Source organism: Vibrio sp. JPW-9-11-11, from assembly GCF_013369335.1.
In the GTDB taxonomy this organism is placed as follows: Bacteria; Pseudomonadota; Gammaproteobacteria; order Enterobacterales; family Vibrionaceae; genus Vibrio.
This window is the reverse complement of sequence record NZ_SZQJ01000006.1, coordinates 1-86,356: the sequence shown is the minus strand read 5'-3', so window position 1 is coordinate 86,356 and position 86,356 is coordinate 1. Positions and strand designations below refer to the sequence as shown.

Below are 86,356 nucleotides of genomic sequence, written 5' to 3'. Positions count from 1 at the left end.
ATATGGTGGAGGGGGACGGATTCGAACCATCGAAGGCAGTGCCAGCAGATTTACAGTCTGATCCCTTTGGCCACTCGGGAACCCCTCCAGGGTGTTTTCTTATTCTTAATCAGAATAAGCTTGACACAATGTTTTCCCAACGCATTGCTCAAGTGCGGAGCGCATCATAGCAAACTCGGAAAAGCTGTAAAGAGTTTTTCGTATAATTTTGCGCTGAATGGTGCCTTTTTGGGCAAGGTCGTTGGAAATTAACCTAAAAGGCCAAACAATCAACGGTTTTGCTTACATATTATTTCTCACTCTTTACATTCCTTGACGTTTTTAAAGCGTATAACTGGCTACAATACATAGAGTTTATTAATGCAGAATCCAAAAAATATGAAAAGTAAGATTATTCTGAGCCTTCTCTCGGTCTCTATGCTAGTGGCGGCGCCGAACTCGTATGCTAACCGACCGGGAGCGTCTGCGGTGACGGTGGTGACCGAGCAGGTACAGACCCACCAAGTGTCACAATCTTTGGTATTGGTCGGTAAGCTGGATGCGGAGCAAGCGGTAATGATTTCGTCTGAGGTGACAGGCAAAATCGATGTCATAGCGGTCAAAGCCAATCAACCTGTGCGTAAAGACCAGCTTTTGGTCAAGTTGGATGATGACAAAGCTTCGGCTGCGCTGGCTGAAGCGAAAGCCTATTTAAAAGATCAACAAAGGGTGCTGCAGGAGTACGAACGCTTAGTGAAAAGCAATGCGATTACTCAAACGGCGATCAATGCGCAAAAAGCGGCTGTCGACATTGCCCAAGCTCGACTCGATGCTGCCAACGCGAATCTCAATGACTTACATATCCGCGCACCCTTTGCCGGGACGGTAGGCTTTATTGATTTTAGCCGAGGTAAGTTGGTGACATCAGGAAGTGAGCTGTTGTCATTAGACAATCTGTCGGTGATGCAGCTTGATTTACAAGTTCCTGAACGTTATTTGGCGCAACTGCAAAAAGGCATGAAGGTTACGGCCACCACGGCCGCTTGGCCAGGTAAAGTGTTTACGGGTGAGCTGGTCGCGATCGACTCGCGCATCAATCAACAGACATTAAACCTGCGAGTGCGTATTCACTTTGCCAACCCCGATTTAGCACTCAAGCCAGGTATGTTGGTGTCTGCGGATATGGACTTTCCACCAATGGAAGCGCCAATTATCCCCGTCCAAGCCCTCGAGTATTCAGGTACTAAGCGCTATGTCTATGTGGTTGGCGACGACAACAAGGCAACGCGCACTGAAGTCAAATTAGGGGCGCGTGTTGAGAATCAGGTTGTGATCGAAGAAGGCGTCACCATTGGCGATAAGATTGTTGTACAAGGTATTGTCAATATGCGTGATGGCGTGGCAGTGACTGAGTTGGCACCATCAACTAACTCTGAGCCGACGCAAGGGGGCAACTAATGCTGTTGTCTGATATTTCGGTAAAACGCCCTGTCGCAGCTGTAGTGTTGAGCTTACTGCTGTGCGTATTTGGTATCGTCTCGTTTAGCAAGCTGGCGGTACGTGAAATGCCTGATATTGAAAACCCGGTGGTTTCCATCAGCACGCGCTACGAAGGTGCCTCTGCGACCATTATTGAGAGTCAGATTACCTCGGTACTCGAAGACCAGCTCTCAGGGATCAGCGGTATTGACGAAATAGAATCAACCACGCGTAATAGCATGTCGCGAATTACCATTACCTTTGAGCTCGGTTATGACCTCAATACCGGGGTCAGCGACGTGCGTGATGCGGTTGCACGGGCTCAGCGAGCATTGCCTGACGAAGCCGATGACCCGGTGGTGTTTAAGAATAACGGTTCTGGGCAAGCGTCTCTTTATATCAATTTAAGCTCTTCTGAGATGGACCGCACTCAGTTAACCGACTATGTTGAAAGGGTGTTGATCGACCGCTTTAGTTTGATTTCGGGCGTCAGTTCGGTCGATGTCTCTGGTGGTTTGTATAAGGTGATGTATGTGAAGCTTAAGCCTGACCAAATGGCTGGCCGTGGTGTCACAACGACAGACATCACTACCGCACTGCGTAATGAGAACATTGAAAGTCCGGGTGGTGAGGTGCGCAACGACCAAATCGTTATGTCGGTACGCACCGCCCGCAGCTATAACCAAGCTGAAGATTTTGAGTATCTGGTCGTCAAGCGCGGTAGTGATAACTCACCGATCTATCTACGCGATGTCGCTGATGTCTTCATCGGAGCAGAAAACGAAAACTCGACCTTCAAAAGTGATGGGGTAGTGAACGTCAGTATGGGGATTGTGCCTCAGTCGGATGCTAACCCCCTAGAGGTTGCTGAGCTTGTGCATAAACAGGTCGACGACATTCAACAGTTTTTGCCAGAGGGCACTCGCTTAGCCATCGATTACGATTCCACAGTGTTTATCGACCGCTCGATCTCTGAAGTGTATAACACGTTGTTTATCACTGGGGGGCTGGTGATACTGGTACTGTATATCTTTATTGGTCAAGCCAGAGCGACTTTGATACCTGCGGTCACGGTGCCCGTGTCACTCATCTCTTCGTTTATTGCTGCCTACTACTTTGGTTTCTCGATCAACTTGATCACCTTGATGGCGCTTATTCTATCGATCGGATTAGTCGTAGATGATGCGATTGTGGTGGTCGAGAATATTTTTCACCATATCGAACGTGGCGAAAAACCGCTGCTCGCAGCCTACAAAGGCGCACGCGAAGTCGGGTTTGCCGTTGTGGCAACCACGCTCGTATTGGTGATGGTGTTTTTGCCTATTTCGTTTATGGATGGCATGGTCGGTTTGCTATTCACTGAGTTTTCGGTGTTGCTCGCCATGGCGGTAATTTTTTCGTCACTTATCGCACTGACCTTAACCCCAGTATTGGGCAGTAAATTACTCAAAGCGAACGTGAAGCCGAGCCGTTTCAATCGGTTTATTGATCGTTTGTTTGGTCGTTTGGAATCTGGCTATCGTCGAGCGCTGACCCTCGCGTTGCGCGGAAAGTGGCTTGCGCCGGTGATCATCTTAGCTTGTGTCGGCGGAAGTTGGGGGTTGATGCAGCAAGTGCCGTCGCAATTGACACCGTCTGAAGACCGAGGCGTCATCTTTGCTTTTGCTCGCGGCGCGGATGCGACCAGTTACAACCGTATGGCGGCCAACATGGATGTCATTGAGCAACGTTTACTGCCCTTGCTCGGACAAGGCTTCTTGAAATCTTTCAGTATTCAATCGCCAGCGTTTGGTGGTAATGCCGGAGACCAAACGGGTTTTGTGATTATGATTTTGGAAGACTGGAATGATCGAGATGTCACTGCTCAACAAGCCTTGGGTCAGGTCAGAAAAGCGTTGTCGGGTATCGCAGACGTGCGCATCTTCCCGTTTATGCCTGGCTTTAGAGGTGGCTCTAGTGAGCCGGTTCAGTTTGTGCTTGGTGGCTCCGATTACACAGAGCTCAAATCATGGGCAGAAAAACTCGAGCAGTTGGCCGAAGACTCGCCATATATGGAAGGGGCAGACATCAACTACTCAGAGAAAACACCAGAGCTGGTGGTCACGATTGACAAGCAGCGCGCTGCAGAGCTTGGCATCAGCGTCAAAGACATCTCTGATACGTTAGAAATCATGCTCGGTGGGAAAAGTGAAACCACTTACGTGGAGCGAGGCGAGGAGTACGATGTCTACTTGCGCGGCGATGAAAACAGCTTTAACAATGCATCGGACTTAAGCCAAATTTATATGAGAACGGCGTCGGGAGAGCTGGTGACGCTCGATGCGGTGACTAAGATAGAAGAGGTCGCCTCTTCGATTCGTTTGTCTCACTATAACAAGCAAAAGTCGGTCACGATTACCGCGAACTTATCCGATGGTTATACGCTAGGCGATGCGCTCGATTATTTGGATCAGCAAGCGATTGAGCTTCTCCCTGGTGACATTTCCGTTAGCTACTCTGGTGAATCAAAAGATTACAAAGAGAACCAATCAAGCGTGTTGGTGGTGTTTGCACTGGCACTATTAGTGGCATACCTAGTGCTCGCGGCCCAATTTGAAAGCTTTATTAACCCACTGGTGGTGATGTTTACCGTGCCAATGGGCGTATTTGGTGGCTTTCTCGGTTTGTTTGTGATGCAGCAAGGGCTCAATATCTATAGTCAAATCGGTATGATCATGCTGATTGGTATGGTCACCAAAAACGGCATTTTGATTGTCGAGTTTGCCAACCAGTTGCGTGACCGAGGGATCGAATTTGAGAAGGCGATTATTGATGCATCGGCGCGTCGCTTAAGACCGATCATGATGACCGCATTTACGACTCTAGCAGGAGCCATCCCCTTGATTTTATCAACGGGAGCTGGGTATGAAAGCCGCGTGTCGGTGGGGACGGTGATCTTCTTCGGTATGGGATTCGCGACCTTGGTGACGCTGTTCGTAATTCCGGCGATGTATCGTTTGATATCCGGTCACACTCAATCGCCGGGCCATGTCGCAGCAGAGCTGGATAGAGAGTTAAGCCATGATGTTAAAGCGCGCAGCTCTCATGGCGAACTGAATTGAGTTTGAATACCTAAAAAAGGGTAGGCGTTAAACGTCTACTCTTTTTTATTGTCTGTCGTTCTAACTGTAATTGACTGAGTAGCGAGTGGGCTTATGGTTCATTGCTAATACCAAGTTCAATGCAACCGCGCCGACAATAGAGAGCAGTATGGTTTGTGTCGGAACGAAAAATAGCGAGGTGACGAGAATGCCAATATCGATCGCCAGTTGGGACTTACCGACGGAAATGCCAAACTTATCCTGAATAAACAAGCACAACACATTAAAACCACCAAGACTTGAACGATGGCGAAACAGAATAAGCATGCCTAATCCCATCAACAAACCGCCTGCCACTGCGCAATATAAGGGGTTGATGCTATCTAGGCTGATCACAAGGTAAAGGTGATCAGTAAAAACAGACACGAGTGCCCCGGAAATTGCACTATTAACCGCAAAGCGTGAGCCGAAGCGTCGCCAAGCCAGAAGATAAAATGGGCTATTGGCAATAAAGTAAAGCGTACCCAATGACAACGAGCTCATTTGGCTCACTAGCAGCGCCAAACCTGCCGTACCGCCTGTTAGTAACGAAGCCGATTGAAGAAAGAAGAACCCTTGAGCAACAAGGAAAGTGCCCGTCAATATTGCGATCCAATCTTCTTTTCGTGAGTGTTTTTCCATCAATTTTAAACTTAACTAGCAATTAATGGCGTGCATACTATTTAAAAAATGTGGATTTCGGTAGCTTGAGGGTGAAAATTAAGGTAAACCTATGTAATTATCGTTTTACGGAGTGTAAAGGAGAGAATTGACACTTTGCTCAGCTTGAGTTGAGAAAAATGTTCAACATGACATTCTTTGTAAAACACCATGAAAAAACTGCATGAGAAAAAGTGTATTTTTCTCTTTATGACGCAGATCAAATTCTGTAGAATGCGCGTCATTAGCTCGATGCAAACGTTTGCGCAGGTGTAAATGCGTGGATTATTAGGGTCAAAATCAGTTTTTACCACTTTAAGTTTTAATCTGAGTCAGGAGATACAGATGCTAAAGCGTGATATGAACATCGCCGATTACGATGCGGAATTGTTCGCAGCAATCCAAGAAGAGACTCTTCGCCAGGAAGAACACATTGAACTTATCGCTTCTGAGAACTACACCAGCCCACGTGTAATGGAAGCGCAAGGCTCTCAGCTAACCAATAAGTATGCGGAAGGTTATCCAGGCAAGCGTTACTATGGCGGTTGTGAGTATGTAGATAAAGCGGAAGCTCTCGCCATTGATCGTGCGTGTCAGCTGTTTGGTTGTGAGTACGCGAACGTTCAACCTCACTCTGGTTCTCAAGCGAACAGTGCCGTTTACATGGCGCTGCTGAACCCAGGCGATACAGTTCTAGGAATGAGCCTAGCGCACGGTGGTCACTTGACTCACGGTTCTCCGGTAAACTTCTCTGGTAAGCACTACAACGTTATCCCTTACGGCATTGACGAAGCGGGTCAGATTAATTACGACGAGATGGAGCAGCTTGCCCTTGAGCACAAACCAAAGATGATCATCGGTGGTTTTTCTGCTTACTCACAAATTGTTGATTGGAAGCGTATGCGTGAAATTGCAGATAAAGTCGACGCTTACCTATTTGTTGATATGGCGCACGTAGCTGGCCTAATTGCGGCGGGTGAATACCCAACGCCAGTGCCTCATGCACACGTTGTAACAACCACAACACACAAAACTCTGGCTGGTCCACGTGGTGGTCTAATCTTGTCTAACGCTGGCGAAGAGATGTACAAGAAGCTCAACTCAGCTGTCTTCCCTGGTGGACAAGGTGGCCCGCTAATGCACGTTATCGCGGGTAAAGCGGTCGCGTTTAAAGAGGCAATGGAGCCAGAATTCAAAGCGTACCAAGCGCGCGTGGTGAAAAATGCTAAAGCGATGGTGGCACAGTTCCAAGAGCGCGGTTACAAGATCGTCTCTAACGGCACCGAAAACCACCTGTTCTTGGTGGATTTGATCGATAAAGACATCACAGGTAAAGATGCAGATGCAGCACTTGGTGCGGCCAATATTACTGTTAACAAAAACTCAGTGCCAAACGACCCTCGTAGCCCGTTTGTGACGTCTGGTATTCGTGTTGGTACGCCTGCAATTACTCGCCGAGGTTTCACTGAGCAAGATGCGAAAGAGCTCGCGAACTGGATGTGTGACGTACTAGATAACATCGGCAATGAGGACGTTATCGAAGCGACAAAACAGAAAGTATTAGAAATCTGTAAGCGTCTACCCGTTTACGCTTAATTTTACTTGGTAGAGTGAGCGAACTTCTGCGTCGAATATACTGATTTGCTAGCGCAAACTCCGTGTATTCTCCTTGAACTTCACACATCTACTTTGAAACGATTTGAAGCCTCATCTTGTGATGGGGCTTTTTTGTATCCGCAGGAAATAGGGCGTCTGAGTGGATATCAAAGAACGAGAGCAAGGGAGAAATAAAAAAGGTTGATGTGTTCACATCAACCTTTTTTCACCGAAATTTTTTCTATTTAGGTAGGCTGAGCAAGGTGCCCGATTTACATTTAAACGAGTAGTATTTGCTGCTTTCGTTAAATTTACCTAACCCTTCACCGTCACAGTAATCGATATTGATGTCGCGCATAGTGGTCAAGGTCTCTTCACTGGTTAATGCGAACTTAGAGCCATCGGAACAGACGATACGCACGCGACCATCGTCACTGACTGAATAAATATCGACCTCTGTATTACACAGTTCAAATGAGGCTTCGCGGAAGTTATCTTGCTCGGTGTTACTCGCACAACCTGTAGTCACTGCCACTAACGCTGTCAATGCCATCAGTCCAAATGTTTTCATAATAGATCCTGGATTATCTGTTTAATTAATTCAATTCTAGTCGTTTTCGCTAACGCTAAGACTATATAAGTGTGGCATCTCATTCAACAACAAAAAAGCCAGCGTTTTGCGCTGGCTTAGTCATCACTCTAGAATGTCAGGCTAGCCGACTTCAATACCTTGAGCTTGCAGATCGGCATGGTACGATGAGCGGACAAATGGGCCACAGGCTGCATGGGTAAAGCCTAAATCAAGAGCGATCTCTTTGAGTTCGTCAAACTCTGATGGCGGCACGTAGCGCTCGACTGGTAGGTGGTGGCGACTTGGTGCCAGATATTGGCCAAGCGTTAACATGGTCACACCGTGAGCGCGCAGATCTTTGAGTACTTCGATGATCTCTTCTTTCGTTTCGCCCAAGCCCATCATTAAGCCTGATTTAGTCGGAATATCAGGATGTTGTTGTTTGAACTTCTGTAGTAATTGCAGTGACCATTTGTAGTTCGCGCCAGGGCGGGCCTTACGATATAAACGCGGCGCGGTCTCTAAGTTGTGGTTGAACACATCTGGCGGGTTGTCTTTCATGAGATCGAGAGCGACATCCATACGGCCACGGAAGTCGGGGACTAAAGTCTCTATCTTGATGTTTGGATTCAGTGCCCGGATTTCGCGGTTACAGTCGGCAAAATGCTGTGCGCCACCGTCACGCAGATCATCGCGGTCTACCGAGGTGATAACCACGTATTTGAGCTTCATATCTTGAATGGTTTTAGCGAGCTTCTTGGGTTCTTCTGCTTCAGGAGCGAGTGGGCGACCGTGGGCCACATCACAGAATGGGCAGCGACGAGTACAAATCGCCCCGAGAATCATGAAGGTCGCCGTACCGTGGTTAAAACACTCGGCAAGGTTAGGACAAGAGGCTTCTTCACAGACTGAGTGCAGGTTGTTCTTACGCATCGCTGATTTAATATCTTGAATACGCTGGCTGTCTGCCGGCAGCTTGATCTTCATCCACTCAGGCTTGCGAAGAACTTCTTTCTGTTCGGCTGGCATATTCTTAACCGGAATCAGTGCCATCTTATCAGCGTCGCGATACTTAACGCCTTTTTCCATTTGGATTGGTTTACTCATGCTTCTCTTACTTCTCGTTGCTGGTGGCCGAGTGGTTGCTGGTAGAGATGAATTCTACCTGCTCATAACCCAGTAGTTTGACTAGCTCTTCGACTAGTTTGTGTTCAACCTGGATAACCTCATTAGGCCCACCTAATTGGCTGACTTGAACCATTTCCATCCCGGCATAACCACACGGGTTAATGCGCTGGAAAGGCGAAAGGTCCATGTTCACATTCAGCGCTAAGCCATGAAATGAACACCCTTTACGGATTCTAAGCCCTAAAGAACAGATTTTTTTGCCATCGACATACACACCCGGAGCATCCGGTCGTGCCGCTGACTCGATATTGTATGCTTTCAGCGTGCTGATTACGAGATTCTCGATGTGGGTAACGAGATCTCGCACGCCAAGCTTTTTACGGCGCAGGTTGATGAGGAAATAGGCAACCAATTGCCCTGGACCGTGATAGGTAACCTGACCACCGCGATCACTTTGTACGACGGGAATATCACCGGTGTTGAGCAAATGTTCCGCTTTACCTGCCTGACCTTGAGTAAAGACTGGATTGTGCTCTACCAGCCACACTTCATCCGCAGTCTCTTCCGTTCGGTTATCGGTGAAGTCATGCATCGCTTGCCAAATTGGCTCGTAATCCTGTCTTCCCAGATGTTTTACTACAAGCTGGTTATGCATTGCCTTATTCCATCATCGATTAATAAAGTGAAAAGATTATAAACTGCTTCGGGTCAATGAACTACATCTTAGCCACAGATTTTTGACCTTGGTGAATGAGAGGTTTACTTATCCATTTGATATATATAAAGAAAGCAGCTAACGCTGCTTTCAAAAAAAGTTGATAACATCAAATAAAATTAGAGAACCATGCGCACTATGTCGATTTCACCCAGTTCTTTATACAGGGTTTCGACCTGCTCTATCGATGTCGCGGTGATATTGATAGAGACAGAGTGATAGTTGCCTTTCGCGCTGGGTTTAACCGTTGGGCTGTAGTCACCTGGAGCATGGCGTTGGATCACTTCTAAAACCCTCTCTGGTAGCTCTGGCTTAGCGTAGCCCATTACCTTATAGGTAAAAGAACAAGGGAACTCTAGCAGGTCTTTCAGTTTTGCATCTGAGTTAATGTTCAGCATGTTGAAACTCCAAGTTGGAAAAATGGTCTTGATAGCGCGGAATAGTACTGGCAAATGAGGTCGAACTCAAGCCAGCGCGCTGGTGTTAAAAATGAAAAGAGCCGCGCTAGGCGGCTCTTTTCATACTAAATGTATGAATTACAAGAAGCTCTTAAACAGCATCACGATGTAATCCCATAGACGGCTGAATAGGCTACCTTGTTCGACATCTTCCAATGCAAGCAGTGGGTACTCAGCGATGTCGTCGCCTTCTAATTGGTAGTATAGCTTACCGACTACGTCACCTTTCATGATTGGGGCTTCGAGCTGTTTTTCAAGGATGAAGCTGGCTTTTAAGCTTTTTGCTTGGCCGCGAGGTAGCGTCACGTAAGTGTCTTGATCAAGACCCAGCGCAACGGTGTCCTTGTTGCCCATCCAAATTTTCTCTTCAACGAAGGTTTCCCCCGCTTTGTGTGGTGCCACTGTTTCAAAGAAGCGGAAGCCGTAGCTCAAAAGCTTTTTGCTCTCTGATTTACGCGCATTGGCATCTCGTGTACCCATCACAACCGCGACAAGGCGCATTTTACCTTCAGTGGCTGAGCTCACTAAGCTGTAGCCTGCGTTGCTGGTGTGTCCAGTTTTAATGCCATCCACATTCATGCTCTTATCCCAGAGCAGGCCATTGCGGTTGTATTGAGTAATACCGTTGTAAGTATATTTTTTCTCTGAGTAAATACGATACTCGTCAGGTACATCGCGGATCAGCGCGCTACCAAGTAGTGCCATATCGTAAGGTGTAGAGTAGAGGTTCGGGTTATCCAGCCCATGAACATTGGCGAAGTGGGTATTCTTCATGCCGATAGTGTCAGCCCAAGCGTTCATTAAATCGACGAAGGCATCTTCAGAGCCTGCGATGTGCTCAGCCATCGCCACACAGGCATCGTTACCTGACTGGACGATGATGCCGCGGTTAAGATCTTCGACTTTTACCGTCGTGCCGACTTCGATAAACATCTTTGAAGAGTCTGGGAAGTTTTTGGCCCAAGCATTTTTGCTGATGGTTACATCGTCTTGAAGTGAGATGTTGCCGCGCTCTAGCTCCTGACCAATCACGTAGCTGGTCATCATTTTGGTTAAGCTTGCTGGAGAAAGCTTAGTGTTCATCTCTTTTTCTGCGAGAACTTTGCCTGAATGGTAATCCATCAACACATAGCCTTTCGCTGCGATTTGAGGAGCATCAGGAACGACGATTGGTGATGCGATTGCAGAAGATGCGAAAGTTGCAGAAAGTGCAATTGAAGACGCAAATGCTGTTTTAATGAGCGTTGTTTTTTTCATAGTGACTACAGGTTTATCTTTAACTGTCCATATCTTAACAGAATCAATCACTCAAATCAGTGCCGCCCAACGGGAAACACTGGATTGAGGACTAACGAGACTTAATAAAAGCGCTGTCGTATCCCAGCGCTTTAACTTGTTCAAGGGCCTTTTGGGTCGACATATAGTCGTCAAAAGGGCCTAGTAATACGCGATGTATGGTGTCAGAGGAACTGACATAACTCTTTATCGAGAGAGTTTGACTTAGGTCTTGCGCTAAAGTTTCAACGCGATCTTGATGTTGTGATGAAGCGACTTGGACAATGTACTGACTGTACGCTTTATTTGGCCGAGTGCCACTTGGTCTATCGACGCTGATGACTTCAATTTCTACATTGGCGGTGCCGGTTTTCAACACATCGAGTTTCAGTGCGGCTGCGTAGCTTAGGTCAATGATTCTCCCAGGGTGGAACGGCCCGCGGTCGTTGACTCTCACTATCGCGGTTTTACCGTTGTCTTGGTTGGTGACTTTTACGTAGCTTGGAATTGGTAGCTCTTTGTGCGCCGCTGACATGGAGTACATGTCGTAGATTTCACCGTTCGAGGTGAGGTGGCCGTGAAATTTTTTACCGTACCATGAGGCGATACCTTGTTGCTTAAAGCCTTTAGGCTGCTTAATGATGGTATAACGCTGACCTCGTAGCGTGTAATCGCTATTCCCGCCTCGGCTGTAAGACTCATATTGAGGCGTGGCATCTTCGATATGATCAACACTGATAGGGGTATCGGGAGCGATATCATCATCAATACTATAACGCCCCGAAGAAGAGCACCCTGCGAGTATTGCCGATAAGGCGATGGCCGCAACAATAAGGTAATGATTGGTCATTTAGATTGCCTTTGAGAACGCTTTTCTGTGAGTATGAATGGACATTAAGATGCCAAAACCCGCCATCAAAGTCACCATTGAAGTTCCGCCATAACTGATAAGAGGAAGTGGGACACCGACCACGGGTAAGATGCCACTTACCATGCCGATATTAACGAAGACATAGACGAAGAAACTCAGCACAATACTGCCCGCCATCATGCGGCCAAAGGCGGTTTGCGCTTTGCTCGCCAAGACTAAGCCTCGGCCGATGATAAATAAATACAAACTGAGCAAAATAAGGATCCCGATTAAGCCCCATTCTTCGGCGATCACGGCAAAGATAAAGTCAGTATGGCGCTCTGGTAGAAACTCGAGTTGAGATTGAGTGCCTTGTAGCCAACCTTTACCAGAGATCCCCCCAGAGCCGATCGCTATCTTACTTTGAATAATATGATAACCGGCGCCAAGTGGGTCGGACTCGGGATTAAACAGGGTCCTGACTCGAACTTTTTGATATTCGCGCATGAGGAAGAACCACAATATGGGGAGAAATGCGCCAACGCCACACACGGCGGCAAAGATGATTCGCCAACTGATCCCGGCCAGGAAAATAACGAACACGCCGGAAGCGGCGATTAATATTGATGTGCCTAGATCGGGCTGCTTAGCGATCAAGACGGTCGGTACAAACACCATAACCAACGACATTACGAGAGTTTGTAACGTCGGTGGCAAAGGCCGCTTACCAATATAGCGAGCCACCATTAAAGGCACCGCGAGTTTAAGCAGTTCCGAAGGTTGGAAGCGGACAAAACCAAGGTTTAACCAGCGCTGCGCGCCTTTTGAAGCTTCACCAAAAAACAGCACTCCAAGCAGGAGAATGACGCCGCCAACGAACATCAATGGCGCCAGCGCCTCGTAGGTACGGGGAGGAATTTGTGCCAGTAGCAACATGACACCCAAAGAGAGCGCCATGCGCATGGCTTGGCGGTCCATCATAGCTAAGTTTTGTCCGCTGGCGCTGTACATCACCACAAGGCCAAAGCCCATTAAAACTAGGATGCCCAACAACATGGGTAAATCGATATGAAAGCGCTCAAACATGGCGCGGTTTTGACCCGTAGCAGGATTTAAATCCATGATTACTCAGCCTCTTTTCGTTCAACCAAAACGTGGTCGAAAATTTGTCTCACCACTGGGCCACCTTGCGAAGAGCCCCCCCCTGCGTTTTCCAGCACTATGGTGACAATCAGCTCTGGGTTTTCCAGTGGGGCAAATCCTGTAAATAAGGCGTGATCGCGTAGATGCTCGGCAATCTCATCGGCGTTATACTCTTCGTCTTCACCTAAACCAAACACTTGTGCAGTGCCTGATTTTCCGCCACTCATGTAAGGCGTTTTATAGAACGAACGTCGAGCTGTGCCTTTTTTACCGTGATTGGCTAAGCGCATGCCTTCAATAGATAAGTCCCAAAACTTCTCTTTTACCCCTTCAATCGGAGGGTAAGTGTAAGACTCCAGCGTTGACAATTGGTGTTTATCAAACTTTTCACCATTGACTATGGTTGCTCTGAGAAGATGTGGAGCCACGCGCTTTCCGCGGTTAACTAATACTGAAGTGGCTTTGGCTATTTGCATCGGTGTGGCGGTCCAGTAGCCTTGGCCGATTCCGACAGGAATGGTATCACCTTGGTACCAAGGCGTTCGGTGGCGAGCCATTTTCCAATCGCGCGTTGGCATATTGGCTTTACTCTCTTCGTGGATATCGATACCGGTATAGTCACCAAAGCCAAACATCATCATCCAGCGTGATATGCGGTCAATACCCATATCGTATGCGATTTGATAATAGAAGGTGTCCACGGACTCTTCGATAGATTTCACGACATCGACCTTGCCATGTCCCCAACGCAGCCAATCGCGGAAAGGGCGTGTTTTAGAGTTTGGAATTCGCCAGTACCCTGGGTCATTTCTCGTCGTGTAAGGAGTGATCACTCCCTCTTGCAGCGCGGCGACGGCCATAAAGGGTTTAATGGTTGAAGCGGGCGGGTAGATCCCAAGGGTTGCTCGGTTAACCAAAGGGCGATCTTTGTCATTGAGTAAAGCACGATAGGCGTTACCTGAGATCCCATGAACGAAAGCGTTGGGGTCGTAACTTGGACTTGAAACCATCGCCAGCACGCCATTGTCTTTAGGATCGAGCACGATAGCGCTGCCACGGCGGTCGGCCAATATGTCGTGGATATAAAGCTGCAAATCGATGTCGAGGTTGAGGACGATGTCTCTGCCGGGAACTGGAGGAATATACTTTAATGTGCGAATCACGCGGCCACGACTGTTAACTTCGACCTCTTGATAGCCTGCTGTCCCGTGTAAGAGATCCTCGTAATAGCGCTCAATACCGAGTTTACCAATGTCGCGGGTGGCTTGGTAGTTGGCGTCTTTATCTTCGCGGACTAAGCGTTGCATATCGCGGTCGTTAATCCGAGACACATAGCCGATCACATGGGTGAGTACCTCACCATACGGGTAATGTCGCTTAAGCGCGGCGTTTATGGTAACGCCTGGGAAATTGTGTTGTTGAACCGAAAACTTCGCTGCTTGCTGTTCGGTTAATTGAGTCAAGATGGGAACCGACTTAAAGCGACGAGTATGCTTGCGCTCTTTATGAAAGCGTTCTACCTGCTCGGGAGTAATGGTCAGGATTTGCTGCAGACGACGTATAGTGTCGTCCATATTTTTGACTTTTTCTGGAATGATCTCCAGGCTAAATACCGGACGGTTTTCGGCAAGTAGTTTACCGTTTCGATCGTAGATTAGACCGCGGTTGGGCGCGATAGGCACCACTTTGATACGGTTATCGTTAGAACGGGTTTTATAATCTTGGTATTGATTGATCTGGATGTTGTAGAGGTTAGTCACCAGCACGCCCATCATGGCGACAATACCAATGAAAGCTACGATCGCGCGGTTTTTAAATAGCCGCGCTTCTTCATGGTAATCCCTAATTTGGGTACGCTTGCGTAACATCTGTGATTATTCTCGATGATAAGGGTGGTTCGCCGTGATGCTCCACGCGCGATACAAACTTTCAGCCATAACAATTCGCACCAATGGGTGAGGAAGTGTTAAAGCCGAGAGAGACCAACTTTGATCTGCTGCTGCTTTACACGCTGGTGCCAAACCTTCGGGGCCGCCAATTAAGATCGACACATCACGTCCGTCGAGTTTCCAGTTTTCAAGCTGCTCGGCGAGTTGTGGCGTGTCCCACTTTTTGCCGGGAATATCGAGAGTAACAATTCGGTTGCCTTTTGGCACGGCCGCCAACATGGCTTCGCCTTCTTTTTGCAAAATCCTTGCAATATCGGCATTTTTTCCGCGTTTTCCGGCGGTGATTTCCACAAGCTCAAGTGGCATGTCGTGCGGAAATCGGCGGCGATACTCCTGAAAGCCTTCTTCGACCCATTTGGGCATTTTACTGCCGACGGCGATAAGTTGGAGCTTCATCGCTTAACCCCAGAGTTTTTCGAGTTGGTAGAGCTCACGCTGCTCTTCTTGCATCACATGCACAATCGTTGAGCCCATATCGAGTACGACCCATTCTCCTTGTTCCTCTCCATCGATACCTAGCGGATCGAGGCCAGCAAGCTTAGACTCTTTTGCAACATGCTCAGCAATAGATGACACATGGCGCTTAGAGGTGCCGGTACAAACAATCATAAAGTCGGTAATGCTTGATTTACCTTGAACATCAATCGTTTTAATGTCTTGCGCTTTCATATCGTCAATTTTGTCGATTAAAAAGTCGTTTAACTGTGTAAGTTGCAAGGTGTTGTCCTCATTGATTATCTATTTGACTTGGCGCCTTATTCGGCGGCGGCGAAGTATAACACGCTTTTTATATCCGCACTTGTGGCATACAGATTTGGCAGCTTAGCTGATGCAATAGTGGCCAACACGAGAGCTCATATTGGGTTTTAACGGTGATTTCTGCTTGAGCCAATAACTGCAGTTGTTGAGTTAAATGGTTTGAATTGAGCCTTTGCAATGCCGCGGAGTAGAGCGGTCGTTTAGATTGCCAAACTCGATATTGCTCAAATACTTGACCTATGGTTTGACTATGGAGCAGCGAGGACATGCTCAACAGCTGCGTGAGCTCTTTTTGCAGTGTTCGAATAAGAATGACCGCTTCGACACCTTCAGCTTCAAGCTGACGTAAGATCCGTTGTGCTCGTTTGGCTTTGCCCGCCAATAGAGCGTCTACCCAATGGAAGGCGGTAAAGTGATTGTGACGGCTTAACGCATGCTCTAGTCGCACTAAGTTCAGCTGTCCGTCAGCATAGAGAAGCGCGAGTTTCTCAAGGCTTTGTGTCAAGGCAAATAGATTGCCTTCGTGCCATTGAGCGAGCATTTGTAGCGCTTCGGGATCTGGCTTTAATCCCAACTTGTGACAACGCTGTTGCACAAATTGGGGCAGGCGTTGGAGATCTGGAGTGAGGCAATTAACCCAGCATCCGCTTTGACTCAATCTTTTAAACCATTTCGCATTCTCTTGCGCTTTGGTGAGTTTACTGCCGATCACGACCAGTAACACATCAGAGTGAATCAGATCGGCAACGGCCAGTAACTCTTTGGCAATCGCGGCGTTAACGCCGCTTTCAGGTAACTCAAGTTCAATGACTTGCTTGGTCGAGAATAAGCTCATGGCTTGGCAGCAGTCATACACCCGGGTCCAGTCAAGGCTATTATCTACGGCAAAGCGATGACGCTCTGCAAAACCATTGGCTAGAGCCGTTCGCTGAATGGCCTCTCGGGACTCTTGCAGCAATAAAGGCTCATTGCCAAAAATGAGATAAATCGGATGGAGCTGCTTGACCAAATGCTCCGCTAATCGGTCCGCGAAGATGCGCATTGTGGTTATTGTTCAGTTGTTGTTGGTGTAGTGCTTGGCGCGTCGTCTGAGAAAAGCGTTTTAATGCGGTACTGCTCTTCGTCGGCACCGAGCTGAACTTGTTGCTCTTGCTGTTCTTGTTCGAGGCGCTCATTGGCCTCGATATCTGCTTTTAGGCGCGCCATCTGACGAATGATTTGAGAGGCGGCCAACTTGCGCATCTCGTCTTCAATCATGTCACGTTCAACCGATTTTGCTAGGGCAGTTAATGGGTTATCTAAGTAACTACGAGTAACGCTAGTTGAAAATGTCTTTGAACCTAGCTCAGGTAGGGTTACGCGGTAAGAGGTACGGAAAGTCAGCTCTTTCTCCGCTGCACGGGTGTTTTGGTACAGAGAGAGTGTCCGTTCGCCAACGCCTTCACTTATAAGGTGCAGATTAGGTACGTCGGCTGCTGGGGACACTACTTCAATTTCACTCATACGCAGTTGACCTTTCATCATTCGAGTAAAGCTACTGTATTGGTCGTAACTGGTAAGCGACATGGTTTCAAGCTCATCTGGAATAGAGTAGTCACCGCGAAGGTGAAATCCACAAGCGGATAACAAAGAAGCGCTGAGAATAACGGCCGTCATTTTCAATGAAGGGTAATTAAATAGTGATCGTACTCGTAGAGGAAACATAGTCTGGTGGCTCTCGATGATTATTGGAATACTTATCTTAAGACTCTAGCTCAAAACCGAGTGGCTGAGTTAAAGCGCTAAGGTAAGTAAAGCAGGGCGGTCGCCCTGCTTTAGAGTCAGCGACTGACGGTTAGTTCGCAACGATGTTGAGAAGTTTTCCTGGTACGTAGATAACTTTGCGTACCGTTTTGTCTTCTGTGAACTTAGTAACGTTCTCATCGTTTAGACCTAGCTTCTCGATCTCTTCTTTAGAGATATCAGCAGGTACCGTTAGTTTCGCACGTAGCTTACCGTTGACTTGAACGATGATCAGCTTCTCGTCTTCAACGAGCGCTTTTTCATCGTGAGTTGGCCATGCTGCGTTGTCGATATCAGATTGACCTAGGCCTGCCCACATTTCGTAAGAGATATGCGGAGTGATTGGGTAAAGCATCACGACAACGGCTTTTAACGCTTCATCTAGAATCGCGCGATCTTGTTCAGACTCTTGAGGTGCTTTCGCTAGCTTGTTCATCAGCTCCATGATCGCAGCGATAGCGGTGTTGAACGTCTGGCGACGAGCAACATCATCGGTCACTTTCGCGATGGTCTTGTGAACGTCACGACGTAGTGCTTTCTGGTCGCTAGACAGTGCCGCAGTATCGACTGCAACCGCTTCGCCTTTTGAGGCGTGCTCGTTAACCAGTTTCCAAACACGTTTTAGGAAGCGGTTCGCCCCTTCTACGCCAGATTCTTGCCACTCAAGTGTCATGTCTGCAGGAGAGGCAAACATCATAAACAGACGTACTGTGTCTGCGCCATACTTGTCGACCATCTCTTGCGGGTCGATACCGTTGTTCTTCGACTTAGACATCTTGATCATGCCTGAGTGGGTAACATCGCGGCCTTCAGTGTCTTTCGCAGACGTGATGCGGCCTTTACCGTCACGCTCAACAGCAACGTCTGTTGGTGCAACCCACTCTTTACCGCCTTTCTCGTTCTCGAAGTAGAACGCATCCGCCAGTACCATGCCTTGACATAGTAGCTGCTTGAACGGCTCGTCAGACGTTACGTAACCTGCGTCACGTAGCAGTTTGTGGAAGAAACGAGAGTACAGTAGGTGCATACAAGCGTGCTCGATACCACCGATGTACTGATCTACTGGTAGCCAGTAGTTGGCTTTTTCTGGGTCGAGAATGTCGTCTGCTTGTGGGCTGCAGTAACGCGCGTAGTACCAAGAAGATTCCATGAAGGTATCGAACGTATCAGTCTCACGTAGAGCAGGTTCACCATTGAACGTAGTCTTAGCCCACTCTTTGTCGGCCTTGATTGGGCTCGTTACGCCGTCCATGACTACGTCTTCTGGAAGGATTACTGGTAGTTGGTCAGCTGGTACTGGGTGAACTTCACCGTCTTCAGTGGTTACCATTGGGATTGGAGCGCCCCAGTAACGCTGACGAGATACACCCCAGTCACGTAGACGGAAATTAACTGTCTTAGTGCCTTTGCCTTGTGCTTCTAGTTTCGCTGCGATTGCGTCGAATGCCGCTTGGAACTCAAGACCATCAAATTCACCTGAATCGAACAGTACACCTTTTTCTGTGTACGCCGCTTCAGAAACGTCTAGCTCACTGCCGTCAACTGGCTTGATGACTGGCACGATGTCTAGACCGTACTTAGTCGCGAACTCGAAGTCACGTTGGTCGTGTGCAGGTACGGCCATTACCGCGCCTGTGCCGTAGTCCATCAGTACGAAGTTAGCCACGTAAACTGGCACTTCACGACCGTTCAATGGGTGAATAGCAGTAAGGCCAGTTGCCATACCTTTCTTCTCCATTGTCGCAAGTTCAGCTTCTGCAACCTTGTTGTTCTTACACTCTTCGATGAATTCAGCAAGTTCTGGGTTGTTCTCAGCTGCGATTGTCGCCAGAGGGTGACCTGCCGCGATACCTACGTAAGTGACACCCATTAGCGTATCAGGACGCGTGGTGTAAACCTCAAGGTCTGCTTGGCCTTTCACTTCAAACTTGAGTTCTACGCCTTCAGAGCGACCAATCCAGTTGCGCTGCATGGTTTTAACCATCTCAGGCCAACCGTCAAGGTTGTCTAGATCATCTAGAAGCTCTTGAGCGTATTCAGTGATCTTGATGAACCATTGTGGGATCTCTTTTTGCTCTACTGGAGTATCGCAACGCCAACAGCAGCCATCTTCAACCTGCTCGTTTGCTAGAACAGTTTGGTCGTTTGGACACCAGTTAACAGAAGAGGTCTTCTTGTACACTAGGCCTTTTTCATAAAGTTTAGTGAAGAACTCTTGTTCCCAACGGTAATATTCTGGTGTACAGGTTGCGAACTCACGATTCCAGTCGTAACCAAAGCCAAGTAACTTAAGCTGGTTTTTCATGTATTCGATGTTTTCGTAAGTCCAAGGTGCTGGCGCGGTCTTATTTTTTACCGCAGCGTTTTCGGCAGGAAGACCGAACGCGTCCCAACCGATTGGCTGCATGACGTTTTTGCCTTGCAGACGTTGGAAACGAGATACCACATCACCGATAGTGTAGTTACGCACGTGACCCATGTGCAGTCGGCCACTTGGGTATGGGAACATAGAGAGACAGTAGAATTTTTCTTTGTTTGGGTCTTCACTTACAACAAAGGTCTTGTTGTTATCCCAGTGCTGTTGAACTTTCTGTTCAATATCTTGCGGGTTATATTGTTCTTGCATCGATGATATCCGGTTATCTTGGAATTTGTGAGTTCGGTTAGAACAGACATTAATAGATCGTCATAGAATACCTAAAGGAAAGGTACACAACAATAGCCAATCCTAAGTCTCGTCCCTTTCCCAAAGGTTGTTTTCAACCAGCGAGGCAAATTGGTTTAGGTCAGCGCGATGGAAGAGTGGAGGTTGTCTATGCCGAAAAGAAAAGCAGGGTATGAAGAGATGCTTGAGGATGTGGTTGAAACCTTGAAGCACAGTCCTGATGAGGTCAATCATGTACTCGACAAGTCAGGCCAAGTGGCAAAAGCGGCTAACGACTTAACCAAGGATGAGTTGGCTTTGGTCTCTGCCTACGTCAAGTCAGACTTGAAAGAGTTTGCTGATAGCTATGAAGATTCAAAGAAAGGTCCATTTTATCTGATGATTGCCGACTCTATTTGGCAAGGACTATTAGAAATCACCGATAGAACAAAAGTGGAATGGGTGGAGTTATTTCAAGACCTTGAACACCAAGGCCTCTATCAAGCCGGAGAGGTGATTGGATTAGGTACTTTGGTTTGCGACGACTGTGGGCACAAGACCCAATACAACCATCCGACGGTCATTATCCCTTGTATCAAATGTGGCTGCAAAGGCTTTAGTCGCCAGCCATTAAAACCTTAACTTGTCATTTAAAAGGTGACCCGCTATCGGTCACCTTTTATCGATTAACGTCTAAACCGCCATCCGATCAGTAAACTTAGGAGCACCCAAACATACAGTGGCCAACTGCCCCACGTGTAATAGGGCGTGTGTCCTTGGGTCGACGTTACTTCCGCGCGCAACACATGGGTTTCAAACTGGGGCACCTGAGCGATGATATTACCTAGATGGTCGGTAATCGCCGTCACGCCGTTGTTGGTCGAGCGAATGACGGGCTTACCAAACTCAAGTGCGCGCATCCGTGCAATCTCCATATGCTGTAGTGGGCCAATTGAGCGGCCAAACCAAGCATCGTTCGACAGGGTCAGAATAAAGTCTGTGTCATCGTCAATGTTTTGTCTCACTTGCTCGTTGAAGATAATCTCATAACAAAGCGCGGGAGCCATATGCTTACCGTTCGCCTCAATATTGGGTTGGACAAATTCGCCACGACTGAATGAGGACATAGGCAGATTAAACAAGGGAGCCAGTGGACGCAAAATGCTTTCAAATGGCACAAACTCACCAAATGGCAGCAGATGGTGTTTGTGGTAACGTTCTTCCATATCGTAACGATAACCGGGCTGAGCTTTACTGCCTAAGGTCAAAATACTGTTGTAGAACTTCTTATCTTCACTTTGGTTTACGATCCCGGTAATCACCGCACTGTGATTCATCGCTGCGGCAGAGTCGAGATTATGAAGGTATGAAGAGATCTCAAATTCAAAAGCTGGAATCGCGGCTTCTGGCCAGATAATGATATCGGCATCCCAGTTCTCTCGAGTTAGGTCGGTGTATTTCATGATGGTTGGCCAGCGCTGGCTTGGCTTCCATTTTATAGCTTGTGGAATATTGCCTTGAATTAATGCAATTTTCGTGACTTGGCCGGTATCAGGCACTACCCATTGGGCGGTCGTTAAGCCAAAGCCAGTGGCGATAATGACCGCTGGGATTATCAGTGTCGACCAGCGTTTATGCAATAGCCCATAGCCGAGAGCCGCGGCACTCATGAGTACTAATAAGGTCACCAGTTCAACGCCACCGATAGGCGCGAAGCGACCGAGAGGGCTATCGATTTGGCTGTAGCCAAGCCACAGCCAAGGGAAGCCCGTCATTACCCAACCTCGTAGCCAATCGAAGATAAGCCACAGAGCTGGCGCGGCGAGCAGCCAACGGGTACGGTTGGAAACAGGAAAAAAACGGTTGAGACTCCAGCAATAAAAGGCGCTATACAGGGCCAAGTAGCCGACGAGCAGCGCCATCAGGAGTAAACTCGCAATTTTTGGCATTCCGCCAAAATTATCAATGCTGACATGTACCCAACTGATGCCAGTCGCAAACTGCCCAAGCCCCCAAGCATAACCAACAGCGAGCGCTTGTTTAGGCGTTTGCCTGTGAATGAGCAGCAGTAATAATAGCGGGGAAAGAACAGCGAGAGGCCATACAGAGAAAGGCGCAAAAGCTAAGGTAGTGGAAGCGCCAACAAAAACGGCCGCGAGCGGCCGTTTTAGGCGATGAAACAGTGTACTTATCATCGAACTTTTCTTAATGCTCCGAAAGGAGATGAGCGTTACTCGTCGGTGGTATCTAACACCGACTCCTCGTCTGGTATCGTGACTTGAAGTTGAACCACGCGTCGATTATCAGCAGCGGTGACTTTGAAGTTATAGCCATCAATGCCGACGACTTCGCCTCGAGAAGGTAAGTGGCCGAAAGCGGTCATCACCATGCCACCGACGGTATCTACTTCTTCATCACTGAACGAGGTGCCAAAAGTATCATTAAACTCTTCGATAGTCGTGAGCGCTTTCACCGCAAAAGTGTGCTTGCTTAACTGACGAATATCCAACTCTTCCTCGTCATCGAACTCGTCTTCGATTTCTCCGACAATCTCTTCGAGAATATCTTCAATGGTGACCAGGCCTGAAACGCCACCAAACTCGTCGACCACAATAGCCATATGGTAGCGCTCTTGCCGGAACTCTTTGAGTAGGCGATCGACGCGCTTACTTTCTGGAACCACCACAGCAGGACGTATGACCTGCTCAATATCGAAAGGTTCACTGTCTGAGCCTAAGTATTTGAGTAAGTCCTTCGCAAGCAGAATGCCTTCCACATGGTCTTTGTCTTCACTGATCACTGGATAGCGCGAGTGTTGAGCATCCGTGATGAGGTTGATCAAGTTGTCTAAATCGTCGCTGCGATCGACGGTAACCATCTGCGAACGTGGCAACATGATGTCGCGCACTCGCATTTCGGAGATCTCCATAACACCTTCGAGCATATCGCGAGTGTCATGGTCGATCAGGTCGTTTTCCTCTGAGTCGCGAAATACCTCAACGAGCTCTTGGCGATCTTTAGGATCCCCCTGGAATAATTGACCTAGGCGTCCGAAGAAGGACTTTCTACTCGGACCTTCAGATTTTTCTTTCTTACCTTCTAGAGAAGAGGGCGAATTGTCTTCGTTCATTGTTTCTCAAACTAGTAACGCTATCAGAAGTGTGATAGCACACGTCGTAGCAACGGAATTAAATGCGTACAGTGGATTAAAGATCTTTTCACTGATGATGTCGCGGAGCTACTGTTTCTCAGCAATGTAGGGGTCTTTAAATCCCATACTTTGCATGATTTCTGTTTCGAGTGACTCCATCTCTTCGGCTTCGTCATCTTCGATATGATCATAACCTAGCAGATGCAGGCTACCATGTACAACCATATGGGCCCAGTGCGCCATTAGCGGCTTGTTTTGTTCATCTGCTTCGCGTTCAACCACTTGGCGACAAATAATGAGATCGCCCAGTAGGTCTAGTTCGACACCTGGCGGCGACTCAAACGGAAAAGAAAGCACGTTAGTCGGTTTGTCTTTTCCACGATAATCGCCATTGAGTTGCTGGCTCTCTGCTTCATCAACAATACGCACCGTCACTTCGGCCTGTGGTTGAAATTGGCTGATCGTTGTGCTCAGCCAGTGAAGGATATCCGCTTGTTTTGGTAAGCCGTCTTTATCTTCGACAGCAAGTTGAAGGTCGAGTTCGATTGTCATTATTTGCCTTCACTGGTTTCGGTTTGAACTTGTTTCGAAAGCTCTGCCTTGGCTGTTTCAAGCAACTTAGCCTCGCGCTCTTCACGACGTTTTTTTTCGAACTCTTTACGTTCTTTTTGGTCTTGTGCTTCCCACTTTTCGTAAGCGTTAACGATACGTGCAACCACGGGGTGACGTACTACGTCGTCAGATTGGAAGAAGTTGAAGCTAATATCGTCCACTTCACTCAAGACCTCAATCGCATGGCGTAAACCAGATTTAGCGCCGCGTGGTAAATCGATTTGGGTAATGTCGCCAGTGATGACGGCGCGAGAGTTGAAGCCAATGCGGGTTAAGAACATTTTCATTTGCTCCACCGTGGTGTTTTGGCTCTCGTCCAAAATAATAAACGCATCATTCAGAGTACGACCACGCATGTAGGCCAGTGGTGCGACTTCAATAACATTACGCTCAATCAGTTTTTCGACTTTTTCAAAACCTAGCATCTCAAATAGGGCGTCGTAGAGCGGGCGTAAGTATGGGTCTACCTTTTGACTTAAGTCACCAGGCAAGAAGCCGAGTTTTTCACCCGCTTCTACCGCAGGACGAGTCAACAATATACGGCGGATTTCTTGTCGTTCTAAAGCGTCAACGGCTGCCGCAACCGCGAGATAGGTTTTACCCGTACCAGCAGGACCAATACCAAAGCTGATATCGTGCGTCACCATGTTCATCAGGTAGTGACCTTGGTTTGGTGTGCGAGGCTTAATCACGCCTTTCTTGGTCTTGATAAACACTTCTTTACCGTGCTCAATGCTCGACTCAAGGTCTTGCTCTAGTACGCCGGTTTCTTTAATCGCTAAGTGAATTTCATCGGGCTCAATATCGGGGATATTGCCACGGACAGGGGTGGTATTAACGTACAGCGTTTTGATAATTTCTAGCGCGGCCGCACTGGTATGTGGCTTACCGACAATAGTGAAAAAGTTACCGCGGTAGCTGATTTCAACGCCTAAGCGGCGTTCTAAATGTTTGATATTGTCATCGAAAGGACCGCACAGGCTGGCTAAGCGGCGGTTATCAGAAGGTTCTAGATTGATCTCTAGCGTTACAATTTTATTGCTCAAAGTTGCCTCTCAAAATATGCCATTGGCAAGAAGCCCGATTGAGACCGGGCTTCTAATGGCGATCGTTACCTATCTCTAAGATGGTAACTTATACAGCGATTTTCAAGCTTAAGGTGTAAAAGTCGCTACACCTAGCTCATCTTCTCGTTTGGTTTTAGCCATCATTTGTGTCGGTGAAATGATGCTGCGCAGATCCATGTCTTTCTCTGTGCGAACCAGCTCCCCACGTAATGAGTTGGCAAATACGTCGGTGATTTTCACATCAACGAACTGACCAATCAGATCGGCGCTGCCTTCGAAGTTCACCACGCGGTTGTTCTCTGTACGTGCACGAAGTTCCATTAGATTCTTCTTCGATGGACCTTCTACCAGAACGCGCTGCTCCGTGCCTAACATGAGGCGAGAGTATCGCATTGCCTGTGCGTTTACCGTTTGTTGCAGTTCGTATAGGCGTTCTTTCTTTTCTTGCTCAGATACATCACATGGGTAATCCGCTGCAGGCGTCCCTGGGCGTGGAGAGAAGATAAAGCTAAAGCTCATATCGAAATCGACATCTTTAATCAGCTTCATCGTGTCTTGGAAGTCTTTGTCCGTTTCTCCAGGGAAACCAACAATGAAGTCAGAGCTTATCTGAATGTCTGGGCGCGCTTTACGCAGCTTACGAATAATCGACTTGTACTCGATTGCTGTGTGTGGACGTTTCATCATGGTGAGGATACGGTCACTGCCGCTTTGCACGGGTAGGTGCAGGAAGCTCACCAGTTCTGGTGTGTCTTCGTAAACAGCAATGATATCGTCCGTGAACTCAAGTGGGTGGCTGGTGGTAAAGCGAATACGATCAATACCATCAATCGATGCCACCAAACGCAGCAGCTCAGCGAAAGTACAGATCTCACCGTCGTGGGTAGGACCACGGTATGCGTTGACGTTTTGACCGAGTAGGTTCACTTCACGTACGCCTTGCTCTGCGAGTTGAGCAATCTCAAACAGTACGTCATCCATTGGACGGCTCACTTCTTCACCGCGAGTATATGGTACAACGCAGTAAGTGCAGTATTTTGAACAGCCTTCCATAATCGAGACAAACGCAGTAGCGCCTTCTGCGCGTGGTTCTGGCAGACGGTCAAACTTTTCGATCTCTGGGAACGAGATGTCCATGACCGGCGCTTCGTCAGACTGAGACTGTTTGATCATCTCTGGTAGTCGGTGCAGAGTTTGTGGGCCAAAAATAACGTCAACAAATGGCGCGCGTTCACGAATGTGGTCACCTTCTTGGGTGGCAACACAGCCACCGACACCAATCACCACACCCTCTTTTTTATCTTTAAGCGTTTTCCAACGACCAAGCTGGTGGAACACCTTTTCTTGCGCTTTTTCTCGGATAGAACAGGTATTGAGAAGTAGTACATCTGCCTCTTCTGGCTCTTCGGTTAGCTCGTAGCCGTTAGCCGCGTTTAGTAGATCCGCCATTTTGGATGAATCGTATTCGTTCATCTGGCAGCCCCAGGTTTTAATTAGCAGTTTCTTACTCATTGTTTCGCTCGATCGTTAGTTTAAATTAAGGGAGCAAATTGCCCAGTGTGACAATTGACCATCTTGGATTATGTTTTTGATGGCGTTTGATATCTCGCATCTTGGCGAGCCGCGTATTGTACTGCTTTAAAAACCGACTGACTAGTACCGGGAAGCAATCAATTGCAAGCGTTATGGTATAAGGGTTTGACCATAGTTAGCTTGAGGTTTTTGGTTACATTTTCGTAATGAAAACGTACAATAAAAAACAGCTAGAGAATCAATGTGATGAAGTACGGATTATGAGCGATTTTGATGTTGCCATCATTGGCGGTGGAATGGTTGGGGCAGCAACCGCAATAGGGTTTGCACAGCAGGGGCGACGTGTCTTTGTAGTGGAAGGGTCAGCGCCAGCGCCTTTTGACGCGGATCAGCCGCTCGATGTTCGAGTGTCGGCTATCTCGCAGCACTCGGTGGCGATATTGCACTCTCTTGGTGCATGGCAAGCGATCTCTGACATGCGTGTCTGCCCATATCGCCGTTTGGAAACTTGGGAGCACCCAGAGTGTCGTACACGTTTCCATTCCGATACCCTGAATATGGAACAGCTCGGTTTTATTGTCGAAAATCGATTGATTCAACTCGGGCTGTGGCAACATCTGCAATCTTTTGACAATATTACACTTTGCTGCCCAGAACGACTCGAAACCATTGAGTTTGGCGAGGTCAACTGCGTTAAACTGACCTCTGGTAAATCATTGACCGCAAAGTTAGTGGTGGGAGCGGATGGTGCCAATTCCAAAGTGCGCCAGTTGGCAGGGATTGGCGTGACCGCTTGGGATTACCGTCAGCACTGCATGCTGATCAACGTCGAAACCGAGTATTCCCAGCAAGATATTACATGGCAGCAATTTACTCCATCCGGTCCGCGTTCATTTCTGCCGCTCAGTTCATTGCAAGCAGATGGACCGTCTCAGGGACAAGGTTCGCTCGTTTGGTACGACGCGCCGGCACGTATTCGTCAGCTTTCTACAATGTCTCCAGAGCAATTGCGGCAAGAAATTGTAGCGGCGTTTCCTGATGAGTTAGGAGATATTAAAGTGTTGCAACATGGCTCGTTTCCGCTAACGCGCCGCCACGCGCAGCGCTATTGGCGTCGCAACTGCGTGTTAGTTGGTGATGCCGCACATACTATAAATCCTCTCGCAGGTCAGGGGGTTAACCTCGGTTTCAAAGACGTTGAAGCCTTGCTGCATGTATGTGAAAAAGAAGGTGAAATCGACGAAAAAGCGCTCGTGAGCTATGAAAGACGAAGACGTCCGGACAATTTACTGATGCAAACGGGAATGGATCTATTCTACAAAGGTTTTAGCAATGATATCGCACCGCTCAAGTTAGCGCGCAATGCGGCGCTCAAACTCGCGGAACATAGCCCACTGAAGACCCAAGTACTTAAATACGCGCTAGGGCTATAAAACAAAAAACGCAGCCAATGGCTGCGTTTTTCAATTGAGCTAAGTAGCTTTACTTAGTCACACGTAGTACTGGAGTTTCACCAACTGTGACAGAACCAGAAAGCTTGTTTAGCTCTTTGATTTCGTCCATGTTAGAGATGACAACTGGAGTAAGAGTCGATTTCGCTTTCTCTTCTAGAAGAGCGAGATCGAATTCGATGATAGTGTCGCCAGCTTTAACTGTTTGACCTTCTTCAGCGATGCGCGTGAAGCCTTCGCCTTTTAGTTCAACAGTATCGATACCGAAGTGAACGAAGAGCTCAACACCGTCGTCAGATTCGATTGAGAACGCGTGGTTCGTTTCGAAGATCTTACCGATAGTACCGTTTACAGGAGCTACCATTTTGTTACCAGCAGGTTTGATAGCAATACCATCACCAACGATTTTCTCAGCGAAAACAACATCTGGCACATCTTCAATGTTTACGATTTCACCAGATAGAGGTGCGATGATTTCGATTGCACCCGCGTCAGCGCTGTCGTCAGATACTAGCTTCTTAAGTTTGTCAAACAGACCCATTGTGTCATGCTCCTAACGTTTTTATTTAATTCTGTCGAATTATAGTATACCAATCTTACGAGATAGACGACTTTTTTTACCGTCTATCTCATTGGAATTCGTCGATTATTGAGTTTTCTCAGCGATGAATTTTTCTACAACCGCTTCGATTTCCGCCGCCGTTGGAAGAGAAAGTGCTTCTTCAGCCATCGCTTTCACTTCAGCGAAGTTCGAATTGCGGATCACTTTCTTCACTTTAGGGATAGAGATGCCGCTCATTGAGAACTCATCTAGGCCCATACCCAGTAGAAGTAGCGTTGCACGTTCGTCGCCCGCTAGCTCGCCACACATACCGGTCCATTTACCTTCAGCGTGAGACGCATCGATAACCTGCTTGATTACTGTAAGCACTGCTGGAGAGAGTGGGTTGTATAGGTGAGAGATCATCTCGTTACCACGGTCTACTGCGAGTGTGTACTGAGTCAGGTCGTTAGTACCAATAGAGAAGAAAGCTACTTCTTTCGCCAGGTGGTGCGCGATCGCAGCCGCTGCTGGTGTCTCAACCATTACACCGATTTCGATGTTTTCGTCGAATGCTAGACCTTCCGCGCGAAGCTCAGCTTTGTACTCTTCGATTGCTTTCTTCAGCTCACGGATCTCTTCAACAGAGATAATCATTGGGAACATGATGCGAAGCTTACCGTGTGCAGATGCACGCAGGATGCCGCGTAGCTGGTCACGAAGGATTTCACGACGGTCTAAGCTGATACGTACTGCACGCCAGCCTAGGAATGGGTTCATCTCTTGAGGAAGATCCATGTAAGGCAGATCTTTATCGCCACCGATGTCCATAGTACGGATGATTACCGACTCACCGTTCATTGCTTCTGCAACTTCTTTGTACGCTTGGTACTGTTCTTCTTCAGTAGGCAGAGCGTCACGGTCCATAAACAGGAACTCAGTACGGTACAGACCAACGCCTTCACCGCCGTTACGGATGATGCCGTCACAGTCTTTTACTGTACCTATGTTACCGCATACTTCTACGCGGTGACCGTCAGTGGTTTCTGCGTGTAGATCTTTTAGTTTCGCAAGTTCTTCTTTTTCAGCAAGGAATGCGGCTTTTACTGCTTTCGCTTGTTCTAGCTCAGCTTCAGATGGGTTAATAACGATTTTGTTGTTCATCGCATCAAGAATCAGCATGTCGCCATTCTTAACTTGTTTGGTGATGTCGTTAGTACCCACGATAGCTGGAAGTTCAAGTGAACGAGCCATGATAGAAGTATGAGAAGTACGGCCGCCGATATCACAAGCAAAACCAAGAACGTAGTCTAGGTTGATCTGTGCAGTTTCAGATGGCGTTAGGTCGTAAGCCACTAGGATAACTTCTTCATCGATATCGCTTAAAGAAACGATGTTGATACCGAGTGCGTTTTTAACAAAGCGAGAACCGATATCGCGGATATCCGTTGCACGTTCTTTTAAGTATTCGTCGTCGAGAGACTCTAGAGCCGATGCTTGCTCTTCGATAACAGTGTAAATAGCGTTATCTGCGTGCAGCTTGTCGTTTTTGATCAGTGCTAGGATTTCTTCCTCTAGCTCTTCGTCTTCAAGAAGCATGATATGACCTTCAAAGATCGCTTCTTTTTCTTCACCGAAGGTTTCAAGTGCTTTTTGCTTGATGGTTTCAAGTTGCGCCGCAGATTTGTTGCGTGCGTCGAAGAAGCGTTGAACTTCTGCTTCAACTTGATCATCAGAAATGGTGTGGGTGTTTAGGACAATTTCATCTTCTTGAAGTAGTAGTGCTTTACCGATAGCAATACCAGGAGATGCTAGGATGCCTGAAATCATAGCCTTACCTTAAATTGGTCAACTTTAAAACGGGAGAATAATGAGTGCGCTAACGAATAGTTGTAGCTTATATTTTGGCCTATTTCCAACAAAGCCATTTTGCTGGGCAAAATGGCTTTGATAAACAGGAGACCGGATTAGTGTAGTTGGTCCATTAGAGCAACTAGGTGGTCAACAGCTTGTTGAGCTTGTGGGCCCTCAGCTGAGATAGAAACTACTGTACCTTTAACTAGGCCAAGAGTTTGTAGCTTGAAAAGGCTCTTAGCGCTAGCGCTTTTGCCGTTAGAAGTCACAGTGATATCCGCATCGAATGCTTTCGCTTCTTTTACGAACTGTGCAGCTGGACGAGTGTGAAGACCGTTTTCTGCAGTGATTTCTACTTGCTTCTCGTACATGTTATATACCCCAATTGATTTATATTTTGATAGTTTCTTAACCAGTTTTAGCTTAACCATAAAAAAACGTTTCTGCTAGTCGCGCAACGCGTATTACGTGTCAGAACTGAAACTGGTTGTAAAATTCTCATTCGCGGTGTCAGTCTGTGCTAACTGTCGCCAATGATAGTAATTCTTATCTGCTTTTATTTTACAGCTAGAAATAAAACAATCCCGATATTACCAAAGGTGGGGCAGGGATCAACAAAAAAGCCCCTGAACGGGGCTTTTTTAGACGAAAAATTGATTTGACACAGTTTACTGTTGGTTCTCTTTCTCGGTAAAGATACCAGCAAAAAGAGCTGTGCTTAGGTAACGCTCGCCTGAACTCGGTAGAACAGTTACGATAGTTTTCCCAGCAAATTCAGGGAGTTCTGCAATACGATTGGCTGCAACGACAGCGGCACCGGATGAAATGCCTGCGAGAATACCTTCCTCTTCCATTAGGCGACGAGCCATAGCAATCGCTTCTTCTGAAGTGACTGGCTCTACACGGTCGATAAGCTCTAAATCGAGGTTGCCAGGGATAAAACCAGCACCAATACCTTGAATTTTGTGTGGTGCAGGTTGAATTTCGTCGCCCGCGAGCGCTTGAGCAATCACTGGTGATTCTGCAGGTTCAACGGCTACAGACACCACATTCTTGCCTTTTTCACCCTTAAAGTAACGGCTTGTCCCTGTGATAGTACCACCGGTGCCCACACCGGCAACGAACACATCCACTTCACCATCGGTAGCTTCCCAGATTTCAGGGCCCGTCGTTTTTTCGTGGATCTGCGGGTTCGCTGGGTTGTTGAACTGTTGAAGAAGTAGGTACTTGTCAGGATTGCTTGCGACAATTTCTTCTGCTTTAGCAATTGCGCCTTTCATACCTTTTGCCGCTTCGGTCAGCTCAAGGTTAGCACCAAGGGCTTTTAGCAGCTTGCGACGCTCAAGGCTCATTGATTCTGGCATTGTCAGTGTCAGTTTGTAACCACGAGCTGCAGCCACAAAGGCAAGTGCCACACCAGTATTACCACTTGTTGGCTCAACAAGTTCAACACCAGGTTTTAGCGTACCTGCTTTTTCAGCTTCCCAAATCATATTGGCACCGATACGACATTTAACACTGAAGCTTGGGTTGCGTGCTTCAACTTTGGCCAGCACTTTACCCTTGCTGACTTTATTAAGACGTACTAGCGGGGTATTACCAATCGTTTGGGAGTTGTCTTCGTAAATTTTGCTCATGGTGTGATCCTTCATCTTCGTTTCACTTGTGTCTGCTCAAAGTTTGCTTACACAACGGAGTTAGAAATAGTGGTTGAGTAGAAGATTAGGCCAGCTTCAAATACGAGAAAAGGATTAAATAGTTATATGATATGAAATGGGGAGGGGAAAGAGCGCACTGCTGCTTTCGGGGAGTAGGTCTATTCTTATCTCCGTTATCAGCATTTGTTCAAGATGGGTTGACGCGTAACGCCAACCCTTGCCCCTTTCTCTGCGTTATTTCTTGAACTCCGACACCCACATCGATGCTGCCCCACACACAGCGACAGGCATCACAATCAAGTTAACAATAGGGATCGTGGTGAAAATAGACACTAGAGCGCCAAAGCTATATGCCTTAGATTGTTTTTGTTTCAAATTGTTACGCATGTCGTTGAATGACACCTTGTGATTATCAAATGGATAGTCACAGTATTGAATGGCGAGAATCCAAGCAGTAAAAATGAACCATAGGAAAGGCCCGACCGTTTGACCAACTGCCGGGATAAGTAATAGTAAAAACAAGCCAATGGTCTTGGGCAAGACATAGATGAGTTTACGCCATTCGCGCGCCAAAATCCGTGGCGTGTCTTTTAGGATCGCAAGCGGGCCATCATCGTTAACCTTTTGTCCTGTAAGATGAGCTTCCACTTTTTCGGCCAGTAAGCCGTTAAAAGGCGCGGCAATGAAATTCGCCAAAGTACTAAAAAAGTACGAAAAAGTGGCAAGAATGGTTAAAACGAGTAAAGGCCAAAGCAAATAACTCAACCAAGAGAGGAAGCTGGGTAACTGGTTCATTAAATGCGTGATCCAGTTATCTAGATTCGAAAAGAGGTAGAACAAAGCCCCGCCTACTAACAGGACGTTTGCGAGAAGCGGGAAAATGACGAAGCGGCGTATTCCTGGTGTTAGCGCTAGTTCGATACCGTGGAAGAAATAACCAAACCCGGAACGTTGTTGTATTTGTGTCTTCATATTAAGCCAATTGCTGTAAAAACGAACGCTTTGTATCTTAACAAGAAAAAAGCGTGTTCAAAATCACAACATTGGGGGAACTTCTCACATTAAGTTGTTCTAAAACAGGGGAGAGTTTTGGTAGAGTAACTGACAGTTAAGGTTTAAACGTATTTTTGCGGCCTGCTAACAAGCGTGCTGTAACGAACACAATGAGAGCGAAAAATGCAGGAACTGCGATTTGTACTCATAATAGTTGGAGCGATAGCGATTGCCGCTTTGCTGTTCCACGGTTTATGGACGAGTAAAAAAGAAGGCAAAGCAAAGTTTGGCAACAAACCCATTGGTAAGCTCGATACTGACGCTGAAGAGGCGGATGTCACACCAGAGAGGGGATTTAAGCCAGAGGATGATTTTGAAATCATTAAGAAAGAGCGTAAAGAGCCAGGTTTTGTCGCTCCTGATGAGATTGTCGCTGATCCTCTGATCGACAGCTACCCATCGACGGCAGAACCCGAGCCATCGGTAGTGGATGAGGATGAAGTGGAAGTCCCGTCACTCTCTTCTCGTTCTTTTAACGATGTCGATGTGGAACCACAAGTGATTGATGAGCCTACTGATGTTGCGGATCCAGAACCCGCGGTAGCACACGCTCAACCACAGCCTGAGTCAGAAGAAAGCCCACTAGAAGTGATCGTCATTAATGTACACTGCTCTGGGAATGAGCCTTTTGTCGGTACTAAGCTGTTCGAAAGTATGCAGCAAAATGGATTGATTTATGGCGAGATGGATATCTTCCATCGTCATGCCGATCTTTCAGGTACGGGCAAAGTGTTGTTTAGTGTGGCTAACATGATGAATCCTGGAACGCTTAAGCACGACGATCCTGCCGAGTTCACTACGAAAGGCATCTCGTTCTTTATGACGATGCCGTGTTTTGGTGATCCCGAACACAACTTTAAGCTGATGTTGAAAACGGCTCAGCAGATAGCCGATGATTTAGGTGCTAATGTCCTTGATGATGCACGCAACCTTATCACACCGAATCGAATTGATGCTTATAAAGAGCAGGTTAAGCAGTTTAAAATAGCGCAGCAAGCCTAGTTTTTATCAATCTCAAAGGCTCCTAGCGGGGCCTTTTTTATTGGCATCCGTATTGCGCCCAACTCGAACGGTCGCCATACTTGCCAAATTTGAAAGAGACAACCTAAGCGTAGCTTTCGTCTAGTCAGTAACAGAGTTCCCTATGTCGCAAGATATTCAACAACAACTAAATCAGTTAAGAGAGACACTTCATCATCACGGTGTGAAGTACTATGTCGAAGATAGCCCAGAAATCCCCGATGCAGAATACGATCGTTTAATGCGCGAGCTGATCGAGCTTGAATCACAGTATCCTGACTTGATCACGCCTGATTCGCCGAGTCAACGAGTTGGCGGTGCGCCTTTAAGTGGCTTTGAATCGGTCCAGCATCAAATTCCTATGCTGTCGCTTGATAATGCGTTTGATGACAGTGAGGTTGACAGTTTTTATAAACGCATGTGCGACCGTTTGGTTGGTCAACAAGTGAATCATTTCTGTTGTGAGCCCAAGCTAGATGGTTTGGCGGTTAGTCTTCTGTACCAAGATGGTGTGCTTGTCCAAGCAGCGACTCGTGGCGACGGGGCGACCGGGGAAAATATCACTGAAAATGTGCGCACTATTAAGTCTATCCCACTCAAGCTTTATGGCAATGGTTGGCCAAACCGCTTGGAAGTGCGTGGTGAGGTATTCATGCCGAAAGCGGGATTCGAGCAGCTGAATCAAAATGCACTCAAAAAAGGGGATAAAGTTTTTGTTAACCCACGCAATGCTGCTGCAGGGAGTTTGCGTCAGCTCGACTCGCGTATTACGGCCACTCGACCACTGAGTTTTTACGCATACAGCGTTGGAGTAGTCGAAGGTGCAACGCTTTCAAAGAGCCATTATGAACGCTTCCTACAGCTAAAAAGTTGGGGGCTGCCTATGTGTCCGGAAACTAAGTTGGTGGAAGGTATGCAGCAAGTGAAAGCCTACTACAAGGATATCCTTTCTAGGCGTGATCAGTTGGCGTATGAAATCGACGGTGTGGTTATCAAAGTGGATGCCATCGAGCAACAAGAGCAGCTGGGCTTTGTCGCCCGCGCACCTCGTTGGGCCATTGCTTATAAGTTCCCCGCCCAAGAAGAAATGACTTTGCTGAATGATGTGGAGTTCCAAGTGGGGCGCACTGGAGCCATAACCCCTGTGGCAAAACTTGAGCCTGTTTTCGTCGGTGGAGTGACCGTGAGTAATGCGACGTTGCATAACGCCGATGAGATTGAACGACTGGGCGTGATGATTGGCGATTGTGTGGTGATTCGCCGAGCTGGTGATGTGATACCTCAGGTCGTCTCTGTGGTAAAAGAACGCCGACCAGAGAGTGCTCGTGAGATTGCCTTCCCTATGCATTGCCCAGTGTGTCAGTCGGATGTGGAGCGTGTAGAGGGCGAAGCTGTTGCGCGTTGTACTGGAGGTTTAGTGTGTCAGGCTCAGCGCAAGCAAGCGTTAAAACATTTTGTGTCGCGCAAAGCGCTAGACGTAGATGGCTTGGGCGACAAAGTGATTGAGCAGCTTGTTGACCGTGAAATGGTTGAGACACCAGCAGATTTGTTCAAACTTAAAGCTGGCGTCTTGACCGTTCTTGACCGAATGGGACCTAAATCGGCGCAAAATGTAGTCGATGCTCTAAACCAATCTAAGCAAACAACCTTGGCAAGATTTCTCTATTCATTGGGAATTCGTGAAGTTGGGGAGGCGACTGCTGCCAATTTGGCGCAACACTTCCAAACCCTAGAGGCGGTGATGGCGGCGACTCACGAACAGCTGATAGAAGTTCAGGATATCGGCGCGATTGTCGCCAGTCATGTGACTGCTTTTTTTGCAGAGGATAAAAATAAGTCGGTGATCGATGATTTGCTGGAGCAAGGGATACATTGGCCTGAAATTGAACAGCTCGATGAGAGCGCTCCGCAGCCACTTGCAGGTAAAACAGTCGTGCTTACAGGTTCACTATCGCAATTGACTCGCTCAGAGGCAAAAGCGACTTTAGAGCTTTTGGGAGCGAAAGTAACCGGTAGTGTGTCGAAGAAAACAGATCTACTATTTGCTGGCGATAATGCTGGGTCTAAACTCGCCAAAGCGCAAGAGTTGGGTATCGAGATCAAAACAGAAGCCGATATCATCGCATTGACTCAATCCTAAACGTAGCCTTCTTAATAGACGCCTCCAATAAAACCTCAAAATGTCTATTTTGAGGTTTTATTTTTTCTGTCAAATAATCTTGTCTCATCTCTTCGAAATGTCGTTTATTTATTTCCGTGATAACGATCTCCTATCTCTTCAGCGTTAGGATATCGTTGTAAGCAATGCGACACACTTCAATTAATTGTTCTTTTTGTTTTTAGTAACCTGTTGTTTTTTAATGTTAATTATCTTGTCTTTGTAAGTTCCTTTGCTAAATAAGATCTTGATCACTAACTTGATAAAAATTTGTGGCGGCTCATATTTTTTTACTCGGAAATTAAGTTCTAATTGATGTTTTTTGATGCGAAGTTAGTCTTGAAGACGTGGATACACAGTGTGTATGCAGGAAATAGGAAATCAACAGTTAACGATTAATTGGCGATTTCTCATATAGGAAATATTTTCTCCCTTCGGCGGCCAACTTAAGGCGAGAAAAAACAAAAATAGCTATATCCATTTTTAGGAGTTTTCCATGGACAAAATGTTTAAACGCACTCTTTTAGGCGCTGCAGTGGCCTTGGCTTCAACAGGTGCTTTAGCAAATACAGAGTCATCTCAAGTCGGTATTATCTCTGATTTCAATGTAGAGGCGTACGGTGTTGCGGCGATCAGTGCTTACACTGAGAAAGATAAAAAGGGCTACCACTGGGAAAATGAGTCGCGTATTGGCTTCCGTGCAGGCAAAGATTTTTCAGACGACGTAAACATCTTTATGCAAATCGAGTCTGGTTGGGTTGGTACTGACGGCACTGGCGCGACATTAGGTAACCGTGACACTTTCTTAGGCTTACGTGGCGACTGGGGTACACTTCGCGCAGGTCGTATGCTAACGCCTATGTACGAATTGGTCGATTGGCCATACTCGAACCCTGGTTTAGGTCGTGTTTGGGATTCTGCATGGGCGGCGGATGTTGCTTACCATCGTGACCGTCATGGTAACCAATTACGTTACGATTCTGCTCAGCTTGGTAACTTTAACTATAGCCTTTCTACAGGTGTGGGCGACACAGGTGTTGACAATAACTTTTTCTATGGCGCCAAAGCGTCTCTGAAAGCGGGTGATATGTTCACTTTCCACGCGGCAGTCGAAACTGAGCAAAACCGTCAGAAGAAAGAGGCAGTCGATGCAGCATGGGAAATCTGTTCTGATGCTGATGGCTGTAAAGATGTAAATAAAGTGGATATAGCTGAAGGTGCTAGCTACAAGTCTACTAACGCAGCTGCGGCAGAGATGGTTGACACATTAGGTTACTTGATTGGTTTTGAAGCATCGTTACCAGGTGGTTTTGGTTTAGCTGCGGCATACAAAGCGGGTGAAAGTGACTTAAAAGGTGGTGCAAAATCTGAGCAAAGTTCTGTCTCTTTAATCGGTCAATACTGGAATGGTCCATGGGGCTTCAAGGTAGGCTATGCTGCTAATGGTGATATGGAAGTTGATGGCTCTAAGAAAGCTGATACAAGCGATTACGTGGTTTCTGGACAGATCATGTACGTGAAGAATGGTTTTGTACCATACTTCCGTGCAGGTACTTACACTAAAGACGACGGTGACTCAACACCATTCGTACGTGTAGGTCTAGAATACGGTTTCTAAGATTCGTTTAGTTAAACCATAGTTGTTACGCCGGTCTATATGGCCGGCGTTTTAATTGTTTTAATAGATTTTTCTTTAATGTAGAGTGACTTATAAAAGTGTGATGGTCTGAATACCAAGGTGGTTTATATGAAAAAAATAATATTAATGGCGCTTCCGGTTTCACTTATCGGGTGCTCTGCATTGGACGAGGACAGCAACTTTTCTGACTCTGTTAACCGCGTAGAGAGCAAGCAAAACTACCAATTGGTTGTTGGAAAAACGCTTACTCCAAAAGTAGTGAATATTAAGGGAGGACAACTTGTTCAATCTTCACTCGAGTTCAACTATGTTGCTCCACTTGACGCCAGTCCTGTCCCTGATTCATTTGTTACCTTAGAGCTTCAGTACTTTAAGAATTACGAACAGTTCGATACCGTTGTATTTGAAGATAATACCACGGCCCCTATCTCACCCTATGCTGCGCCTGCAGAAACCTGCGGTGATATTTGTGTTTCACGACAATACATACAGTTTCCCGTTGATGACGCTCTATTTAAACACTCGGATGTTAAAGATCTTGAATTTGACCTGGTCGGCGCAAAAAATGCCATTTTTACTTTCATGATCCCGGCTGGGTATATCGAAGCGATTACCAGCAGTGGTAATCGAAATTTGACCACTGCGCCTACCGCATTGATAGCAGTTTCTCAAGAGCCTGCAACTAAACCAAGTTTGGTGACAAAATCAAAACCTCAAGAAATGGCACTTTATTGGTATGAACAGATGGATTTTCAACAACAAGAAGCAGTTGTCAATTGGGCTGTGAAAAATAGACGTGCGACTGACCTTGAGTTTAAGACCACGGAGCAAGCTCAGAAAATGTTTGCTTATTGGTTTAATCAAGCCAGTGAGGCAGAAAGGAAAGCAATCACGATCGAGTTGATTAGTAAGTAGAGCTGAAACGTATATCAAGAAAGGGGAACAGCTCCTTTCTTGATATTAATCACATTTCAAAGTGCGTACTTTTATTCTCGAATGAATATGTATTAACGACTGAAATAACTTAATTTCATTGTTCTAAGTCGCAACAATTTAGTATGTCAACTCGCCGCCTTAATAGTTAACACTATGCCGTTAACTTCGATGATTTCGATCAGAGTGCCTGCCTCAATGCCACGATCAGACCGCGCGGTCCACGTGGTATCACCTACCTTAACTCGCCCTTTTCCTGCGGGGAAGTCTTCATCTAGTATGAACTGCTGCCCGATCAACTGTTTGCTTTTCTGATTGAGTTGTCGATGGGCATCTGATTCTGTATCGGATTGGTATTGTCTGCGCCACCACAACCAAGTGGTGGTGAGTGAGAACACGCCGAACGCTACCCACTGAAGTTGCCAACTGATGGGGATTAGCGTCATTAGGATCCCAATCAACATAGCGGACAAACCCAGCCAAAGCAGATAGCCCGCAGTACCTAGTAGCTCCCCTGCGAGGAGGAGTAACCCCAATGCTAACCAATGCCAATAGTTGACACTCTGTAACAACTCAATCATATCTGCCTCTATTTGTTCTGTTTCGAGTGTTGAAACATTTCAGCAATACCGGCAACTGAGCCCATCAGCCCCGATGCTTCCAGTGGCAGCATCACGATCTTACCGTTTTCGGCTTGGCCTATTGATTTCAAGGCATCTGTGTATCCTTGTGCGATAAAGTAGTTCACAGCTTGCATATCACCCTTGGCTATTGCTTCAGATACCATAGTCGTGGCACGGGCTTCCGCTTCAGCCGCGCGTTCACGAGCTTCTGCTTGAAGTATAGCGGCTTGTTTGTCACCTTCAGCTTTAAGAATTTCAGCTTGTTTTTGGCCTTCAGCACGTAATATTTCAGCTTGACGTACCCCTTCGGCTTCGAGAACTTCTGCTCGTTTATTTCGTTCCGCCTTCATTTGTGCATTCATTGCAGCGGTCAGATCCGCGGGAGGTTGAACGTCTTTGATCTCAATCCGTGTCACTTTTACGCCCCAAGGGTTGGTGGCTTCGTCAACAATGGACAGCAGTTTAGTGTTGATCATATCTCTTTGGCTGAGCATCTCGTCGAGCTCCATTGACCCAAGCACGGTACGAATGTTTGTCAGAGTCAGATTTCGAATCGCATGTTCGAGATTACTGACCTCATATGCCGCTTGCGCTGCATCAATCACTTGAACAAAACAGACAGCGTCTATCGTGACATTGGCGTTGTCTTTTGAAATGACTTCTTGCGCAGGGATATCTAACACGCGCTCCATCATATTGATTTTGTGACCAATTCTGTCGATAAAGGGAATGATGATATTTAAGCCAGGTTTGAGTGTGTGCGTGTAGCGTCCAAAGCGTTCAACGGTCCAGTTGTTGCCCTGAGGGACGGTTTTTACTGCAGCAACGATCATTGCAATAATGGCAAATATAAAAATGCCAATAGTAACTAAAGAATCAATAGCCATCTGAAGGTTCCTTATAATAATGGTTGCTCGATTGTTGCTTAATTAAACCAGCGAAACAATGGCAGAAATGAGACTTTGACTCTGTTTCGGATAGAAATAAAGCCGGCAATGGCCGGCTCTGAGTGAGTGTGGTTGAGAGATTAGTATAGGACGGAATATAGCTGACGGCGGTATTTAGCTGCAATCGAGTTTCCTTGCCCCAGTGCGGCGAGAATATCCATAAAGGACTTCTTCATGTCGCCATCGAGTGCGTTGAGATCCTTGCGTAGAACACGCCATAATAGTTCGAGTGCTTCTTCATCGCGGCGAACATTGTGGTAGCTGAGTGCTAGCTCGTTGACGACTTTGAAATCGGAAGGCGCTCGCTCTAGCGCTTGCTCTAATGATTGTATTTCAGGGCTATCCGCTGCTTGCTCATGCAGCTCTAGCTTAGCGACCAAGCCTTTATAGTAATTGTCTTGATATTCTAAAGGAATGTGCTCCAACAGGGCTTTTGCCTGGGCGAAGTCTTGGATCTCGAGATAGCAATCGATAAGTGCGAGCTTGACCTCACCTTTTTGTTGCCAATCTGCTGGTAGACCTTGGAGTATCGCTAAAGCTTGGTTGTGTTGGCCTGCTTGTACAAGCTCAAGGGCTTGTTTGACTTGCAACTCTTCTTGACTAGGAAGGTGTTTGTTGAGCATTTCTTGTACCGCGCTAATGGGCTGCGGGCCGCCCAAACCGTCAACGGGTTGGCCGTTAACAAACAAGGCGATGGTCGGCAATGCTTGTACGCCGAACTGGCTAGCTATCACTTGCTCTTGCTCACAGTTCAGTAATGCGAGAGTAAACGCACCATTGTACTGCTGAGCGAGCATTTGTAGCTCAGGAATGACTTGAGCACTCTCTTCACTCATAGGGGCCCAAAAGTGAATAAGTACCGGGGTTTGCATCGAGCCTTCGAGGACTTGACGGAAGTTCTGTTCATTAAGCTCAACAATGTGTGGCGATTGCATCTAGCCTGTCCTTGTTTGATTGTCTTTGTGTAAGACGTATGGGCGAGAGCGGCGAAATTCAAGTCACGGCATTCAAATGAAAACGCCCTCATTGTGTAAAAACAATGAGGGCGTTTTTTTGTTGCAAAGCGAAGGTGTTTATAAAACGATAAACAAGGTTAGCGCAACACCCACACTCAGCCAGTTTAACTGGTTTAGGGTCATATAATTATTCCGAATGTAGCGCTTGAAATTAGTATTAGGGGTTACCCCTAATGATGAAGTTAGCGCATTATTGTTACGGAAAAATTACACTGTTACATTATTTATGCAGCTTGGCTCAAAATACGATCGAGTAAACGAGTCGGCAGTATGCGTTTTAACACCGCGAACACTTTGGTTGGAGTTGTGATTCGATAGCGAGCTTTGGGGTTGGGTGACTCTAGCGCATGTACCAGTGGCGCGATACACGACTCTGCCGGCAAGACAAATGCTTTGCTCGATGCATCGCTTTCAAGCCTTGCCATTTGTTGCCGGTATTGGTTGTGATGAACGCTTCCTTCAATGGTGATCCATTTTTTAAAAGCGTTGAGTGCGTTCGCTCTAAAACGGGTTTCGATGGGGCCGGGCTCTAGCAGTGATATGTGAATGCCACTGCCGATTAATTCGAGGCGCAGTGTGTCGCTCCAGCCCTCTAGGGCAAACTTTGAAGCGTTGTATGCGCCACGATATTTCATTGCCGCAAATCCAAGTACCGAACTATTTTGAATTATGCGGCCATGACCTTGCTGGCGCATTATGGGTAATAACTGCTGGGTGAGTTGATGCCAACCAAAAAAGTTGCTTTCAAATTGTTCGCGCAAGGCTTGGGTTGGCAGATCTTCTAGTGCGCCAGGTTGACCATAAGCGCCATTATTGAATAGCGCGTCGAGTCGACCGTTAGTCAGTCTCAGTGTTTCCTCTACTGCTTGGTTAATACTCTCAGGGTCGCTGAGATCGAGTTGAAGTGCAACGAGTCCTTCAGCACGAAGTCTGTCGACATCTTGCTGCTTTCGACAGGAAGCGATCACTTGATAGCCCCTTTTTTGCAAGGCATGTGCGCAGGTGTACCCTATGCCAGTCGAGCAGCCTGTCATTAAAATTGTTTGGTTCATTGTGGTTCCTAATACTGCGTATTTCGCCTTACTCGCGATGCTGAAGTAAATTTTTTAAAGCGGGTTCGATGCGTGAGTAACTAAAGTGAAAACCGAGTTCGGTCAGTTTTTTGGGTTTTGCTCTGATGCTATCGAATAGAAGTACCGAGCTTTCTCCCATCATTAGTTTCATCACCCATTTTGGAGTACGGAATATATGTGGGCGTTTAAGGGCTTTAGCCAGGTTTTGACTAAACTCTTTGTTGGTCACTGGATGAGGCGCACAGAGGTTAAATTCGCCGTGTGCATGTGGAGTTTCGAGTAAGTAAACGATAGCTCTAACCATATCGAGCAGATGAATCCATGGCATGTACTGACGACCGCTTCCCAAAGGGCCGCCTAACCCTAATCGATATGGCGGTAACATTTTTGCTAACGCTCCCCCTTCGGTGCCGAGAACGACGCCAGTTCGAAGTAAGCAGACGCGCGTCATTTCAGAACGTGCCCGGTTAGCGATTTGCTCCCAAGTGGCGCAAACATGGTGAGGAAAACCATGGTCTGTCACATTGAGCGTCTCATCAAAAGGGTGATGCTGTTGGTCGCCGTAATAGCCCACTGCAGAGCCACTGATAAACACGTTCGGAGGGTTGGTACTGGCATGAATGAGTTCGACCAGTTTTTCGGTAAGGTGCCAACGGCTGTTGCAAATGACCTTCTTTTGTCTGTTGGTCCAACGTTTCTCTGCGATGGGTTCACCAGCTAAATTAATAACCGCATCAAAATCATTGAGATGATGAAAAGAGTCGAGGTCCGTGATGTAGGTGACATTGCCCATATCGGTATGGTTTAACGCCTGCTTTGCGGCTTCAGGGTGGCGGGTTAATAGCACAATATCATGAGTCGTTAAGTGCTTGAGCAACTCGCGCCCGATGAATCCCGAACCTCCGGTCAGCAGTACTTTCATTTTCCATCCTTATCTCTTTTAGATGTGGTAATCACCTGACTAACCATAGTCAACTATTGTTACTAATTATAGCGACTTAGCGTCAAAAGTGATCACGTGTGGCAATATCACAAAAATAACATTTTGTTACTTTTATCCGTGGCGACGCCGCTGAAATCACATCAGAGAACCATTTTGTTTGTCATGCTCTAGTAAGGCGTTAACTGTGTGCAACACAAGGGGGCAGAGTGGGAGCAGCTATTGCGTTAATGAGAGCGCTGTTAGGAAGCTTGAGGGATCTGACCCCAATTATTGTTGTGATCGGTTTTTTTCAACTGGTGGTGTTGCAAGAGCCACTGCCCAATCTTGTTTCGATTCTATTAGGTCTCGTCTTAGTCGTATTTGGTTTAACGTTCTTCATCTTCGGCTTAGAAATGGGGCTGTTTCCAATTGGCGAGAGCATGGCACAAGCCTTCGCTCGCAAGGGTAGTGTGTTTTGGCTGTTGGTTTTTGCGTTTTGTTTGGGATTTGGCACCACTATTGCTGAGCCTGCATTAACGGCCGTCGCCAATGAAGCGGCTGAGGTGGCCGCTGAAGGGGGAATGATTGTGAATCAGCCACAAGCGATGGAGGCCTACGCCAAAGGCTTAAGGTATACGGTGGCCTTATCGGTGGGGATTGCGATTTTACTTGGGGTGTTGCGAATACTTAAAGGCTGGCCGATTCAATATATGATTATTGGGGGGTATGTGGGTGTTGTAGTGCTAACGATGTTTGCACCACAAAGCATTATTGGCGTCGCTTACGACTCTGGAGGCGTTACCACGTCAACCATTACCGTGCCTTTGGTTACGGCGTTGGGCGTTGGGTTAGCGTCGGCGATTAAAGGACGTAACCCTATGATTGACGGCTTTGGCCTAATTGCGTTTGCTTCTCTGTTGCCCATGATGTTTGTGATGGTCTACGGCATGGTGGTGGCATGATCGATTGGTCCCATTTTGTTGATACCTTTATCGCAACCATTAGTGATGTGTTACCGATCGCGACGATCATTTTCGGTTTCCAATTTGCGGTACTTCGCCGTCCTGTCACCAACTTGCCAAAAGTTGTGCTGGGCTTTTTCTACGTGATTCTTGGACTATCACTTTTTCTCATCGGCTTAGAGTTGGCGCTATTTCCCTTGGGCGAAACCATGGCCGCTCAGCTCACCGCGCCTGATTTTATTACTCAGTTTCGTTTATCCCTTAGTGGTGCATTTACCTGGCTCGATTATTACTGGGTATATTTGTTTGCGTTCTTTATTGGTTTTAGCACGACAATTGCAGAGCCTTCGCTCATCGCTGTCGCGATTAAGGCGAATCAAGTGTCAGGGGGGAGTATCAGTGTCAATGGTTTGCGGATTGCGGTTGCCCTTGGGGTGGCGATAGGTATCTCTTTGGGCAGCTATCGAATCGTGGTTGGTGATCCCATTCACTATTACATCATAGTTGGTTACATCATTGTGGTGGTTCAAACCTTCTACGCGCCTAAACTGATTATACCGCTGGCCTATGACTCTGGCGGAGTGACCACGTCCACGGTAACGGTGCCACTGGTGGCGGCTTTAGGGTTAGGTTTGGCGTCTACGGTGCCAGGTAGAAACCCTATGATAGATGGCTTTGGCCTAATCGCATTTGCGAGTCTGTTTCCGATGATATCGGTGATGGGTTACGCACAAATAACTCAGTGGCTCAATAAAGAGGCTGAGCGGGAGGATGAAGAAAATGCGCTTTAAATTACTACTGGCTTTTGTCGAAGATAGTAAAACGGATGTGGTTTTAGACGCCGCTCGAAAAGCGGGAGCAACTGGAGCTACAGTGATCAACAATGCTCGAGGTGAAGGTCTGAACCAAAAACGTACTTTTTTTGGACTGACATTAGATGTGCAAAAGGATGTCCTGTTGTTTGTCGTAGAAGAGCATCTATCAAGACATATTTTAGAAACCATTAACGATGTCGGTGAGTTTGATCAGGAGTCAGGCCAAGGCATTGCCATTCAAATCGATATTGAAGACGCAGTGGGGGTTGCGCATCAAGTCGAGAAGCTAACCAAAGTGGTAGAGGATGAGTTATGAGTGAACACATTAAGGTGCGCGTGCGCGATGTAATGACCAGTAATTACGTCGTGATTGATGGTTTGACGACAGTAAAAGAAGGCATCCAATTGGCCAAAAGCCACGAAGTCAAAGCTTTGGTGGTTAATAAACGTAACAGTGATGATGAGTATGGCTTGGTGTTAATGAATGACATCGCCAAAAAAGTGCTGGCAAAAAACCGCTCTCCGGAGCGAACCAATATTTATGAGATCATGACCAAGCCCGCGCTGTCGGTGTCGCCCGACATGAACGTGAAGTATTGTGCACGTCTATTTGAGCGATTTGGTATCAGTCGTGCTCCAGTGATCGATAATGGCAAAATCGTGGGTATGGTGAGCTATAACAATATCGTGATCAACGGTATGATTCGAGATGAATAATCTGCGAACTTTGATAAAATCTCCCACTCTTTATCAGGAGATGATGTCGTGAAATTGTTTTTTGCCTCCGATCTACATGGCAGTTTGCCAGCCACCGAGACCATGCTGAGCCACTACGAACAATCAGGTGCTGAGCATTTGATTTTGCTTGGCGATATTCTTAATCATGGGCCGCGGAATCCGGTCCCTCAAGGGTACAATCCGCCCGCAGTGAGTGAGCGATTAAACCAGTATGCCAAGCAAATTATCGCCGTGCGAGGTAACTGCGATAGCGAAGTTGACCAAATGCTTCTCACGTTTCCTATGATGATGGATTATGCTTGGGTACTTCTTGACGGAGGTCGGCGTCTTTTTCTTACCCATGGCCATCTCTATAACAGCAATCAACGCCCACCTCTTCGTTCAGGTGATGTGCTTGCCCATGGCCACAGTCATATTCCTGTTGCCGAGTGGCAGGGCGAGCAAATCATTTTTAATCCCGGTTCGGTGACGTTCCCACGCGATGGTTATGCCGCCAGTTATGGGGTGCTCGAGCGAGGAAGTTTGCAAGTCAAAACCTTTGATGGTGACACTGTGGCAATCACGGAACTTTAACCTCAAACTTAGGTGTTACCTTAGCTTGAGGTTATTTACTGTCTGAGTGGCCTAGATCACGCTCTGGGTCAATCAGATCTCTCACGCGTTGTTTTAATACTTTGGCTTCAGGGAAGCCTCCATCTTGTTTGCGTTCCCAAATCTGTTTGTCATTGCACCAGATTTCAAATCGCCCACCAGTATCAGGGTGAAGCGTTACCGCCTCTATTTCTTCACTAAAGGTGTGCAGCAGTTCTTGACACAACCACGTAGATCTCAGCATCCAATTACATTGACGGCAGTAATAAATATCGATTTTGGCTTTGTTCATAGTTAACCTTTAGATGAGCAATTTTAGACCGACAGCAAACGTCAGGATTTCAAAGCAGATTTTAATGACTCGATTGCTGTAGCGTGTAGAGAGGTAGGCACCGATTCCTCCGCCAGCAAAAGAACCGAGTAATAACAGCGGCAACCAAGGCCAATAAACGGTGGCACCGGCTTGTACAATGGCAATACCGCCGAGCCCATTCCAAAATAGACCCACGCACAGCATAGTTAGAGCGACGGCTTGCTTATAACTGTAGCCAAACCATCGCACCAGAAATAAGGTCACCAGCAACCCTGAACCCGCAGTCAATGAGCCGTTAATCACTCCTATCAGGGCGATAATGATGCCACCGAGCAACCATCCTTTACTGTCTCTGTTTTGTGGTATCTCGTTCTGTCCCAGTTGTCTTTTGAAGTGCGAGTAGACGCCGAGTGCAAGTATCATGGCGCCAAGCATTTTTTCACCGACATGAGCTGGGATCAAGAGCACCACGTTGGCGCCGATAATTACGCCAACACTTCCCGTTACAACTAGGTATAGAGCGACTTTAAAGGTGAAGCTTCGCTGTTTGATATGGGTATAGACAGCCCCAAGGCCGAGCGCGACACTGGCAATCTTGTGAGTTGCCAGTGCGATAGAAAAAGGCAGGCCAAAAAAGATCAGTAATGGGAATTGAAGTAGCCCAGCGCCTCCGCCAGAGAGAGAGGCCAAGGTGTTCGCAATAAGAGAGCCGAGTAACAGGCCTAAAGAGTCTATCCAGTCCATGAGTAATAAAAAAAAGGGGCATCATGCCCCTTAAAGTGAAATCAGTTACTAAACAGTACCGTAGAGCCATGACTTAAGCTAGTCAGGAGTAAGGTTTTCTCATTCACTATGTCGATACGACGGCTCTGCTGTGCATCCATTTTAAAAACTTGGGTGATTAAATTGAGCTGACTAGGGGTGAAGTCCTTGCTCTGTGGCGTGGAGACATCCTTGAACTCGGTTGGTGAAACCAACAGATAATTGTCACTGATATCCCACTCACCAGTTTCCGAAATATTAATCACACTTTCAGTACTACCCGTATCTGGATACAAACGCACGTTGGAAACGCGAATGTAAGTTTTGTTAGGGAGATACTTTACATTCGACATGACATCAACGCGGCGCAGCGGACCCACGGCTTCTTGAGTTTGGTCTTGTAGCGGCTCCGCGATGACTGTCACCATTTTGGACTGCCACTCTTTCGATGTCAGTGTCTGTTCAATTTTTAAATCACTGCCCCAATAAAGCCAGCCACTGAACAAGGTGGAGGCAATCAGTAAGACAATTGCGAATTTCTGGTTCATGGTTTTTTCCTAGTTACACACTTTGCTGAGATCTTGCTGATCGGTCACGATGCGCAACGTGATATTCTCACCTGAGTTGGTCAGGGAGTGAATGTAGTTAAGAACGAGTTGGTTATTTTGACCACCGGTTGCGATCACCTCAATCGGTGCCATGTCATCACGATGGGTTTGGTTATAACTTTTGACACACTGTTCGATAGATGCATACCAAGTGCTCAGATCGGGATGATTGAGCGGAGTCTTAACCGGAACTTGATCGTACACTCCTAATTGACGGAACTCAGATTCAGCAGGGTTACTCAACAAAATCACACAGATAGGCAGCAGTATAGCCGCTAATAGCAGCAGCTTGGTGACCCAAGGAGACGAAGGCTTGGCGACCTGAGCGGTAGAGACCGATATCGGCTCGACCTGAACCGTTGCTGGCTCAATAACCATGGGCTCTTGGACGACAGGCTCAGGTGTGAATGCCTCGTCTTCCTCATTATTTTGTTGCTCGCTGTCACCGCTCATCAGAGGGGTAACACGCTCGACACTACAAATCAGTTGATAGCCGCGTTTAGGTACGGTTTTGACATACATGGGCGATTTGGTTGAGTCATTCAGCAACTTTCTTAAAGTTGAAATCGCTTGCGTCAAGCTCGAGTCATCGACCTCAAAGCCTTGGCGACGCCAGACAAAGTCATGAAGATCATTGCGTGAAACGATTTCACTCGGTTTCTCACACAATAACAGCAGAATGCGGCTTTCGTTACTTCCTAGACGGATAAGCTCGTTATCGCTCTCTCTGTCCGTGAGAGAGTTCGTATTGGGATCAAAGGTAAATTTGTTCGCAAGGTTAAACTTAGTACCTATGTTACTCATCGATCTGTGGCCATTTGGTTAAAAGTTTTAGGGGATCAAGCTAGTCGAAAGCGTCACTAGCGTCTTGATTTATACACGAGTTTATATTTTTTGATTTTTGGGGGTGTCAGGATAGACAAAATAAAAACAAAAAAACACTGTTTTTATGATTGTTGACCTTGAATTTACATTTGGCACCCTCATGTTAAGTGGCAGATTATAGCCAATTGCGTATTCACAGTATGAATTTATTGGCTTGATAAGTATAGAACTTATGGAGTTATCATGAGCGAAACAGTTACACAAAATAAAGAAACTCGTGGCTTTCAATCAGAAGTAAAACAACTACTTCATTTGATGATTCATTCTCTTTATTCGAATAAAGAGATCTTCTTGCGCGAGCTGATTTCTAATGCGTCTGACGCTTCTGACAAACTGCGCTTTCAAGCGCTCTCAAATCCTGATTTGTACCAAGGTGATGCAGATCTAGGAGTGAAACTCGCTTTTGACGAAGAAGCCAACACACTGACCATTTCTGACAATGGCATTGGTATGAGCCGTGATGATGTGATTGAGCATCTGGGGACTATCGCTAAGTCAGGTACAGCGGAATTCTTCTCAAAACTGTCTGAAGATCAATCAAAAGATTCACAACTTATCGGCCAATTTGGTGTCGGATTCTATTCCGCATTCATCGTAGCGGATGCAGTGACAGTGCGTACCCGAGCTGCAGGCCTAACGGCAGACCAAGCGGTACAGTGGCACTCTGCGGGTGAGGGGGAGTACACGATCGAGACCATCAACAAAGAGTCTCGTGGTACCGATATTATCTTGCACATGCGTGAAGAAGGTAAAGAGTTCCTCAATGAGTGGCGTCTGCGTGAGGTGATCAGCAAATACTCGGATCACATCGGTATTCCAGTGTCTATCCAAACCGCGGAACGCGATGAAGAAGGCAAAGAAACGGGTGAGAAAAAGTGGGAGCAGATCAACAAAGCGCAAGCGTTGTGGACCCGCAACAAAGCTGACATCTCAGAAGAAGAGTACCAAGAGTTCTACAAACATGTATCGCATGACTTTGCCGATCCACTGGTTTGGAGCCATAACCGTGTAGAAGGTAAGAACGACTACACCAGTTTGCTCTACATCCCATCAAAAGCGCCATGGGATATGATGAACCGCGATCATAAGTCAGGCCTGAAACTCTACGTCCAACGTGTATTTATTATGGATGACGCCGAGCAGTTTATGCCGTCCTACCTGCGCTTTGTTCGCGGCCTAATAGATTCAAACGACTTGCCATTGAACGTCTCGCGCGAAATTCTGCAAGACAACAAAGTGACTCAGTCACTACGTAATGCTTGTACTAAGCGTGTCTTGACTATGCTTGAGCGCATGGCGAAAAACGATGAAGAAAAGTATCAATCATTCTGGAAAGAGTTCGGCCTAGTTCTAAAGGAAGGGCCTGCGGAAGATATGAGCAACAAAGAGAAAGTTGCTGGTCTACTGCGTTTTGCTTCTACAGAGGTAGATTCTGCCGAACAAACTGTCAGCCTTGCGTCGTACGTTGAACGAATGAAAGAAGGTCAAGATAAGATCTACTACTTGACGGCAGATAGCTACGCGGCGGCGAAGAACAGCCCACACCTTGAGCAGTTTAAAGCGAAAGGCATTGAAGTTATCTTGATGTACGATCGCATCGATGAGTGGTTGATGAACTACTTAACCGAGTTTGATGGTAAGCATTTCCAGTCGATCACTAAGGCGGGTTTGGATCTCAGCAAGTTTGAAGACGAACAAGAGAAAGAGAAACGTAAAGAGACAGAGGAAGAGTTCAAGTCGGTTGTTGAGCGCACCAAAGAGTACTTAGGTGATCGAGTGAAGGATGTTCGCACCACCTTTAAGTTGGCAACAACCCCAGCGGTCGTGGTCACCGATGATTTTGAAATGGGCACTCAGATGGCTAAGCTTTTGGAGGCCGCGGGTCAAGCTGCTCCGGAAGTGAAGTACATATTTGAAATCAACCCAGAGCATCAGCTGGTTAAACGCATGGCTGATGAAGCCGACGAAGAAGCGTTTGGTCGCTGGGTCGAAGTTTTGCTTGGTCAAGCGATGTTGGCAGAACGAGGCTCAATGGAAGATCCTTCTCAGTTCCTTGGCGCGATCAACACGCTTTTGACTAAGGGCTAATAATCAAAAAGAACCAAAAAGCTCGCATCTTGCGGGCTTTTTGGTTTATTTGCATTTATCATCAATGAAATGTCGAGATGTTGCAGCGAATAATGAGTCGTTAGGCATTCTTTAGTCGTAATTCGCTCTCGCCGAATCAATTGTATGGTAGAATGCAACCTTGAAACCCAATGAGTAGGCGTGTAATGTGCACGCCTCTTTTATTGCTAACCATAAACAGTTATACCGAAACTTACCGTGCGTGTTTATCGCGTCAAGCTCTGAGTGAGACCATAGTGAGCTTCGGTATAAAACATCATTATCTTAAGAGGATTCAACATGCGCATCATTCTTCTAGGTGCTCCAGGTGCAGGTAAAGGCACACAGGCTCAATTCATCATGGAGAAGTACGGTATCCCACAGATCTCTACTGGTGACATGCTACGTGCTGCTATCAAGGCAGGTACAGAGCTTGGCAAACAAGCAAAAGCTGTGATCGATGCTGGTCAGCTAGTTTCTGATGAAATCATCCTTGGTCTAATCAAAGAGCGTATTGCTCAAGATGACTGCGAAAAAGGTTTCCTACTTGATGGCTTCCCTCGTACTATCCCTCAGGCAGATGGCCTAAAAGAGATGGGTGTCGATGTTGATTATGTTATCGAGTTTGATGTTGCGGACGACGTTATCGTTGAGCGCATGGCTGGCCGTCGTGCTCACCTTGCTTCAGGTCGTACCTACCACGTTGTGTACAACCCACCAAAAGTGGAAGGTAAAGACGACGTAACTGGCGAAGATCTAGTGGTTCGTGATGACGATAAAGAAGAGACTGTACGTGCTCGTCTGGGTGTATACCATGACCAAACAGCACCACTAATTGCATACTACGGAGCAGAAGCTGAAGCCGGCAACACTAAGTACCTTAAGTTTGATGGTACTAAGCAAGTGGCTGAAGTTAGTGCAGATATCGAGAAAGCGCTAGCATAATTCGCTTATCGCGAAATTTGAAAATTTGTTATAGTGAAAGCGACCTTATTAAGGTCGCTTTTTTATTGCAACGTGTTGATCATTTTGAATGTTCGTAACGTAATCACCCATTTCAGTGTCGATAGGAAGCTATGCAAAATAATAAAAAACAAGGTGTGTTGTTGGTCAATTTAGGGACACCGGATGCAGCCACAGCCCCTGCGGTCAAACGATTTTTGAGTCAATTTCTTCACGATCACCGCGTAGTGGATATGACACGTTGGCTTTGGTGCCCCATTCTTCATGGTGTGATCTTGCCGATCCGTGCGCCTAAGGTGGCCAAGCTGTATCAGTCCGTATGGATGGAGCAAGGCTCGCCGCTAATGGTCTATTCAAAAAGGCAGGCTGAGAAGTTACAAGCTCTCATCGATATGCCAGTTGAGTTGGGTATGACTTACGGCAATCCAAGTTTACAAACGGGGCTTGAAGCGCTGGTGGCACAAGGTGTAGAAGATATTATTGTTCTGCCTCTATATCCGCAATACTCAGGAACCACGACGGCGGCGGTTTCTGATGGTTTGACGAAAGCGTTCAAGAAGATGCCAATTGTACCGAACTATCAGTTTATTCGTGATTATCATGAGCATCCTCTTTACATTAAGGCGCTAGCAGAGAGCGTCAGACGCTCATGGCAAGAGCACGGTAAAGGTGATTATCTTCTCTGCTCATATCACGGGATCCCTAAACGTTATGCTGACAATGGGGATATTTACCCTCAACACTGTGAGCGAACGACCGCGTTACTGGCTCTGGAGCTGGATTTAACGCCGGAGCAGATCGGTATGACCTATCAATCACGTTTTGGTCGTGAAGAGTGGCTCCAGCCCTACACAGACAAAACTTTGGAAAAACTGCCGGCTAAAGGCATCAAGAAGCTTGATATTCTCGCCCCCGCTTTCTCTGTTGACTGTCTTGAAACACTGGAAGAGCTCTCTGATCAGTGTTGTGAGATTTTTACCGAGCATGGTGGTGAGACATTCACCTATATTCCTTGTCTTAATGACGACGATTTACATATTGAACTGATGGCTCAACTAACCACTCAACGTTAAGCGATGCTATAGAGTTCACTAAAGGCTGCCATTGGCAGCCTTTTTTGTATTTGGCCAGGTCAAGCAAGCGGTGGAAACCGTCTATACCTGACAAACGTCTCTTCCCCTGGTGGACAATTTAGTGATCGTGATTGGGTTATCCATGTCAAAAAATAACAAAAAGCTAAAATCATAGTGATCTAGGTATGGCGAATGGGCAACAGCCAGCTATGCAATGTGATCGAGGACTTGTTTTGTTTTGTTATTGAGTTTTTGTTTATTACAAGTTAATGGTTTTAAAGGGTTAAATATCTTTTTGATTTTTTAGTTTGAACTGCGTCGCATAAATTTTGGTGTTATTTTTTATCGCAAATTAAATCCGACATGATGTCTACCAAGCCAGGAAGGCAGACCTTCTTTGCGGTCGGCGGTGAAGAAACACCGAACAAGAACCGCGGCTCACTCTTATATTTAAGGCAGATTACAATGAAAAAACTATTTACTCTAAGCGCACTTTCTCTTGCTTTCGCTTCAACTGCTTTCGCAGGCTCTTCTTACGTTACTGGTAACGTTCAGTTTCACAGTGAAAACAAGAACCCAGATGTGACTTCTACGCTTGAAGCGGGTCATACGTTCGAAACGGGCACGACACTTCTAACCGAGTTTGACGGTATTTCTCTAGGTAGCTATGAAGATGCAACTTCTAAAGCCACTCCGTACGTAACGCTAGGTATTGAGCAAAGCTACTCAATCAATGACAATCTGTGGGTAGCGGCGGGTTACCACCACCTGCTTAATGACGGTGAAACGGTGCAATACCGTCCACTGGTTAAAATTGGCTATAACTTTGATAACGGCCTTGCAATCAGTAACCGTACTCGTTATCACGATATGAAGGAAGGGAGTAATGACCAAGTTCGTTTTGATAACCGCATTGGTTACACAGTAGCGGACATGCCACTTGTGCTGGGCTACAACAACGTTTACGTTCGTAGCGACGAGTCTGAAAACACAATGGACCACGAGTTCCGTGCAACATGGACACGTGAAGGCGTACAGCCTTATTTCGAGCTACGTAGCCAAGGCCACGGTGCGAAGAACGCTGATGGCTCTGATAAGAAAGAGAACACTGCCTTTGTATTCGGTGCTTCTTACGGCTTCTAGTCAAAGCTACTTATAGTTCTAATAATACTAAGCCCAGCAGATGCTGGGCTTACTCATGTTTTGTTTATCGGAGCGCAAAAACGCTCAACGCCCTGCCAAAGGATGCTATTAGGTGTATGGATATACTCAATATTTGACAGGACATCTTTCCATAAGTCTAAACAGGCCGATTGTTTGTTTTGGCTGGTGTAGTGGTTGAGTACTTGCTGGGCAGGTAAAGTAATGGTTAATGCCGCTGTGGCCTTAAGATAATAGCTTAAATACTGCTCCATATTGCGTTTTTTACGGCTAATGTTCGCCTGAAGCATCAATATCAGCGCATTACTCGGTATCTCAGCCACATACTCTCTTTGTAACATCTGCAGACTTTTCTCGATGTCACCAGCGCGATACGTGAGGAGTGCCAGCAGCATGTGAAGCTCGGGAGAAGGCGTCGACGTAGTTTGTTTCACTTTATTGATCCATCGATTCAGTACTTCTGCGGACTGAGTAGTGAAAAGTAGCTCTCTGGTATAAAAGCTGATCTCTGCACCACTCATATCCTGGTTTACTAATTGATCAAAATCCGTCTCAGATAGCTGACTTAAGTGGGTTTGTAGCTGCTGCTTTATCGATACAATCGGTGTGGGCAGTTTGAAGTACTCTGTTAAGTCGGAATTGAGTCTGTTGATAGTCTTGATAAGTTGATTATGGTCCAAGGTATATCGGTTACGCCATGCCACCCGGGCTGAAGCAGAATGTTTTAGGATAACTTCAAGTTTATCAACGTCATGATTATCTTTTATCAGGTTAAAGGTAAGCTGATAATCAGAGTCGCTAAGTGCATCTGCCCCCGGAAAGTGACGGTGCTCGCTGAGGCTCATTAGGTAGTAGCTTGGTGAACGCATGTTTGCCAGATGGATATAGGGTGAGTGGCTGTAGGCGTGGAGTAACAGAACTTTGAGTCTAAGCGCATCTTGCTGTGTTGACGGCTGAGATGAAGAAATCTGATCAAGTAACAGACGCACCTGAGGTACGTATAAAGCTTGTCCCTTTGATTCGACCTTTACATCAAAGAAGGTATTTACCACGCTCACCAATGTGAACAAGCTCGCTAGAACCAGCGCAGAGATGGATAAAAATCGCTTAGACGGTTTGTTACTATGGCGAGGCTTGTCTCTCTTGAGTCGATTATCTGAATGGGAAACGTTGCTTGTTTGTTCAACTAATTGAACATAATTGCTAGCAATATAGTAGCCCCTTTTCGGGTAAGTCACGATCAACTTAGTCGAGTCTATATCAGGAACATTTTCGCGCAGTAGGTTGCGTAGTAAGCTAATACGGTTAGTGACCACATTTTTAGAGATGTACTGACTGTCCCAGACTTGTTCAATGAACTGTTCAATAGACGTAGGTTCGCCAACATTTGATAGTAGTACTTCCATTAAGGCGACGTTACGTGGCTCTAGTGCAATTTGCTGACCGTCATTGGTCAGAGTTTTATCTTTGGGATCATAGATTAAGTGGGCAATAGCAATATGCTGACCACTTTGTTTGGCCTGAGCGAGTAAGTTCATAGAAGTTACTTAGAGAGCAAAAAGACGCCGTGCATTCTACAAAAAGTTCATTGTTAGTTATAGAGTGCTTGGCGCCGAAGTAAACGCGTCTCATTTTTGAGACGCTCGGTGCGTTAGGGCAATGACACCGAGTTGAATCAGGTTAGAACTTGTAAGTGGCGTTAATGTAGCCTTGGTTTGACGAATTGAATTTAGCTAGTGGTTCGTCGCCAACTTTATGCTCGTTGCCAGAGTAGTAGTTGAAACGGTAGCCCGCTTCCAAACCAAAATGATCGGTGAACATATATCCCATACCTGCGTTAAGACCATAGGTCAGGCCTGAGTTTTTGCTGGCTGTGGTGTCCGTACCAAAGCCCGGGATTGTCACACTTGTCTCTAACTCGCTTTGGTAAAAACCAACAGAGCCACCTGCTAGTAGGTAGAAGTTATTATTCAGGTGATAAACATAGTCGCTACCAGCACCAAACTGATAGCCCTCTAACTGGAACTTAGTTCGGTCGCCGTCAAACAGGTCTAGATAAGTCAGTTCGTTCTTACCGTTGTATTGTAAATAACCATAGACGCGGACATTCTCGTTCAAGTAAGAACCCGCTTTAATTGCCAGTGCTCCAGCGTTATCTAGATTATCAGTGATCTCTTTAGCGGCAGGATCGGCAACCGAAGTATTGTATCTACCACCAGCTAACTCTACCGCTACGTAAGGGGAGTTGGCAAAAGTTGGTAAAGAGACAACAGCAGCTGTCGCAGCAATAAGTAGATGTTTACGCATAATAGTTCTCAAATGTATCCGATATAAGTGTTTAACTGTGCATCTCAGGTTATGTGTCGATGCAGCCAATCTTGAACACCACCACAGAGCAGGGCGTTGTTCAGCGGAAGAGAAAGTTATCTGAGGACAGGTAAGAATGCTAAAAACAAAACTACACGGAGTTAAACTTGATCTACATTTAGATCTATATGTTTGATTATTAAATAATAAAAAGCGCTTTCACCAGCAATGCTGAAAATGAAAGCGCTATTCGAATAAGGTCAACAGAATGGGTTATTGGTGGCCTTGATAGTGGCGATACTCAAATACTTGTCCTTGTTCATTAAAGGCATAGACCGAGTACTCGTCTTGTTTATCACCATATTCCATCCCTGGCGAGCCCATAGGCATACCTGGAACCGCTAGACCTTTGGCATTGCGCGGTGGGTTTTCAAGGAAAGCTTTGATGTCTTCTGCCGGGATATGACCTTCGAAAACGTAGCCGTTGATCTCTGCAGTATGGCAAGAGGCAAGCTCTGGCGTAATGCCTAGTGTTTGTTTAATTGGGTTCATATTTTCATGCAGTTTTTCTTCAACGGTAAACCCCGCCTCTTGCATGTGTTTGGTCCACTCGGTACAGCAACCACAGTAAGGTGATTTATGGTTAAGTACGTCAGTGGCCAGTGCTGAACCGGAAACAGTGGCCAGTAAGGTCAGAACTAAGGTTTTTTTGTTCATAGTCACCTCTAAGATGTTTTAAAAAGTCGTAAGCGGTTGGCGTTGCTCACCACAGTGATGGAAGAGAGTGCCATTGCTGCACCGGCAATAACCGGACTGAGCAGAAATCCGAAGGCAGGGTAGAGTACGCCAGCAGCAATGGGGATGCCCAAAGAGTTATAGACGAAAGCACCAAATAGATTTTGCTTCATATTACGTACTGTTGCTTTAGAAAGCTCAATCGCGTTGACGACGGCGAAAGGAGAAGAGTTAAGCAGTGTCATTTGAGCGCTTTCTATCGCTACATCACTGCCGCTCCCCATGGCAATACCAATATCGGCGAGCGCAAGGGCAGGGGCATCATTGACGCCGTCACCAATCATCGCAACACGGCGCCCTTGTAGTTGTAACTGCTCTATGTGGCCTGCTTTCTCATCCGGCAAGACTTGTGAAATCACTTGTTCAATGCCCAGCAGTGTGGCAATCGCTTGGGCAACAGTTTGGTTGTCACCAGTCAGCATGATGGGGGTGATGTTGTTGGCTTTTAAACGTTCAATGGCGAGTTTGGCATCGGTCTTTACTGGGTCGGCGATCGCGATGACCCCAGACACCTTCGCATCAATACTCACTACGACAGGTGTCCATGCGCAGCTTAAATAGCGCTCAATCACTTGCTCTACACTCGACAAATCCCAAGCGTGTTGCTGAGCATAGTTAAGTGAGACAATAGCGACTTGCTGACCATCAATTTGGCCCAGCACCCCTTGTCCGCGACGATTGTCGAAATGACTCACTGGGTAGAGACTCAACTGTTGCTCTGTTGCCTTGGCCACGATGGCTTTGGCCAGCGGGTGCTCGGAGTGCTGCTCAATTGAAGCCGCCATCGAGAGTAAACGCTCACTATCTTTATCGGTGGCATACAGGTCTTCGACCGCAGGTCTGCCCTGAGTCAAGGTGCCTGTTTTATCAAACACCACAGTGTCTATCTTACTGGCGGATTGTAGTACATCGGCATCTTTAATCAGTATTCCCATTTCAGCGGCTTTACCGACACCAACTGTAACGGATAAAGGGGTTGCCAAGCCAAGCGCACAAGGGCAAGCAATAATCAGAACGGTAGTGGCAACGACTAACATATAGCTTGCCTTTGGCTCGGGACCGACGGCAAACCAGATCGCTGCGGAAAGTAACGCGATGGCCACCACCACTGGCACAAAAACTGAAGAGATTTGGTCGGCCAACTTTGCGATCGCAGGTTTACTACTTTGCGCTTCACGTACCATAGTGATGATGCGTGATAACATGGTATCACTTCCAACGCCAGTGGCTTTAAACAGTAAGGAACCGTCTTGGTTTATGGTGCCCGCTGATATAGGGTCGCCTGATGATTTAGCGACGGGCAGTGGTTCTCCGGTGAGCATCGATTCATCGAGATAAGAGTCACCCGAGATGACTTCTCCATCAACGGGGACCTTTTCACCTGGCCTGACACGTAAAGTCATACCGACCGTGATAGCGTCAATCGCAATTTCACTGTCCCCATTGTCGGTGACTTGAGTCGCGGTTTGTGGTTGAAGGTTGATCAGTGCTTGCAGCGAGCGGGTCGTCTTGGCCTTGGCTTTGGCTTCGATGTAGTGTCCGAGTGAGATCAAACCAATGATCATCGCACTGGCTTCAAAGTAGACATGGCGTGAAGCCGCAGGAAACCATTGAGGAAAGGTCACTACTAGGATAGAGAATAGCCACGCTGACCCGGTGCCTAATGCGACTAAGCTATCCATAGTGGCACGCTTGTGGGTGAGCGCTTGCCATGCATTGGTAAAAAATGAACGTCCAGCCGTAGCCAGTAACCACAGGCACAGCGCGCCAACTGCTCCCCACGCTAACTGATCTTGGTTGTTGCGAATCATCATATTGCCACCAAGTACGCCCCATAGCATGAGTGGCCCCCCAATGAGCATGCCGAAAATTGCGCTGTTTTTATGATGGCGTTGAATGGCGTGCTGCTGTTCGAGTTGTTGCTGCTGCTGAGTCGCAGGATCGTCTACTACTCTGGCGTGATAACCCGCCTCTACGCTTGCCTGGGTTACTTGCTCGACGATTGAATTAGGCTGGAGGGAGCTGAAAACGACTGCACTTTGTTCGGCGAGATTGACTTGAACTCGCTCGACGCCGTTCACAGACGCTAAGGCCTTTTCAACCGAAGAGACACAGCTCGCACACGTCATTCCAGAGATCAATAGGTGCAGTGTGGATAGGGATTTCTCTGATGTCACAGAGCTTGCTCGCTCGGGCTGGCTATCGACTGCTAACTCTTCAATGGCACCTGCGGGCGAGTGGTCGTTGGCTTGATAGCCCAAGTCACTAATTAGACGTTGAATCTCTTCGGCTGAGTGAAGGGTGTCGATATCCAAATCAGTTTTAGAAGCTTCAAAGTGAATGGTGTGCTTATCTTGCTCCAGCGCTTGGTTGAGCTTGGCAACACATTTACCACAGTTAAGCCCAGATAAATGAAAGTGATAGCGATGCCCTGCCTGATAACCGAGTGATTCAATGGTATGGGTAATGGCATGCAACGGACTGTCACTTTCTAAAGCGATCATTGTGGAAGACAGCTCAAGTATTGTGACTTGATGATCTGCGTTCAACGCCTGTTCAACTTTGCGCGCGCACCCCATGCAGTTTAAGCCAGATAGGGGGATTTCAAACCTTGTCATAATCGACACCTCGCATTGCTACTGTCGTTAAGCCTAAACCTTGCCGCAAGGGTAAGGTCAAGTGAGAAAAACAAAACGTTAAAACTCTTTTGGTTAGTCCTAGGTATCACTTTGATCTTGCGAGACATTTCAAACTTTTTTATTCCGTTTTCTAAAGTTCCGTAAATCATTAAAAAATGGCTTTGTGTTGGCTCACACGTAGCAAGGGAAGTCGTACTTAGACGATAAATATTCCATGAAATTGACGTTTTTGTTGCTTGATGTTTTTGTTTAAATGATTGTTTTTATTTGATTTATCTATTTTTTGAACTTTCTGATTTGAGCGAGTTCAGGTTTTTCTTTGGCCCAGTTTGTCGGCGAAAAATAGTTTGTCACCATGCACCTGTCCATAAATAACGTCCCTCGAAACGGCGAGTTAGAACTGTGAGAGGGACAAAGAAAATTCATAAAATGATAGGGGTTAATTCTTATGTCTCACTTTAAAAAGACGCTGCTTGGCGCGGCAATCGCGGCCACTACCTTGGCCGCTGGTACTGCGCATGCATACATGATTGGCGATCCAAATGATGCGAATGTCGAAGTATACGGCGTGGTATCTATCTCTGCTGTCGATTACGGAGCGTCTAATGCGACCGGTCCAGACGACGGTTGGTCGCTTGAAAACGAAACACGTATTGGCTTTCGTGCTGCTAAGGCGATGACGGACAATGTTACGGCGTTTGCTCAAGTAGAGTCTGGCTGGGTATTAGACTACGGTGCAGACTTAGGTAACCGTGATACTTTCGTTGGCTTGCGTGGCGACGATTGGGGACAGGTGCGTTTTGGTCGCATGCTAACACCTCTTTATGAACTCGTAGACTGGCCATACTCTGCATCAAACTTAGGCCGCACATTTGACCGTGCATGGCGCAGCGGCGAGCGTTACCACTTTGACCGTAAGAGCCAAATGGCTCGCTACGATTCACCAATGTTCGCAGATAAGGTTAAGTTCAGCCTAGCGGGGGGCAACGGCAGTGAAAATCACGAAGACTCCAACTTCTTTGGCGGCTCGATCACACTGACTCCTGTTGACATGCTGACGTTGCATGCGGCATTTGAGACGGCGAAAGGTACCACCTTTGAAGGGGGAGAGGAAGGTCATTGGGATACTAACAACGCAACGCCAGACGTCCCAACTTGGGACCCAGGTAAAACGGCATCGATTGGTGACACTGACTCCTATTTTGTCGGCTTCGAACTTCGCCCAATGGATAACTTTAATATTCTAGGCGCATACAAAACAGGATCTTACGATTCAACCAATGGCGGTGGTGACTATAGCTATACCAAACGTGAAATCGACGCATATTCTGTTCAAGCTAACTACTTCTTTGGCAATGCGAATATTCGAGTGGGTTATGCAGACCAAACGGGTAAGCAAGATGGCTTAGACAACAAAGACATGGACTCCACGTCTATCAGTGGCGAACTGGGTTACTCCTTTAACTCTGTTTACACCTTTGTTCGTTTGACTCAACAAGATGATGCTTCGTTCGACAACGACCTGATGGTTCGTATCGGTACCGAGTGGACATTCTAATCATTGAAAAATAAAAAGGCGGACACAGTGTCCGCCTTTTCCGTTTGAAAGTGTGAGGAAAAGGGAATGAAACAACTTATTCTAACCGTGGCTTTGTTGGTCATGAGCGGCATGACGTGTGCTCAAGTGATCATTCAAACCGATAGTCGAGTAGAAATTCTCGCAGTCAATCAGCCGCTCAACCCAGTGCCTAAGACAGCGAAAGGTGACCTGAGCATGGCTAATGGTCAACAGCAGCTTTTGTTACGTGTGACTGCCATGGTGGATGGCAATGGGGGGAAGAGAAAATTTCATTCCCACCCTATGGTCGTTCGCTTTGAAGCAAACAATGAGACGCTGCTATTTACCACGCCTTTCGCGATTCGTGACCAGCGTGGGGTGGATAAGTTTGAAAAGAATCCGACGGTGAAAGTCACCCGCAATGGTGAGCCAGTCCGCATCGTGATGGACCAAATTGCCAACCAATCTTTCGCTTTGATTAACGATTATGATGCGATGTTAGCCGAGTATAATCGGACGGGGGGTGTGGCTGCGATACCACAAGATTTAGCCTCAAATACGATTCACAGCCGCAGCACGGTACCAGAGTCACCTCCACGAGAGTCAACGGGGGATCTGCCAGTATTGAAGCAAATTGAGGCCGATTTTTTGTCGATGACGCCAGAGCAACGCCAGGCGTTTATCTCTTGGGCGGTAAAACATATTAACGATTGATTGTAGATTTGCATATCGGTGCTAAAATAACGCGCAATTTTGGCACTGCCCTCGTAGAGTTAGGGCGTGCGGTCATTTAGACAATCAAGGTATTTATACATGACGGTTAAAACTCGTTTTGCTCCTAGCCCAACAGGCTACCTTCACGTTGGTGGTGCGCGTACTGCACTTTACTCATGGCTATACGCTAAAGCTCAAGGCGGTGAATTCGTTCTACGTATCGAAGATACCGACCTAGAGCGTAACTCTCAGGAAGCGGTTGATGCGATCCTAGAAGGCATGCAATGGATGGGGCTTGAGTGGGATGAGGGTCCATATTTTCAATCGAAGCGTTTTGACCGATACAATGAAATGATCGACAAATTGCTTGCTGAAGACAAAGCCTACAAGTGTTACGCATCTAAGGAGCTGCTTGAAGAAATTCGTGCAGAGCAAGAGGCGGCGAAAGAAATGCCACGTTACGATGCGAACCATCCTAAAATCGTTGCGGCCAATGCAGCGGCAAAAGAGGGCGATGCGTATGTGGTTCGTTTCCGTAACCCAAAAGAAGGCAGCGTAGTATTTGATGACCAAATTCGTGGCCGTATCGAAATCGCAAACAGCCAGTTGGATGACTTAATCATCCGTCGTACTGACGGCGCACCTACTTATAACTTTGTCGTCGTTGTCGATGACTGGGATATGGGCATCACGCATGTTGTTCGCGGTGAAGACCACATCAACAACACGCCGCGTCAAATCAACATCTATGAAGCACTCGGTGCGCCAGTGCCAACATTTGCTCACTGTGCAATGATCTTGGGGGATGATGGTGCGAAGTTGTCTAAGCGTCATGGCGCGGTTTCAGTGATGCAATACCGCGATGAAGGTTACCTACCCAACGCACTGAATAACTATTTAGTCCGTCTAGGTTGGTCTCATGGCGATCAAGAAATCTTCTCTCGTGAAGAGATGATTGACCTATTTACGCTTAACGCGATCTCTAAATCTGCGTCGGCATTTAACACAGAGAAGCTACTGTGGTTGAACAACCACTACATCAAGACGTCTGCACCTGAGTACGTGGCCGAGCATTTACAATGGCACCTAGATAACCAAAAACTAAACGTAGCAAACGGCCCGGCAATCACTGAAGTGATCAAGCTAGTTGGTGAGCGTTGCAACACGCTCGTCGAGTTGGCAGAGCAAATTCGCTACTTCTACGAAGACTTTGCTGAGTTTGAAGCCGGTGCTGCTAAGAAGCATTTACGCGGCGTGGCTAAAGAGCCTTTAGAGCTTGCTCTAGCGAAAGTTGAATCTTTAGCAGAGTGGACAACCGTAAACATCAAACAAGGTGTTATTGCCGCTGTGTGTGAAGAGCTTGAGATTGGTATGGGCAAAATCGGCATGCCGCTTCGCGTTGCAGTTACGGGTGGCGGTCAGTCGCCTTCCGTAGACGCGGTTATGGAGCTGATTGGCAAAGAGCGTTGTATCGCTCGCATCAAGATGGCACTGGCCTTTATCGCAGAGCGCGAAGCCAACGCCTAACCTCGGCACAAAGAACAACCGCAGCTTACACGCTGCGGTTTTTTTGTGCCTTAGTTTTGATGTTTGGCCAGGCTAACCAAATGGCCGCGCTATTTTTGAGGTTGGCTAGTCAAAGTTTTGTTAACTGTGCCGCACTATTATTGTTTTTGTATATGCTTAAGTGGCACGCTAGAGAGTGTGGCTATCGTTTATTGTCTCTTGGTAATGGTGGGTCACTCAATTTGATAAAAGAATAAACAAGGTAGGAAGAGTATGAAAAAGTTAGCAGTGGTGGTATCGAGTGCATTGATGATGGCATCAACCGCAACCAATGCGGAGCTTTATCTTGGTGCCAAAGCCGGTAAGTCTTGGTTAGATGATGCCTGTACATCAGCGACGGCCATTTGTGATGATGAATCTATGACGGCTGGGGTATTTGCTGGGTACGAATGGTTAGACTTTCTATCCATCGAAGCCGGATACGACTATTTGGGTGAGTTCAGCGCAGCAGAGTTTAGCGATGAGAAAGTTCATGCGTACACGTTGGCGCCTAAGGTCAACTTAGCGTTAAATGAAGATTGGTCTTTATATGGTAAGCTCGGTGGGGCGCGCGTAGACTATGGCAATCACTATGATAATTCGTTTCTTGGCGCGGTTGGTTTTGAACTTGACTCTCACAAAAATGTCACCGTACGGATTGAGTACCAACGCCTCACTGATGTCAGTAATCCTTGGGTCACAGCAAAAGCGAATAGCGCAACACTAGGGTTGGTGTATAAATTTGGCGCTAGCCAACCATCATCTGCTGAACCTATGGTTATGGAAGAAAAGGTGGTTGAGGAAGTCGTTGAGGCGACACCTGAGATGGAGGCCGCTCCGGTGGTTAAAACCTTCCAAGCTCAGGTTATCGACTCAGGCGCTTTTGCCCTCGATAGTGCAACGCTCAAACCAGAAAGCCAGCCGGTGCTTGATGAGCTTGTGAGCTTTATGAAGCGGTTTCCTCAATCGACCGTTGTTGTGACTGGTTACACCGATTCGTCTGGCTCGGCTGCATACAACCAAACACTGTCTGAAAAGCGAGCTCAATCGATCGCGACAGCTTTGATTGAGCAAGGGATTGAACCTGAACGTATCAACGCATCGGGGCAAGGAGAAAACAATCCAATTGCAACCAACGATACCCCTCAAGGGCGAGCGAAGAATCGTCGCGTAGAAATTTTCGTGCCTGAGTTCGAATACCAAGAGTAGTCGCTCCTCTGGCCCTCGATAATCAAAAGCCTTGGTCGGCGACCAAGGCTTTTTTCTGTCTGTTTGACTATTTAAGGTCGATACTGTTTAAACGCCCCATAAACTCAAGGATTTCTAAGTTGTCTTTGTTCGCTTCTAAGAGCGCTTTTTTCGTTTTGGTGTAAGCGGCGAGCCGACCATGTTTTTTAATCGAGCAGACGACACTGCGATAGATAAGCTTGCCATTGGCATCATAGTTGCGCCATGCGGCAATGTAGCATTCGTCCTTCGCGTCTGGATTCTCTTTGGTTGGTCTGGGTTTAAAAATGATCTTAGGCTCAAGAGAATGTGGAAGGCGGGTCATTAAATAAGGGTCTTTTAGTAGCTTACGCCAGAACTTGCCCCACATTTCGCTGCCCAACTCGTTTCTAAGCTTAATGGCCTTTTTCAGGCCTTTTTTTTCACCGATGCGGATGTAACCGACGGAGCGGTGCAACACCTTGTCGTCAGGCGTATGAATATGGATTTTGAACGCTGTCTTAGCTTTTGAAATAAAGCGGTGGCCCGTGTTAGTTTCTAGATTACTCTTCTTCATAGCCTGGCTATCGATAACTTTGTTAATAGATATTCTAGATGAAACTTGCCAAATCGTGAAGACATCTGAAAACAAAGAGCCACAACTGATGAACAGTCGTGGCTCTAATATGTGGCGCTCCCGACAGGATTCGAACCTGTGACCTGCCCCTTAGGAGGGGGCCGCGCTATCCAGCTGTGCCACGGGAGCATTCTTTTATGATACTGATTCTTAATAAAAAGTTAAGTACCTAAATGTCTATTTACAACTGTTTGTGCATCACGTCGCCAATCTGGATGCTGCCTGCAAGCTCGGCTTGGTCGACAGTCAGCTCTGCTTCATTTTCATACACTCGAGATACGGTCAGCGTAATATCGGTTTCGCTTACTTTGTTGCGTGGTAAGCCTCGTTGATCGATGAACGATCCCGTATGCCATAGATGCAATTTGTCACCTTCTTGAACGCCATGGATACGCCCAAGATCCATGGTAATGGTATTGCCCCACTTGGCGACCACTTCGGGTAGCGTGATTTTACATGAAATCTCTGACTCGAGATCGAGCATGATATTGCGGCTTACTCGTAGCATCATATCGCCGTAAGTCGACGCCCAGAAGCGTGCACTGCGCGTATCTACCTGGCTGGTTTTAGCAAAGGGCCAGCGCGCCACTTCGCGATAATTGCGATTGTAGACTTCGTTGCCGGTTTTGCCGTCATAGACAGTCATTTCTAGTGCGAACTGGCGGTTAATAACGTCGTCGCCTAACAGTTTACTTTCAATCGTGGCGGTTAAATCAGTAATGACGCCGCCTATTATGTATTGAGCGCCAGTGTCTTCGGCAATCATCTTCAGTCGTTCTGGAAAGCGTTTATTGATCTCAAAGTCTGTGGTGCCAACAGAGATAAAGTTGCTTGACTCCTGATCCAGCTGTCGGTTGATCACTTTGGCAAAGTCATCTCCGAGGTCATAAACTTGGCCCATTACCGCTTGTTGTGGTGAGGCAATATCGACATTGCCGACCAAAAATGTCTTTTTATACTGACTGACGTGGCAACCCGTTGCCGATGGGTAGATATCGATTCGCGCCCTTACAAACATGGTCCCACGGCGCACCATCTGCTCTTCTACGAGAATGTAACGAATTTCGCTGTTGGTAAATTGGTATTCGGTGCGGCTACTCTCCAGTAGTGGGCGTAGATTCGCAATACTGCCGATGTCGGCGCCTGAAAAGCTAACGGCTTTATACAACGCATCTTCCAGAGCATGAATACGTGCTACCTCTTCAGAGGAGACAACGGTCGCTGAACCTGTCACTTCATACCAACCCGCAGACACAGCATGACTCCACAAACTAATGGAGAGCGTAGAGAGCAAGATAAGCAGAGATTTTTTCATGTTTATTTACCAAGTTGGTTCATTTTTTGCTTAATATTTTTTAGCGGATTTGGGCGTTGCTTTTCAAAATGATCGCACAGGATGAAAAGCAAAGAATGTTCCACTTTTAGAAGAGAGCGAAAAGATTCGACATTCTAAGCCCTAATGTATCGGAGATTAGAGAATGAAAAGATGGCTATCGCTAGTGCCCGTGGTGTTTCTCACTGCCTGTGCCTATGCTCCCATTTATAATGGTAAAGAACCTTACCCGGGTTCGCAGTTTTTGTTGATGGAAAGTCCGCGTCATACTCTTGACTTTTTTGTCGAAAGCATGACAGAAGACTTAATGGTTTCGAACACCAGTGTGTCTGCACGCACCCCGATTGCGGTCACCTCTTTTGTTGATTTGCAGAATATGGACGCGACAAACTGGTTAGGGAACTCAGTGTCTGAAGGTTTTATCCATCAGTTCCAAAGACGCGGCTTTAAAGTGGTCGACTTCAAAACGACCGGATCCATTCAAGTAACGCATCAAGGTGACTTTGCTTTTAGCCGAGATTGGAAAGATCTCGCTCAAGAGCAAGATATCCAGTACGTTCTGACGGGAACAATGCTTCGCCAAGAAGGTGGGGTGCTAGTGAACGCTAGAGTGGTGGGGATGCAATCGCGCGTTGTTGTTGCGACAGCACAAGGCTTTTTACCTGCTGATCGTATCGGTCGAGATCTCGATACTTTGAACAGCATTCGTACTCAAGATGGTGTGTTGATTCGTTCAGATCCGACCATTACTCAACCATATACTGTTATTTTGCGTCCATAGGGAGATCACATGAAAAAGCTATTACTCCTCGCGTTCGCGTTGGTTATGGTTGGGTGTCAACCGCTTAATAATATGCGTCCTGACGATTTTCTCACTGCAGTCGGTTACGCCAGCATCAGTGAGCAGCTAGGCCGGAACGAGGAAGAGAAGCAAGTGCGTGCGATGCGTGCTTCTAAAATCGATGCGTACCGAGAATTGGCCGAGCAGGTTTATGGCATGCGTGTCAGTGGCCGAGCAGACCTTAAAGATCAGCGACTAGGTACTGAGCTAACTTCGGGAGCGGTGGACGGTGTGATTCGTGGTGCCGAAGTGGTACGCAGTTATAAAGTGGGTGACAGTTATGTGACTGAGCTGCGCCTCGATATTGAGAAAATGAACAAGCTACGTGACTACGGTGAAGTTCAACAGGTACCCGAGAAAAGGCAACAAACACTATTCTGATCGAATGACTCTCCTCCGACTACAAACAAAAAGCGGCAATCTTGGATTGCCGCTTTTTGTGTTACTTGCTATTGATTAGGCTTTGATATTGGTGCCCAAGGTCGTCACATTTTTAGTTTGACCTTCGGCGGTGTATGTCATGCCGAGTTTACCCTGAGATTGCTGCATCAGATTGTTGAGTTTATTGAAACTGAGTTGCGCACGTTGTAGGGCTTCGCCATTGATATCGTTTTTCTGCTGACATTCGCTGACCAAATCACGAATTTCATCGACCAGAGGGCTCAACTCTGGATCGGAATTCAAGTTCTCGACGTCAGGGTGACGACGAATACGTTCGTCCGTTGTCTGCAATTGTTCAATCAAAGTGATTTTTTGTTTGGCACACTGCTCGATTTCTTTAGACGCTCGGTTTGCTATCGCATGCTTTTCTTGCTCAAGGACCTGACTTAGCTCCTGAGCGTTTTTGTGCTGAAACTCGATTAAACCTAATAGTGCCGCCATAATCTAATTACTCGCCGTTTACAGTCCGCCAAGTTCTTTTTCGAACTTCATCATGTTATCTGCAAGTTTTTCTGGATTTACGGTGTAAGATCCATTGGCAATCGCTTCTTTAATTGCGGCCACCTTCGCTTGGTCAAAGCTTGGCTGGGCAGCCATTTGAGTATGCATCTCGCCCATCGCTTTACCCTGTGAGCTAAGTGAAACCGCATCTTGAGCGACGCTGGATTTTTTTGCTGAGTCAGAACCACTTGTTGGACTGCTTTCATTACGCACGGAACTTCGCGTTGAAGTCGAGAGCGGTTGTCCCGAGCGTATGTTATCGATACCTGCCATATTTGAGCCTTTTTTTAGATAGATACTTGTACTGTCAATATCGACAATCGCAGCGCAAACTTTAGCTTTTTTTTCATTCAGCTAAAACACCACGGTTACTTCAGAAATTCCAGTCACGCGTCCTTCAATTATACGGTTGGATTTACTATTTTTCACTCTTATCTGTTCACCGTGTGAACCATCTGTCAGTGCCACCCCTTTTGTGGTGATGGTCATCCCTAAGTTTGTTGCTTTAATGGTGACGGTTTCATTGCGACATACCACACAGATATCGCGTTGTTCAATGATTTCTCCTTCGCGGAGGTTTTTCTTGGTTTTTGCGCCGACAACGGCGTCAATTGAGGAAAAGCCTTGCCGCCTAAAGCGTTGCAGGTCTACCATACTAATAGTAACGTCTTGTGGCGAGATAAGTTGTCCGCGTGATAGCGCTGTGGTTAAAACCACTTGCGGGCCGGTTCGAGTCAAACGCACGGGCACATAAATACGCCAATTGTCGTCTGGACATTCTACGAGCACAGTAATATTACTTGCACTAGGATTAACAGAAGAAGAGGACGCGTTGAGCCCAGTCGGACAATCAGAGGCAAAAATCCGAGTATCGATATTGGCAGCTGAGGCTTCAAGTGTACCGCCTGAAGGCCATTCAACTGTCGAGACTATGTACTCCTCTGCAGCGAGTTGAATAGCTTCAATCTGGCTTTGTGTTGCAGATGTCGCTGAAAAACTAAAGAAAAACAAGAAAAAGCCGATAGACTTATAAAACTTTTTATAGAAAGCTCTACAATTAGTTATGGAAAACGAGCAGAAGGGTGATTTAGGATATTTCATTCTGTTTCTCATCTGTTTTCATCACGTAGAGTAGACTACCATTTTTTTGCATGAAGTTTGAGATGGAGATGAGCTTATGACGGGTATTCTTGATTCAGTGAATCAGCGTACACAACTCGTCGGTCAAAACCGATTAGAACTCCTAACGTTTCGCCTGATGGGGCGCCAACGTTACGGTATTAACGTATTCAAAGTAAAAGAGGTTCTTCAGTGCCCCAAGCTCACTTTAATGCCAAATTTACACCCTTTGGTTAAAGGGGTTGCCCACATTCGCGGCCATACCGTTTCCGTGATTGATTTAAGTTTGGCCGTCGGTGGTAGACCAACCACAGATGTCGACAAAGCGTTTGTAGTGATTGCCGAATTTAACCGTACAATTCAAGCTTTCTTAGTGACCTCGGTAGAGCGTATCATTAATATGCACTGGGAAGCGATTTTGCCACCGCCGGAAGGGGCGGGTAAATCGAATTACCTTACCGCGGTAACCAATATCGACAACGAATTGGTCGAAATCCTCGATGTCGAGAAGATCCTTGCAGAAATCGCACCAATTGATGAAACGATGGATGCATCGATCGGTGAAGAAATTGCTCAAGCCGAAACAGAAAAAGAGATTGTTCGTCGTATACTGATTGCGGATGACTCGACTGTTGCTCGTAAGCAGGTCGAACGAGCGATAACCTCGCTTGGTTTTGAGTGCGTGTCAGTTATCGACGGCAAGAAAGCATACGAAAAACTGACTGAAATGGCGGCAGAGGGCAGTATCTACGAGCAAATTTCACTTGTGATATCAGATATTGAAATGCCGGAAATGGACGGCTATACATTAACAGCAGAGATCAGACGTAATCCAGATCTGAAAGATCTTTATGTTATTCTTCACTCATCACTCAGTGGTGTGTTTAACCAAGCGATGGTGGAGCGAGTTGGCGCGAACTCATTCATCGCCAAATTTAATCCAGATGAGCTTGGTAATGCGGTAAAAGCTGCACTTACAAAATAAAAGAGACGTTAATGACAGCGATAACTATAAGCGATCAAGAGTATCGTGATTTCAGCCGCTTTTTGGAGTCACAGTGTGGTATCGTACTTGGTGACAGTAAGCAATACTTAGTGAGAAGTCGTTTGAGTCCACTGGTCACTAAGTTCAAGCTGGCCTCATTGTCAGATTTGCTCAGAGATGTTGTGACAGGGCGTAACCGCGAGTTGCGTGTTGCCGCAGTAGATGCCATGACCACGAATGAAACCCTCTGGTTTCGTGATACTTATCCGTTTGAAGTTTTAGCCAATAAGTTGTTGCCGGAAGTGGCGGCAAGCAAACGCCCGATCAAAATTTGGTCTGCGGCAAGTTCTTCTGGTCAGGAGCCGTACTCAATGGCCATGACCATTTTAGAAACTCAGCAACGTAAACCAGGCATGTTGCCGAGTGTGTCGATTACCGCCACTGATATTTCTGCAAGTATGCTGGATATGTGTCGCGCGGGGGTTTACGACAACCTTGCTTTAGGACGTGGTTTATCTCCAGAGCGCCGACGCAACTTTTTTGAAGATGCGGGCGATGGTCGAATGAAAGTGAAAGACAATGTTAAACGCTTGGTGAATTTTCGTCCGCAGAACCTGATGGACAGCTATGCGTTGTTGGGTAAGTTTGACATTATCTTCTGTCGAAATGTATTGATTTACTTTTCTCCTGACATGAAATCTCAGGTGCTTAATCAGATGGCCAACAGCCTAAACCCTGGTGGGTATTTACTGTTAGGGGCGTCTGAATCCTTGACCGGATTGACGGATAGGTTTGAAATGGTTCGCTGCAACCCAGGTATTATCTACAAACTCAAATAGCTTCCCCTTAACTATCATTTTCTTTCGCGCCCAGCAGACCTGCTGGGCGTTTTTGTATCCCTCTTTGCTTTACTTCTATACTCTTCGATGAGTCATTCCAAACTCTATTTGTGAGTAACACAAGTCAGTAAAGTTGGCTTAGTTATTGCTCTACCAATCACGAAAGCAAATTGATGGATATTTTTATAGTTGGTACGCAAATTGCTTTTACTTTTACAGTAACGGTCAGTTCTTTGAGTAGAGGTCAACATGGCTATTTCTTTTGACAACGCATTAGGTATCCACCAATACACGGTGGGCGTACGTGAGCGCAATGCTGAGGTGATTTCCACCAACATTGCTCAAGCGAACACGCCTGGTTACAAGTCTAAAGGGATGGACTTTCAAAAGGCATTACAAGCGGCAACATCAGAGGCAAGCATTGGGCTTAGCCGTACTGATAGTCGGCATATTCCTGCCTCTACCCGCGTGACAGGTGAAGTTATGTATCGTCTTCCGACACAGCCTGACACAGGTGATGGCAATACGGTGGATGTGGACTTGGAGCGTAATTTGTTTATGCAAAACCAAATCCGACACCAAGCATCACTTGACTTCTTAGGAAGTAAATTCAAGAACTTAACGAAAGCTATAAAAGGGAGTAACTAGATGAGCTTATTTAACGTTTTCAATGTCACTGGTTCTGCCATGAGCGCTGAATCTGTTCGTCTAAATACGACCTCGAGTAACTTGGCCAACGCAGACAGTGTTTCTAGCTCCGCTAAAGACACCTATAAAGCGCGCCATGCGGTATTCGGTGCTGAGTTAAGTAAGGCAAAGTATGGCCGCGACCATACGGTGCCGGTGAAAGTGATGGGCATTATTGAAAGCGACAAACCGCTCAGCGCGGAGTACAACCCTGATCACCCACTCGCGAATGACGAAGGTTATATCTATAAACCGAACGTTAATGTGATGGAAGAAATGGCCAACATGATATCTGCCTCACGCTCGTACCAGACGAACGTTCAAGTTGCAGATGCTAGTAAACAAATGCTGCTGCGTACGCTGCAGATGGGTCAATAGGAGATAGAGTATGGCCGGAGACATTAACAATGTTGGTCAAAGCGGCTTGTCCTATATTGACCAGCTTAAACAACTTCAAGAGAAGAATAAGCCGAATGAGACCACAGGTAAGCAAGATCTTAAACAAGAAGACTTCTTATCTTTGCTCACTAAGCAGCTTGCTCAGCAAGACCCGTTTAAGCCGGTCAGTAATGACCAGATGATTGCGCAAATGGCGTCTTTCGCGACCGTTGATGGTATTGGCAAAATGAACAATCAGTTCGAAACGCTCAATGCCTCAATGACCTCAAACCAGGCTTTGCAAGCGTCTTCCTTGGTAGGACGTGATGTGCTGGTTCCAGGTGCGGCTGGCGTTAAACAAGATGACGGCAGTATGGCTGCCATGGTCAAGCTTCCACAATCGGTTGATAACTTGATGGTAAGAGTCGAAGACCAAATGGGGCAGCTAGTTCGTACCTTCGATGTCGGCGCTAAACCTCCGGGTGACAGTCGCGTTGAGTGGGACGGCAAAGATCAGAACGGTAATCCATTGCCGGCTGGCAAATACAAGGTGAAAGCCTCGGGTTTGTTAGATGGGGCCGCGAAAGAGTTTGAGGTTTCGACCTATGCAAACGTCAATAGCGTCCTGTTAGGTAAAGGTGATGGTAACGTACTACTCAATCTGGCTGGCTTTGAGTCGCCAGTTCGACTTGCTGAAGTACTAGAAGTTGGCAAAGCGTAACTCTCAAGTAGATATGCTAGCTAGATAGGAGATTTTGGAATGTCATATGTTGCACTAAGCGGTTTATCCGCAGCTCAGTTAGATCTGAATACCACCAGTAACAACATTGCGAACGCGAACACGTTCGGCTTTAAAGAGTCACGTGCAGAGTTTGGCGATGTTTACTCAAATTCACTCTTTACTCATGCGAAAACGACGCCTGGGCAAGGTGTTCAAGCAGCGCAGGTTGCTCAGCAGTTCCATGAAGGTTCAAGTATTTATACGAATAACCCGATGGACTTGCGAGTGTCCGGCACAGGGTTCTTTGCTGTCGCTAAAGACAGACTCACACCGACCTCCAATGAGTTAACTCGAAATGGGGCATTCCACCTCAATAAAGATAACTACATGGTAACGGCCAATGATGAGTTTTTACTTGGCTACCAAGTTAACCCGGACACCGGTGATGTGCTCTCCTATGAGCCGTCGCCTATCAACATTCCAAAAGAGTTCGGTAAACCAAAACAAACGTCGAATATTGATGTGGGTGTTAACCTACCTGCAAATGGCGACCTCAAAGATCCGGCGCTGTTTGATTATACCGATCCAGAAACCTATAACCGTTCTACGTCATCAACGATTTATGACTCTATGGGGCAGTCGTACAAGCTGACGACTTACTACCTCAAAGATCAAAATCAGCCTAATACGTGGCAAACTTACTACACTGTCACCGACAGTGCGGGTGAGAAACCAATCAATATTGTGGGTGGTGATGCCACGAGCCCTACCGGGCACATCGGTCATACTATGCGTTTTAACAACGACGGCACACTGGCAAGCTTGAACAATGGACAAAACATTGTATCTGAACCATTAGGTGCGGGAGCAAACCCAGTCGACCTCAACGGTGCAGACGTCAATCAAACTCTGTCGTTCGGGCTTGATAGTGCCACTCAGTTTGCCGCACCATTCGAGTTGACTAAGTTTGATGAAGACGGGGCAACGACTGGCTTCTTGACCAAAGTTGATATCGATGAAAACGGCAGCGTTCTTGGAACCTACTCAAACGGTGAAGCGAACACTCTCGGCCGTGTTGCTTTGGTACGTGTTGCCAATGAGCAAGGTCTAGACAAGAAAGGTGGTACTCAGTGGGATGCAACTCAGATGTCGGGCGCGAAAGTCTGGGGTGAGTCGAACAAAGGTTCATTTGGTACCATTAACAGTGGTGTCCTTGAACAATCTAACATCGATATGACGCAAGAGCTGGTCGATTTGATTTCAGCACAACGCAACTTCCAAGCGAACTCTCGTTCTCTTGAAGTTCACAATCAAACTCAGCAGAACATCTTGCAGATTCGTTAATCCATTAACGATAGCGATAACGGGGGTAAGTGGGTGGCAAACATCTGCTTACTCCTTTGCCCCTGTGGCAAATGCTCTTATCTATCTTTTCCCCTCTTTTTTGCCGTACTTTCACCAACTCATTGAAAAACAGTTACTTTTAATAATGGCACACCAATTGCTTATATCACTGTGAATTGTGATTTTTGGAGCAAATTATGGATCGTGCACTGTTTCTCGCTATGAGCGGCGCCAAGCAAAACATGCAGGCATTGCAGCTCAGAGCGAACAACCTAGCCAACGTCAGCACTACGGGATTCCGTGCTGATTTAGCGCAAGCTCGCTCAATGCAAGCGTATGGTGATGGCTTACCAAGCCGAGTATTCAGTATGACAGAGCGCCCGGGACATAATTTCCAGCAAGGCAGTGTGATCACCACAGGCCGAGACCTTGATGTCACCATTCAAGGAGATGGCTGGATAGCGGTGATGGATAAGACAGGCAAAGAAGGCCTGACACGTAACGGTAACCTCAACATTGATGCCAACGGATTGTTAACCAACGGCAATGGCAACCTTGTACTAGGTGAAACCGGCGCTCCGATCACCTTGCCGATCCCCATCAGCAAAGTCGAAATTGGTAACGACGGCACTATTTCTGTGGTTCCTCAGGGAGCACCAGCGGATGCCATTGAGGTTGTTGACCGAATTAAGCTTACGCGTACCAATAATCAATCACTATTCAAAGATATTAACGGCTTGTTCCGTGCAAAAGATCCTAATGCGGCATACGAAGCGGATGCCGGTGTCAAACTGCTCACAGGCGCAATTGAGGGAAGTAACGTCAATGCGATTGGCGAAATGACTAACTTGATTGACTTGCAACGCCAATTTGAGATGCAAGTAAAAATGATGAGCACTGCAGAAGACATGGACAAAGCGTCTGACTCTCTGCTTCGTATGAGCTAATAGAATTTAGGAGAAGGTTATGCATCCGGCATTGTGGGTAAGTAAAACGGGCTTAGATGCCCAACAAACCAATATTTCAACCATTTCAAACAACCTAGCGAACGCCTCCACCGTTGGTTTTAAGAAAAGCCGCGCGGTGTTTGAAGATTTGTTTTATCAGAATATTAACCAACCTGGTGGTCAGTCATCGCAAAATACTGAGTTACCCAGTGGCCTTATGCTTGGGGCGGGTTCTAAAGTGGTGGCGACGCAGAAAGTTCACACCCAAGGTAATACTCAAACCACCAATAACAGCCTCGATATGATGATCGAAGGCGATGGCTTTTTCCAGATTTTGATGCCTGACGGCAACATTGGCTATACACGCAACGGTCAGTTTACCGTTAATGATGAAGGGGTGATTGTGACTTCTGGTGCGGGGTATTCACTCGAGCCTGAAATCGCGATTCCAGAAGATGCCATCAGTATCACGGTCGGCACTGATGGTGAAGTTTCAGTGCGGGTACGAGGCCAACAGGATAACCAAGTAGTGGGTCAGATCGCGACGGTCGACTTCATCAACCCGGGTGGGCTTGAGCCAGTAGGGCAAAACCTCTACTTGCCGACGGGCGCTAGTGGCGATCCACAAGAAGGAGTACCGGGTTTTGATGGTTTCGGCGAAGTAAGACAGTCGATGCTTGAAACATCGAACGTGAACGTTACTGAAGAACTGGTCAATATGATCGAAGCGCAACGTGTGTACGAGATGAACTCGAAAGTGATCTCGGCGGTCGACAAAATGATGAGTTTTGTCAATCAGCAACTTTAAGCTTCTACGGGGATAAGAGAATGAATCGATTACTCGCGCTATTGATAATGGTCGTCATGTCTGGCTGTACCATGTTAGAACCACCTGTAGAGACTCCCGATGTCGTTCAAGGCACGACCAATGTCGATGCGGTCGAAGGGGATAAATCTGAGCAGGAAAGTTCCGGTATGATCGATACGCTCCGCGGCAGGACTGATCCGGTTGCCGGTGATCCTGCTTGGGCACCAATTCACCCTAAACATCAGCCAGAGCACTACGCGGCAGAAACCGGGTCACTGTTCAATACGGCTAGCACCACCAGCCTGTACGATGACTACAAACCTCGCGGAATTGGCGACATCATCACAGTCACATTAGACGAGCAAACCAAGGCGGCTAAAAGCTCGGATGCCGACTTATCAAAAAATAACGATGCATCGATGGACCCGCTTGAAGTGGGCGGGCAGCAGTTAAACATCGGCGATTACAACTTCTCGTACAATTTGAGCAACGATAACAACTTCAGTGGCAGCGCAGCGGCGAATCAGAGTAATAGCATTTCAGGTTCGATTACGGTAGAAGTCATCGAAGTGTTGGCTAACGGCAACTTGGTCATACGTGGTGAAAAATGGCTAACGCTCAATACGGGTGACGAATATATTCGTCTCAGCGGTACCATTCGCCCTGATGACATCGACTATGAAAATACGATTGCTTCAACCCGTATTTCAAATGCGAGAATTCAGTACTCTGGGACGGGTACGCAGCAAGATATGCAAGAACCTGGCTTCTTGGCACGATTCTTTAATGTCTCTCTCTAATTCCATCTGATGCCGCTTTTTTGGCGCGAGCTCGGTGGCTAAGGTAAGAGAATAGGTAAGATTATGAAAAAGTGTGTGATCCTAATTACAAGCTGGTTGTTAATCGCGACAAGCGTGCATGCCGCGCGGATCAAAGATGTCGCGCAAGTCGCAGGCGTACGTAGTAACCAATTGGTCGGTTACGGCTTAGTGACTGGGTTGCCAGGTACCGGCGAGAGCACACCGTTTACCGATCAAAGCTTTAATGCCATGTTGCAAAAGTTCGGCATTCAATTGCCACCAGGCACCAAGCCGAAAACAAAAAACGTCGCCGCAGTATTGGTCACCGCAGAGCTACCCGCTTTCTCTAAGCAAGGTCAAACCATAGACGTCACCGTGTCTTCCGTTGGCGCGGCAAAAAGTCTGCGTGGCGGTACGCTGATGCAAACCATGTTGAAAGGTCTTGATGGGCAAATCTATGCCGTGGCTCAAGGCAACCTAGTGGTGAGTGGCTTTAGTGCCACTGGTGCCGATGGTTCTAAAATCGTGGGTAACAATCCAACGGCGGGGATGATCTCGAACGGTGCGATTGTTGAACGTGAAATACCATCCCCCTTTGGTCGCGGTGACTACATTACGTTCAATTTACTCGAATCAGACTTTACCACGGCTCAGCGTATGGCGGACGCGGTGAATAATTTCCTTGGCCCGCAAATGGCATCGGCGATTGACGCGACGTCAGTCAAAGTTCGTGCGCCGCGAGATGTCACGCAACGAGTAGCTTTTTTATCTGCAATTGAAAACCTAGAGTTTAACCCCGCGGATGGCGCGGCAAAAATCATCGTTAACTCACGCACTGGCACCATAGTTGTCGGTAAACATGTAAGATTGAAACCTGCAGCGGTCACGCACGGCGGTATGACAGTGGCGATTAAAGAGAACCTTAACGTCAGCCAGCCTAATGCGTTCGGTGGGGGGGAAACGGTCGTCGTGCCCGATACCGATATCGAGGTAACGGAAGAGCAAGGCAAAATGTTTAAGTTTGAGCCTGGTTTGACTCTTGATGATCTTGTACGAGCGGTTAACGAAGTGGGCGCGGCCCCTTCCGACTTAATGGCGATCTTACAAGCGCTGAAACAAGCGGGTGCGATCGAAGGACAGTTGATCGTTATCTAAGGAATGTAAAGATGATAAACAACGGCAATGATATTGGTTTTATTCACGACATTTCGAGCTTAGATAAGTTACGTCAACAAGCGGTAAATGGTGAAGAGGGCAGTGAGAAAGCTGCGTTGACAGCGGCGGCAAAACAGTTTGAAGCCATCTTTACCTCAATGTTGTTTAAATCCATGCGTGACGCAAACTCAACGTTTGAGTCGGGCCTGATGGACAGCCAAAACCAACAGTTTTACCGCCAAATGATGGATGAACAGATGTCATCTGAGCTGAGCTCTTCAGGATCTTTAGGGTTGGCAGATATGATTGTTGCTCAGCTTTCATCGGGTAACATTGAAAACCAAAGCGCCAACAATCGCAGCACCGATTTTGAAGCCTTAATGGATAAGGTCGATGCGGTGCGTAACGAACGCGCGCAGGCCACGACTGTTGAACCATCGGAGCCAGTACAGAGTTCTCGTTTTGACTCGCCAGAGTCTTTTGTCGCGTCAATGAAACCCTACGCTGAGAAAGCGGCGCGCGCATTAGGTGTCGATTCATCGTTGTTACTTGCTCAAGCAGCGTTAGAAACGGGATGGGGGCAAAAGGTAGTCAATAACGCCCGCACCAGCAGCAATAACCTTTTTAATATCAAAGCAGACAGAAGTTGGAGTGGTGACAAAGTTGCCACGCAAACGTTAGAGTACCATCAAGGTGTGCCGGTGAAAGAGCAGGCGGCGTTCCGTTCTTACTCTAACTACGAAGAGAGCTTTAACGATTACGTTCGTTTCCTCAATCAAAACCCTCGCTACACGACGGCACTGCGTCATGGTGGTAATGATGAAGCGTTTATTCGTGGCATTCATCAGGCGGGTTACGCCACCGACCCTACTTACGCGGATAAGGTGCTGCGCGTGAAACAGCGCATCGACCAGATGTAAAAGACTCACCTTCGGGTGAGTTTTTCGTTGGGCATGGACGTTGTCCTCTGCAGCGTATTGTTTTTAACTATCTCTTATCTCTGCTTTCTCTATTTGGCATATATATTGCTTTTACCTACTCAGACACTCAGTTTTTACTGATTTTTAAAGGTTTCTTTTGGGGGCAATATGGCGTCTGATCTTCTGAATCTTGGTGCGCAAAGCGTACTGACGGCTCAGAGACAACTGAACACCACAGGTCATAACATCTCTAATGTGAATACAGAGGGTTATAGCCGCCAGTCGGTGATACAAGGCACAAATATGCCGCGCCAATACGGTGGGGAAACCTACGGTATGGGTGTCCATGTGGAAAAAGTTCGCCGCTCTTGGGATCAGTTTGCCGTTAATGAGCTGAATGTTTCTACCACCAACTATGCCAACAAAGTCGACAACGAAGAGAATCTAGAGATGTTATCTAGCATGCTCTCATCGGTCGCTTCGAAAAAAATTCCAGAGAACCTCAATGAATGGTTCGATAGCGTAAAGTCACTCGCTGACAGCCCCAATGACGTCGGTGCCCGTAAAGTGGTGTTAGAGAAAGCCGACCTGATTACTCAAAATCTCAACGATTTCCACGAGACTATCCGCCGTCAGTCCGACGTCACTAATAAGAAGCTTGATCTCGGCATTGAGCGTGTGAACCAGCTCGCCCTTGAGATTCGAGATTTGCATCGTTTGATGATGCGCACTCCTGGCCCGCACAACGACTTGATGGACACGCACGAAAAGCTGGTGGCGGAGCTGTCTGAATACACTAAGGTCACGGTCACACCCCGTAAAAATGCGGAAGGCTTTAATATTCATATCGGCAATGGCCATACACTCGTGTCAGGGACCGAAGCCAGTGAACTGAAAATGATTGATGGCTACCCTGATGTTCATCAACGTCGCTTAGCTATGGTTGAAGGTAAGGGCATTAAAGCGATTACGACCAAAGACATAGACGGTAAGATTGGTGCCATGCTTTCAATGCGTGACGAAAAAATTCCGCAATTAATGGATGAGCTCGGTAAGCTAGCTACCTCATTCTCTTATGAAGTCAATAAGTTACAGTCGCAAGGTTTAGACCTGCGTGGCAACATTGGTGGGCTAATATTTACCGATGTTAACTCTGAGATTGTCGCGAAATCACGTGCGGTTATCCCCGCTAACTCTAATGCCGAGGTGGCGGTCTATATCGAAAATACGGCTGACTTGGTCGGTGGCGAGTACTCGTTGCAGTACACCGATGGCGACTATTACATTACCCGCCCCTCCGGTGAGCAGTTTGCTGTGCCAGTCGTGGATGATGCGATTACTCTCGATGGTTTACGGATTGAAATTCGCCAAGATTTGCAAGCGGGTGAACGTGTGCTTCTGCGACCAACACGTAGTGGCGCTGCGCAGATGAAGCTTGAGACCAATGATCCAAGCGATATTGCCGCGCAAAGTTATGAAGCATCGACGACGTTCGCTCAGGGCACAGCCAAGTTCCGCATTGAGCAAGCGGGCGACTTACGCGAGTTTGAGGTGGTGATTTCTCCCGATGGGACTCAATTTGCCGTCACCGATACCAAAGGCAATATTCTACTTCAACCTCAAGCGTACCCACCCTCAGGCGCGGTTACCGTGCAAGGGACCAGTTTTGAGCTGACAGAAGGCGCGTTGCCGAATGATAAGTTCACGGCAAACCTTGTCCCATCAGAAGGGGACAACGGTAACTTAAGAAAGATGCAAAACATTCAGACCGATAAAAAACTCAACGATGGTGAATCGACCATTTTAGATATTTATCACAATCTCAATACCGATGTGGGCCTGCAAATGTCGACGGCATCGCGCTTGACCGATGTTTCTCGGTTAGAGAAAGAGGCTGCGCAAGAGCGCGTCGCTTCAATTGCGGGGGTTAACCTCGATGAAGAAGCGGCCAATATGATGAAGTTTCAACAAGCCTATATGGCCTCGTCGCGGATTATGCAGGCCGCGAATGACACCTTCAATACGATTTTGGCATTGAGATAGGAGGCGTAAATGATGAACCGTATTTCCAGCTTCCATAACTATCAGTCAGTACAAAATGACCTTCGTCGTCAAGAAGCGAAAGTGCATCATAACCAAGCGCAGTTAGCATCGGGCAAGAAACTGATGAAGGCCAGTGATGACCCACTTGCGACCCACTACATCCAAAATATTGGTCAGCAGAAAGAGCAACTGCGCCAATACACAGATGCGATTGTTCTAACCCGCAACCGCTTAGAGCATCACGAAGTCATTATTTCGAACGCCGAGCAGTTTACTGATGAAGCAAAACGAACTGTGATGGAAATGATCAACGGTGCGTTATCACCAGAAGACCGCTTAGCGAAGCGCCGTGAAATCCAAGAGCTTGCCGCCAACTTTCTCAACTTGGTTAATGTACAAGATGAGTCCGGCAACTATATCTTTGCCGGTACCAAACCGAAGAACCAACCTTTCTTTCGAGATGGAAACGGCGAGGTGGTATACGCTGGGGATGATTACCAACGTAAGATGAAAATCTCGAACAGCCTTGAAATGCCTATTAACGATCCCGGCAGCAAGCTGTTTATGGAAATCGATAACCCGTTTGGTGACTTCTCTCCCCAGTACAACTTGCAAGAAGCTTCTGAGTTATTGCTAGAGCGAGCGATTAATTTGAATCCAGACGATAACTCTACCTACAAGGTGACTTTCGTCGATATGCCAGAAGGCAAATATGGTTATCAGCTGGAGCGTGATGGCTCTGTGGTTCAGGCCGATACATTTGATCCATCAAAAGGGATCAAATATGAAGATGTGACCATTCAGGTCAAAGGGCAAATCACTCGTGGAGATGAAATTACCCTAGAGCCTCGCCGCAGTTACAGTATTTTTGAAACGTTCAAAGAAGCGATGAAGTTATCTGAGGGGTCGGTATCGGATGCGTCTAACACCGCACAGTTACATCAGATAACCCAAGAGTTTCATGCTGCATTTATTCATTTAAACAAAGCACGTACCGATGTGGGTGCGCGTCTGAACACTCTTGATATTCAAGAAGAACAACATGACGACTTTAAAATGACCTTAGCTAAGTCTAAGAGCAATTTTGAAGATTTGGATTATGCCGAAGCGATTATTGAGTTTAATGAAAACTCGCGTGCGCTGCAGGCGTCACAGCAAGCGTTTGGTAAAACCAAAGACCTGACTTTATTTAATTACATCTAAGCTCAATGCCTTAAGTGCTGATGCCTTATGTGCGAGAAAGATGTAATGCCACGGGTGGCAAACGAGTGGCAAATTAGCGGCAATCAGGTTGCCGCTGGATTTGAATAGAAAATATTCGATCCGAATAAGGCCTGAACAAGTTATTTAAGTGACTAATATATTGGGACTTTTAAAAATCCCAATCAGGTTTCTTAAAATTGGCACACAACTTGAATTGTTTAGTGCAGAGTTGAACAAATAGGTTTTAAGTAGGTCACGAGCCTGCTTAGCAAGGCATTCACGGTCAGTGCTTCCAAATGAGACATAGCTGGCCGCTTCGCAAGCACTTGCGGACTCAATAGGAGAGCAAACTATGACCATTAATGTAAACACGAACGTGTCAGCGATGACCGCTCAACGTTACCTGAACAAAGCGACCGGTGATCTTAATACCTCAATGGAACGTTTGTCTTCAGGTCAAAAGATCAATAGCGCCAAAGATGACGCTGCGGGTCTACAGATTTCTAACCGCTTAACAGCGCAATCTCGTGGCCTGGATGTCGCGATGCGAAACGCCAATGACGGCATTTCGATCGCTCAGACCGCGGAAGGTGCGATGAACGAATCGACCTCGATTCTACAACGTATCCGTGACTTGTCGTTGCAATCGGCAAACGGTACCAACTCGGCTTCAGAGCGCCAAGCGCTGCACGAGGAAGTATCGGCTCTGCAAGACGAGCTGAACCGTATCGCCGAAACAACTTCGTTTGGTGGCCGTAAGCTACTCAACGGCTCGTTTGGTGAAGCATCATTCCAGATTGGTGCTAGTTCGGGTGAAGCGATCATCATGGGTTTGACCAGTGTTCGCGCGGATGAGCCACGCATGGGCGGCCAAAGTTTTATTTCTGACCCTGAAAAGGCGAAAGATAAAGACTGGGGCGTACCTGCCACTGCGAAAGATCTTAAGTTCGAGTTCACCACTAAAGAGGGTGAGGCGATCACGTTAGATATCATCGCCAAAGAAGGGGACGATATCGAAGAGGTGGCTACTTACATTAACGGTCAGACTGACAAGCTCAAAGCGTCGGTAGACCAAGATGGTAGGCTGCAAATCTTTGCCGCAGAGCCAAACTTAGAAGGTAACCTCAATATCTCTGGTGGGTTGGCGAGTGAACTTGGGTTGGAAGGCGGTGCTGGGGTGAAAACGACAGTACAAAACATTGATGTTCGCTCTGTGGGCGGCGCGCAAAACGCGGTAGGTATCGTGGATGCGGCACTGCAATACGTTGATTCTCAACGAGCGGATCTAGGTGCGAAACAAAACCGTCTCAGCCACAGCATCAACAACTTGGCTAATATCCAAGAAAACGTAGAAGCATCGAACAGTCGAATCCGTGATACAGACTTCGCGAAAGAGACCACCGCGATGACGAAAGCACAAATTCTGCAACAAGCGGGTACATCAATACTTGCTCAAGCAAAACAGTTGCCAAACTCTGCAATGTCACTATTGCAGTAGTGGTCAACGTCTTCACTAGCGTTAACCTAGACGTAGGGTTAGTGGAGGTGTGACGGCAAACATAGGTGATAAGGTTATGGAGTTCTCTCTCTCACCTGCTCCATTGCTGGAGTCACTTATGTAGCAGGCGGCCAAGCCAAGATCATTTCTCTCGATCTCCAATTGGTTTGGCTACCAAAATAGCCCCGGTTCTCTCAAAGGAAAAGGGGCTTTTCTTTTGCCCACGTAAAAAAAATAGCGCGTTCTGGGCTATTCTCTTCTTCAACGCAAGCGTTTGCTATCGGCGGTATACGTCAAAACTTTAGCAAGTTGTTTCATATTTGCTTGATTCATCAAGTTGCATTTAATCCCAGCTAATTTTCTCCTTTAAACACCAAATAGCTCTAAAGTTAATCAATTTTTAGTCGTTAATAAGGTTACTTTGAGAGAACTACTGGTTTACCGAGACGTCGGAAACCTGAACTCCGGTCTACGGAAATCAATAGGAGAAACCACTATGGCGGTTAATGTAAATACAAACGTTGCAGCAATGACAGCCCAGCGCTATTTAAATAGTGCGTCATCCGCTCAACAAGCGTCGATGGAAAGACTATCTTCCGGTTTTAAGATCAACAGCGCGAAAGACGATGCTGCAGGTCTACAAATATCAAATCGTTTGAATGTCCAAAGTCGCGGTCTAGATGTTGCGGTACGTAACGCGAATGATGGGATTTCTATGGCACAAACCGCAGAAGGTGCCATGAATGAAACCACCAATATCTTGCAACGTATGCGAGATCTATCACTACAATCTGCGAACGGCTCAAATTCGAAATCAGAGCGCGTGGCGATCCAAGAAGAGATCACCGCTTTGAATGATGAACTCAACCGTATCGCAGAAACCACCTCGTTTGGTGGTAATAAATTGCTTAACGGTACGTTTGCCACTAAGTCGTTCCAGATCGGTGCAGACAATGGTGAAGCAGTGATGCTCACGATGAACAATATGCGCAGTGATAACACCATGATGGGCGGTAACAGCTATGTTGCGGCCAATGGTCAAGGCAAAGACTGGGCGGTGCAAGAGGGTGCCAATGACTTAACTATTGCGCTGACCGATAAGTTTGGTCAAGAGCAAAATGTTACCATCAACGCCAAAGTTGGCGACGATATCGAAGAGCTGGCAACCTACATCAATGGTCAAACTGACCTTGTTAAAGCGTCGGTTGACGAAGATGGCCAGTTACAACTGTTCACCGATAACAATAACGTTGATGGCGTAGCGACCTTCGGTGGTAGCCTGGCGGGCGAACTGAGCATTGGTGAAGCGAAAGCGGTCACTGTCGACACCATTGATGTGACTTCAGTGGGTGGTGCGCAAGAGTCGGTGGCGATTGTGGATGCCGCGCTGAAGTTTGTTGATAGCCACCGAGCTGAGCTTGGTGCTTTCCAAAACCGCTTCAACCACGCAATCAACAACTTAGATAACATCAACGAAAACGTCAATGCGTCGAAGAGCCGAATCAAAGACACTGACTTTGCCAAAGAAACAACAGCATTGACTAAGTCTCAGATCCTGACTCAAGCATCGAGTTCTGTACTTGCGCAAGCAAAGCAAGCGCCCAACTCAGCGTTGGGGCTTTTAGGCTAAAAAGTTAATTTTTAGCACACTATAAAGTCATGACTTAAAGCAAAAATCCAGCTACTGCTGGATTTTTTTATTACTTACTGTAAGGGAACAAAGAGATAACACGCAAACGTGCTAGCAGAAAAAACAAAACCCAGCGCAAGGCTGGGTTTGATAATAATGGTGCGGAAGGAGAGACTTGAACTCTCACACCTTGCGGCGCCAGAACCTAAATCTGGTGCGTCTACCAATTCCGCCACTTCCGCAACTTAATTTATGGTTAAGAGAGCAATTGGTATAACTCACTTAACGTTGTATGCCTGACCGACTTATGGTCAACCATTCAAAAGAATGGCAGGGCTACCTGGATTCGAACCAGGGAATGGCGGCATCAAAAGCCGCTGCCTTACCGCTTGGCGATAGCCCTGCAGAAAACAACGATGTTGTTTCT

General features: G+C 46.9%; 81 protein-coding genes and 4 tRNA genes. 39 read left to right on the top strand and 46 right to left on the bottom strand.

The window, feature by feature from the left end; translation table 11 throughout:
- Positions 1–3: 3 nt before the first annotated feature.
- Positions 4–88, bottom strand: a tRNA-Tyr gene (locus FCU94_RS10225).
- A gap of 290 nt (positions 89–378) precedes the next feature.
- Between FCU94_RS10225 and FCU94_RS10220 the strand changes: the two genes are divergently transcribed.
- Together FCU94_RS10220 and vexH are read left to right on the top strand one after the other, a co-directional pair.
- Positions 379–1,437 carry an efflux RND transporter periplasmic adaptor subunit gene (locus tag FCU94_RS10220; protein WP_176288447.1) on the top strand — a complete coding sequence of 353 codons (1,059 nt, stop codon included), beginning with the start codon at positions 379–381 and terminating at the stop codon, positions 1,435–1,437.
- Positions 1,437–4,559: a vibriobactin export RND transporter permease subunit VexH gene (gene vexH, locus FCU94_RS10215; protein ID WP_176288445.1), complete on the top strand. Its 3,123-nt coding sequence runs from the start codon at positions 1,437–1,439 to the stop codon at positions 4,557–4,559. Before FCU94_RS10220 ends, vexH begins: the two co-directional genes overlap by 1 nt.
- 60 nt (positions 4,560–4,619) lie before the next feature.
- Here vexH and FCU94_RS10210 read toward each other — a convergent pair whose 3' ends face one another.
- Positions 4,620–5,219 carry a YitT family protein gene (locus tag FCU94_RS10210; RefSeq protein WP_176288444.1) on the bottom strand — a complete coding sequence of 200 codons (600 nt, stop codon included), beginning with the start codon at positions 5,217–5,219 and terminating at the stop codon, positions 4,620–4,622.
- A 363-nt stretch (positions 5,220–5,582) separates the two neighbouring features.
- Here FCU94_RS10210 and glyA point away from each other — a divergent pair, with 363 nt between their 5' ends.
- Positions 5,583–6,833 (top strand): serine hydroxymethyltransferase, encoded by a 1,251-nt coding sequence (gene glyA, locus FCU94_RS10205; protein ID WP_176288443.1) that lies wholly within the window; start codon positions 5,583–5,585, stop codon positions 6,831–6,833.
- A gap of 241 nt (positions 6,834–7,074) precedes the next feature.
- Here the strand turns inward: glyA and FCU94_RS10200 are convergent, their stop codons facing one another.
- From FCU94_RS10200 to leuS, 13 genes are all read right to left on the bottom strand, one after another.
- Positions 7,075–7,404, bottom strand: coding sequence for a hypothetical protein (locus tag FCU94_RS10200; RefSeq protein WP_176288442.1), 330 nt, complete (start codon positions 7,402–7,404; stop codon positions 7,075–7,077).
- Positions 7,405–7,545: 141 nt separating this feature from the next.
- Complete coding sequence (gene lipA / locus FCU94_RS10195; protein ID WP_176288441.1) at positions 7,546–8,511, bottom strand: lipoyl synthase; 966 nt, start codon at positions 8,509–8,511, stop codon at positions 7,546–7,548.
- Between the two features lie 7 nt (positions 8,512–8,518).
- The gene (gene lipB, locus FCU94_RS10190; RefSeq protein WP_176288440.1) at positions 8,519–9,187 is read right to left on the bottom strand and encodes a lipoyl(octanoyl) transferase LipB; all 669 of its coding nucleotides are present in this window, start codon (positions 9,185–9,187) and stop codon (positions 8,519–8,521) included.
- 179 nt (positions 9,188–9,366) lie between these two features.
- Entirely contained in the window at positions 9,367–9,645 is a 279-nt protein-coding gene (gene ybeD, locus FCU94_RS10185; protein ID WP_176288439.1) for a DUF493 family protein YbeD, read from the bottom strand.
- 138 nt (positions 9,646–9,783) lie between these two features.
- Positions 9,784–10,962, bottom strand: coding sequence for a serine hydrolase (locus tag FCU94_RS10180; RefSeq protein ID WP_176288438.1), 1,179 nt, complete (start codon positions 10,960–10,962; stop codon positions 9,784–9,786).
- A gap of 91 nt (positions 10,963–11,053) precedes the next feature.
- On the bottom strand, positions 11,054–11,830 hold the full coding sequence (locus FCU94_RS10175; RefSeq protein ID WP_176288437.1) for a septal ring lytic transglycosylase RlpA family protein: 777 nt from the start codon (positions 11,828–11,830) through the stop codon (positions 11,054–11,056).
- Positions 11,831–12,952 (bottom strand): rod shape-determining protein RodA, encoded by a 1,122-nt coding sequence (gene rodA, locus FCU94_RS10170; RefSeq protein ID WP_176288436.1) that lies wholly within the window; start codon positions 12,950–12,952, stop codon positions 11,831–11,833.
- A gap of 2 nt (positions 12,953–12,954) precedes the next feature.
- Entirely contained in the window at positions 12,955–14,841 is a 1,887-nt protein-coding gene (gene mrdA, locus FCU94_RS10165; RefSeq protein ID WP_176288435.1) for a penicillin-binding protein 2, read from the bottom strand.
- 6 nt (positions 14,842–14,847) lie between these two features.
- Positions 14,848–15,318, bottom strand: a complete 471-nt coding sequence (rlmH, locus tag FCU94_RS10160) for a 23S rRNA (pseudouridine(1915)-N(3))-methyltransferase RlmH (protein ID WP_176288434.1) — start codon at positions 15,316–15,318, stop codon at positions 14,848–14,850.
- A gap of 3 nt (positions 15,319–15,321) precedes the next feature.
- Positions 15,322–15,639 (bottom strand): ribosome silencing factor, encoded by a 318-nt coding sequence (gene rsfS / locus FCU94_RS10155; RefSeq protein WP_176288433.1) that lies wholly within the window; start codon positions 15,637–15,639, stop codon positions 15,322–15,324.
- Between the two features lie 70 nt (positions 15,640–15,709).
- The gene (holA, locus tag FCU94_RS10150; protein ID WP_176288432.1) at positions 15,710–16,723 is read right to left on the bottom strand and encodes a DNA polymerase III subunit delta; all 1,014 of its coding nucleotides are present in this window, start codon (positions 16,721–16,723) and stop codon (positions 15,710–15,712) included.
- Positions 16,724–16,728: 5 nt separating this feature from the next.
- Entirely contained in the window at positions 16,729–17,385 is a 657-nt protein-coding gene (locus FCU94_RS10145) for an LPS-assembly lipoprotein LptE (RefSeq protein WP_176288431.1), read from the bottom strand.
- A gap of 130 nt (positions 17,386–17,515) precedes the next feature.
- Positions 17,516–20,089, bottom strand: coding sequence for a leucine--tRNA ligase (gene leuS / locus FCU94_RS10140; protein WP_176288430.1), 2,574 nt, complete (start codon positions 20,087–20,089; stop codon positions 17,516–17,518).
- Positions 20,090–20,278: 189 nt separating this feature from the next.
- Between leuS and FCU94_RS10135 the strand changes: the two genes are divergently transcribed.
- A complete protein-coding gene (locus tag FCU94_RS10135; protein ID WP_176288429.1) occupies positions 20,279–20,749 on the top strand; it encodes a zinc ribbon-containing protein in 471 nt (156 codons plus the stop codon).
- 44 nt (positions 20,750–20,793) lie between these two features.
- Here FCU94_RS10135 and lnt read toward each other — a convergent pair whose 3' ends face one another.
- The 5 genes from lnt to miaB all read right to left on the bottom strand — a co-directional run bounded on the left by lnt (position 20,794) and on the right by miaB (position 26,449).
- Positions 20,794–22,302 carry an apolipoprotein N-acyltransferase gene (gene lnt / locus FCU94_RS10130; RefSeq protein ID WP_176288428.1) on the bottom strand — a complete coding sequence of 503 codons (1,509 nt, stop codon included), beginning with the start codon at positions 22,300–22,302 and terminating at the stop codon, positions 20,794–20,796.
- Positions 22,303–22,337: 35 nt separating this feature from the next.
- The gene (gene corC / locus FCU94_RS10125; protein WP_176288427.1) at positions 22,338–23,237 is read right to left on the bottom strand and encodes a CNNM family magnesium/cobalt transport protein CorC; all 900 of its coding nucleotides are present in this window, start codon (positions 23,235–23,237) and stop codon (positions 22,338–22,340) included.
- A 108-nt stretch (positions 23,238–23,345) separates the two neighbouring features.
- On the bottom strand, positions 23,346–23,810 hold the full coding sequence (gene ybeY / locus FCU94_RS10120) for an rRNA maturation RNase YbeY (RefSeq protein WP_176288426.1): 465 nt from the start codon (positions 23,808–23,810) through the stop codon (positions 23,346–23,348).
- Positions 23,810–24,916 (bottom strand): PhoH family protein, encoded by a 1,107-nt coding sequence (locus FCU94_RS10115; RefSeq protein ID WP_176288425.1) that lies wholly within the window; start codon positions 24,914–24,916, stop codon positions 23,810–23,812. Before FCU94_RS10115 ends, ybeY begins: the two co-directional genes overlap by 1 nt.
- 108 nt (positions 24,917–25,024) lie before the next feature.
- Entirely contained in the window at positions 25,025–26,449 is a 1,425-nt protein-coding gene (miaB, locus tag FCU94_RS10110; RefSeq protein ID WP_176288424.1) for a tRNA (N6-isopentenyl adenosine(37)-C2)-methylthiotransferase MiaB, read from the bottom strand.
- A 281-nt stretch (positions 26,450–26,730) separates the two neighbouring features.
- Here miaB and FCU94_RS10105 point away from each other — a divergent pair, with 281 nt between their 5' ends.
- Positions 26,731–27,903 (top strand): 2-octaprenyl-3-methyl-6-methoxy-1,4-benzoquinol hydroxylase, encoded by a 1,173-nt coding sequence (locus tag FCU94_RS10105; protein ID WP_176288446.1) that lies wholly within the window; start codon positions 26,731–26,733, stop codon positions 27,901–27,903.
- Positions 27,904–27,952: 49 nt separating this feature from the next.
- On the opposite strand, the gene crr is transcribed toward FCU94_RS10105, so the two are convergent.
- From crr to cysZ, 5 genes are all read right to left on the bottom strand, one after another.
- On the bottom strand, positions 27,953–28,462 hold the full coding sequence (gene crr / locus FCU94_RS10100) for a PTS glucose transporter subunit IIA (protein ID WP_176288423.1): 510 nt from the start codon (positions 28,460–28,462) through the stop codon (positions 27,953–27,955).
- Between the two features lie 105 nt (positions 28,463–28,567).
- Positions 28,568–30,292 carry a phosphoenolpyruvate-protein phosphotransferase PtsI gene (ptsI, locus tag FCU94_RS10095; RefSeq protein WP_176288422.1) on the bottom strand — a complete coding sequence of 575 codons (1,725 nt, stop codon included), beginning with the start codon at positions 30,290–30,292 and terminating at the stop codon, positions 28,568–28,570.
- Between the two features lie 137 nt (positions 30,293–30,429).
- Positions 30,430–30,687 carry an HPr family phosphocarrier protein gene (locus tag FCU94_RS10090; protein ID WP_004415108.1) on the bottom strand — a complete coding sequence of 86 codons (258 nt, stop codon included), beginning with the start codon at positions 30,685–30,687 and terminating at the stop codon, positions 30,430–30,432.
- A gap of 297 nt (positions 30,688–30,984) precedes the next feature.
- On the bottom strand, positions 30,985–31,953 hold the full coding sequence (gene cysK, locus FCU94_RS10085) for a cysteine synthase A (protein WP_176288421.1): 969 nt from the start codon (positions 31,951–31,953) through the stop codon (positions 30,985–30,987).
- A gap of 255 nt (positions 31,954–32,208) precedes the next feature.
- Positions 32,209–32,946: a sulfate transporter CysZ gene (gene cysZ / locus FCU94_RS10080; protein WP_176288420.1), complete on the bottom strand. Its 738-nt coding sequence runs from the start codon at positions 32,944–32,946 to the stop codon at positions 32,209–32,211.
- A 204-nt stretch (positions 32,947–33,150) separates the two neighbouring features.
- On the opposite strand from cysZ, the gene zipA reads away from it, so the two are divergent.
- The 4 genes from zipA to FCU94_RS10060 all read left to right on the top strand — a co-directional run bounded on the left by zipA (position 33,151) and on the right by FCU94_RS10060 (position 38,759).
- Complete coding sequence (gene zipA, locus FCU94_RS10075; RefSeq protein ID WP_176288419.1) at positions 33,151–34,029, top strand: cell division protein ZipA; 879 nt, start codon at positions 33,151–33,153, stop codon at positions 34,027–34,029.
- A 142-nt stretch (positions 34,030–34,171) separates the two neighbouring features.
- Positions 34,172–36,187 (top strand): NAD-dependent DNA ligase LigA, encoded by a 2,016-nt coding sequence (gene ligA / locus FCU94_RS10070; RefSeq protein WP_176288418.1) that lies wholly within the window; start codon positions 34,172–34,174, stop codon positions 36,185–36,187.
- A 514-nt stretch (positions 36,188–36,701) separates the two neighbouring features.
- Positions 36,702–37,823 (top strand): porin, encoded by a 1,122-nt coding sequence (locus tag FCU94_RS10065; RefSeq protein ID WP_176288417.1) that lies wholly within the window; start codon positions 36,702–36,704, stop codon positions 37,821–37,823.
- 129 nt (positions 37,824–37,952) lie between these two features.
- Positions 37,953–38,759, top strand: a complete 807-nt coding sequence (locus FCU94_RS10060) for a DUF2057 domain-containing protein (RefSeq protein WP_176288416.1) — start codon at positions 37,953–37,955, stop codon at positions 38,757–38,759.
- Between the two features lie 146 nt (positions 38,760–38,905).
- Here the strand turns inward: FCU94_RS10060 and FCU94_RS10055 are convergent, their stop codons facing one another.
- From FCU94_RS10055 to FCU94_RS10035, 5 genes are all read right to left on the bottom strand, one after another.
- Complete coding sequence (locus FCU94_RS10055; RefSeq protein WP_176288415.1) at positions 38,906–39,358, bottom strand: NfeD family protein; 453 nt, start codon at positions 39,356–39,358, stop codon at positions 38,906–38,908.
- Positions 39,359–39,366: 8 nt separating this feature from the next.
- Positions 39,367–40,287 carry an SPFH domain-containing protein gene (locus tag FCU94_RS10050; protein ID WP_176288414.1) on the bottom strand — a complete coding sequence of 307 codons (921 nt, stop codon included), beginning with the start codon at positions 40,285–40,287 and terminating at the stop codon, positions 39,367–39,369.
- Positions 40,288–40,427: 140 nt separating this feature from the next.
- On the bottom strand, positions 40,428–41,282 hold the full coding sequence (locus tag FCU94_RS10045) for a co-chaperone YbbN (RefSeq protein ID WP_176288413.1): 855 nt from the start codon (positions 41,280–41,282) through the stop codon (positions 40,428–40,430).
- Between the two features lie 305 nt (positions 41,283–41,587).
- Positions 41,588–42,415 carry an SDR family oxidoreductase gene (locus FCU94_RS10040; RefSeq protein WP_176288412.1) on the bottom strand — a complete coding sequence of 276 codons (828 nt, stop codon included), beginning with the start codon at positions 42,413–42,415 and terminating at the stop codon, positions 41,588–41,590.
- Between the two features lie 28 nt (positions 42,416–42,443).
- The gene (locus FCU94_RS10035) at positions 42,444–43,358 is read right to left on the bottom strand and encodes a TIGR01777 family oxidoreductase (RefSeq protein ID WP_176288411.1); all 915 of its coding nucleotides are present in this window, start codon (positions 43,356–43,358) and stop codon (positions 42,444–42,446) included.
- Between the two features lie 227 nt (positions 43,359–43,585).
- Here FCU94_RS10035 and FCU94_RS10030 point away from each other — a divergent pair, with 227 nt between their 5' ends.
- Genes FCU94_RS10030 through yfcE form a run of 5 tightly spaced genes read left to right on the top strand, consistent with a single transcriptional unit; the run spans position 43,586 to position 46,446 of the window.
- Positions 43,586–44,320, top strand: a complete 735-nt coding sequence (locus tag FCU94_RS10030; protein ID WP_176288410.1) for a DUF1538 family protein — start codon at positions 43,586–43,588, stop codon at positions 44,318–44,320.
- Positions 44,317–45,111, top strand: coding sequence for a DUF1538 domain-containing protein (locus tag FCU94_RS10025; RefSeq protein WP_176288409.1), 795 nt, complete (start codon positions 44,317–44,319; stop codon positions 45,109–45,111). The genes FCU94_RS10030 and FCU94_RS10025 overlap by 4 nt, the downstream gene beginning before the upstream one ends.
- Positions 45,101–45,451, top strand: coding sequence for a P-II family nitrogen regulator (locus FCU94_RS10020; RefSeq protein ID WP_038175510.1), 351 nt, complete (start codon positions 45,101–45,103; stop codon positions 45,449–45,451). The genes FCU94_RS10025 and FCU94_RS10020 overlap by 11 nt, the downstream gene beginning before the upstream one ends.
- A complete protein-coding gene (locus FCU94_RS10015; RefSeq protein WP_176288408.1) occupies positions 45,448–45,852 on the top strand; it encodes a CBS domain-containing protein in 405 nt (134 codons plus the stop codon). The genes FCU94_RS10020 and FCU94_RS10015 overlap by 4 nt, the downstream gene beginning before the upstream one ends.
- Positions 45,853–45,900: 48 nt before the next feature.
- Positions 45,901–46,446 carry a phosphodiesterase gene (gene yfcE / locus FCU94_RS10010; protein WP_176288407.1) on the top strand — a complete coding sequence of 182 codons (546 nt, stop codon included), beginning with the start codon at positions 45,901–45,903 and terminating at the stop codon, positions 46,444–46,446.
- Positions 46,447–46,477: 31 nt separating this feature from the next.
- Here yfcE and FCU94_RS10005 read toward each other — a convergent pair whose 3' ends face one another.
- The 4 genes from FCU94_RS10005 to FCU94_RS09990 are packed head-to-tail and all read right to left on the bottom strand — an operon-like array spanning position 46,478 to position 48,951.
- Entirely contained in the window at positions 46,478–46,756 is a 279-nt protein-coding gene (locus FCU94_RS10005; protein ID WP_176288406.1) for a SelT/SelW/SelH family protein, read from the bottom strand.
- A 9-nt stretch (positions 46,757–46,765) separates the two neighbouring features.
- A complete protein-coding gene (locus tag FCU94_RS10000; protein ID WP_176288405.1) occupies positions 46,766–47,521 on the bottom strand; it encodes a sulfite exporter TauE/SafE family protein in 756 nt (251 codons plus the stop codon).
- 41 nt (positions 47,522–47,562) lie between these two features.
- Positions 47,563–48,087, bottom strand: coding sequence for a regulatory protein ToxS (locus FCU94_RS09995; protein ID WP_176288404.1), 525 nt, complete (start codon positions 48,085–48,087; stop codon positions 47,563–47,565).
- Positions 48,088–48,096: 9 nt separating this feature from the next.
- Positions 48,097–48,951, bottom strand: coding sequence for a winged helix-turn-helix domain-containing protein (locus tag FCU94_RS09990; RefSeq protein ID WP_176288403.1), 855 nt, complete (start codon positions 48,949–48,951; stop codon positions 48,097–48,099).
- A 264-nt stretch (positions 48,952–49,215) separates the two neighbouring features.
- Here FCU94_RS09990 and htpG point away from each other — a divergent pair, with 264 nt between their 5' ends.
- The 4 genes from htpG to FCU94_RS09970 all read left to right on the top strand — a co-directional run bounded on the left by htpG (position 49,216) and on the right by FCU94_RS09970 (position 54,317).
- A complete protein-coding gene (gene htpG / locus FCU94_RS09985) occupies positions 49,216–51,120 on the top strand; it encodes a molecular chaperone HtpG (protein WP_176288402.1) in 1,905 nt (634 codons plus the stop codon).
- Between the two features lie 318 nt (positions 51,121–51,438).
- On the top strand, positions 51,439–52,083 hold the full coding sequence (gene adk, locus FCU94_RS09980) for an adenylate kinase (RefSeq protein WP_176288401.1): 645 nt from the start codon (positions 51,439–51,441) through the stop codon (positions 52,081–52,083).
- A 131-nt stretch (positions 52,084–52,214) separates the two neighbouring features.
- On the top strand, positions 52,215–53,174 hold the full coding sequence (gene hemH / locus FCU94_RS09975; protein WP_176288400.1) for a ferrochelatase: 960 nt from the start codon (positions 52,215–52,217) through the stop codon (positions 53,172–53,174).
- 465 nt (positions 53,175–53,639) lie between these two features.
- Positions 53,640–54,317 (top strand): oligogalacturonate-specific porin KdgM family protein, encoded by a 678-nt coding sequence (locus FCU94_RS09970; protein ID WP_176288399.1) that lies wholly within the window; start codon positions 53,640–53,642, stop codon positions 54,315–54,317.
- 53 nt (positions 54,318–54,370) lie between these two features.
- Here FCU94_RS09970 and FCU94_RS09965 read toward each other — a convergent pair whose 3' ends face one another.
- From FCU94_RS09965 to FCU94_RS09950, 4 genes are all read right to left on the bottom strand, one after another.
- Complete coding sequence (locus FCU94_RS09965) at positions 54,371–55,873, bottom strand: winged helix-turn-helix domain-containing protein (RefSeq protein WP_176288398.1); 1,503 nt, start codon at positions 55,871–55,873, stop codon at positions 54,371–54,373.
- 142 nt (positions 55,874–56,015) lie between these two features.
- Positions 56,016–56,642: an outer membrane beta-barrel protein gene (locus FCU94_RS09960; RefSeq protein WP_176288397.1), complete on the bottom strand. Its 627-nt coding sequence runs from the start codon at positions 56,640–56,642 to the stop codon at positions 56,016–56,018.
- Positions 56,643–56,915: 273 nt separating this feature from the next.
- Positions 56,916–57,359 carry a DUF411 domain-containing protein gene (locus FCU94_RS09955; RefSeq protein ID WP_176288396.1) on the bottom strand — a complete coding sequence of 148 codons (444 nt, stop codon included), beginning with the start codon at positions 57,357–57,359 and terminating at the stop codon, positions 56,916–56,918.
- Between the two features lie 8 nt (positions 57,360–57,367).
- Positions 57,368–60,055 carry a heavy metal translocating P-type ATPase gene (locus FCU94_RS09950; protein ID WP_176288395.1) on the bottom strand — a complete coding sequence of 896 codons (2,688 nt, stop codon included), beginning with the start codon at positions 60,053–60,055 and terminating at the stop codon, positions 57,368–57,370.
- Between the two features lie 469 nt (positions 60,056–60,524).
- Here FCU94_RS09950 and FCU94_RS09945 point away from each other — a divergent pair, with 469 nt between their 5' ends.
- From FCU94_RS09945 to FCU94_RS09930, 4 genes are all read left to right on the top strand, one after another.
- Positions 60,525–61,634 (top strand): porin, encoded by a 1,110-nt coding sequence (locus tag FCU94_RS09945; RefSeq protein WP_176288394.1) that lies wholly within the window; start codon positions 60,525–60,527, stop codon positions 61,632–61,634.
- A 66-nt stretch (positions 61,635–61,700) separates the two neighbouring features.
- On the top strand, positions 61,701–62,348 hold the full coding sequence (locus tag FCU94_RS09940; protein WP_176288393.1) for a DUF2057 family protein: 648 nt from the start codon (positions 61,701–61,703) through the stop codon (positions 62,346–62,348).
- 99 nt (positions 62,349–62,447) lie between these two features.
- On the top strand, positions 62,448–63,875 hold the full coding sequence (gltX, locus tag FCU94_RS09935; RefSeq protein WP_176288392.1) for a glutamate--tRNA ligase: 1,428 nt from the start codon (positions 62,448–62,450) through the stop codon (positions 63,873–63,875).
- Positions 63,876–64,127: 252 nt separating this feature from the next.
- Complete coding sequence (locus tag FCU94_RS09930) at positions 64,128–65,102, top strand: OmpA family protein (protein ID WP_176288391.1); 975 nt, start codon at positions 64,128–64,130, stop codon at positions 65,100–65,102.
- 67 nt (positions 65,103–65,169) lie between these two features.
- Here FCU94_RS09930 and FCU94_RS09925 read toward each other — a convergent pair whose 3' ends face one another.
- The 3 genes from FCU94_RS09925 to FCU94_RS09915 form a co-directional block, all read right to left on the bottom strand.
- On the bottom strand, positions 65,170–65,676 hold the full coding sequence (locus tag FCU94_RS09925; RefSeq protein WP_176288390.1) for a Fe3+-citrate ABC transporter substrate-binding protein: 507 nt from the start codon (positions 65,674–65,676) through the stop codon (positions 65,170–65,172).
- Between the two features lie 112 nt (positions 65,677–65,788).
- Positions 65,789–65,865 (bottom strand) — tRNA-Arg (locus FCU94_RS09920).
- 52 nt (positions 65,866–65,917) lie between these two features.
- Positions 65,918–67,051, bottom strand: a complete 1,134-nt coding sequence (locus FCU94_RS09915; RefSeq protein WP_176288389.1) for a flagellar assembly protein FlgT — start codon at positions 67,049–67,051, stop codon at positions 65,918–65,920.
- 163 nt (positions 67,052–67,214) lie between these two features.
- Between FCU94_RS09915 and FCU94_RS09910 the strand changes: the two genes are divergently transcribed.
- Positions 67,215–67,850, top strand: a complete 636-nt coding sequence (locus FCU94_RS09910) for a FlgO family outer membrane protein (protein WP_176288388.1) — start codon at positions 67,215–67,217, stop codon at positions 67,848–67,850.
- 9 nt (positions 67,851–67,859) lie between these two features.
- A complete protein-coding gene (flgP, locus tag FCU94_RS09905; RefSeq protein ID WP_176288387.1) occupies positions 67,860–68,291 on the top strand; it encodes a flagellar assembly lipoprotein FlgP in 432 nt (143 codons plus the stop codon).
- A 75-nt stretch (positions 68,292–68,366) separates the two neighbouring features.
- Here the strand turns inward: flgP and FCU94_RS09900 are convergent, their stop codons facing one another.
- From FCU94_RS09900 to flgA, 3 genes are all read right to left on the bottom strand, one after another.
- Positions 68,367–68,792 carry a flagella synthesis protein FlgN gene (locus FCU94_RS09900; RefSeq protein ID WP_176288386.1) on the bottom strand — a complete coding sequence of 142 codons (426 nt, stop codon included), beginning with the start codon at positions 68,790–68,792 and terminating at the stop codon, positions 68,367–68,369.
- Between the two features lie 18 nt (positions 68,793–68,810).
- Positions 68,811–69,125, bottom strand: coding sequence for a flagellar biosynthesis anti-sigma factor FlgM (gene flgM / locus FCU94_RS09895; protein ID WP_176288385.1), 315 nt, complete (start codon positions 69,123–69,125; stop codon positions 68,811–68,813).
- Between the two features lie 81 nt (positions 69,126–69,206).
- Complete coding sequence (gene flgA / locus FCU94_RS09890; protein WP_176288384.1) at positions 69,207–69,953, bottom strand: flagellar basal body P-ring formation chaperone FlgA; 747 nt, start codon at positions 69,951–69,953, stop codon at positions 69,207–69,209.
- A gap of 76 nt (positions 69,954–70,029) precedes the next feature.
- Here flgA and FCU94_RS09885 point away from each other — a divergent pair, with 76 nt between their 5' ends.
- The 15 genes from FCU94_RS09885 (at position 70,030) to FCU94_RS09815 (ending at position 85,929) form a co-directional block, all read left to right on the top strand.
- On the top strand, positions 70,030–70,956 hold the full coding sequence (locus FCU94_RS09885; protein WP_176288383.1) for a chemotaxis protein CheV: 927 nt from the start codon (positions 70,030–70,032) through the stop codon (positions 70,954–70,956).
- A gap of 11 nt (positions 70,957–70,967) precedes the next feature.
- A complete protein-coding gene (locus FCU94_RS09880) occupies positions 70,968–71,795 on the top strand; it encodes a protein-glutamate O-methyltransferase (RefSeq protein ID WP_176288382.1) in 828 nt (275 codons plus the stop codon).
- 249 nt (positions 71,796–72,044) lie between these two features.
- Positions 72,045–72,443: a flagellar basal body rod protein FlgB gene (gene flgB, locus FCU94_RS09875; RefSeq protein WP_176288381.1), complete on the top strand. Its 399-nt coding sequence runs from the start codon at positions 72,045–72,047 to the stop codon at positions 72,441–72,443.
- A complete protein-coding gene (flgC, locus tag FCU94_RS09870) occupies positions 72,444–72,860 on the top strand; it encodes a flagellar basal body rod protein FlgC (protein WP_176288380.1) in 417 nt (138 codons plus the stop codon).
- Between the two features lie 10 nt (positions 72,861–72,870).
- Positions 72,871–73,581, top strand: coding sequence for a flagellar hook assembly protein FlgD (gene flgD, locus FCU94_RS09865; RefSeq protein ID WP_176288379.1), 711 nt, complete (start codon positions 72,871–72,873; stop codon positions 73,579–73,581).
- A gap of 39 nt (positions 73,582–73,620) precedes the next feature.
- Positions 73,621–74,925: a flagellar hook protein FlgE gene (gene flgE / locus FCU94_RS09860; protein ID WP_176288378.1), complete on the top strand. Its 1,305-nt coding sequence runs from the start codon at positions 73,621–73,623 to the stop codon at positions 74,923–74,925.
- A 197-nt stretch (positions 74,926–75,122) separates the two neighbouring features.
- Positions 75,123–75,872: a flagellar basal-body rod protein FlgF gene (flgF, locus tag FCU94_RS09855; RefSeq protein WP_176288377.1), complete on the top strand. Its 750-nt coding sequence runs from the start codon at positions 75,123–75,125 to the stop codon at positions 75,870–75,872.
- Positions 75,873–75,891: 19 nt separating this feature from the next.
- On the top strand, positions 75,892–76,680 hold the full coding sequence (gene flgG / locus FCU94_RS09850; RefSeq protein ID WP_176288376.1) for a flagellar basal-body rod protein FlgG: 789 nt from the start codon (positions 75,892–75,894) through the stop codon (positions 76,678–76,680).
- 20 nt (positions 76,681–76,700) lie between these two features.
- Positions 76,701–77,480, top strand: a complete 780-nt coding sequence (flgH, locus tag FCU94_RS09845; protein ID WP_176288375.1) for a flagellar basal body L-ring protein FlgH — start codon at positions 76,701–76,703, stop codon at positions 77,478–77,480.
- Positions 77,481–77,543: 63 nt separating this feature from the next.
- Positions 77,544–78,635: a flagellar basal body P-ring protein FlgI gene (locus FCU94_RS09840; protein ID WP_176288374.1), complete on the top strand. Its 1,092-nt coding sequence runs from the start codon at positions 77,544–77,546 to the stop codon at positions 78,633–78,635.
- Positions 78,636–78,646: 11 nt separating this feature from the next.
- Entirely contained in the window at positions 78,647–79,555 is a 909-nt protein-coding gene (gene flgJ, locus FCU94_RS09835; protein ID WP_176288373.1) for a flagellar assembly peptidoglycan hydrolase FlgJ, read from the top strand.
- A 168-nt stretch (positions 79,556–79,723) separates the two neighbouring features.
- The gene (gene flgK, locus FCU94_RS09830; protein WP_176288372.1) at positions 79,724–81,598 is read left to right on the top strand and encodes a flagellar hook-associated protein FlgK; all 1,875 of its coding nucleotides are present in this window, start codon (positions 79,724–79,726) and stop codon (positions 81,596–81,598) included.
- 9 nt (positions 81,599–81,607) lie between these two features.
- Positions 81,608–82,801, top strand: coding sequence for a flagellar hook-associated protein FlgL (flgL, locus tag FCU94_RS09825; protein WP_176288371.1), 1,194 nt, complete (start codon positions 81,608–81,610; stop codon positions 82,799–82,801).
- Positions 82,802–83,153: 352 nt separating this feature from the next.
- Positions 83,154–84,299: a flagellin gene (locus tag FCU94_RS09820; RefSeq protein WP_176288370.1), complete on the top strand. Its 1,146-nt coding sequence runs from the start codon at positions 83,154–83,156 to the stop codon at positions 84,297–84,299.
- 496 nt (positions 84,300–84,795) lie between these two features.
- On the top strand, positions 84,796–85,929 hold the full coding sequence (locus FCU94_RS09815) for a flagellin (RefSeq protein ID WP_176288369.1): 1,134 nt from the start codon (positions 84,796–84,798) through the stop codon (positions 85,927–85,929).
- A 157-nt stretch (positions 85,930–86,086) separates the two neighbouring features.
- On the opposite strand, the gene FCU94_RS09810 is transcribed toward FCU94_RS09815, so the two are convergent.
- Both FCU94_RS09810 and FCU94_RS09805 read right to left on the bottom strand, forming a co-directional pair.
- A tRNA-Leu gene (locus FCU94_RS09810) sits at positions 86,087–86,171 on the bottom strand.
- Positions 86,172–86,257: 86 nt separating this feature from the next.
- Positions 86,258–86,332 (bottom strand) — tRNA-Gln (locus tag FCU94_RS09805).
- Positions 86,333–86,356: the final 24 nt, after the last annotated feature.

Bases quoted from the DNA above. Each gene is read 5' to 3' on its own strand.
- FCU94_RS10220 (WP_176288447.1), top strand. From the start codon at position 379: ATGAAAAGTAAGATTATTCTGAGCCTTCTCTCGGTCTCTATGCTAGTG.
- vexH (WP_176288445.1), top strand. From the start codon at position 1,437: ATGCTGTTGTCTGATATTTCGGTAAAACGCCCTGTCGCAGCTGTAGTG.
- FCU94_RS10210 (WP_176288444.1), bottom strand. From the start codon at position 5,219: ATGGAAAAACACTCACGAAAAGAAGATTGGATCGCAATATTGACGGGC.
- glyA (WP_176288443.1), top strand. From the start codon at position 5,583: ATGCTAAAGCGTGATATGAACATCGCCGATTACGATGCGGAATTGTTC.
- FCU94_RS10200 (WP_176288442.1), bottom strand. From the start codon at position 7,404: ATGAAAACATTTGGACTGATGGCATTGACAGCGTTAGTGGCAGTGACT.
- lipA (WP_176288441.1), bottom strand. From the start codon at position 8,511: ATGAGTAAACCAATCCAAATGGAAAAAGGCGTTAAGTATCGCGACGCT.
- lipB (WP_176288440.1), bottom strand. From the start codon at position 9,187: ATGCATAACCAGCTTGTAGTAAAACATCTGGGAAGACAGGATTACGAG.
- ybeD (WP_176288439.1), bottom strand. From the start codon at position 9,645: ATGCTGAACATTAACTCAGATGCAAAACTGAAAGACCTGCTAGAGTTC.
- FCU94_RS10180 (WP_176288438.1), bottom strand. From the start codon at position 10,962: ATGAAAAAAACAACGCTCATTAAAACAGCATTTGCGTCTTCAATTGCA.
- FCU94_RS10175 (WP_176288437.1), bottom strand. From the start codon at position 11,830: ATGACCAATCATTACCTTATTGTTGCGGCCATCGCCTTATCGGCAATA.
- rodA (WP_176288436.1), bottom strand. From the start codon at position 12,952: ATGGATTTAAATCCTGCTACGGGTCAAAACCGCGCCATGTTTGAGCGC.
- mrdA (WP_176288435.1), bottom strand. From the start codon at position 14,841: ATGTTACGCAAGCGTACCCAAATTAGGGATTACCATGAAGAAGCGCGG.
- rlmH (WP_176288434.1), bottom strand. From the start codon at position 15,318: ATGAAGCTCCAACTTATCGCCGTCGGCAGTAAAATGCCCAAATGGGTC.
- holA (WP_176288432.1), bottom strand. From the start codon at position 16,723: ATGCGCATCTTCGCGGACCGATTAGCGGAGCATTTGGTCAAGCAGCTC.
- FCU94_RS10145 (WP_176288431.1), bottom strand. From the start codon at position 17,385: ATGTTTCCTCTACGAGTACGATCACTATTTAATTACCCTTCATTGAAA.
- leuS (WP_176288430.1), bottom strand. From the start codon at position 20,089: ATGCAAGAACAATATAACCCGCAAGATATTGAACAGAAAGTTCAACAG.
- FCU94_RS10135 (WP_176288429.1), top strand. From the start codon at position 20,279: ATGCCGAAAAGAAAAGCAGGGTATGAAGAGATGCTTGAGGATGTGGTT.
- lnt (WP_176288428.1), bottom strand. From the start codon at position 22,302: ATGATAAGTACACTGTTTCATCGCCTAAAACGGCCGCTCGCGGCCGTT.
- corC (WP_176288427.1), bottom strand. From the start codon at position 23,237: ATGAACGAAGACAATTCGCCCTCTTCTCTAGAAGGTAAGAAAGAAAAA.
- ybeY (WP_176288426.1), bottom strand. From the start codon at position 23,810: ATGACAATCGAACTCGACCTTCAACTTGCTGTCGAAGATAAAGACGGC.
- miaB (WP_176288424.1), bottom strand. From the start codon at position 26,449: ATGAGTAAGAAACTGCTAATTAAAACCTGGGGCTGCCAGATGAACGAA.
- FCU94_RS10105 (WP_176288446.1), top strand. From the start codon at position 26,731: ATGAGCGATTTTGATGTTGCCATCATTGGCGGTGGAATGGTTGGGGCA.
- crr (WP_176288423.1), bottom strand. From the start codon at position 28,462: ATGGGTCTGTTTGACAAACTTAAGAAGCTAGTATCTGACGACAGCGCT.
- ptsI (WP_176288422.1), bottom strand. From the start codon at position 30,292: ATGATTTCAGGCATCCTAGCATCTCCTGGTATTGCTATCGGTAAAGCA.
- FCU94_RS10090 (WP_004415108.1), bottom strand. From the start codon at position 30,687: ATGTACGAGAAGCAAGTAGAAATCACTGCAGAAAACGGTCTTCACACT.
- cysK (WP_176288421.1), bottom strand. From the start codon at position 31,953: ATGAGCAAAATTTACGAAGACAACTCCCAAACGATTGGTAATACCCCG.
- cysZ (WP_176288420.1), bottom strand. From the start codon at position 32,946: ATGAAGACACAAATACAACAACGTTCCGGGTTTGGTTATTTCTTCCAC.
- zipA (WP_176288419.1), top strand. From the start codon at position 33,151: ATGCAGGAACTGCGATTTGTACTCATAATAGTTGGAGCGATAGCGATT.
- ligA (WP_176288418.1), top strand. From the start codon at position 34,172: ATGTCGCAAGATATTCAACAACAACTAAATCAGTTAAGAGAGACACTT.
- FCU94_RS10065 (WP_176288417.1), top strand. From the start codon at position 36,702: ATGGACAAAATGTTTAAACGCACTCTTTTAGGCGCTGCAGTGGCCTTG.
- FCU94_RS10060 (WP_176288416.1), top strand. From the start codon at position 37,953: ATGAAAAAAATAATATTAATGGCGCTTCCGGTTTCACTTATCGGGTGC.
- FCU94_RS10055 (WP_176288415.1), bottom strand. From the start codon at position 39,358: ATGATTGAGTTGTTACAGAGTGTCAACTATTGGCATTGGTTAGCATTG.
- FCU94_RS10050 (WP_176288414.1), bottom strand. From the start codon at position 40,287: ATGGCTATTGATTCTTTAGTTACTATTGGCATTTTTATATTTGCCATT.
- FCU94_RS10045 (WP_176288413.1), bottom strand. From the start codon at position 41,282: ATGCAATCGCCACACATTGTTGAGCTTAATGAACAGAACTTCCGTCAA.
- FCU94_RS10040 (WP_176288412.1), bottom strand. From the start codon at position 42,415: ATGAACCAAACAATTTTAATGACAGGCTGCTCGACTGGCATAGGGTAC.
- FCU94_RS10035 (WP_176288411.1), bottom strand. From the start codon at position 43,358: ATGAAAGTACTGCTGACCGGAGGTTCGGGATTCATCGGGCGCGAGTTG.
- FCU94_RS10025 (WP_176288409.1), top strand. From the start codon at position 44,317: ATGATCGATTGGTCCCATTTTGTTGATACCTTTATCGCAACCATTAGT.
- FCU94_RS10020 (WP_038175510.1), top strand. From the start codon at position 45,101: ATGCGCTTTAAATTACTACTGGCTTTTGTCGAAGATAGTAAAACGGAT.
- FCU94_RS10015 (WP_176288408.1), top strand. From the start codon at position 45,448: ATGAGTGAACACATTAAGGTGCGCGTGCGCGATGTAATGACCAGTAAT.
- FCU94_RS10005 (WP_176288406.1), bottom strand. From the start codon at position 46,756: ATGAACAAAGCCAAAATCGATATTTATTACTGCCGTCAATGTAATTGG.
- FCU94_RS10000 (WP_176288405.1), bottom strand. From the start codon at position 47,521: ATGGACTGGATAGACTCTTTAGGCCTGTTACTCGGCTCTCTTATTGCG.
- FCU94_RS09995 (WP_176288404.1), bottom strand. From the start codon at position 48,087: ATGAACCAGAAATTCGCAATTGTCTTACTGATTGCCTCCACCTTGTTC.
- FCU94_RS09990 (WP_176288403.1), bottom strand. From the start codon at position 48,951: ATGAGTAACATAGGTACTAAGTTTAACCTTGCGAACAAATTTACCTTT.
- htpG (WP_176288402.1), top strand. From the start codon at position 49,216: ATGAGCGAAACAGTTACACAAAATAAAGAAACTCGTGGCTTTCAATCA.
- adk (WP_176288401.1), top strand. From the start codon at position 51,439: ATGCGCATCATTCTTCTAGGTGCTCCAGGTGCAGGTAAAGGCACACAG.
- hemH (WP_176288400.1), top strand. From the start codon at position 52,215: ATGCAAAATAATAAAAAACAAGGTGTGTTGTTGGTCAATTTAGGGACA.
- FCU94_RS09970 (WP_176288399.1), top strand. From the start codon at position 53,640: ATGAAAAAACTATTTACTCTAAGCGCACTTTCTCTTGCTTTCGCTTCA.
- FCU94_RS09965 (WP_176288398.1), bottom strand. From the start codon at position 55,873: ATGAACTTACTCGCTCAGGCCAAACAAAGTGGTCAGCATATTGCTATT.
- FCU94_RS09960 (WP_176288397.1), bottom strand. From the start codon at position 56,642: ATGCGTAAACATCTACTTATTGCTGCGACAGCTGCTGTTGTCTCTTTA.
- FCU94_RS09955 (WP_176288396.1), bottom strand. From the start codon at position 57,359: ATGAACAAAAAAACCTTAGTTCTGACCTTACTGGCCACTGTTTCCGGT.
- FCU94_RS09950 (WP_176288395.1), bottom strand. From the start codon at position 60,055: ATGACAAGGTTTGAAATCCCCCTATCTGGCTTAAACTGCATGGGGTGC.
- FCU94_RS09945 (WP_176288394.1), top strand. From the start codon at position 60,525: ATGTCTCACTTTAAAAAGACGCTGCTTGGCGCGGCAATCGCGGCCACT.
- FCU94_RS09940 (WP_176288393.1), top strand. From the start codon at position 61,701: ATGAAACAACTTATTCTAACCGTGGCTTTGTTGGTCATGAGCGGCATG.
- gltX (WP_176288392.1), top strand. From the start codon at position 62,448: ATGACGGTTAAAACTCGTTTTGCTCCTAGCCCAACAGGCTACCTTCAC.
- FCU94_RS09930 (WP_176288391.1), top strand. From the start codon at position 64,128: ATGAAAAAGTTAGCAGTGGTGGTATCGAGTGCATTGATGATGGCATCA.
- FCU94_RS09925 (WP_176288390.1), bottom strand. From the start codon at position 65,676: ATGAAGAAGAGTAATCTAGAAACTAACACGGGCCACCGCTTTATTTCA.
- FCU94_RS09915 (WP_176288389.1), bottom strand. From the start codon at position 67,051: ATGAAAAAATCTCTGCTTATCTTGCTCTCTACGCTCTCCATTAGTTTG.
- FCU94_RS09910 (WP_176288388.1), top strand. From the start codon at position 67,215: ATGAAAAGATGGCTATCGCTAGTGCCCGTGGTGTTTCTCACTGCCTGT.
- flgP (WP_176288387.1), top strand. From the start codon at position 67,860: ATGAAAAAGCTATTACTCCTCGCGTTCGCGTTGGTTATGGTTGGGTGT.
- FCU94_RS09900 (WP_176288386.1), bottom strand. From the start codon at position 68,792: ATGGCGGCACTATTAGGTTTAATCGAGTTTCAGCACAAAAACGCTCAG.
- flgM (WP_176288385.1), bottom strand. From the start codon at position 69,125: ATGGCAGGTATCGATAACATACGCTCGGGACAACCGCTCTCGACTTCA.
- flgA (WP_176288384.1), bottom strand. From the start codon at position 69,953: ATGAAATATCCTAAATCACCCTTCTGCTCGTTTTCCATAACTAATTGT.
- FCU94_RS09885 (WP_176288383.1), top strand. From the start codon at position 70,030: ATGACGGGTATTCTTGATTCAGTGAATCAGCGTACACAACTCGTCGGT.
- FCU94_RS09880 (WP_176288382.1), top strand. From the start codon at position 70,968: ATGACAGCGATAACTATAAGCGATCAAGAGTATCGTGATTTCAGCCGC.
- flgB (WP_176288381.1), top strand. From the start codon at position 72,045: ATGGCTATTTCTTTTGACAACGCATTAGGTATCCACCAATACACGGTG.
- flgC (WP_176288380.1), top strand. From the start codon at position 72,444: ATGAGCTTATTTAACGTTTTCAATGTCACTGGTTCTGCCATGAGCGCT.
- flgD (WP_176288379.1), top strand. From the start codon at position 72,871: ATGGCCGGAGACATTAACAATGTTGGTCAAAGCGGCTTGTCCTATATT.
- flgE (WP_176288378.1), top strand. From the start codon at position 73,621: ATGTCATATGTTGCACTAAGCGGTTTATCCGCAGCTCAGTTAGATCTG.
- flgF (WP_176288377.1), top strand. From the start codon at position 75,123: ATGGATCGTGCACTGTTTCTCGCTATGAGCGGCGCCAAGCAAAACATG.
- flgG (WP_176288376.1), top strand. From the start codon at position 75,892: ATGCATCCGGCATTGTGGGTAAGTAAAACGGGCTTAGATGCCCAACAA.
- flgH (WP_176288375.1), top strand. From the start codon at position 76,701: ATGAATCGATTACTCGCGCTATTGATAATGGTCGTCATGTCTGGCTGT.
- FCU94_RS09840 (WP_176288374.1), top strand. From the start codon at position 77,544: ATGAAAAAGTGTGTGATCCTAATTACAAGCTGGTTGTTAATCGCGACA.
- flgJ (WP_176288373.1), top strand. From the start codon at position 78,647: ATGATAAACAACGGCAATGATATTGGTTTTATTCACGACATTTCGAGC.
- flgK (WP_176288372.1), top strand. From the start codon at position 79,724: ATGGCGTCTGATCTTCTGAATCTTGGTGCGCAAAGCGTACTGACGGCT.
- flgL (WP_176288371.1), top strand. From the start codon at position 81,608: ATGATGAACCGTATTTCCAGCTTCCATAACTATCAGTCAGTACAAAAT.
- FCU94_RS09820 (WP_176288370.1), top strand. From the start codon at position 83,154: ATGACCATTAATGTAAACACGAACGTGTCAGCGATGACCGCTCAACGT.
- FCU94_RS09815 (WP_176288369.1), top strand. From the start codon at position 84,796: ATGGCGGTTAATGTAAATACAAACGTTGCAGCAATGACAGCCCAGCGC.